The 109,872-nt window shown below is 64.4% G+C and carries 103 protein-coding genes and 1 tRNA gene; 50 read left to right on the forward strand and 54 right to left on the reverse strand.

The annotated features are described in order from the left end of the window. Positions 1-162: 162 nt before the first annotated feature. The gene (locus JQ604_RS16685) at positions 163-837 is read right to left on the reverse strand and encodes a cold-shock protein (protein WP_212358499.1); all 675 of its coding nucleotides are present in this window, start codon (positions 835-837) and stop codon (positions 163-165) included. A gap of 198 nt (positions 838-1,035) precedes the next feature. Then, positions 1,036-1,797, reverse strand: coding sequence for an SIR2 family NAD-dependent protein deacylase (locus JQ604_RS16690; protein WP_212358500.1), 762 nt, complete (start codon positions 1,795-1,797; stop codon positions 1,036-1,038). Between the two features lie 214 nt (positions 1,798-2,011). Between JQ604_RS16690 and JQ604_RS16695 the strand changes: the two genes are divergently transcribed. Then, positions 2,012-2,194: a hypothetical protein gene (locus JQ604_RS16695; protein WP_212358501.1), complete on the forward strand. Its 183-nt coding sequence runs from the start codon at positions 2,012-2,014 to the stop codon at positions 2,192-2,194. Between the two features lie 84 nt (positions 2,195-2,278). On the opposite strand, the gene JQ604_RS16700 is transcribed toward JQ604_RS16695, so the two are convergent. Continuing rightward, a complete protein-coding gene (locus tag JQ604_RS16700) occupies positions 2,279-2,557 on the reverse strand; it encodes a hypothetical protein (RefSeq protein WP_212358657.1) in 279 nt (92 codons plus the stop codon). Positions 2,558-2,732: 175 nt separating this feature from the next. On the opposite strand from JQ604_RS16700, the gene JQ604_RS16705 reads away from it, so the two are divergent. Further along, positions 2,733-3,038: a hypothetical protein gene (locus JQ604_RS16705; protein WP_212358667.1), complete on the forward strand. Its 306-nt coding sequence runs from the start codon at positions 2,733-2,735 to the stop codon at positions 3,036-3,038. 29 nt (positions 3,039-3,067) lie between these two features. Here JQ604_RS16705 and JQ604_RS16710 read toward each other — a convergent pair whose 3' ends face one another. Beyond that, positions 3,068-3,265 carry a hypothetical protein gene (locus tag JQ604_RS16710; protein WP_212358502.1) on the reverse strand — a complete coding sequence of 66 codons (198 nt, stop codon included), beginning with the start codon at positions 3,263-3,265 and terminating at the stop codon, positions 3,068-3,070. Between the two features lie 257 nt (positions 3,266-3,522). Beyond that, positions 3,523-3,870 (reverse strand): GrlR family regulatory protein, encoded by a 348-nt coding sequence (locus JQ604_RS16715; protein ID WP_212358659.1) that lies wholly within the window; start codon positions 3,868-3,870, stop codon positions 3,523-3,525. A gap of 93 nt (positions 3,871-3,963) precedes the next feature. On the opposite strand from JQ604_RS16715, the gene JQ604_RS16720 reads away from it, so the two are divergent. Both JQ604_RS16720 and JQ604_RS16725 read left to right on the forward strand, forming a co-directional pair. Then, positions 3,964-4,137 carry a hypothetical protein gene (locus tag JQ604_RS16720; RefSeq protein ID WP_212358503.1) on the forward strand — a complete coding sequence of 58 codons (174 nt, stop codon included), beginning with the start codon at positions 3,964-3,966 and terminating at the stop codon, positions 4,135-4,137. Between the two features lie 159 nt (positions 4,138-4,296). After that, positions 4,297-4,482 carry a hypothetical protein gene (locus tag JQ604_RS16725; RefSeq protein WP_212358504.1) on the forward strand — a complete coding sequence of 62 codons (186 nt, stop codon included), beginning with the start codon at positions 4,297-4,299 and terminating at the stop codon, positions 4,480-4,482. A 90-nt stretch (positions 4,483-4,572) separates the two neighbouring features. Here the strand turns inward: JQ604_RS16725 and JQ604_RS16730 are convergent, their stop codons facing one another. After that, complete coding sequence (locus JQ604_RS16730; protein ID WP_212358505.1) at positions 4,573-4,761, reverse strand: hypothetical protein; 189 nt, start codon at positions 4,759-4,761, stop codon at positions 4,573-4,575. Between the two features lie 481 nt (positions 4,762-5,242). On the opposite strand from JQ604_RS16730, the gene JQ604_RS16735 reads away from it, so the two are divergent. Both JQ604_RS16735 and JQ604_RS16740 read left to right on the forward strand, forming a co-directional pair. Further along, positions 5,243-5,695: a VOC family protein gene (locus JQ604_RS16735; protein WP_212358506.1), complete on the forward strand. Its 453-nt coding sequence runs from the start codon at positions 5,243-5,245 to the stop codon at positions 5,693-5,695. A gap of 341 nt (positions 5,696-6,036) precedes the next feature. Next, positions 6,037-6,720 (forward strand): glutathione S-transferase family protein, encoded by a 684-nt coding sequence (locus tag JQ604_RS16740; protein WP_212358507.1) that lies wholly within the window; start codon positions 6,037-6,039, stop codon positions 6,718-6,720. 9 nt (positions 6,721-6,729) lie between these two features. Here JQ604_RS16740 and JQ604_RS16745 read toward each other — a convergent pair whose 3' ends face one another. Together JQ604_RS16745 and JQ604_RS16750 are read right to left on the reverse strand one after the other, a co-directional pair. Next, positions 6,730-6,966, reverse strand: a complete 237-nt coding sequence (locus JQ604_RS16745) for a hypothetical protein (protein ID WP_212358508.1) — start codon at positions 6,964-6,966, stop codon at positions 6,730-6,732. A gap of 32 nt (positions 6,967-6,998) precedes the next feature. Continuing rightward, positions 6,999-7,259 carry a PilZ domain-containing protein gene (locus JQ604_RS16750; protein ID WP_212358509.1) on the reverse strand — a complete coding sequence of 87 codons (261 nt, stop codon included), beginning with the start codon at positions 7,257-7,259 and terminating at the stop codon, positions 6,999-7,001. 239 nt (positions 7,260-7,498) lie between these two features. Between JQ604_RS16750 and JQ604_RS16755 the strand changes: the two genes are divergently transcribed. The 4 genes from JQ604_RS16755 to JQ604_RS16770 all read left to right on the forward strand — a co-directional run bounded on the left by JQ604_RS16755 (position 7,499) and on the right by JQ604_RS16770 (position 9,117). Further along, positions 7,499-7,573, forward strand: a tRNA-Glu gene (locus tag JQ604_RS16755). 25 nt (positions 7,574-7,598) lie between these two features. Beyond that, positions 7,599-7,709, forward strand: coding sequence for a DUF433 domain-containing protein (locus JQ604_RS42150; protein ID WP_212358510.1), 111 nt, complete (start codon positions 7,599-7,601; stop codon positions 7,707-7,709). Between the two features lie 887 nt (positions 7,710-8,596). After that, positions 8,597-8,794 carry a hypothetical protein gene (locus JQ604_RS16765; RefSeq protein WP_212358511.1) on the forward strand — a complete coding sequence of 66 codons (198 nt, stop codon included), beginning with the start codon at positions 8,597-8,599 and terminating at the stop codon, positions 8,792-8,794. A gap of 107 nt (positions 8,795-8,901) precedes the next feature. After that, positions 8,902-9,117 (forward strand): hypothetical protein, encoded by a 216-nt coding sequence (locus JQ604_RS16770; RefSeq protein ID WP_212358512.1) that lies wholly within the window; start codon positions 8,902-8,904, stop codon positions 9,115-9,117. Between the two features lie 306 nt (positions 9,118-9,423). Here JQ604_RS16770 and JQ604_RS16775 read toward each other — a convergent pair whose 3' ends face one another. Beyond that, positions 9,424-9,765: a hypothetical protein gene (locus JQ604_RS16775; protein ID WP_212358513.1), complete on the reverse strand. Its 342-nt coding sequence runs from the start codon at positions 9,763-9,765 to the stop codon at positions 9,424-9,426. A gap of 134 nt (positions 9,766-9,899) precedes the next feature. On the opposite strand from JQ604_RS16775, the gene JQ604_RS16780 reads away from it, so the two are divergent. The 3 genes from JQ604_RS16780 to JQ604_RS41550 all read left to right on the forward strand — a co-directional run bounded on the left by JQ604_RS16780 (position 9,900) and on the right by JQ604_RS41550 (position 11,756). Then, positions 9,900-11,138 carry a Zn-dependent hydrolase gene (locus tag JQ604_RS16780; RefSeq protein WP_212358514.1) on the forward strand — a complete coding sequence of 413 codons (1,239 nt, stop codon included), beginning with the start codon at positions 9,900-9,902 and terminating at the stop codon, positions 11,136-11,138. A gap of 23 nt (positions 11,139-11,161) precedes the next feature. Next, the gene (locus JQ604_RS41545) at positions 11,162-11,311 is read left to right on the forward strand and encodes a hypothetical protein (RefSeq protein ID WP_249158305.1); all 150 of its coding nucleotides are present in this window, start codon (positions 11,162-11,164) and stop codon (positions 11,309-11,311) included. Positions 11,312-11,381: 70 nt separating this feature from the next. Further along, positions 11,382-11,756, forward strand: coding sequence for a phosphatase PAP2 family protein (locus JQ604_RS41550; RefSeq protein WP_349631111.1), 375 nt, complete (start codon positions 11,382-11,384; stop codon positions 11,754-11,756). A gap of 51 nt (positions 11,757-11,807) precedes the next feature. On the opposite strand, the gene JQ604_RS16790 is transcribed toward JQ604_RS41550, so the two are convergent. The 3 genes from JQ604_RS16790 to JQ604_RS16800 form a co-directional block, all read right to left on the reverse strand. Next, positions 11,808-12,011 (reverse strand): CsbD family protein, encoded by a 204-nt coding sequence (locus JQ604_RS16790; protein ID WP_212358515.1) that lies wholly within the window; start codon positions 12,009-12,011, stop codon positions 11,808-11,810. Between the two features lie 180 nt (positions 12,012-12,191). Then, positions 12,192-12,584 (reverse strand): DUF6894 family protein, encoded by a 393-nt coding sequence (locus tag JQ604_RS16795; RefSeq protein WP_212358516.1) that lies wholly within the window; start codon positions 12,582-12,584, stop codon positions 12,192-12,194. Beyond that, positions 12,584-13,510 (reverse strand): Crp/Fnr family transcriptional regulator, encoded by a 927-nt coding sequence (locus JQ604_RS16800; protein WP_212358517.1) that lies wholly within the window; start codon positions 13,508-13,510, stop codon positions 12,584-12,586. Before JQ604_RS16800 ends, JQ604_RS16795 begins: the two co-directional genes overlap by 1 nt. Positions 13,511-13,662: 152 nt before the next feature. Between JQ604_RS16800 and JQ604_RS16805 the strand changes: the two genes are divergently transcribed. The 4 genes from JQ604_RS16805 (at position 13,663) to JQ604_RS16820 (ending at position 20,636) form a co-directional block, all read left to right on the forward strand. Then, positions 13,663-16,788, forward strand: coding sequence for a CheR family methyltransferase (locus JQ604_RS16805; RefSeq protein ID WP_212358518.1), 3,126 nt, complete (start codon positions 13,663-13,665; stop codon positions 16,786-16,788). A gap of 891 nt (positions 16,789-17,679) precedes the next feature. Further along, the gene (locus tag JQ604_RS16810) at positions 17,680-18,723 is read left to right on the forward strand and encodes a PrsW family glutamic-type intramembrane protease (RefSeq protein WP_212358519.1); all 1,044 of its coding nucleotides are present in this window, start codon (positions 17,680-17,682) and stop codon (positions 18,721-18,723) included. 27 nt (positions 18,724-18,750) lie between these two features. Then, positions 18,751-19,323: an HdeD family acid-resistance protein gene (locus tag JQ604_RS16815; RefSeq protein ID WP_212358520.1), complete on the forward strand. Its 573-nt coding sequence runs from the start codon at positions 18,751-18,753 to the stop codon at positions 19,321-19,323. A 227-nt stretch (positions 19,324-19,550) separates the two neighbouring features. Next, on the forward strand, positions 19,551-20,636 hold the full coding sequence (locus JQ604_RS16820) for a 3-deoxy-7-phosphoheptulonate synthase (RefSeq protein ID WP_212358521.1): 1,086 nt from the start codon (positions 19,551-19,553) through the stop codon (positions 20,634-20,636). Positions 20,637-20,713: 77 nt separating this feature from the next. Here JQ604_RS16820 and JQ604_RS16825 read toward each other — a convergent pair whose 3' ends face one another. Genes JQ604_RS16825 through epmA form a run of 4 tightly spaced genes read right to left on the reverse strand, consistent with a single transcriptional unit; the run spans position 20,714 to position 23,326 of the window. Beyond that, positions 20,714-20,956, reverse strand: coding sequence for a hypothetical protein (locus tag JQ604_RS16825; protein ID WP_212358522.1), 243 nt, complete (start codon positions 20,954-20,956; stop codon positions 20,714-20,716). 20 nt (positions 20,957-20,976) lie between these two features. After that, positions 20,977-21,186 carry a hypothetical protein gene (locus JQ604_RS16830; RefSeq protein ID WP_212358523.1) on the reverse strand — a complete coding sequence of 70 codons (210 nt, stop codon included), beginning with the start codon at positions 21,184-21,186 and terminating at the stop codon, positions 20,977-20,979. 5 nt (positions 21,187-21,191) lie between these two features. After that, a complete protein-coding gene (locus tag JQ604_RS16835) occupies positions 21,192-22,277 on the reverse strand; it encodes a lysine-2,3-aminomutase-like protein (RefSeq protein ID WP_212358524.1) in 1,086 nt (361 codons plus the stop codon). Then, positions 22,274-23,326, reverse strand: coding sequence for an EF-P lysine aminoacylase EpmA (epmA, locus tag JQ604_RS16840; protein ID WP_212358525.1), 1,053 nt, complete (start codon positions 23,324-23,326; stop codon positions 22,274-22,276). Before epmA ends, JQ604_RS16835 begins: the two co-directional genes overlap by 4 nt. Before the next feature lie 353 nt (positions 23,327-23,679). Here epmA and efp point away from each other — a divergent pair, with 353 nt between their 5' ends. Then, positions 23,680-24,246, forward strand: a complete 567-nt coding sequence (gene efp, locus JQ604_RS16845) for an elongation factor P (protein ID WP_212358526.1) — start codon at positions 23,680-23,682, stop codon at positions 24,244-24,246. Positions 24,247-24,286: 40 nt separating this feature from the next. Continuing rightward, positions 24,287-25,873 (forward strand): M23 family peptidase, encoded by a 1,587-nt coding sequence (locus JQ604_RS16850; protein ID WP_212358527.1) that lies wholly within the window; start codon positions 24,287-24,289, stop codon positions 25,871-25,873. A gap of 59 nt (positions 25,874-25,932) precedes the next feature. On the opposite strand, the gene JQ604_RS16855 is transcribed toward JQ604_RS16850, so the two are convergent. From JQ604_RS16855 to JQ604_RS16865, 3 genes are all read right to left on the reverse strand, one after another. After that, on the reverse strand, positions 25,933-26,829 hold the full coding sequence (locus tag JQ604_RS16855) for a dihydrodipicolinate synthase family protein (protein ID WP_212358528.1): 897 nt from the start codon (positions 26,827-26,829) through the stop codon (positions 25,933-25,935). Between the two features lie 148 nt (positions 26,830-26,977). Further along, on the reverse strand, positions 26,978-27,487 hold the full coding sequence (locus JQ604_RS16860; protein WP_212358529.1) for a cupin domain-containing protein: 510 nt from the start codon (positions 27,485-27,487) through the stop codon (positions 26,978-26,980). 39 nt (positions 27,488-27,526) lie between these two features. Continuing rightward, entirely contained in the window at positions 27,527-28,003 is a 477-nt protein-coding gene (locus JQ604_RS16865; protein WP_212358530.1) for a carboxymuconolactone decarboxylase family protein, read from the reverse strand. 94 nt (positions 28,004-28,097) lie between these two features. On the opposite strand from JQ604_RS16865, the gene JQ604_RS16870 reads away from it, so the two are divergent. Both JQ604_RS16870 and JQ604_RS16875 read left to right on the forward strand, forming a co-directional pair. After that, on the forward strand, positions 28,098-28,670 hold the full coding sequence (locus tag JQ604_RS16870; RefSeq protein WP_212358661.1) for a MarR family winged helix-turn-helix transcriptional regulator: 573 nt from the start codon (positions 28,098-28,100) through the stop codon (positions 28,668-28,670). Between the two features lie 55 nt (positions 28,671-28,725). Next, positions 28,726-29,961 (forward strand): lytic murein transglycosylase, encoded by a 1,236-nt coding sequence (locus tag JQ604_RS16875; protein WP_212358531.1) that lies wholly within the window; start codon positions 28,726-28,728, stop codon positions 29,959-29,961. Between the two features lie 129 nt (positions 29,962-30,090). Here the strand turns inward: JQ604_RS16875 and JQ604_RS16880 are convergent, their stop codons facing one another. After that, positions 30,091-30,903, reverse strand: a complete 813-nt coding sequence (locus JQ604_RS16880) for an SDR family NAD(P)-dependent oxidoreductase (RefSeq protein WP_212358532.1) — start codon at positions 30,901-30,903, stop codon at positions 30,091-30,093. Between the two features lie 18 nt (positions 30,904-30,921). Next, positions 30,922-32,763, reverse strand: a complete 1,842-nt coding sequence (gene recJ, locus JQ604_RS16885) for a single-stranded-DNA-specific exonuclease RecJ (RefSeq protein ID WP_212358533.1) — start codon at positions 32,761-32,763, stop codon at positions 30,922-30,924. A gap of 322 nt (positions 32,764-33,085) precedes the next feature. On the opposite strand from recJ, the gene JQ604_RS16890 reads away from it, so the two are divergent. Both JQ604_RS16890 and JQ604_RS16895 read left to right on the forward strand, forming a co-directional pair. Next, positions 33,086-34,579 (forward strand): glucosyltransferase domain-containing protein, encoded by a 1,494-nt coding sequence (locus JQ604_RS16890; protein ID WP_212358534.1) that lies wholly within the window; start codon positions 33,086-33,088, stop codon positions 34,577-34,579. A 177-nt stretch (positions 34,580-34,756) separates the two neighbouring features. Next, a complete protein-coding gene (locus tag JQ604_RS16895) occupies positions 34,757-35,854 on the forward strand; it encodes a methyl-accepting chemotaxis protein (protein ID WP_212358535.1) in 1,098 nt (365 codons plus the stop codon). Here JQ604_RS16895 and JQ604_RS16900 read toward each other — a convergent pair. The 5 genes from JQ604_RS16900 to JQ604_RS16920 form a co-directional block, all read right to left on the reverse strand. Continuing rightward, positions 35,851-36,570 (reverse strand): haloacid dehalogenase type II, encoded by a 720-nt coding sequence (locus JQ604_RS16900; RefSeq protein ID WP_212358536.1) that lies wholly within the window; start codon positions 36,568-36,570, stop codon positions 35,851-35,853. The genes JQ604_RS16895 and JQ604_RS16900 overlap by 4 nt on opposite strands. Positions 36,571-36,633: 63 nt before the next feature. After that, positions 36,634-37,635, reverse strand: a complete 1,002-nt coding sequence (gene glpX / locus JQ604_RS16905; RefSeq protein ID WP_212358537.1) for a class II fructose-bisphosphatase — start codon at positions 37,633-37,635, stop codon at positions 36,634-36,636. A gap of 83 nt (positions 37,636-37,718) precedes the next feature. Then, a complete protein-coding gene (locus tag JQ604_RS16910) occupies positions 37,719-39,038 on the reverse strand; it encodes a homoserine dehydrogenase (protein WP_212358538.1) in 1,320 nt (439 codons plus the stop codon). A gap of 21 nt (positions 39,039-39,059) precedes the next feature. After that, positions 39,060-40,280, reverse strand: a complete 1,221-nt coding sequence (locus tag JQ604_RS16915) for an LL-diaminopimelate aminotransferase (protein WP_212358539.1) — start codon at positions 40,278-40,280, stop codon at positions 39,060-39,062. Positions 40,281-40,495: 215 nt separating this feature from the next. After that, positions 40,496-40,789 carry a hypothetical protein gene (locus tag JQ604_RS16920; RefSeq protein ID WP_212358540.1) on the reverse strand — a complete coding sequence of 98 codons (294 nt, stop codon included), beginning with the start codon at positions 40,787-40,789 and terminating at the stop codon, positions 40,496-40,498. A 290-nt stretch (positions 40,790-41,079) separates the two neighbouring features. Between JQ604_RS16920 and JQ604_RS16925 the strand changes: the two genes are divergently transcribed. After that, a complete protein-coding gene (locus tag JQ604_RS16925) occupies positions 41,080-42,888 on the forward strand; it encodes a PHA/PHB synthase family protein (protein WP_212358541.1) in 1,809 nt (602 codons plus the stop codon). Between the two features lie 76 nt (positions 42,889-42,964). Next, on the forward strand, positions 42,965-43,363 hold the full coding sequence (locus JQ604_RS16930; protein ID WP_212358542.1) for an MAPEG family protein: 399 nt from the start codon (positions 42,965-42,967) through the stop codon (positions 43,361-43,363). A 41-nt stretch (positions 43,364-43,404) separates the two neighbouring features. Here the strand turns inward: JQ604_RS16930 and JQ604_RS16935 are convergent, their stop codons facing one another. From JQ604_RS16935 to JQ604_RS16965, 7 genes are all read right to left on the reverse strand, one after another. Next, on the reverse strand, positions 43,405-43,992 hold the full coding sequence (locus JQ604_RS16935) for a class I SAM-dependent methyltransferase (protein ID WP_212358543.1): 588 nt from the start codon (positions 43,990-43,992) through the stop codon (positions 43,405-43,407). Positions 43,993-44,133: 141 nt separating this feature from the next. Then, positions 44,134-45,180 carry an N-acetyl-gamma-glutamyl-phosphate reductase gene (gene argC, locus JQ604_RS16940; RefSeq protein WP_212358544.1) on the reverse strand — a complete coding sequence of 349 codons (1,047 nt, stop codon included), beginning with the start codon at positions 45,178-45,180 and terminating at the stop codon, positions 44,134-44,136. Between the two features lie 137 nt (positions 45,181-45,317). Continuing rightward, complete coding sequence (argC, locus tag JQ604_RS16945; protein WP_212358545.1) at positions 45,318-46,298, reverse strand: N-acetyl-gamma-glutamyl-phosphate reductase; 981 nt, start codon at positions 46,296-46,298, stop codon at positions 45,318-45,320. Continuing rightward, on the reverse strand, positions 46,295-46,963 hold the full coding sequence (locus JQ604_RS16950) for an FMN-binding negative transcriptional regulator (protein WP_212358546.1): 669 nt from the start codon (positions 46,961-46,963) through the stop codon (positions 46,295-46,297). The genes argC (JQ604_RS16945) and JQ604_RS16950 overlap by 4 nt, the downstream gene beginning before the upstream one ends. Positions 46,964-47,191: 228 nt before the next feature. Then, positions 47,192-48,181 carry an MBL fold metallo-hydrolase gene (locus JQ604_RS16955; RefSeq protein WP_212358547.1) on the reverse strand — a complete coding sequence of 330 codons (990 nt, stop codon included), beginning with the start codon at positions 48,179-48,181 and terminating at the stop codon, positions 47,192-47,194. 224 nt (positions 48,182-48,405) lie between these two features. Further along, positions 48,406-50,949 carry a DUF3857 domain-containing protein gene (locus JQ604_RS16960; RefSeq protein WP_212358548.1) on the reverse strand — a complete coding sequence of 848 codons (2,544 nt, stop codon included), beginning with the start codon at positions 50,947-50,949 and terminating at the stop codon, positions 48,406-48,408. Positions 50,950-51,078: 129 nt separating this feature from the next. Then, positions 51,079-51,609, reverse strand: coding sequence for a DedA family protein (locus JQ604_RS16965; protein WP_212358549.1), 531 nt, complete (start codon positions 51,607-51,609; stop codon positions 51,079-51,081). A gap of 247 nt (positions 51,610-51,856) precedes the next feature. Here JQ604_RS16965 and parE point away from each other — a divergent pair, with 247 nt between their 5' ends. From parE to JQ604_RS16985, 4 genes are all read left to right on the forward strand, one after another. Next, positions 51,857-53,917, forward strand: coding sequence for a DNA topoisomerase IV subunit B (parE, locus tag JQ604_RS16970; RefSeq protein WP_212358550.1), 2,061 nt, complete (start codon positions 51,857-51,859; stop codon positions 53,915-53,917). Between the two features lie 227 nt (positions 53,918-54,144). Beyond that, positions 54,145-54,909 (forward strand): outer membrane protein, encoded by a 765-nt coding sequence (locus JQ604_RS16975; RefSeq protein ID WP_212358551.1) that lies wholly within the window; start codon positions 54,145-54,147, stop codon positions 54,907-54,909. Between the two features lie 362 nt (positions 54,910-55,271). Beyond that, positions 55,272-55,457 carry a hypothetical protein gene (locus JQ604_RS16980; RefSeq protein ID WP_212358552.1) on the forward strand — a complete coding sequence of 62 codons (186 nt, stop codon included), beginning with the start codon at positions 55,272-55,274 and terminating at the stop codon, positions 55,455-55,457. 45 nt (positions 55,458-55,502) lie between these two features. After that, positions 55,503-56,273 (forward strand): SDR family NAD(P)-dependent oxidoreductase, encoded by a 771-nt coding sequence (locus JQ604_RS16985; RefSeq protein ID WP_212358553.1) that lies wholly within the window; start codon positions 55,503-55,505, stop codon positions 56,271-56,273. A gap of 119 nt (positions 56,274-56,392) precedes the next feature. Here JQ604_RS16985 and JQ604_RS16990 read toward each other — a convergent pair whose 3' ends face one another. The 3 genes from JQ604_RS16990 to JQ604_RS17000 form a co-directional block, all read right to left on the reverse strand. Further along, a complete protein-coding gene (locus JQ604_RS16990) occupies positions 56,393-57,163 on the reverse strand; it encodes an outer membrane protein (protein ID WP_212358554.1) in 771 nt (256 codons plus the stop codon). Positions 57,164-57,338: 175 nt separating this feature from the next. Continuing rightward, positions 57,339-58,589: an FAD-dependent oxidoreductase gene (locus tag JQ604_RS16995; RefSeq protein ID WP_212358555.1), complete on the reverse strand. Its 1,251-nt coding sequence runs from the start codon at positions 58,587-58,589 to the stop codon at positions 57,339-57,341. A 74-nt stretch (positions 58,590-58,663) separates the two neighbouring features. Then, entirely contained in the window at positions 58,664-60,163 is a 1,500-nt protein-coding gene (locus JQ604_RS17000) for a caspase family protein (RefSeq protein ID WP_212358556.1), read from the reverse strand. A gap of 215 nt (positions 60,164-60,378) precedes the next feature. Between JQ604_RS17000 and JQ604_RS17005 the strand changes: the two genes are divergently transcribed. The 8 genes from JQ604_RS17005 (at position 60,379) to JQ604_RS17035 (ending at position 71,418) form a co-directional block, all read left to right on the forward strand. Beyond that, a complete protein-coding gene (locus JQ604_RS17005) occupies positions 60,379-60,993 on the forward strand; it encodes a TetR/AcrR family transcriptional regulator (protein ID WP_212358557.1) in 615 nt (204 codons plus the stop codon). A gap of 166 nt (positions 60,994-61,159) precedes the next feature. Further along, the gene (locus JQ604_RS41875; RefSeq protein ID WP_283818000.1) at positions 61,160-61,282 is read left to right on the forward strand and encodes a hypothetical protein; all 123 of its coding nucleotides are present in this window, start codon (positions 61,160-61,162) and stop codon (positions 61,280-61,282) included. Continuing rightward, positions 61,282-62,316, forward strand: a complete 1,035-nt coding sequence (locus JQ604_RS17010; RefSeq protein ID WP_212358558.1) for a hypothetical protein — start codon at positions 61,282-61,284, stop codon at positions 62,314-62,316. The genes JQ604_RS41875 and JQ604_RS17010 overlap by 1 nt, the downstream gene beginning before the upstream one ends. Next, positions 62,313-63,374: an acyltransferase family protein gene (locus tag JQ604_RS17015; protein ID WP_212358559.1), complete on the forward strand. Its 1,062-nt coding sequence runs from the start codon at positions 62,313-62,315 to the stop codon at positions 63,372-63,374. The genes JQ604_RS17010 and JQ604_RS17015 overlap by 4 nt, the downstream gene beginning before the upstream one ends. 314 nt (positions 63,375-63,688) lie before the next feature. Beyond that, positions 63,689-64,390: a helix-turn-helix transcriptional regulator gene (locus JQ604_RS41555; protein ID WP_349631109.1), complete on the forward strand. Its 702-nt coding sequence runs from the start codon at positions 63,689-63,691 to the stop codon at positions 64,388-64,390. Between the two features lie 63 nt (positions 64,391-64,453). Then, positions 64,454-68,320, forward strand: a complete 3,867-nt coding sequence (locus JQ604_RS17025) for an autotransporter domain-containing protein (RefSeq protein ID WP_212358561.1) — start codon at positions 64,454-64,456, stop codon at positions 68,318-68,320. Positions 68,321-68,599: 279 nt separating this feature from the next. Beyond that, positions 68,600-70,129 carry a DEAD/DEAH box helicase gene (locus tag JQ604_RS17030; RefSeq protein WP_212358562.1) on the forward strand — a complete coding sequence of 510 codons (1,530 nt, stop codon included), beginning with the start codon at positions 68,600-68,602 and terminating at the stop codon, positions 70,127-70,129. A gap of 221 nt (positions 70,130-70,350) precedes the next feature. Beyond that, positions 70,351-71,418 (forward strand): GGDEF domain-containing protein, encoded by a 1,068-nt coding sequence (locus JQ604_RS17035; protein ID WP_212358563.1) that lies wholly within the window; start codon positions 70,351-70,353, stop codon positions 71,416-71,418. A gap of 99 nt (positions 71,419-71,517) precedes the next feature. On the opposite strand, the gene JQ604_RS17040 is transcribed toward JQ604_RS17035, so the two are convergent. The 8 genes from JQ604_RS17040 to JQ604_RS17075 form a co-directional block, all read right to left on the reverse strand. After that, complete coding sequence (locus JQ604_RS17040; RefSeq protein WP_212358564.1) at positions 71,518-71,949, reverse strand: TfoX/Sxy family protein; 432 nt, start codon at positions 71,947-71,949, stop codon at positions 71,518-71,520. A gap of 146 nt (positions 71,950-72,095) precedes the next feature. Beyond that, positions 72,096-72,485 (reverse strand): HesB/IscA family protein, encoded by a 390-nt coding sequence (locus JQ604_RS17045; protein WP_212358663.1) that lies wholly within the window; start codon positions 72,483-72,485, stop codon positions 72,096-72,098. Positions 72,486-72,557: 72 nt separating this feature from the next. Further along, a complete protein-coding gene (locus tag JQ604_RS17050) occupies positions 72,558-72,929 on the reverse strand; it encodes an SUF system Fe-S cluster assembly protein (RefSeq protein WP_212358565.1) in 372 nt (123 codons plus the stop codon). Next, entirely contained in the window at positions 72,926-74,173 is a 1,248-nt protein-coding gene (locus JQ604_RS17055) for a cysteine desulfurase (RefSeq protein ID WP_212358566.1), read from the reverse strand. Before JQ604_RS17055 ends, JQ604_RS17050 begins: the two co-directional genes overlap by 4 nt. After that, positions 74,170-75,495 (reverse strand): Fe-S cluster assembly protein SufD, encoded by a 1,326-nt coding sequence (gene sufD / locus JQ604_RS17060; RefSeq protein WP_212358568.1) that lies wholly within the window; start codon positions 75,493-75,495, stop codon positions 74,170-74,172. The genes JQ604_RS17055 and sufD overlap by 4 nt, the downstream gene beginning before the upstream one ends. 18 nt (positions 75,496-75,513) lie before the next feature. Then, positions 75,514-76,266: a Fe-S cluster assembly ATPase SufC gene (sufC, locus tag JQ604_RS17065; protein WP_212358570.1), complete on the reverse strand. Its 753-nt coding sequence runs from the start codon at positions 76,264-76,266 to the stop codon at positions 75,514-75,516. 109 nt (positions 76,267-76,375) lie between these two features. Then, complete coding sequence (gene sufB / locus JQ604_RS17070) at positions 76,376-77,869, reverse strand: Fe-S cluster assembly protein SufB (protein WP_212358572.1); 1,494 nt, start codon at positions 77,867-77,869, stop codon at positions 76,376-76,378. A gap of 98 nt (positions 77,870-77,967) precedes the next feature. After that, complete coding sequence (locus JQ604_RS17075) at positions 77,968-79,125, reverse strand: cysteine desulfurase family protein (RefSeq protein ID WP_212358574.1); 1,158 nt, start codon at positions 79,123-79,125, stop codon at positions 77,968-77,970. 300 nt (positions 79,126-79,425) lie between these two features. On the opposite strand from JQ604_RS17075, the gene JQ604_RS17080 reads away from it, so the two are divergent. Next, positions 79,426-80,073 (forward strand): alpha/beta hydrolase, encoded by a 648-nt coding sequence (locus JQ604_RS17080; RefSeq protein ID WP_212358576.1) that lies wholly within the window; start codon positions 79,426-79,428, stop codon positions 80,071-80,073. Positions 80,074-80,232: 159 nt separating this feature from the next. Here the strand turns inward: JQ604_RS17080 and JQ604_RS17085 are convergent, their stop codons facing one another. Further along, entirely contained in the window at positions 80,233-80,910 is a 678-nt protein-coding gene (locus tag JQ604_RS17085; protein WP_212358578.1) for a glutathione S-transferase family protein, read from the reverse strand. Positions 80,911-81,064: 154 nt separating this feature from the next. After that, positions 81,065-82,168: an anhydro-N-acetylmuramic acid kinase gene (locus tag JQ604_RS17090; protein ID WP_212358580.1), complete on the reverse strand. Its 1,104-nt coding sequence runs from the start codon at positions 82,166-82,168 to the stop codon at positions 81,065-81,067. A 154-nt stretch (positions 82,169-82,322) separates the two neighbouring features. On the opposite strand from JQ604_RS17090, the gene tyrS reads away from it, so the two are divergent. Both tyrS and JQ604_RS17100 read left to right on the forward strand, forming a co-directional pair. Then, the gene (gene tyrS / locus JQ604_RS17095; protein WP_212358582.1) at positions 82,323-83,576 is read left to right on the forward strand and encodes a tyrosine--tRNA ligase; all 1,254 of its coding nucleotides are present in this window, start codon (positions 82,323-82,325) and stop codon (positions 83,574-83,576) included. A gap of 55 nt (positions 83,577-83,631) precedes the next feature. After that, positions 83,632-84,879 (forward strand): MFS transporter, encoded by a 1,248-nt coding sequence (locus JQ604_RS17100; protein ID WP_212358584.1) that lies wholly within the window; start codon positions 83,632-83,634, stop codon positions 84,877-84,879. 231 nt (positions 84,880-85,110) lie between these two features. On the opposite strand, the gene JQ604_RS17105 is transcribed toward JQ604_RS17100, so the two are convergent. Both JQ604_RS17105 and JQ604_RS17110 read right to left on the reverse strand, forming a co-directional pair. Further along, positions 85,111-85,584 (reverse strand): hypothetical protein, encoded by a 474-nt coding sequence (locus JQ604_RS17105; protein WP_212358586.1) that lies wholly within the window; start codon positions 85,582-85,584, stop codon positions 85,111-85,113. A gap of 45 nt (positions 85,585-85,629) precedes the next feature. Next, positions 85,630-86,697, reverse strand: coding sequence for a hypothetical protein (locus JQ604_RS17110; protein WP_212358600.1), 1,068 nt, complete (start codon positions 86,695-86,697; stop codon positions 85,630-85,632). Positions 86,698-87,029: 332 nt separating this feature from the next. On the opposite strand from JQ604_RS17110, the gene JQ604_RS17115 reads away from it, so the two are divergent. Then, positions 87,030-87,188 (forward strand): hypothetical protein, encoded by a 159-nt coding sequence (locus JQ604_RS17115; RefSeq protein WP_212358602.1) that lies wholly within the window; start codon positions 87,030-87,032, stop codon positions 87,186-87,188. Here JQ604_RS17115 and JQ604_RS17120 read toward each other — a convergent pair. Both JQ604_RS17120 and JQ604_RS17125 read right to left on the reverse strand, forming a co-directional pair. Beyond that, positions 87,185-88,471 (reverse strand): MFS transporter, encoded by a 1,287-nt coding sequence (locus tag JQ604_RS17120; protein ID WP_212358604.1) that lies wholly within the window; start codon positions 88,469-88,471, stop codon positions 87,185-87,187. The two genes, JQ604_RS17115 and JQ604_RS17120, sit on opposite strands and share 4 nt — an antisense overlap. After that, the gene (locus tag JQ604_RS17125; RefSeq protein ID WP_212358606.1) at positions 88,464-89,252 is read right to left on the reverse strand and encodes a helix-turn-helix transcriptional regulator; all 789 of its coding nucleotides are present in this window, start codon (positions 89,250-89,252) and stop codon (positions 88,464-88,466) included. Before JQ604_RS17125 ends, JQ604_RS17120 begins: the two co-directional genes overlap by 8 nt. A 221-nt stretch (positions 89,253-89,473) precedes the next feature. Here JQ604_RS17125 and JQ604_RS17130 point away from each other — a divergent pair, with 221 nt between their 5' ends. Next, complete coding sequence (locus JQ604_RS17130; RefSeq protein ID WP_212358608.1) at positions 89,474-93,556, forward strand: autotransporter domain-containing protein; 4,083 nt, start codon at positions 89,474-89,476, stop codon at positions 93,554-93,556. 69 nt (positions 93,557-93,625) lie between these two features. Here JQ604_RS17130 and JQ604_RS17135 read toward each other — a convergent pair whose 3' ends face one another. Continuing rightward, positions 93,626-97,327: a YhdP family protein gene (locus JQ604_RS17135; protein ID WP_212358610.1), complete on the reverse strand. Its 3,702-nt coding sequence runs from the start codon at positions 97,325-97,327 to the stop codon at positions 93,626-93,628. 216 nt (positions 97,328-97,543) lie between these two features. Between JQ604_RS17135 and JQ604_RS17140 the strand changes: the two genes are divergently transcribed. Both JQ604_RS17140 and JQ604_RS17145 read left to right on the forward strand, forming a co-directional pair. Continuing rightward, positions 97,544-98,248: a peroxiredoxin gene (locus JQ604_RS17140; protein WP_212358612.1), complete on the forward strand. Its 705-nt coding sequence runs from the start codon at positions 97,544-97,546 to the stop codon at positions 98,246-98,248. Positions 98,249-98,343: 95 nt separating this feature from the next. Beyond that, entirely contained in the window at positions 98,344-99,717 is a 1,374-nt protein-coding gene (locus tag JQ604_RS17145) for a M23 family metallopeptidase (RefSeq protein WP_212358614.1), read from the forward strand. A 71-nt stretch (positions 99,718-99,788) separates the two neighbouring features. On the opposite strand, the gene JQ604_RS17150 is transcribed toward JQ604_RS17145, so the two are convergent. Both JQ604_RS17150 and JQ604_RS17155 read right to left on the reverse strand, forming a co-directional pair. Continuing rightward, on the reverse strand, positions 99,789-100,994 hold the full coding sequence (locus tag JQ604_RS17150; protein WP_212358616.1) for a DUF5666 domain-containing protein: 1,206 nt from the start codon (positions 100,992-100,994) through the stop codon (positions 99,789-99,791). After that, entirely contained in the window at positions 100,991-101,857 is an 867-nt protein-coding gene (locus JQ604_RS17155; protein WP_212358618.1) for a DUF6502 family protein, read from the reverse strand. The genes JQ604_RS17150 and JQ604_RS17155 overlap by 4 nt, the downstream gene beginning before the upstream one ends. A gap of 171 nt (positions 101,858-102,028) precedes the next feature. On the opposite strand from JQ604_RS17155, the gene JQ604_RS17160 reads away from it, so the two are divergent. From JQ604_RS17160 to JQ604_RS17185, 6 genes are all read left to right on the forward strand, one after another. Then, the gene (locus JQ604_RS17160) at positions 102,029-102,478 is read left to right on the forward strand and encodes a hypothetical protein (RefSeq protein ID WP_212358620.1); all 450 of its coding nucleotides are present in this window, start codon (positions 102,029-102,031) and stop codon (positions 102,476-102,478) included. Between the two features lie 148 nt (positions 102,479-102,626). Next, positions 102,627-102,773 (forward strand): hypothetical protein, encoded by a 147-nt coding sequence (locus tag JQ604_RS17165; protein WP_212358622.1) that lies wholly within the window; start codon positions 102,627-102,629, stop codon positions 102,771-102,773. Positions 102,774-102,787: 14 nt separating this feature from the next. Then, complete coding sequence (locus tag JQ604_RS17170) at positions 102,788-104,731, forward strand: glycosyltransferase (protein ID WP_212358624.1); 1,944 nt, start codon at positions 102,788-102,790, stop codon at positions 104,729-104,731. Positions 104,732-104,734: 3 nt separating this feature from the next. Beyond that, on the forward strand, positions 104,735-105,472 hold the full coding sequence (locus JQ604_RS17175) for an ABC transporter ATP-binding protein (RefSeq protein ID WP_212358626.1): 738 nt from the start codon (positions 104,735-104,737) through the stop codon (positions 105,470-105,472). After that, a complete protein-coding gene (locus JQ604_RS17180) occupies positions 105,469-106,890 on the forward strand; it encodes a glycosyltransferase family 4 protein (RefSeq protein WP_212358628.1) in 1,422 nt (473 codons plus the stop codon). The genes JQ604_RS17175 and JQ604_RS17180 overlap by 4 nt, the downstream gene beginning before the upstream one ends. 18 nt (positions 106,891-106,908) lie before the next feature. Further along, entirely contained in the window at positions 106,909-108,213 is a 1,305-nt protein-coding gene (locus JQ604_RS17185) for an O-antigen ligase family protein (RefSeq protein WP_212358630.1), read from the forward strand. A 34-nt stretch (positions 108,214-108,247) separates the two neighbouring features. Here the strand turns inward: JQ604_RS17185 and JQ604_RS17190 are convergent, their stop codons facing one another. Next, entirely contained in the window at positions 108,248-109,372 is a 1,125-nt protein-coding gene (locus JQ604_RS17190; RefSeq protein ID WP_212358632.1) for a ring-opening amidohydrolase, read from the reverse strand. Between the last annotated feature and the right edge of the window lie 500 nt (positions 109,373-109,872).

Below are 109,872 nucleotides of genomic sequence, written 5' to 3' on the forward strand. Positions count from 1 at the left end.
ACCGGGCGAAGCCGCTCAACAACCGAAACGAAAATCATGGATGACACTCACGCCGAAGAAATTTCCGGCGGGACCCTAACCCGATGATTGCGGGAAATGCCATAGCCTAGACGTGGGCCATGAGGCTCACGTTTGCGTCAGGCCGACAGGGGCAGAACGCGCTCAGTGCGACGACAGCGCCGACGGGCCGGTCTCGGGATGGATCTCGGCCGCCATCATGCCCTTGGAGCCGGGCCCGAACCGCACCAGCACATACTGGCCGGGACGGAGCTCGGTCATGCCGAAGCGCCGCAGCGTCTCCATGTGCACGAAGATGTCGGGCGTGCCCTCGCCGCAGGTCAGGAAGCCGAAGCCGCGGAGACGGTTGAACCACTTGACCTGCGCCCGCTCCAGCCCGCTGGTCGCTGTGACCGTGACATGGGTTCTCGGCGGCAGCATCTGCGCCGGGTGGATCGCGGTCGACTCGTCCATCGAGACGATGCGGAAGGCCTGATAGCCCTTGGCGCGCTGCACGCATTCGACCACCAGCCGCGCGCCTTCATAGGCGGTCTGAAAGCCGTCACGCCTCAGCACGGTGACGTGCAGAAGCACATCGGGCCAGCCATTGTCGGGAACGATGAAGCCGTAGCCCTTCGAGGCGTCGAACCATTTGATGGTGCCGGAGATTTCGACGAGATTGGCGGCGGTGTCGCCGAGACCGGAGAAGGCATCCAGCGCCGGGTCGCGTGACCCGCTTGCATAGTCACCTGGTCCAAGTCCCTGTCCAAGTCTGTTCTGCCCTGCGCCGCCCGCCGACGGTCCGCCGAGCTTCTTGGACTCAAATCCGTCCGACCCCATGACCCCGGACCCCACACATCAATTGCGGCTCGTCCATTCTGCGACGAACCCCGAACACGCTGCCATTCATGATCAACTCACGACCGCGCCGCGCGAATCTCTCGAATCAAAAGATAACACTCCCGCTTGCGGCGCATAGCCAAAAAAACGAATCCCGGCGGAACTATGAACAGGCTTGCGGGGCCGACGAATCAATCGTCAGTTGCCTACGAAAGGTCCAAGCGTCTCGCCGATGTCGAAGCGGAGTACGAGATCGGCGACGTCGTCCTGCTCCGTTGGATCGCGGTTGATGATCACGAGTTTCGCGCCGCAATTCTTGGCCATCAGCGGAAACCCGGCCGCGGGCCACACCACGAGCGAGGAGCCGATCGCCAGGAACAGGTCGCAATGCTGCGCCAGTTCCGTGGCGCGGCGCATCTCGTCCTCCGGCATCGCCTGCCCGAACGAGACCGTCGCGGTCTTGATGGGATCGCCGCAATCAATGCAATCGGGCGCGGCGCCGTCGGTCTCGAAGCGCTGCTTCACCCAGTCGAGCTCGTAGGCGCGGCCGCAGCCGATGCAGCGGGCGTAGGTGGTATTGCCGTGCAACTCGACGACGTCATCGGCCTTGAATCCCGACGCCTGATGCAGATTGTCGATGTTCTGGGTGATGATCGCAGGAACCTTGCCGGCGCGGTACAGCGCGGCCAACGCGCGATGCCCACGGCCGGGCTTTGCGGCCGCGAATGTCGGCTGCATCGCAAAGCGGCGGCGCCAGGCTTCATCGCGCGCGTCCTGGCTCGCGACGAACTCGTCGAACGGGATCGGCCGGTTCTTGGTCCAGATCCCGCCCGGCGAGCGGAAATCGGGGATGCCGCACTCGGTCGAGATGCCGGCGCCGGTGAAGGGAACGATCGACGACGACTCGGCAATCAGGTTGCCGAGCTGCTCGACGCCGCTGCGCAAATCTTTTGCAATCACGGGGAATGATCCGGTTGGTTAGGCCGACTATAGCACGGCGCCCCCGCGTGCGAGATCAACGGCTGCGCGAAATCAGGCCGCCTTCGCAACCTCTTGCGTCGGTGCGCGCGTTATCCACTGCCATCGCTTGATCACATTGCTGCACCCCCTGCTCCAAATTCGCGCCCCATTCGCCGATGCCTATGCGCGGCGGGACAGACAAATGGGATGGGCCATGACCGAACAGGACAACCGCCGCGCGCGCGAGCGCGAAGAGATCGCCGCGCGGGTCGCGAGCTTCAAGGCGACGCAGGAGAAATTCCAGCGCGAGCGGCAGGACTATTACGCGACGACGCTCGGCAATGCCTGGGGCGGGTTCGCGCGGACCTCGCCGCAAGCGGCGCGCAGCGCGAGATAACCAACAGCCGAGGCAACAAAGCCGAGACGACAAAAAACCCGGAGCGATCAGCTCCGGGCTCTTCGTCGTCACGCGTCGCGCGCGCTACCAACCGTTATAGTAGTAGTGGTGCCGGCGATAATACGGCCGGTCGTAATAGGCGTAGGGGCCCGGTCCGTAGGCGTAACGCGGACCATAGTAGTAGCCGGGGCCGTAGCCATAATAGCCGCCATTCGCGGCGATCGCGCCGGCGGTGAGAGCGCCCGCGGCCAGACCGAATGCCAGACCCGGGCCAACGCCGCGACCACGCGCCTCGGCCGGCGCGCTGATCACAGTCGCACCGACGGTCGCAACCGTCGCCAAAACAGCCAATGTCTTTTTCATCATGACGCACCTCCTTCTTCCAAGTTCGGAGCGTCAACGCAGGCCGTCCGCGATGGTTGCGGGAACTCGCGCGCAAAGAAAATCGGCGCGCGCGTGGAACGATCGGCGCACAGCAGCGTTGCAGAAGGTGAAGTGCAGCACCTTGCGAGAGGTGAAAGCATGAAAGACTCCGCTGATGTCGTCAGGATATCGGCGGGGTTTTCATTTGCGGCAATCCATCAGCGCGATGTCGGTGGCGCAACGTCGGTTCATCACCATGAACCCGAATTCATTAGCCATGCGATCGCACGAGGTCTACCATCGGTTACTGCCGGAACAAGTTAACAACTTGCAGGTTAGGATGTTGCCGGAAATTGGGGTTGGCATCATGCCAGCATGGATGGAACTGCTGCTCAACGTGATCGGCTATGGCGGCTTCATCGCCATCGCGACGTATCATCGGCGTTCGAGCGAGAAGCTGCCCGGATCGGGCCAGGAGTAACGGCGCACTGACGCGCTCATTCGGACGCGCTAATTCGTTTTTTGCGGCGTCCCGGCCGTGCGCGTCAGGCGATCGGCCTTGACCAGTGCGGGCCGGCCCTCCTCCGGTTGCGGCCGCAGCCAGACACTCACCACCACGAACGCCAGACAGAACAGCAGACCCACCACCATCACGCGCCGGTGGGTCGGCCTGTCAGCGTTGTGAAACGACGGAACCATGGCCGTCATGCCTAGCGCAACCACAGGTCAGTGCAACGCAATGTTGCCCTTAACCTAACTTGCTAGGGTTACGGCATGATCCGGACCCGAAGGGCCGCGTTAGCGCAAAGTGTGAAGCGGTTTTTCCGACCGGATCATGCCTGCCCCCAAAGACGACTTCCCGCAGCTTCATTCACCGCTTGTGCGCAGCATATCCACAGGCGCGGCAGACCGCTTTTGCAAAACATTTCCAGTCGTTGCTGCGCACAAATCCACAGGCCGGGCGATCAGGCCTTCGCCAACCATTTCAGCGTGGCGCGGAAGCTCAGGCTGCGGGTGCCGACAAGCACGGTGCCGAACACATCGGCGGTATCGCCGGCAAAGGTTCCCGAAAACCCGCTGGCGACCTCCTGCCCGGCAAACAGCGGCCGGGCGAAGGGATCGGCGAAGGGCGAATGCTGGTTGGTAACCAGATGCCCCTTCCAGGTCCCCTCGCCGACCGTATAGGCGCCGCTCGACCAGAAATACGGCCCGCCGCCGAGCAGCACGCCGTCGCGCAGGATCAGCACACCGCTATCGCGGCCCTTCACGCCGTCGCCCATGGTGATGTGGATCGAATAGAGCCCGTTCTTCATCGGCTTCTTCATGCGGCCGCCTGCCGCGGCCCTCGTTTACAAAGCGTTAAACTTCGGCTGGCAGCGTTCGGCGGTCAGCGAGGGAGAGCCAGAATGCTCATCTATCCCGTGCCTGCCACCGTGACGCAAGCCAGAGTGCAGCTGGTGATCGACCAGTTGGCGAAAGAGCAGCCGCGCATCGTCAACGCCGCCGTGCTGGACGTCTTCGCCGCCAAGAACCGGGCCGAACGCGAGAAAGTCGAGACCATCCTCGACATCAAGGTCTGAGGCCGGCCGCACCGCTTGACCTGCCGCGCGCTTGTTCGCCGCTGCCTTCGCTCGGCTGCCCAAGTCCATCCCGGAAAAACAACCGCCGCGCCCGCCGTTAACCGAACCTCTTTAGATTCCGTAAATGCGGACCTGAGAATTTGTGTCAGGAGGTTTCAAATGGTCATCTATCCCGTCCCTGCCGCGGTGACCCAGGCGAAGGTGCAGCTTGTGGTCGACCAGACGGCAAGAGCGCCGTCGCACCAGATTCACGACGATGTGCAGAACATCGCCGCAGCCCAGGCCCAGGCCGAACGCGAGGCGCTGCTCGACCGCCATCAGGCCCTGCTCGACAAGACGGCGTAACGCCTGACCCGGCAAACGTCCGGTTCCAAGACAACCCCACCCGCCAATTGCGGCCGCGTGGGTCTTTGCGCGTTCGATGAAGGTGCGACCTTAGCAGCCCGTATAGCGCGGATCCGGCTTCAGGATTTCCTGCAGATAGGCCCTGCCGAAGCGCTCGAGCTGGCGGCGGCTCTTCCCGGTCGATGCCAGCAAGCCAATGTAATTGGCGACCTTCTCACGGGCCTCAGGCCCCAGGGAAGGGTTTGCCGAACTCAAGACTCTGTCGACAATCTCGTTCATGGCACCGCACCGCAATATGCGCAGTGCACCATCACGCCGGCGGACGGTCAAGCGGGATTTTTACGTTGCGTTAACCGCCGGCCCCCTTGCGCCCAGCGAGACGATCATCTGCAAGTGGCGCGGCGGAACGAATTCTCGCGTCACGCGTTGAAGGTCCGTACACAGTGGCGCCGGCGCTCGCGCGTCGGCTTCGAAGAACCCCGCGCTTCTCAGGCCCGGGGTTTTTCATTTCGCGGGCCACCTCACCTCGCGCCGCGAGGTCCCTGACCGCATTTAGAAGCGCGATTGCGCCGAAGCCCGCGACGAACGACATCGCGGCGAACCAGGCCCACTGTGCGGATCGTCAGAAGTGCAAGATCGTGACTGTCCGCGCCTTGCGCAAGCTGCGCGACACCCTGCCGCTTGCCCTGGTTTACTGCTATGAGAGGCGCCGAACCACCCAACCAGAACCATCCCACAAAACATCAGGGAGCCCACCACCATGCGTTTTCTCCACACCATGCTGCGCGTCCGCAACCTCGACGTCGCGATGAAGTTTTACCGGGATGCGCTGGGGCTGAAGGAGGTGCGCCGCATCGACAATGACAAGGGCCGCTTCACGCTGGTGTTCCTGTGCGCGCCCGATGACGTCGAGGCGCTGAAGAACCAGCCGCAGACCCGCGGTGCGCCGCTGGTCGAGCTGACCTACAATTGGGACGAGGAGAAATACGGCGAGGACCGCCATTTCGGCCACCTCGCCTACGAGGTCGACGACATCTACGCGACCTGCGACAGGCTGATGAAGCTCGGCATCACCATCAACCGCCCGCCTCGCGACGGCAACATGGCGTTCGTTCGCTCGCCCGATCTGCACTCGATCGAGATCCTGCAGAAGGGCGATCCGAAGCCGCCGGCCGAGCCGTGGACCTCGATGCAGAACACCGGCCACTGGTAGTCGTTCCATACATTTTCGATGCTGAAGTCATGTCGCGCGCCGTTTTCGAACATCGGAACGGCGCGCGACGCGCCGCGTTGTCCACGCAAATGAGAGCGAGGAGGCAACGATGGGAAGAGGAATTTTGCTTTGGCTGTTGGGTGTGCCGATCCCGGTGATCATCCTGCTGTGGTTGTTCTTCGGCCACTAAAGTTCATTCGACGCATAACGCACGCAAGCACATGCCTGACGTGCTCGGGGCCCTGCCATGATGCGGGGCCTCATTTCTTTTGGCTTCGATTTTTCTTTTTGGCTTCGATTTTCTTGATCTCCGTGCAATTCCGCCCGCGCCTCCCCCGCAAATGTCAGCTAGAACTCCGGCAACAAAAGCGGGAGACGAACGCGTGACGGATAGCAAGAAACTGACGATCTGGGGCCGGGCCAATTCGGTCAACGTGCAGAAAGTGCTGTGGTGCCTGGCCGAACTCGGCATCGACTACGACCGGATCGATGCCGGCATGCAGTTCGGCAAGAACGACCAGGCGGATTATCTCGCGATGAATCCCAACGGACGGATTCCGACATTGGTCGATGGCGACTACGTGCTGTGGGAATCCAATTCGGTGATGCGCTATCTCTGCATGGCCTATGGTCAGGGATCGCCGATCTATCCGGCCGCACCGCAGGCCCGCGCCGGCGTCGACCGCTGGCTCGACTGGACGCTGTCGACCTTGCAGCCGGTCGATCGCCCGGTGTTCTGGGCGCTGGTGCGCACACCGGTCGAGAAGCGCGACATGGTGCAGATCCAGAATGACGTCGATGCGGAAGCCGTGGTGTGGGGAATCGTCGATGCGCGGCTTAAGAGCCGCCGCTTCATCGAGGGCGATCCGTTCACCATCGCCGACATCGCGATCGGCTGTTTTGCGCGGCGCTGGCTCGGCGTCGAGGGAGTCAGGAAACCGGCGCTGCCGAATCTCGATCGCTGGTTCGCCGAGCTCGGCCAGCGTCCGGGATTCCTGCGCTTCGTCGCGCCGCCGATGTCCTGACCAAACTCCTCAGCGCCGGGCGCCGGCGTCGACGCTGATGCCGCCGCCGACCTTCATGCACGTCCCCGTGCCCTCGACCTTGACGAAGCCAGGGCCGAACTCCGCGCAGGAATTGCTGCGCGCCGTGCCCTTCAGCGGCAAGGTCTTGTCGATCGTCGGCGAGGTATCGGTCTTCTTGGGCGTGCCCTGCTGCGCAAACGCAACGGCGGGAAGGAGAGCGACGATGACGATGATGGATTTTCGCATACGCGACTCTTAGCGCGCGAAGCGTCGCGAAGCTACCGGACGAACTTCACGCCAAACGTCCGGCCGCGGCGCCAGACCACTTCGCAGTTCCGCCCGGTGCGGGCATCGCGCGAGAACGCCAGCTTCAGCTTGGCCGGCAGCGTGTTGTTGTCGTCGACGATGATCTTCGCGCCTGACGAGGAGATGTCCTCGACCACACAGGCCCGCGCGGCAAAGCCGCCATCGAGCGTGATCCAGCCGGACTGGCGCAGCGATTTGCGCGCATCGCGTTTCTTGGTGGTGCCGAAAGCCATCTCACTCCATTCCCAAGATGCCAGCCGTATCGCCTGAGGCTTACCAAAGGGTTGCGAAACCCCTCCGCATTGTCCGGATCCCGGGATTCTCCGGGGGATCGCGCATCAACAGAAGGACCGCTTTGGGTGCTTGCCCCCCCGCCCAATCGCCACTATACGTTCGCCCGTCGCCAGCCGTTCGCCGGCAGCGGCCAGTCCGGCAAATCTCACACCTAACGTATTGATTTGCCGGGGGTTTTGCTCCCTTCGTCTATCGGTTAGGACGCCACCCTTTCACGGTGGAGAGAGCGGTTCGATTCCGCTAGGGAGCGCCATTCCGGCTGGTGTAGGCTCGCTCCCTTGAAACAGCCGGTCATCTCGCGCAGCCCCGACGTGACGAGCGGGTCCACCGTTTTCCACGGCACACGGGTCCCCGTCGAAACGCTCTTGGACTATCTGGAAGCGGGCTAGTCTAGTTCTGCGCGGGACAATGTTTGTCCTCAACCAGCCCTGCTTCGAGCATCCCTTCGTATAGCTGTTGGGCAGAACGTGTCTTGCCGTAACTTTCGTGCACATGAATCGCGAAGTCACCAGGATCGTCGTCCCAGCAATAGGGTTGGTAATTATCCTGGCGACGATCGTGTTGGTGCTCGGTAGGTAGTGACCTCCCCAGGCTTCCACTCAGTGTCGCGCGAGGACGTCATCGCGTTCCTCGACGAGGCGCAGCGACTCCGCTAACACCGATCGCGCTTCGCCACCCGCAACACCATCCCTGCCCGCGCCGGCCTGAACTTGCGCGGAAAGCGGGTGCGCGCGTCGTAGGTCGCGCCGGTCAGCCGCGCATCGATCAGGTCTGCGCCGCAGAAGATTGCGATCGAGATGAGGAATGCGACGTCGACAAGCCCGGCGCACGCCCGAATGCTTTGGACAGATCCCTTATCGCCGTGAAACGAAGAACCGAAGGTTTACCCTCCCGGACAATGGTCGCTTTGCTGCGCTCGCAAGGCGGCAACACCATCGCGCGCGCGACCGCGCATCGCAATTTCATCAATCCATGGAATCTAAGCTCAACAAACTCATCCGGGTTTACTCTCATTTGCCCGATCCTCGCAGGCCCCATTCGTGAAGAACGCCGATGTCAGGACAAGGTTTCGGCAGCATCGAATCGTCGCACTGGCCACTTGCGATGGAGATGCCGTGCAGCGAAAGCCGCGGAATCTTTTGGTCGTTGTGTTCACTTTTGGACATTCAAATCGGCCTCGATGGACCATCATTGCCCCGTCACCGCCCGGTCAAGTGGCATCTACCGGTGATGAGAACGCCGGTCGCGCTCCCGCCATTCGAAGGAGTTGCGGCAGATGAGCCGACGTCGCTTCAATCACACCGAGAGCTTGCAGAAACGCCTGGCCAATTTTGCCGCCGAGGCGCGCGAAAAGGCGCTACGCCTGCCGCCTGGTCCCGAACGAGACAGTGAACTGGAAAAGGCGCGTCGGGCCGACATGGCCCAGCACCTGGACGAATGGGCCTCATCCCCGGGCGCCAAACCACCGACCTGAAGCATGTTCCGGACCCGAAGGGCCGCGTTAGCGCAAAGTGTGAGGCGGTCTTCCCTCGCGACAAACACCGAAGGCGTTTGCGCGGAGATCACGCGGGAGGCGTGGCCATGATCAAGCTCGATGATCGCACGATCGCCAACATGGACGTCATTCTCGAGGACGTTTGCAGGGGGCTATCCCGCCACGGCGGTGACCACGAGAGCCGTAAATTCATCGCCATCAAGTTGGCGCAGGCCGCAAGGAAGGGCAACGTCACACTGGGCGGCCTGGAAATCGTTGCGCGACGCGCGCTTGGTGAACTGAAGCAGCGCAAGTCGGCCTAGAGCATGATCCGGAAAAGTGTGAAGCGGTTTTCCCTCGCGACAAACGCCGAAGGCGTTTGCGCGGAGATCATGCTCAAACAAAGAACTAAAGCGCGATGATGATTCGACCCAATCTCATCGCGCCTTAGCTCGAGCAAGCTCCAGGGTGTGAGATCATGGATCTGGTATTCAATGTTGCGCTCGCCGCGATCGGCGTCGTCGCGGTTTCGGTTCTGGCATTGCGGCTTGGACTGAGATGGGCCTTTTCCCGCACGCTCAGGAATCGCTGACCCTGCGGCGAGAACTAGGCCGCGTGACTTGGGGCGATTACCGGTTGGCCGCGACGCGCGCCGTATCCGACCGCTCCGCCGTCGCCGTGTCCTGCGGCTTTTGCGGCTTGACGCAGGTGCTGCAGATCACGAGCTTCCGCGCCAGCCAGGCATCGGTATCGGCCGCCATCGCCTGATTGTTGCTGGAGGACTGCGCCACGGCCCGACTGCGCCGCGACGATTGAGGCGCATTGGGGTTCGGTCCGGCGCCGTCCCAGGCGTAGGGACCGCTGCCGAGCGAAGCCTGGCTGCCCATCATGCCGGTTTGCGCGCAGGCGCCGAGCCCGAGCGGCAACAGCAGGATGGCGGCCTTGCCGGCCCAATTGCGAACAACAGACATGATCATCCCACTCTGGCACTCTTCCTGTCTTAGACCTAAGACCAGAAGAGCTAACAATTCCTTGATCTCCGACGGTCGCAGCCAAAGACGACGGGATTGAGACCGACCAACCAGACCTGACCGGGATTCGCTTGATGCCTGCCTCTGCCCCTGCCCCTCGCGCCAACGGCGCGCGCGTCCTCGCCGACCTCAACGCGCTGCGCGCCATCGGCGCCTACAAGACCGGCGTGCACAAGCCGACCTTCTCGGCCGCCCACAAGGCCTCGCTGGAATGGCTGGTGGCCCAGCTCCCCGCGGCAGGGTTGACCGGCGCGATCGACGGCATCGGCAATGTGCTGACGACGAGCGCCAAGGCCGGCCCAAAGCTGCTCGCCGGCTCGCATCTGGAAAGCCAGAACCATGCCGGCTGGCTCGACGGCCCGCTCGGCGTGGTCTATGCGCTGGAGGCCGCGCGCGTCCTTAATCTCGACACAGATGTGAACGGCGCGGTCGAGCTCGCGGCGTGGTGCGACGAGGAAGCCCATTTCGGCCATTTCCTCGGCAGCCGCTCCTATGTCGGCGCGGTGTCCGAGGCCGATATCGACGCCGCCCGCGACCGCAACAATCCGCGCACCATGCGCGAGGCGCTGACCGAGATGGGTTTTGCCGGCCGGGCGCGCACCCACGCCGAGCCCGGCCGCCACATCGGCTATCTCGAGGCCCATATCGAACAGGGCGAGACGCTGGAAAGCGGCGCGCTGAAGATCGGCGTCGTCACCTCGATCGTCGGCATCTGGCAATTCCGCATCACCTTCACCGGCGAGCAGAATCACGCCGGCACCACGCGGATGGCGATCCGCAAGGATGCCGGGCTCGCGCTGGCGCGGTTCTGCGTCGCGATCGACGAGAGTTTTCCGGGCCTCTGCGGCCCGCGCACGGTGTGGACCACCGGCCGCATCACGCTCGATCCCGGCGCGCCCAGCATCATCCCCGGCGGCGCCGAAATGCTGTTCCAGATTCGCGACGCGGACCCGCGCGTGATCGATCGGCTGGAAGCGCATCTGCACGAGATGGCCCGCAGCGTCACCGCGCAGGGCCGCTGCAGCGCAGCCGTCGAGCGCATCCGGAACGGCCTGCCCGCCCATATGGACGCCAGCTTCCAGGACGCGATCGAGGCGGCCAGCGCCGATCTCGCCGGCGGCAAATCGCTGCGGATGCCGAGCGGCGCCGGCCACGACGCCCAGATCCTCGCCACCATCATGCCCGCAGGGATGCTGTTCGTCCCCTCGATCGGCGGCATCAGCCATCACTGGACCGAGAACACCGACGATGCCGACATCGTCACCGGCGCGGAGGTGTTCGTGGAGGCGTGCCGGCGGCTGCTGATGCGGTGAAGTAGGCGCGAAAGGAACCGTGCGTGGCTGCCGACGTTGGCAGCCCGATGAGCGTGACCATACGACCGACCCGCGCCGACGTCAGACTTGCCGGCCTCATTGCGCAGAACACCAATCTGCCGACCGAGAAAGCTGCTGGCTGTCTCACCTGGGCGCCGACGAGCATCTCCTGAACGCGCTTGCGATCGGCTGGTGGCTGTGGTGCCGCAACAAGCCTACGGCCCAGCGTTTGCCAGCGATCATGTGTTGGCAACGACATTGGCGAGTGCGTTGCTCCCGCACATCCTCAAAACGATCTTCGATCAGGAACGCCCCGACCGGTTGACCATCCGCGGACATCTCCACGGCGTGCCGCGGTCAGGCAACAAGATGGACGCCTTTCCATCCGGTCACGCCATCCATGTCAGCGCCCCCGCCTCGGCCGCATCGCGCTTGCCTGCCCCTTTACGCAACCTGATCTGGCCCGCAGGCGCAGCGCTTGTCGCGACCAGCATCGTCTTGCCGGCGCATTGGGTGCGATGTCGTTTGCGGGCTCGCGATCGGGGTCGGGCTCGAACGGCTGATGCGGCGCCTCACGAGTTACGAACAAATCTAAAGCGCTGGCTCACGCGCCAATAGAAAACCCCGCCAAAGCGGGGCCTTCGTGAGAGCGAAAATGGTCCGGCGCTACTACCATTTCTGCCGACCGTACCAATCGTTCACTTCCTTGGTGGCCTGATCCTTGGCGTAGCCATAGCGCTGCTGCAGTCGGCCTTCGAGCTGGTCCTGCTTGCCGTCGATGATATCGAGATCGTCATCGGTCAGCTTGCCCCACTGCTCCTTGATCTTGCCCTTCACCTGCTTCCAGTTTCCTTCGACACGATTCCAGTCCATGGCGGTCCTCCTTCGAACATGGGCTGCATCAACCGGACAGGCCGGGCATCGTTCCTCACGGCGATTGCGGCATGATTTCGCATAACGCTTCGTCGCGGATAAGAACACGCGCACAAACGTGAGGAGTATGGCTCCGCTCATCTATCCTGCGGAATCATTATTCTCGGTCGGTAATCACGTTTATCGCCCTAGCGTGCGCTGAATCGACTCGAGCGTTGCGCGCACCCTCGCGCAATTCGCCTGCAGTTCGGCGCGAAGCACGCGGCTGCGCTGGACTTTCCGCTCGGCGTCCTGGATGGCTTGATCGATCCGACGCTTCGGGGCCCGGAACGACGGACGTCCCACCACCAGCACTTCGCCGAACGGCACGTCCATCAACGGCGTGCCGTCCGCGCCGGCGATCTCGAATGCGTCCGCCTTGGGGTCCTTTCGTATCTTCAGCTTCTCGACCGACATTTCCAGCGCGGCGCGGCAGGTGTCGATGTAGGCCGCTTCCAGCGAGGAGAAGTCCGACCCGATCGTGTCCTCGTAACGCTGCCCTTCGGACGTGTAGTGGAAGAAGAAGTGAGGCATCAATCCGTCCCTCCGAGATATCCGGGATCGAAATCCGCCAGCTCATAGAGCGCGTGGCGGTCCTTGATGTGCAGGGTGCTCCGGCTGAGCTCGATCAGGCCCTGGCTACGAAGCGTCTGCAGCATCCGGTTCACGTGGACGGTGGAAAGCGCAAGGACATCGCCGAGCTCCTGCTGTGTCAGGGGGAAATCATAACCGCTTCCGTCCGCCGAGACCTGCAGGCGATGCGACAGTTCGCAGAGCAAATGCGCCAGCCGGCCTCGCGCGGACCGGCGGCCGACCGCGACCAGCCACTCCAGCTGGATCGCAGCCTGAATCGATGTCTCGCGCCAGATCGCGGTCGCGATCGCCGGACGATCCGCGATCAGCTTGCGCAACGCTGCCAGCGGAATCGGCAGAACGACCGCAGCCGTCAGCGCCTGGACCGACGTTCGCGCGCGCTCCAGCACCAGTTCCGCCGGATTGACCATTTCACCGGGCAGATAGACCGCGACCACCTGCTGGTCTCCTTCGGGAAGCGTCCGGACGGCCTGCAACATTCCCGAGCAGACCAGAAACAGCGCGGAAAGGACACCTCCCTCTGCGGTCACATGGTCCCCCTTCTCGACCTCGAGGGCGGATGATGCCGCCGACAGCAGCGCCTGCTGATCTGCAAATGACAAGGCGGTCCGGGACGCCAATTTTGACAGGAAGGGTGCGATGTCCAGCGACGGTTCGGCAAGACGTCGCCGCTCCGTGAGCCCGGCCTTGGCCGGTCGCGCCTCCAGCCAGGACCGCAGGTCCGCATTGAACTCCAGAAGCTTGGCTTCCTTGATTAACAGCGACCTGAGCGAACCAGACCTATCGAGGGCGAGTTGCCGCCGCTCGCGGGCGAGTTGCCGTAGCTCCTCGGATGTCCTGCTGCTGATGGTCAACTGATGCAGCATCCATGTCTCCAACCACGGACAATCTCAGTTGTAATGGGCTTGTTCCTATCCGGCGGGAACGAATCCACCGCGTCTATCCTTATCCCATTCAGCCTGTCTTGAGAGGAATTATCAGATGTGCGAAGCAGCACAGACAAAGCACGGGCGGGCAAATGGATCAGCAAAGCTTCCCTATCGCTGGCGTCGGCGCTTCGGCTGGAGGCGTCGAGGCCCTTGAAGGTTTCTTTCGTGGCCTGCCATCCGAGGTGAATTTCGCGATCGTGATCGTGACCCATCTGGCGGCCGAGCGAGAAAGCTTCCTGCAGGAGATCATCCAGCGTCAAACGTCCCTGACCGTGATCGGCGTGCAGGACGACATCGATCTCGAGCCTAATCACGTCTATGTGCTGACACGGGCCGTGATCGCCACGGTCGAGAAAGGGCGCCTCATCCTGCGCGAAATGGCGCAGCGAGAACGGAAACCCGTCGACATTCTTTTCAGCTCGCTGGCGGTCGATCTGGGCGAGAAGGCCGCCGGCGTGGTATTATCAGGCGGCGATGGCGACGGCGCACTTGGCATCAAGGCCATCAAGGAGCGGGGCGGCCTGACCTTTGCTCAGGTCGCCGACGGGTACGGTCCCGGTCAACCCGACATGCCGGAAAGCGCCATTGCGACGGGATTTGTCGACTTTGCCATTCCGGTGGAAGCGATGGGCGAGAAGCTCGTTCAATTCGCACGAGGCAATCAGTTGATCGAAAGCCTCGTTGAAACCGCCCAGGACGGCGATGAGGACAGTGCGGCGCGGGAGGCGCTGCCGCATATCTACGCCATCCTGCGCAGCCAGATCGGGCATGACTTCAGCGGCTACAAGGTCCGAACATTCGCGCGACGGGTCGCCCGCCGGATGCAGGTGAGCCAGCTCAACACGATCGATGCCTATCTTGAACTGCTCCGGAAGGATCCACACGAGGTCAACGCCCTGTTCCGCGACCTCTTGATCAACGTCACGAATTTCTTCCGCGATGCTGATGCTTTCGACCATCTAGCCGAGCTCGTCATTCCCAAGCTGTTCGAGGGACGCGGCGCCGCCGATACCGTTCGCGTCTGGATTCCCGGCTGCTCGACCGGCGAGGAAATGTACTCGATTGCCATCCTGCTGCGCGAATATATGGAAAAGCTGACCGCGGTACCGCGCGTGCAGATTTTTGCGACCGATATCGACGAGCGCGCCTTGTCGGTGGCGCGCACGGCGCGCTATCCGGCAGCGTTGCTCGACAGCGTTTCCGAGCAGCGGCAGCGGCGTTTCTTCGTGCAGGACGGCGGCAGCTTCATCGTGTCCCGCGACGTTCGCGACCTCTGCATCTTCTCCCCGCACAGCGTGATCAGGGACCCGCCGTTTTCGCGGATCGATCTCGTATCCTGCCGCAACTTGCTGATCTATTTCGGGCCGGACATGCAGAGCCAGGTGATTCCGACCTTCCACTATGCGCTACGGAATGACGGCTATCTGTTCCTGGGATCGGCCGAGAATGTCAGCCAGTTTCAGGATCTCTTCGCTCCCGTGGAAAAAAAGCATCGGCTGTTCCGGAAGCGGACGGACGGCAATTCCAGCCTGCGGCTGCCGATGATGGTGACCGCCGTCAGAGCCGGCCACCTGGCGGATTTCGTGCCACGCCGCCCTCCGATGGCCGGCCTGCTGCTGCGTCAAATGATCGACGAGCACGTGCTGGAACGCTTCTCGCCCGCCCATGTGGTGGCGAACCGCGACGGCGATGTCGTCTACTACTCCAACAAAACCGGCAAATATCTCGAACCGCCGGCTGGCGTGCCGACCCGGCAACTCCTCACATTGGCCCGGCGCGACCTGCGGCTGGATCTGCGCACCGCATTTCGCGAAGCGGTCGAAACCGGCCACAGCGTTTCGCGCGAGGGCATTGCGGTCGAAGGCGAAGCCGGCGTGCAGATCATCAACCTGCAGGTCGAACCTTTGCCGATCCAGGGCGAGGAAGCGCTCTACGTCGTCCTATTCCAGGACCAGGGCCCGCTTCTTTCGCGAGAAGAGGCATTTTTGCGCGCCAACTCCAACGATGCCGGCGCCGCGGCTCAGGTCGAACGCGAGTTGCGGGAAACCCGCGACCGTCTGCAGTCGATGATCGAGGAGTACGAGACCGCGCTGGAAGAGCTCAAGTCGTCAAACGAGGAGCTGGTGTCCGTCAACGAGGAGATGCAGTCGAACAACGAGGAACTGGAAGCGTCGAAGGAAGAGCTGCAATCGGTCAATGAAGAACTGCACACGGTGAACTCGGAGCTCAACGGCAAGGTCGAGGCGCTGGACCGCGCCAACAGCGATCTGAACAATCTGTTCGAAAGCACCGACGTCGCGACCATCTTTTTGGACCGGCACCTGGTGATCCGCAGCTTTACGCCCGCCGTCGCCCGAATCTTCAATATCCTGTCCAGTGACCGGGGTCGTCCCATCACCGACCTGTCGAGCCGCCTGCGCTTCCCCGGACTTGCCGACGACATCAGAAACGTCATGGTGGGTGAAACCCTTCTGGAAGGGCGGGTCAGCGCCGAGGATGAGCAAACCCACTATCTCGTGCGTCTGCTCCCCTACCGCGACGGTGACCGGAAGAACGACGGTGTCGTGGTCGCCTTCGTCGATATCTCGAACATGACCCGCGCCGAACGGCGACAGCAGGTGCTGATCGCCGAGCTGCAGCACCGCACCAAGAACCTGCTCACGGTGGTCCAGTCAATTGCGCGGCGGACGATCGACAAGAGCGCCACGCTGGATGAATTCCTACAGCGGCTCGCCTCCCTCAGCCGGGTCCAGGACTTCCTGACTCAGGATGAGAGGTCGATCATTGATCTCGCCGAACTGGTCCGGCGCGAGCTTGACGCGCTCGGCGCCCTGCAGCCGGATCGCGTCCAGGTGAGCGGGCTGCGGGCTCCGATCCCGTTCCAGCTGGTGCAGACGCTCGGCCTCGCCGTTCATGAGCTCGCGACGAACGCACTGAAGCACGGCGCGCTGAAGCATCCGACCGGCACCCTTGCCATCAGCTGGAATGTACACAAGGAAGGCGAACATTCTTTCCTGACATTCGACTGGCGCGAATCCGGTGTCTCGATTCCGCAGCCCCCCAAAAAGCGTGGGTTCGGCCGAGAACTGATCGAGCGGGCGCTCAGCCAGATGGTCGACGTCACCTGCGAGATGAAGTTCGAGAAAGACGGCCTGTCCTGCCACATCGAACTGCCCTTCGACGGCAAGACCTCCCGTGACGAGGAGCCGGCTTGAGCTTCCAAGGTCTTGTGCTGCGGAGTGATTTTGCAGGACGTGTGACAAATTCGACACGACGGGCAAATCAGAAAAACCTGTCAAGCCTCGCAAGTAAAAATATTCCGATTTACGCGAACTTCCGATTATGCTAACAATGACGCATCTCACCCGTCACGAGGGGCGCTCGCGAACGCCACGAACGTGGGTGCAGATGCGGTGGCCGCTGAGCGTGCGACAGGCGTGTGTGCGCAAGGCGGACGGCGAAGTCGTGTGGGCCTGCCGCCCCGATGTTGGTGGTAAGCACGCGAACAGGCTAACGCCTGTCGCTAACGATGGTGACACAAACGCAGAGTCTCACCAGGGCGAGCACGTATAAGCCGTAAAGCCATCGCGCAGGGGAAGTCGGGCTGTCTCGGCTGCACCTGTATGCTCGTGTGCGCAACTTCTACTCATTGCGCACGAGACCTCGGGTGCAAGTGAGCGCCCGGCTTTCCCTGCGCCCTCGATCTCGAGAGAGGGCGAAACGAGATGGAAACCTCGGGCAAATCATGTCGCGAGAACGCGAAGCTGTATTCACACAATTGCTGTCATCGCCCGGCCAGCGCGCAATTGCGCGCAAGGACCGGGCGACCCAGTACGCCGCGGCCTCTCGGTTCAAGCGCGACGGCCTCTGGAATACTGGATCACCCGCATGCGCGGGTGATGACACCGGCGACGCGGGTGATGACACCGGCGAGCTGGCTCGTCCTTCCTGACGCAAAGCTTAATCCTCGCGCAGTCGTGACGCCTCGCCGCGACAAAATGCGGCGCGCGGCGCCACGCGAAACGGAACGGACCATGGCCCGATCGCCTTGCAAAGCGTGCGTTTTGCGGCCATTTCTAGGTGGAACTGAGGTCCGATACCCCCTGATGCTGCTGCTCGAGTCGCTTCCAACGGTCATAGGCGCTGCCGCCATCGCTCCCGCCTTGCTGATCCTGTGGCTGGTGATCGCGGCCGACGAGCGGCCCGGCCCGCCGATGCAGGTCTGGCTGGCCTTCGTGCTGGGCGCGGCCTCGATCTCGCTGCTCGGCCTTGCGCGGGCGCCATTCAACGCCCTGCTCGCGATCCCCGGCAATCCCTGGATGACCGTGGCGCTGCGCTCGGTGTTCGGCGTCGCCGCGCCCGAGGAGATCGTCAAGGTGCTGGTCATCGTCATCGTGACGGCGCGGGCGCGGCGACGCTTCGCCACCGACCCGATGGATGCCGTGGTCTATGGCGCGGCCGCCGGCCTCGGCTTTGCCGCTTACGAGAACCTCGCCTATCTCGTCCAGCACAAGGACATGTGGCGGGCGCTGGCGGCACTGCGCAGCGTGCTGACGGTGCCGTTTCACGGCGCGCTCGGCGTCATCGCCGGTGCGTATCTGGCGATCGCCCGCTCCGGCACCGCGCTCGGCGCCAACCGCCACAACCGCGACTGGGCGCGGATCTCGAGCTGGGCACTGGTGCTGTTTGCGCCGATCGCGCTGCATGCCGCGTTCGACTTCCCGCTGCTGACGATGCAGCGCAATCCGGACCTCGGCTCGACGACGCGGCTGCTGCTCGGCTCGGCCAGCGTGCTGATCGGCTTCTCCTCGATCGGCTTTGCGATCCGCCTGGTCCGCCGCCTCGGCAAGCATCACGCGCCGCGCACTGAACTGGCGCGCGAGCGGCTCAGCCAGCTGCGACGGATGTGGGCGCTGCTGCTGCTCGGCGGCGGTGCGGGCTTTGCCGGCGTCGCCTTCCTGCTGACGTCGCTGCATCACTGGTACATCAATCCCGAGCGCAATGCCTCGTTCATCCTGGTCCCGATCGGAGTGACATCGATCACCGTCGGCCTGTCGCTGCTGATCGCGACCACTGCGGTCTATCTGTTCGGACGCAAGCGGCTGCGCACGACATCGGAAGGCTTTTCGTCGGCGTCCGGCCAAGGCTAGGCTGAACATCCAAAGGGAGATCTCGCGATGACCCTTCCCCACGATCTCGACGACCTCAAAGCCAAGATGAGCGCCGCGGCGAAGGCGCACTGGAAGGCGTTCCTGTTCGAGGGCCTGCTGCTCGTCGTCCTCGGCATCGCCGCGATGATCGTGCCGCCGCTGGCGAGCCTCGCCGTCACCATCTTCCTCGGCTGGATGTTTTTGATCAGCGGCATCGGCGGCCTGATCGTCACCTATTGGGCGCGCAACATGCCGGGCTTCTGGTGGTCGCTGATCTCGGCCGCGCTCGCGGTGCTCGCCGGCATGCTGCTGCTGGCGCGGCCGATGCAGGCCGTGCTGACGCTGACCATCGTGGTCGGCGCCTATTTCCTCGCCGAGGGCGTCGCCAGCATCATGTATGCGCTGGAGCACCGCCGCGAATTGTCGAACCGCTGGTCGTGGCTCTTGATCGGCGGCCTCATGGACATCGTGATCGCGTTTTTCATCATCGCCGGCCTCCCCGGCTCGGCGGAATGGGCGATCGGCTTGCTGGTCGGCATCAATTTGATGTTCGGCGGCGCCACCCTGATCGGTGTGGCCCTGGCGGCACGCAACGGCTGAATCGGTCGGGCCGGACCTTGCAGGGGGTGACAAGGCCGATTAGCTCCGCTATAGAGCCGCCCCATGATCACCCGCGCCAACAGCTATTTTTGGTATTTTACCTACGACAGCTCGCTGGCGGCAGGAGGATCGCGCTCAATCTGAAGAATTGCAGCACAAGTCCGAAACAAGCCGCCAGACCTGGCGGCTTTTTTATTGCCGGCAGGTTTCAACCACAGGAGCCCGCCGTGTTGAGCACGACTGACGATCTCAGAATCAAGGAACTGAAAGAGCTGAGTACGCCCGCAGAAGTCATGGGCGAAATCCCGCGCACGCTGACCGCGACCAGGGTCGTGATGGGCGCGCGCAACGCGATCCACGCGATCCTGCATGGACAGGACGACCGGTTGCTGGTCGTGGTCGGCCCCTGCTCGGTGCACGATCCGGCCGCCGCGATCGATTATGCCGAGAAGCTCGCCACCTTGCGCGAGGAACTCGCTGATAAGCTCGAGATCGTGATGCGGGTCTATTTCGAGAAGCCGCGCACGACCGTGGGCTGGAAGGGCCTCATCAACGACCCCGACCTCGACGGCAGCTTCGACATCAACAAGGGGCTGCGGCTGGCGCGCAATGTGCTGTCGGCGGTGAACAATCTCGGCCTGCCCGCCGGCGCCGAATTCCTCGACATGACCACGCCGCAATACATCGCGGACCTCGTGTCGTGGGCGGCCATCGGCGCGCGCACCACCGAGAGCCAGATCCATCGCGAGCTGGCCTCCGGCCTGTCCTGCCCGGTCGGCTTCAAGAACGGCACCGACGGCAATGTCCGGATCGCGGCCGACGCGGTGAAATCGGCCTCGCATCCGCATCATTTCATGGCGGTGACCAAGGGCGGCAAGTCGGCGATTGCGGCCACCTCAGGCAATGAGGACTGCCACGTCATCCTGCGCGGCGGCCGCACGACGAATTACGATGCCGCCAGCGTCGATGCGGCGGCGAGCGAGCTCAGCCGCGCCGGCGTCTCGACGCGGCTGATGATCGACACCAGCCACGCTAATTCGAGCAAGAAGCCGGAGAACCAGCCGCTGGTCGCGGCTGACATTGCCCGCCAGATTTCAGGTGGCGAGCAGCGGATCGTCGGCGTGATGATCGAGAGCAACCTGGTCGCCGGCCGCCAGGACGTCGTGCCCGGCAAGCCGCTGACCTACGGCCAGAGCATCACGGATGGCTGCATCGACTGGGCAACGACGGCGGAGGTGCTGAAGGGCCTGGCGGATGCCGTGGCCACGCGGCGTGCGGCAAGGCGCGGCGATTTGAAGGAGAAGTCGGCCTGACGCAGCCGGTCAGATTGAGCAATGGCGGCAGAGCGCACAGGACCGCGCTCCGCCCGCCTGAGACCGACGAACCGCTGCTAGCAGCCGCGGCAGATGCTCTTCAGCTTCTTGTCGAGGGCTGCGTCTTCCTTGTTGATCGGATCGTTCGGATTGGTGAGATTCTTCTCGCTCGGCACGTCGCTGGGACGCGGCTGACGGTGACCGACCGGCGCCTGGATCGGGCCGGAATTTTTCTGCACGGACGACGAACCACCCTGGGCAAACGCCTCGGGCACCCCGACCAGCGCCACCAGCGCCAGCGACAAAACGATCTTCCTCATTTTCACCTCTCCCGCCTGTCCTACCGCGTCCGTTCCGGGACCTCGATGGTCGCGCAATTCCGACGTCCCTGCGCCGCGCAATCCTGCACCTTCCGTATATCGGCCATCGTGCCAAGTAACCAGATTCCTGCGGCCACAAGCACCGCAAAGAATCCGAACATCACCGCATTTTCGACCGCACGGTTGGCTTCGTCCTCCGGCTCCTTCGGTCCCTCCCCGCCCTCGGCCATGGCGTTCACGGCTTCGGCGGATAGAGATGAACGTCGCCGCAATAGTCGACGACACGATACTGCCGATCGCCCACGGCTTCACCGTCCCCGGACTGCGACAAATAGGATGGGCCGATCGGCGCCTTGCCGTGGCCGCCGGGGATATCCAGCACGTATTCGGGCTGGCACAGGCCGGAAACGCGCCCGCGCAGCGCCCGCATCAGTTCCTGCCCCTGTTCGATCGTGGTGCGCAGGTGCGCGGTGCCCGGCGCGAGGTCGCCGTGATGGAGGTAATAAGGCTTGATCCGGCACTCGACGAAGGCGCGCATCAGGGCCTCCAGCGTCACGGCGTCGTCATTGACGCCGCGCAGCAGCACCGACTGGCTGACCAGGGGAATGCCGGCATCGGCGAGCCGCCCACAGGCCTCGCGCGCCGGGCCGGTCAGCTCGCGCGGATGGTTGGCATGAACGGCAATCCAGGTGGTCGCTCCCGTCACCTTCAGCGCCGCGATCGCGTCATCGCTGATCCGCATGGGATCGGCGACGGGGACCCGGGTGTGAATGCGGATGATCTTGACGTGATCGATCGCAGCCAGGTCAGCCATGATCTCGGCGAGCCGCCGCGGCGACAGCATCAGGGGATCGCCGCCAGTTAGGATCACCTCCCAGATCTCGGGATGGGCGCGGATGTAGTCCAGCGCGCCGGCATAGGCGTCGTCCGACAGCGCGGTCGCCTTGCCCGGCCCGACCATCTCGCGGCGGAAGCAGAACCGGCAATACACTGCGCAGACATGAACCAGCTTGAACAGCACGCGATCGGGGTAGCGGTGCACGATGCCCGGCACGGGCGAATGGGCGTCGTCGCCGATCGGGTCGGCGTTCTCGCCGGGCTGCTCGACGAGCTCATCGGCAGTCGGGATGAACTGTCGCGCGATCGGATCATCGGGGTCGGCGGTGTCGATCAGCGCGGCGATGTCAGGCGTGACCGCAACGGCGTAGCGCGCCGCGACCCGCTCAAGGTCGGCCAGCGCCGCTGCCGGCGCCAGGCCGGCATCGACCAGCTCGCGCGGCTGGCGCAAGGTCGCGGCCAGTTTGGGATCGATCCTGTTCATGCTTCTCCTGCAGGCGGTGTCCACACCACCTGGTCCACCCGCGGCGCCCCGCTCGCCAGCATCACCAGGCGATCGAAGCCGAGCGCGACGCCGCTCGCCTCGGGCATCTGCCCGACCGCAGCGAGGAAATCCTCATCCAGCGGATAGCGCTCACCATAACGCCGCGCCTTCTCGTCCATAGCAGCGGTGAAACGATGGCGCTGCTCGGCGGCGTCGGTCAATTCGCCAAAGCCGTTGGCGAGCTCGACGCCGCAGGCATAGACCTCGAACCGCTCGGCGACCCGCGGATCATCAGCCTTGGTCCGCGCCAGTGCGGCTTCGGGCGTCGGGTATTCGAACAGCACGGTCAGCCGGCCCTGGCCGAGATGCGGCTCGACATGTTCCACCAGCACCTTGCTGAAGATGTCCGACCAGGTGTCGTCATCCGAAACCCGCACCCGCCCAGAGGCGGCCGCCGCCAGCGCGGCGCGGTCACCCTCGCCATCCCGGATCGTCGCCAGCAAATCGATGCCGGCAAAGCGCTCGAACGCGCCGGCGACTGTCAGCAGTTCCGGCTCGGCGAAGGGATCGGCGGTCCGCCCGCGGAACGAGAAGGTCCCGATTCCGGTCGCCTGGGCCGCATGGGCGATCACGACGATGGTGTCGGCCATGATGGAATCGTAGGGCGCGTTGGCGCGGTACCATTCCAGCATCGTGAATTCGGGCAGATGCAAATCGCCGCGCTCGCGATCGCGGAACACCCGGGCGAACTCGTAGATTTTGGGCTCGCCGGCGGCGAGCAGCTTTTTGCAGGCGAACTCCGGCGAGGTCCGCAGGTAACGCGACGCGCGGGAGCCGTCGGCCCGGATCAGCTCGGTCCTGGGGGCATGGAGATGGGTCTCGTTGCCCGGCGACACCTGGAGCACGGAGGTCTCGACCTCGACAAAACCCTGCTCCTCGAACCACGCGCGCAACGCCTTGGTAATCGCACTTCGTGCCAGCAGGAACGGCCTGCGGTCGGCATAGCGCGCCGGACTCCACCATGGCGAGGCCTGGTTGGTCTCAGACATCAGCAACCTGTGTTGGCCTGCAAAGATTCATCATCAGATATCGACTCAATCCGTTTAGAAAGACGCCGCAACCCATTGAAATCAGGTCATTTGATGAGACCGAGGCTGCGATTCCAAGCTTGGCCGCCCGAAACCGTCCCTTCATGTCGAAAGACCTCGGCCTTGTCCATCGGCTGGACCCCGGCGGCACTGTACGGGGACCAGCTTCAGCGGTTGGCAAGTCGCCGAAACCCGCCGCAAAAGGCTGGCATCTCAGGGACAAATCAGTATGTTGCAGCCCGAAATCGCCCCTCGGCCGACGGGCTGCGTCCTCCGGTTTGCGTCCCCGGCCGCCAAATTCAGGAAAACACCCTTTGAAAGTCATCGCCAGTTCCATCCGCAAGGGCAACGTTATCGAGCAGGACGGCCGGCTCTACGTCGTCCTCTCCGCCGAAAACATCCATCCCGGCAAGGGCACCCCGGTCAGCCAGATCGAAATGCGTCGCATCGGCGACGGCGTGAAGGTCTCGGAGCGTTACAAGACCACCGATCAGGTCGAGAAGGCCACCGTCGAGGACCACAACTACAACTACCTCTATGAAGATGGCGACGGCTTCCACTTCATGAACAACGACAATTACGACCAGGTCCAGGTCTCCAAGGAAATCGTCGGCTCCTCGGCACCGTATCTGCAGGAGAACATGACGGTGAAGCTATCGATGCACGACGGCAATCCGGTCGCGATCCAGCTGCCGCAGCGGGTGACGCTGGAAGTCGTCGAGACCGAGCCCGTGACCAAGGGCCAGACTGCGTCGTCCTCCTACAAGCCGGCGGTGCTCTCCAACGGCATTCGCACCGGCGTTCCGCCGCACGTCTCAACCGGCACGCGCATCGTCGTGATGACGGAAGACGGTTCATATGTTGAACGCGCCAAGGACTAGGCGCTAGGCTGCTGCGAGTCGGCATGGGCTGGGGGATGAATTGAACAGGAAGGTTGTCAGCTTCGTTTCGGGCTGGCTGGCAACTTTCGCTGCATTCCTGGCCTCCGCGTCCGCCGACGAATTCCGCAGCCCCTCGATCACGGCCCTGCGCGTCGAATGGCGCGCGGTGCTCGATCAGTTCCGGCAAGAGATCAACGCCCAGCCGGCGATCTCGGCCAACTTCACCTTCGCCGGCCAGCGCAGCGTGCCGCCGACGGATCCGCGCTCCACGCCGGCACTGATGCAGCTCAACGCGGTGACGTCGCCGCTCTTTCCCGGCATCGGCCGCAGCCCGATCCCGGTGCTGCTCCCCTTCGATACGGCCTCCTATCTCGACGCTCGCCAGAGCGGCGCGCCGGAGAGCCTTTCGATCGCGCGCTATCAGGCCGACTTCGGCGCCGCCGATTTCTTCCAGGCCGGTGCCTCCGGCTATGACGCCGTGTTCTCGCTGGCGCCGGGTGCCGGGGACGGCATGCCGCCCCGAACTTTCATCAAACCGGTTGAAGTGCAGATCACGGGATCAATCCTGATCTACGATCTCGCTGACAGGCTCGGCGGCAAGGGCGAACCGGTGAAGACGCTCGCCGCGCAATATCCGGACATCCGCCGCTTCATTCGCGAAGGCTATGTCCGCTACGCCTTCACCCGCTTCGGCATTCCCTACGTCGTCTCGATCCAGTGCCTCGACAGCACACCCCGCTCGAAGCGGCTGGCCTGCCGCGAGGCCTCTCCGGTCGCCGAGCGCTTCCTGAAGGCGCTGCGGATTGCCGGCGGCCAGCCGTCGACGCCGCGCAGCGATCTCGCCTCCGAGGTGATCGAGCGACCGCTGGCTTCGTCGCCGGATTTCACATACCGGCCGAGCGGCGACATCATCGCCAACACCGGCGCGCGCAAGCAGGGCGGCCACGCCGACATCACGGCGTATTCGCAGATCCGCTTTCCGCTCGAGAGAGCGCCGGCGTTTGCGCATTCGCAGTCATTCGCCAAACGCAAGACCGACGGTCATCCCGATGGCTATCCCTGGCAGGACAATTTCTGCGAGGCCCGCAGCTTCGAGGTCGGGCAATGCGCCAGCGGTTATGGCCACCAGGGCCAGGACATCCGCCCCGGCGGCTGCCCGGGCGACAACGACAACAATTGCGATCCCAGGCAGCAGGTGATCGTGGCGGTGCGCGACAGCGTCGTGCTGCGCTCGCCGCAGCAACAGGCCGCGACCTTGCAGGTCAACACCCGCACCGAGCACATCCGCTTCCGCTACATGCACATGAATCCGTCGGTGATGGACGCCGACGGCCTGCTCAACAACCGCAAGGTCGCCGAGGGCGAGAAGATCGGCGTCGTCTCTAATTATCTCGATCACCCCGGCGGCACCTCGCGCCATCTGCATTTCGACGTGCAAGTGTTCACGCGCGACGGCTGGCTCTGGGTCAACCCCTACACCACGCTGGTGTCGGCCTATGAGCGGCTGATCCATGGCCGCGGCCACGAGATCGGGCCCGATGCTGGTCCTGCCGCCGCCGTTGCGCACGCGCTGCCCGAAGATGTGCTGCGCCATCTCAACCGAGAGGAAGGCAGCGGCGGCAACTAGCGCATGATCCGGAAAAGTGTGAAGCGGTTTTCCGAGAAGATCATGCGCAAGACAAAGAGCTAAAGCGTGCTCTCCATTCCGGCCAGGACGTCGCTGACCTTCCTCTGGGCATCCGGCGGCAATGGCAAGATCGGACGCGGAGGCTCGGCCACGCAGATGCCCCTGAGATTGGCGATCGCGTAGACGACCCGCAGGCTGGAGAATGTCTTGAACAGCTGCCAGACCGGTTGCAAACGCTCGTCAAGCTGGCGCGCCTTGTCGGTATCTCCAGCTGCCACGGCGCGGACGATGTCGAGGCAGACTTTCGGGAAAATTCCCGCAAGAACGCTATACCAGGTCTCACCGCCCACCAGCAGCGCTTCGGTGCAATTCCAGTCGGCGCTGTAGCCGAGTGAGAAGCCGCTCGGAACCACGGCGCGCAACTCCGCAACGAGTCCTGGTACCGCAGAAGCGTCCAGCGCCGGACTCTTCACCGCAATGATTCCCTCCACCCGGCTCAAGCGGCCGATCAGATCAGGCGTAAATCGAAAATGCGTTGTACCGGGATTGTCGTAGATGCAAATCGGCAATCTGCTTTCGCGCGCGACGGTCTGGAAATGCTCGAAGACCTCATCATCTGTCAGCGGCGTATAGGAGACCGGCGCCAAGAGTCCCGCGGCCGCGCCGGCATCGCGTGCGTCCTGGGCCAGTCTCACCGCGTCGTCGGTTCGCAGCGCGCCGACGCCAACCAATATCGGCATTTTGCCATCGACCAGGGCGACCGCCGCCTGCACGGCACGCCGCCGCTGATCACGGCTGAAATAGGGATACGAACCGGTGCTGCCGAGCAGCCCAATCGAATCCACCTTCGCCGCGATCAAGGGTTTTAGCAATGCGCGAAGCGCTTCCACGTCGACCAGCCCATCCCGATTCGAGGGCGTGATCGGGAAGGCAGACAGCCCCTTGAGCTTCACCATCGGCTTGTTCCTCCTCGACAACAGTCGCGCGACGACAGGCGACAAAACGCTGCGCCTTGCCGCCACACCATCAATCCCCACGCCAGCTCCGGCTGCAAGGTCCAGTACGCCGCGAAATTGGCGCTCAACTGGCCCAGCCCCCCGATCGCTATTGCAGCATCGTCGTCAGTTGCGCACCTTCATCCGCGACGAACACCGCGATCAGCTCGGCCGGCTCTGTGGTGCTGGCATTGGCGGAGACGATGTGGGTCGAACCCGGCGGCTCGAAGAAGGACTGGCCGACCTGGAACGTCTCCAGCGGGCCGCCGCCGAGCTGCGAGCGGATTTCGCCCTTCGTGATGTAGGCCGTCACCGATCCCGCATGGCGATGCGGTGGCGTGAAGCCGCCCGGGCCGTAGGTGACGCGGACGACCGTGACGCGCTTGCCTGCGACGTTCGGCAATGCGTGAGAGGTGATCACCTCGACCTTGCCTGACGCCGCGCCGTCACCCGCGGCCGCGGCGCAGAGCGGCACGATAGCGTTGGAGATCGCGTCCATCGAAAGCGGCAGCGATTTACCGATCACCATCGCGCAGGCAAGCCCTGCGATAACTGCGAGCGAGACTTGCCGCGGCGGCCGCACTGGTGGAAGCGACATGGTCGTGGTCATCGACGTCATGGGTTCTCTCCCTTTCGTTGTCGTTGTTGGTCGTGTCGGTTACGACGCGGCACGAACTGTCGGCTTGCGTGCGGGCGGCGTCCAGCGATAGGCGGCGCCGAACCTGTTCCAGACGTTGATCGATGCGATCGCCGAGGTGAGATAGGTCAGCTCGGTCTCGGAGAACTCCGCATTGACTTCCGCATAGAGTTCGTCGCTCACGCCGCTCGGCAGCGTCGTCAGCGCCTCGGTCCAGGCCAGCGCTGCGCGCTCGCGCTTGGAAAATTGCGGCGCCTCGCGCCAGACCACGACGAGGTTGATCTTGTCGGCGGGAACGCCGAGGCTTTCGCTCTGCATGATGTGATACTGCACGCAGAACGCACAGCCGTTGATCTGCGAGGCGCGCAGCTTGACGAGCTCGATGAGCTGCTTGTCGAGGCCGGCCTTTGCGGCGAACTGGCCGAGCGAGCGCACCACAGCGAAGACGTCGGGCGCCAGTCGTTCGAAGTCGGTGTATTCCTTGCGGGCGTGTGACATTTGTTCGGCCTCATGTTATCAGTACACTGATACAATATAAGAGCACTGATATATGGACAAGACACGGAAGCGCGCGAAGGCAAAATCTCGCGACATGGCCGCAATGCGGAAACGGCAAAAGTCGGCCGTCGCCAAAAAACGCAAAATCGGAACCGCCGCGAAATCGGCGCGCGGCCGCAAACCGCAAGCCGCCATCGCCTCTGCCCCGCAAGCCGTCCCGCCGCCGCCCGGCCAGGGCAAGCGCGGCGAAGCCGGCTACCTCGCCTATCTCCTCCGCCAGGCCCACGCCGCCGCACGCCTGTCGATGGAACGGGCGCTGGCGAGCCTCGGCGTCACCACGCCGCAATTCGTGGTGCTGACCATGCTGAAGGCCTATCCCGGCCTCTCCGGCGCCGACGTCGCCCGCGTCGCGCTGCTGACCCCGCAGACGGTCGGCGTGATCATCGGCAACCTCGAGCGCGACGGCGCGATCCGCAAGACTCCGCACCCTGTCCACGGCCGGGTGCTGCAATGGACCCTGACACGGCGTGGAACCGCGCTGCTCGATAAATGCCGGAAACACGCCCATGCCCAGGAGCGCCGGCTGGCCACCGGGCTCAAGGCCGGCGAAGAGCGCGTGGTGCGGCGCTGGCTCGCCAAAATCGCCACAGATTTGCAGGACAGCTAGTTCCCGCGGCGTCTTGGCTTTTGGTCCACACCGGCCGCGCCGCTAGACTGAGGCCATGGAACAGCTTGATTCTCGACAAATGCCTTCTCGCCGAGCCCTGCTCAAGGCAGGCCTTGCGGCAAGCGCCGTGCTTGTCACACCGGGCGCCGCGCTGGCCGCAGCCCCGCCCGGCTTCGACCAGTGGCGTGACAGCTTTCGTGCTCGCGCGATGGCAAAAGGCATCACGGAGCAGACCTGGACGCGCGTGATGGGCCGCATCGAGCCCGACATGAGCGTGTTTCGGCAGATGCGGAACCAGCCGGAATTCCATGAGCAGATCTGGCAGTACATCAACCGCCGCGTCTCGGACTGGCGCATCATCAACGGCCGCGAGGCGCTGAAGAAGAACGACGCGCTGTTCGGCCGGATCGAGCGCGATTTCGGCGTCGAGCGCGGCACGCTGCTGGCACTGTGGGGCGTCGAGTCCGCCTATGGCGATCCACTGGTGCAGCAGAACCATATGACGCCGGTATTCCCCTCGCTCGCCGCGCTTGCCTGGAACGAGCCGCGCCGCAAGGCCTATTGGGAGACCGAACTGATCAACGCGCTGAAGATCGTGCAGCGCGGCTGGAGCACGCCGGAAGAGATGCGCGGTTCCTGGGCCGGCGCGATGGGCCATTCGCAGTGGATGCCGGAAGTCTGGCTCAATGTCGGCTTCGACTATGACGGCGACGGCAAGGTCTCCCCATTCGGCCGTCCCGACGATGCGCTCGGCTCGACCGCAAAGTATCTGCTCAACCGCGGCAAGTATCACCGCGGCGAACACTGGGGCTATGAGGTGCGCGCGGCGAGCGGCGGCGCCAGCGGCAGCCGCACCTACGCGGCCTGGGCCAGCGCTGGCGTCACCCGCACTGACGGCCAGCCCTTCCCGCAGCCGAATGCCTCGGCCCAGCTCTGGATTCCCACAGCCGGCGGGCCGGCCTTCCTGCTGGGACCGAACTTCTATTCGGTGAAGAGCTACAACCCGTCGATGAACTATGCGCTGGCGATCTGCCATCTCGGCGATCGCTGCCTCGGCGCACCGCCCTTCATCCAGCCCTTCCCCGGCTCCGAGCGCATCCTGACGCTCGCCGAAGTCCAGGAGATGCAGACGCGACTGACAAAAGCCGGCTTCGACACCGGCGGCACCGACGGGCGCGTCGGCAACGACACCATGAAGGCGGTGAAGGATTTTCAGACCAAGGCAGGCCTGCTGCCCGCCGATGGGTACGGCGGGCTTAAGGTGCTGGCGCGGTTGCGGCAAGGTGGCTAGCCGCTCCCGTCATTGCGAGCGAAGCGAGGCAATCCATTCCTCCGCGTGTGCGGATGCAATGGATTGCTTCCGCCTTCGCCGAGGCTTCGGCGGACAAGTCGTCGCTTCGCTTCTCGCAATGACGGAGAATTACTGCGGCTGCCGTACCACGCCGCCGGCATACATGCCGCCATCGATGACGAGCTCGGTGCCGGTCACGTAGCGCGAGGTATCGGAGGCGAGATACAGCACGCCCTGCGCGATCTCGATCGCCTGGCCGGCGCGGCCGAGCGGCGTTGCGAACTTCGCGCGCTCCTCGGGATCGATCGGCGCATTCTGGCCGGTGGCATTGCCGCCGGTCGGGATCTTGGCCCAGATCGGCGTGTCGATGATGCCGGGATGCACGGAGTTGACGCGGATGCCGTCATTGAACTGGGCGCATTCCATCGCGATCGCTTTCGCGAACAGCCGCACGCCGCCTTTGGTCGCGCAATAGCCCGCGAGATTAGCCGCGCCACGCAGGCCCGCCAGCGACGACATCATGATGATCGAGCCAGAGCGATGCCGGCGCATCAGCGGCAGGCTGTGCTTCACCGACAAAAACACGCCATCGAGATTGATCGCGGTCTGCCGCCGCCAATCCGCCAGCGTCATGTCCACGATCGAGGGCGCGCCGATGCCGATGCCGGCATTGGAGACCAGCACGTCGAGCCGGCCGTAGCGCTTGTCGACTTCGGCCACGACCTCGGCCCAGCGCTCCTCGCTGGTGACGTCCTGCTTCAGGAAGATCGCCTCACGCCCGGCCTTGTTCAGCTTTGCAACCAGCTCCGGCCCGTTCAGTTCGTCGATGTCGGTCGCGACAACCGTCGCGCCCTCCTGCGCGAACAGCTCGCAAATCGCGGCCCCGATACCCGATGCGCCGCCGGTGACGAGCGCGACCTTGCCTTGAACCTGCCCTGCCATGTGTCTCTTCCCTTGTTCTTATCGGATGACCGCCGGCCCCTGGTCGGGCAGCGCGACGTCGAGCACACGGAATTGCACACGTTCGGTGCCTTGCCAACGGTCCACTGCAAGAGACCCTGCCACGTGCAATTGCTGGCCGCGATTTTGCGTCAAGGCGCTGCCGAGCTTCTGTCCCACCGAGCGGAATGCGATGCCATTGACGATCGAGCCGTCGCCGGATTTGAAGCGCAGCCGCAAATGCGCCTGCCCGACCTCGTCGGCATAGACCAGCTGATGCGACGGCAGCGCGATGATCGGTTCAGGGTTGGCGGCGCCGAAAGGACCGGCACGATTGAGTGTTGCGGCGAATTCCGGCGTCACCGCGCGCGCGGAGACCGCGCCGTCGATGAACAGCTCGTTCTCGTGACGCGAATTCGCGACGTCGGCCGCGAGCGCGCTTTCCATGAAGGCGCGGAACTCCGCGAGCTTCTCCTTGCGCAGCGTGACGCCAGCGGCCATCGCGTGGCCGCCGCCTTTGATCAGCAGGCCGTCATGCACGGCCTGCCGCACCGCCTTGCCGAGATCGACGCCGCCGATCGAGCGGCCCGAACCGGTGCCGATGCCGCCGGGCTCCAGCGCGATTGCAAAGGCCGGCCGCGCGAATTTCTCCTTCAGCCGCGCCGCGACGAGGCCGACCACGCCGGGATGCCACCCCTCGGCGGCGGTGACGATCACCGAGCCCTTGTCCTCCAGCCCGAGCGAGGCCAGCGCCTCGGCTTCCGCTTGCGCTTCGGCCGCCTGCTCGATCACGCGACGTTCGCTGTTGAGACGGTCGAGCTCGGCCGCGATCCGCGCAGCTTCCGAAACATCGCCTTCCAGCAGCAGCCGCACGCCGAGATCGGCGCGGCCGATGCGGCCGCCGGCATTGATGCGGGGTCCCAGCATGAACCCGAGATGCCAGGCTTCCGGCGGGCCGTTCAGCCGCGACACGTCCATCAGCGCGGTGTGACCGACATGGTCGCGCCGGCGCATCGCGATCAGCCCCTTGGCGACGAAGGCGCGGTTGAGCCCGATCAGCGGCGCGACATCGGCGACGGTGCCGAGCGCTACGTGATGCAGCATGCCGAGCAGATCGGGCTCCGGCATCTCGCTGCTCCAGAAGCCGCGCTGCCGGAGCTCGCGGTTGACGGCAACCAGCGTCACCAGCACGAGGCCGACGGCGGCGAGATGGCCGAGGCCGGAGAGATCGTCGGGCCGGTTCGGATTGACCAGCGCGTCGACCTCCGGCAACTCGTCGCCGGTCTGGTGATGGTCGATCACGACCACGGACATGCCGAGCTTCTTCGCCTCGGCCAGCGGCTCGATGCTGGTAGTGCCGCAATCGACCGTGACCAGCAGCGTCGCGCCCTTCGCCGCCAGCGCGCGCACGGCATCCGTGTTCGGACCGTAGCCTTCGAAGATGCGGTCCGGGATGTGGATCAGCGGATCGAGGCCGCAGTGACGCAGATGCCAGGTCAGCAGCGCCGCCGAGGTCGCGCCGTCGACGTCATAGTCGCCGAAGATCGCGACCTTCTCGCCGCGCACGGCCGCGTCCGCGATGCGCCTGGCCGCGGCTTCCATCGCGGTCACAGTGTATGGATCGGGCATCAGCTTGCGGATGGTCGGATCGAGGAAATCAGGGACCGCGTCGAGATCGATGTCACGCCCGGCCAGCACCCGCGCCAGCATCTCCGGCAGATGATGCCGCTGCACGATCGCCAGCGCCCGCGCCTGCCCGCGCGCATCCAGCCGGTCGCGCCACAGCTTCCCCGTCAGCGAACGCGCCACGCCGAGAAACGCCGGCGGCGCTTCGACGGGAAGTGCGGATGCGGGAGGAGTCATATGGCAATCAGTCCGTACGGGAATCAGGGGCTTGTCCGCCGAAGCGCTTCGAGAAGGCGGAAGGCGTATTCCGCCACCTCACGCCGATCAATCACGAATGAGCAGGGATAGCACATCGGCAACTGGCGGACGCCCCGACCTCGCGGTTTTGCACAACCCAGCCCTGATCCCTTTCCTATTCCGTCGAGAAGCGCCAAGCCAAATTCCGCTCCTCTGCACGGCATCTGCTGAAAAGCCCCTCATTTTAGCCTCCGGGAACGCGCTCTTGTCCCTGAACTCCACCGCTCTGGCAGAGACAGTCGTGCAAGGCCGGGATTCAATGTTGAGCGTCAAACTCACACAGTTCGCAACTCCCTTCTGGGCGGCGCTCGGTCTCAACATCATTGCACGTGGCCAGGCGCTGTTTGCACCGATGTACTCCATTGACAGCTATGACGTCGCCCGAAAATCGTTCAGCGGGGAAATCGCCTATTCCCTCAGCGACGGGCGTTTCGTTCGCGCGGCGCTGTGGTGGCTGCAAGGCCAGATTGGACTCTCGCCGATCGAGTCGGTATCGGCATCGATGTGCCTGTCGATTCCGTTATTCATTATCTCTGGGTTCATCTTCGCCGCGGCGATCGTCGACGACATCGAGCAGAAAGAGGCATTCGCATTTGCGGCCCTGTTCACGCTGCATCCGTTTGCCACCGAGTATTTCTTCTACGGCGAGGTCACCTTCGCGACGGTCCTAGCGGTCTTCTTCGCGGCATTGGCGGTATGGAGTGCCTACCGCGCGCCGCCACTATGGACCTGGCGTTGCGCAACGATCGCAGCCGTCGTCCTTGCGCTGGGAAATTATCAGGTCGTGATCGGTCACATCGCCGCCGGCGGCCTGCTCGTCCTCGTGGCTTGCCTTTGCATTGGCGACACTGTTTCGAAGTCAGATCTTTCCGACGTACTCGCCGACTTCCTGCGCCGCACGTCCGTCCTGGTGGCCGGATTTGCCGCCTACGCGCTGTGTCTGATTTTGACCAAGCTTCTGCTTCCCGCGGCCGCGTCGGGCAGAGCGTTCCGTTCAATCTCGCCGGATTTTTCCCAAAAGCTTCACACCTTTGGTGATGCAATAGCATTTTGCTTTCTCCCACCGCACGGCATCACTTCGACGACGTCGTCGATCGTGACAATTCTTGCGCTCGCACTGAGCATCGTCCTGCTGCTGCGAACGCCGCTGCAACAGCGGAAAAGGACCGCAGCGCTGATGGTCGGGCTGGCCGTCACGGCTGCGATCGCCAGCGCCGCAATTGCTCCGCTCATCGGCGATACCGCGTGGTTGGCCCCTCGGCTGCTGTCGCCCATGGCGCTGTGCGTCGCAGCACTCGGCGTGATCGGCTTTCGATCTGCAGTCGCCAACTCAAGACTTTGTCTGGTCGCAGCGTTCGCCATCGTCGTTGCGGGCTATGTGGGTGCCGATGCTTCGATCCTGTTCGATCAGCGGCGCATGAATTTGTGGGATCATCGGGAAGCCAACCGCATCATGGCGCGGCTGGAGGCCGATCCCGCCTTTGGCAAGGCGACATCGCTCGCTGTCGTCGGCCGCCGCAAGATGCATCCCCTCGCGCTCGGGACGTCATCCCTCGACATGAACACATCCGCCCTCGGCTCGCCCTGGTCCAAGCTTGGGCTGTTCGAGCAAGCGACGGGCTACAGCTTCGCCTCACCGTCAGACCTGCAATGGCAAACCGCGATCGATTATTGTGCGCACGGGACGGTCTGGCCGCAGCCCGGTTCGGTCGGCCTGATCAATGAGCTTGCCATTGTCTGCCTGCCGCAGCGCTGATCTGCGGCACTGCTGAAAAATGCGGCTGCCTGCAAAAACAAGATGCAACCACAAGTCAGTAGTACTACGCGCGCTACCGCGGAACCCTAAACGAGTCGTTAGCCATATTCCCCGACGCTCCCGCGCATACCACAAGCGCCCGCTTGATTCTACCGGCAAGCCAGAGGAATTCGGACAATGTCGCTCGCGCTCCCTCGGACGAGATCGCTCGCCAATGAGCCATCCCATTCGGCCGGTCCGGAGGACGAGTCCGATATCTCCGCCCTGCTCGCGCGGCTGACCTCCGAGGTCAACCAGATCGCCTGCGAGAAGACCAAGTCGATCCAGCAGATCACCAACCAGATGAAGATGCTGGCGCTGAACGCGCTGATCGAGGCCTCGCGCGCCGGCGCGCAAGGCGCAGGTTTCGCCGTCGTGGCGCAGGAGGTGCGCGGCGTCGGCCAGCAGGTCGAGACCATCGCGCGCGAGTTGGAGACCCAACTCACAAAACGCACCGGCGACCTCATGAGCTCGATTTCGCGGATGACCGACCGCTCGCGCGGCGAGCGCATGGTCGACCTGTCGCTGAATGCGATCGAGCTGATCGACCGCAACCTCTATGAGCGGACCTGCGACGTGCGCTGGTGGGCGACCGATTCCGCCGTCGTCGACTGCGCGGCGGCGGCCAATGCCGCGGCGGTCGCGCATGTCTCGGACCGTCTGGCGGTAATCCTCGGAGCCTACACCGTCTATCTCGATCTCTGGCTGTGCGATCTCGACGGCAACATCCTCGCCAACGGCCGCGCCGACCGCTTCAACGTGGTCGGCCAGAACGTCGCGCACACCAGATGGTTTCGCGAGGCGCGCGGCTTGCGCTCGGGTGACGATTACGTCGCGGGTGACGTCGAGTGCCAGCCCCTGCTCGGCCAGGCCCAGGTCGCGACCTATTGCGCCAGCGTCCGCGACGGCGGCAAGGCGCATGGCCGGCCGACCGGCGTGCTCGCAATCCATTTCGACTGGGAGCCGCAGGCCCGCGCCATCGTGCAGGGCGTGCGCGTCGGCGCCGCCGACAAAGCCCGCGTGCTGCTGGTCGATTCCAATTTCCGGGTGATCGCCGCCTCCGACGGTCAAGGCCTGCTCGGCGAGCGCGTCTCGCTGCAGCTCAACGGCCAGCGCAGCGGCTGCTACCAGGACCGCTCGGGATCACTCGTCGCCTTCCACGCGACGCCGGGCTACGAGACCTATCGTGGGCTGGGCTGGTACGGCGTGATCGTCAGCAACGCCCAGAAGGACTAGCAGCCAAGCTTGTCGGCGACCGCGCCAAAATCCATGGCGACGATGTCCCAATTGCCGGTGGCATCGAAATCATACTTCTGCAGCGGACCGTATTCGGTCGGACGCGCCACGAACGCGGTCTTGAGGCCAAGTTTCTGCGCGGCCTTCAGATCGTGGTTATGCGCGGCGACCATCATCACCTGCTCCGGCGGCAGGCAAAGCAGCTTTGCCGCGCCGAGATAGGTTTCCGGATCGGGCTTGTAATGCTCGAACAGCTCGGCCGACATCACGAGGTCCCAGGGCAGGCCGGCGAACTTCGCCATGTTGGTGAGCAGCGCGACGTTGCCGTTCGACAGCGGCGAGATAATGTACTTCGTCTTCAGCCGCGTCAGGCCGGCAACGCTGTCAGCCCATGGATGCAGGCGATGCCAGCCCATCGTGAGATGATGCAGGTCGGCCTCGCTGAGGCCCTTGATGTCGAACTGCGCGACCAGCTTCTCGAGCGAGCGCCGGTGCAGCACGTCGAGCATGACGTAGCCGTTCTGCGGATTCCTGCGCACCTCGTCCATCGAGGCCGCATAGACCGCGCGCCAGCCGTCGACCAGCGCGGTCCAGTCCGCCTTGATGCCCGAGGTCTCCGACCACTTCGTGAAGTCGTTGATCAGGCTGGTGCGCCAATCGACGACGGTGCCGAACACGTCGAACACCAGCGCTTTGACAGCTGAAAGATCCGACATGTTCGTCTCCCGTTTTGTTGTCGTTGTTGTCGCGGCAGGCTCTTTGGCCTGCTCGGTAGCGCTTTAGTCGAGGTGGAACTTCTCGAGCTCGCGGTGCTCGGCCTTGATGTAGCGCACGGTGCCGGTGACCGAGCGCATCACGACCGTCTCGGTCTCGATCACGCCGTCCTTGCGGAACTTGACGCCCGACAGCAGCGAGCCCGTGGTGACGCCGGTGGCCGCGAACAGGCAGTCGCCGCGGGCCATGTCCTCGATGCCGTAGATCATCTTGGGATCGGTCACGCCCATCTTGTGGGCGCGCTCGCGCTTCTCCTCGCTGTCAAGGATCAGGCGGCACTGCATCTGGCCACCGATGCAGCGCAGCGCCACGGCGGCCAGCACGCCCTCGGGCGCGCCGCCGGTGCCGATATACATGTCGACGCCGGTCTCATCGGGGGTCGCGCAATGGATCACGCCGGCGACGTCGCCGTCGGTGATCAGGCGCACCGCGGCACCGGTCGAGCGCACGCCGTTGATGATGTCGGCATGGCGTGGGCGATCCAGCACCAGCACGGTGATCGCGGAGGGATCGACGCCCTTGGCCTTGGCGAGGCGGCGGACGTTGTCGGCGGGCGAGGCGTCGAGCTCGACGACACCCTTGGCATAGCCCGGACCGACCGCAAGCTTCTGCATGTAGACGTCGGGCGCGTGCAGCAGCGTGCCGCCATCGGCCATCGCCATGGTGGCGATCGAGCCCGGCATGTTCTTGGCGCACAGCGTGGTGCCTTCGAGCGGGTCGACGGCGATGTCGACCCTGGGACCTGCGTTGAGGCCGACCTTCTCGCCGATGAACAGCATCGGCGCCTCGTCGCGCTCGCCCTCGCCGATCACGATGGTCCCTTCGATCGGCAGCTTGTTGAGCTCGCGGCGCATCGCGTCCACCGCCGCCTTGTCGGCCGCCTTCTCCTGGCCGTGGCCGCGCAGCCGTGCGGCCGACACCGCCGCCCGCTCCGTCACCCGCACGATTTCGAGCGTCAGGATGCGCTCGAGCAACATCTGCGGCGGAACGGAAATATGGGTCGACATCGGCTTACTCCTTGAGGCCTTTTACCTGCGGGCCACCCTGCCCGCATCCATCAACGCGCGAGCGACCCTTTCGGGTCACACGTTCAGTTCTTTTCGATCCGGATCACCTGCGGCCTGCCGCTGATGACCTTGTCGCGCTGCACCTTCTCCAGCGCACGATAGACCGCATCTTCGCTCGTGGCATAGGTAATCAGAATGACCGGAACCGGTGAAGGTTTTTTGGCCGTACCGTTAATGTCCACGCCGTCAGGATGGCGCTGCACGATCGATTCCAACGATATCTTCTGCTCGGCAAGCCGCTTGGCGATTGTTGCGGCAGTTCCTGCCAGATCGCGCGCCATCAGGCGAATATAATAGCCGCCCTCGTGGCGCTCCATCGGCGCCTTACTGGTGGCGCGGAGCTTGTCGACCGGACGCCCGAACGGCTTTGCGCGGATACCACGCGCGACGTCGGCGATGTCGGCGAGCACGGCGGAGGCTGTGGCCGCGCCGCCGGCGCCGGGACCGACCAGCGTGATCGGCGGAATGCCCTCGCCGTCAACAGTCACCGCATTGGTGACGCCCATCACCTGTGCGATCGAGGATGATTTCGGTACCATGGTCGGATGCACGCGCTGCTCAATGCCCTTGGCGGTGCGCACGGCAACGCCGAGCAGCTTGACGCGGTAGCCGAGTTCTTCGGCGGCGCGCAGATCCTCCGGCTTGATCGAGGAGATGCCCTCGACATAGACCGCGCTCTGCGCAACCTTGGTTCCGAACGCAAGGCTGGCGAGGATCGCAAGCTTCTGCGCGGTGTCATGGCCATCGACGTCGAACGACGGATTGGCCTCGGCATAGCCGAGCCGCTGTGCGTCCGTCAGGCATTCGGCGAACGGCAGGCCCTCCTGCTCCATCCGCGTCAGGATGTAATTGCAGGTGCCGTTGAGGATGCCATAGACGCGGTTGATGCTGGTGCCGGCGAGCCCTTCGCGCAGCGTCTTGATCACCGGGATCGCAGCGCCGACGGCAGCTTCGAAATTCAGCGCGCCGCCGTGCTTCTCCGCGGCGGTCGCAAGCCGCAGGCCGTGCTTGGCGATCAGCGCCTTGTTGGCGGTCACCACGGACTTGCCGGCCTTCAGCGCGGTCTCGATTGCGGAGAATGCGGGATCGCCGGCACCGCCCATCAGCTCGACGAAGCAATCGATATTGGGATCTTCGGCCAGCGCCTGCGGGCTGTTCGCCCAGTCAATGCCGCGCAGATCGACGCCGCGCTTCTTGGCTTTGGAACGCGCGGTGACGGCGACGACCTTGATGCCGCGGCCACTGCGCGCGGTGAGCGTCGAGCCCTGCGCCTCGATCAGACGAACGACTTCGGCGCCGACGGTGCCGAGCCCCGCGATGCCCACTTTCAGCGGTGCGACCATGACAAAACGAACCTGGAGGAATTAGCGTCGATTGGCGAGAGGAACCACGTTGTGCAACGTTTCAAGGCCGCTTTCAAGGAAGCGGCGCACGCCGCGCGCGGCCTGCCGGATACGCTGCTCGTTTTCCACCATCGCGATGCGCACATAGCCTTCGCCGTGCTCGCCGAAGGCGACGCCGGGCGAGACCACGACGCCGGATTTCTCCACCATCAAGGTCGCGAACTGCATGCTGCCGACTTCCTGGAACGCCTTCGGCAGCGGCGCCCAGGCGAACATCGACGCTTGCGGCGGCGGAATGTCCCAGCCCGCGCGACCAAACGACTCCACCAGCGCATCGCGGCGCTTGCGGTAGGTGTCGCGCATCTCGCGGATGCAGTCGTCGGGCCCGTTCAGCGCCGCGGTCGCGGCGACCTGGATCGGCGTGAACGCGCCGTAGTCGAGATAGGATTTCACGCGCGCCAGCGCTGCGATGATGCGCTCGTTGCCGACCGCAAAGCCCATGCGCCAGCCGGCCATCGAGAACGTCTTCGACATCGAGGTGAACTCGACGGTGACGTCGATCGCGCCGGGCACCTGCAACACCGAGGGTGGCGGATTGTTCTCGTCGAAATAGACCTCGGCATAAGCGAGATCCGACAGGATGAAGATGTCGTGCTTCTTCGCGAACGCGACGAGATCCTTGTAGAAGTCGAGATCGGCGACATAGGCCGTCGGGTTCGACGGATAGCAGACGATCAGCGCGATCGGCTTCGGGATCGAATGGACTATGGCGCGCTCGACCGCCTCGAAGAATTGCGGCGTCGGCTCCGACGGCACCGAGCGGATCACGCCGCCCGCCATCAGGAAGCCGAAGGCGTGGATCGGGTAGCTCGGATTGGGACACAGCACGACATCGCCCGGCGCGGTGATCGCCTGTGCGACGTTGGCAAAGCCCTCCTTGGAGCCCAGGGTCGCGACCACCTGGGTGTCGGGATTGAGCTTCACCCCGAAACGGCGCGCGTAATAGGCCGCCTGGGCCTTGCGCAGGCCGTTGATGCCGCGCGAGGCCGAGTAGCGGTCGGTGCGCGGCTTGCCCAGCGTCTCCTTCAGCTTCTCCAGCACATGGGGCGGCGTCGCGAGGTCCGGGTTCCCCATGCCCATGTCGATGATGTCGGCCCCGGCATTGCGCGCGGCTGCCTTGGCCTGATTGACCTTCTCGAACACGTAAGGCGGCAGACGGCGGATGCGGTAGAAATCTTCCATGGGACCTGGCTCCGACAACCGGATGGGCAGAATCGACAAGATCTGGGCTACTTGGTTGAAACCGGATTCGGTTTCGTCCAGAAATCGCACTGAATCAACGACTTAGAGCGAATTCAGGCGCACAAATCTGACGTCAGCGACCGGATATGCGGTTGAATTGAGGTTCTTTTAGCACGGACATCAGGTGGCGCCAGCAATCATGCGCGTCAAAACCGTCACTTTCCGGCGCCGTTCTGGGCGGCCGAGGCGGCTGCCTGGCGATCCCGCGCGGCCTTCAGCTCGGCCTCGATCTTGGCCTGGTCGGCCGGGGTGATCGCGGCCTCGTTGCGGTCCGGCGGAAGGTCATGCACGGGCAAATAGCCGCCTGCTTCCTTCGGTCGCGCAGGCGCATCCGCCGGCAGTCCGCCGGTCGGCAGGTCAGCGATGGTGCTCGAGCAGCCCCCCAGCGCCGTGACCGACGCGAGCAGCAAAGCGGCCGCAAGCCCCCTTATCATCCTATCGATCGGCATCCGCCGAAAGTCCCCAACAAGCTAGCGCGCACGTGGCACGTCGCCGACACGGGTCGCACTGGTACAGCCTTTGCAACGTCCCCGCTGCATTTATTCTCGGTTCAACCGTTCAAACCATTGTCGCCCGAAACGATTAAGCCGTGAACAACAAAAGCGAGTGGTGAGGCCTCAATATGTCGGAACCAAGATTTTTTGTCGCAGTGCAACAGGGCGAAACATCGGATTTATCCTGATTTGCGCTACCGCACCGCGCGATGACGCCGACGAAACGAAACGATAGTGTCCTTGAAATGAGCAACGTCAGTACCGAATCCCAAGCTTCGCCGAAGTTCAACGCCGAAGCCTTCGCCATGAATATCGCACGTGCGATGGAGAGCAGCGGCCAGGCCCTCGCGGCCTATCTCAAGCCGCGTCAGAGCGGCGAAGTCCGCGACAAGCCCCCGAACGAAATGGGCGAGGTCATCAAGACCTTCAGCGTGATCGCGGAATACTGGCTGTCCGACAAGGAGCGCGCCACCGACCTGCAGATCAAGCTCGGCAAGGACTATCTCGACCTCTGGGGCTCGGCGGTGCGCCGGATGGCCGGCGAAGCCGATGCCAAGCCCGCGATCGAGCCGGCACCGCGCGACAAGCGGTTCCAGGATCCGGAATGGAAATCCAACCAGTTCTTCGACTTCGTGCTGCAGCTGTATCTGCTCACCACCAAATGGGCGCAGGAGCTGGTGAAGAACGCCGACGGCATCGATCCCCACACGCGCAAGAAGGCCGAATTCTACGTCCAGCAGATCAGCAACGCGCTGGCGCCGTCGAATTTCGTGCTGACCAATCCCGAGGTGCTGCGCGCCACTGTTGAAACCAACGGCGACAATCTGGTGCGCGGCATGAAGATGCTGGCGGAGGACATCGAGTCCGGCCATGGCACGCTGCGGATCCGCCAGTCCGATCCGTCCGGCATGCAGATCGGCGTCAACATGGCGACGACGCCCGGCAAGGTGATCTACCAGAACGATCTGATGCAGCTGATCCAGTATTCGCCGGCCACGGAGAACGTGCTGCGCACGCCGCTGCTGATCGTGCCGCCCTGGATCAACAAGTTCTACATCCTCGATCTCAAGCCGGAGAAATCCTACATCAAATGGTGCGTCGATCAGGGCATCACGGTGTTCGTGATCTCCTGGGTCAATCCGGACAAGGAGCTCGGCAAGAAGACCTGGGCCGACTATGTGATGGAGGGCCCGCTCACCGCGATGGACGTGATCGAGAAGGTCACCGGCGAGATGAAGGTGCACACCGCCGGCTATTGCGTCGGCGGCACCCTGCTCGCCTCGACACTGGCCTATCTCGCCGAGAAGCGCCGCCAGCGCGTGACCTCGGCGACGTTCTTTGCCGCGCAGGTCGACTTCAGCCATGCCGGCGAACTGCTGGTGTTCGTCGACGAGGACCAGATCTCGGCGCTCGAACGCGACATGCAGGAGAGCGGCGTGCTCGAGGGCAGCAAGATGGCGATGGCCTTCAACATGCTGCGCTCGAATGACCTGATCTGGTCCTATGTCGTGAACAATTACCTGAAGGGCCAGTCGCCCTCGGCGTTCGACCTCCTGCACTGGAATTCCGACGCCACGCGGATGCCGGCGTCGAATCATTCCTATTACCTGCGCAACTGCTATCTGGAGAACCGGCTGTCGACCGGCACCATGGTGCTCGACAACACGCTGCTCGATCTCTCCAAGGTCAAGGTGCCCGTGTACAATCTCGCCACCCGCGAGGATCACATCGCGCCGGCGGAATCGGTACTATATGGCTCGCAGTTCTTCGGCGGCCCGGTGAAGTATGTGCTGTCCGGCTCCGGCCACATCGCCGGCGTCGTCAATCCGCCGGCGTCGAAGAAGTACCAGTACTGGACCAACGACAACATCAGGGGCGTCAAGCTCGCTGACTGGCTGAAGAACGCCGAGGAGCACAAGGGCTCATGGTGGCCGGACTGGCGTCAGTGGCTGGAGAATCTCGATCCCGAGATGGTGCCGGCGCGCGCCGTCGGCACGCCGGCGATGCCGCCACTCGAGGATGCCCCAGGCAGCTACGTCCGCGTCCGCGCGTAGCCTTACGCGCCCCTCTCAGCTATAAGCGGGTGTCCCGCCCGGGAGCGGGACATGGAATCAGTTTGAGGGGGAGATGATGACGCGCGAATTGTTCTGGCTGACGCTGACGGTGATCCTGACCGGCGTCCTGTGGGTGCCCTACATCCTCAACCGCTGCCAGGTCCGCGGCCTCGGCGGAGCCATGGCCAATCCCTCGCGCAACGACAAGCCGCATGCCGAATGGGCCAACCGGCTGATGTTCGCGCATGACAACGCGATCGAGAATTTGATCATCTTTGCGCCGCTGGTGCTGATCCTGAACGCGATCGACTATTCGTCGAAATGGACCGTGCTCGCCTGCGCCGTGTATTTCTGGGCGCGCGTCGCGCATCTGATCGTCTACACGCTCGGCCTGCCGGTGTTCCGCACGCTGGCCTTCACCGTCGGCTTCCTGGCTCAGGCGGTGCTGGCGCTGGCGATCTTCAAGATCCTCTGACCGGCGCTCCCGACGCCGGCCGCGGCATGCGCTGCGCCGACCTACGCCTTCCTGACAACGACGTGAAGCATCGTCGCAGGTGCTTCGTCAAAGCTCTTGATCTCGCTGGTGTCGGACGAAACTTGTGTCCACGCACCTGACGCAGTGTAAGTCGCCTGCAACCAGTCCGGCGATGGATAATTGTAGTAGCGACCGAGGCTGTCGCGGCCATCGTCATGGCCGATCTTGTAGCTCGCGTAAAACAGGCCTGCCGGCTTCAGCGCGCGGTGGATACGCGTGAGGATTCCACCGAGCTCGTCGCGCGGCACGTGCAGCAGGCAGGCGCTCGCCCACACGCCGTCATAGATCTCGTGCTCATTGAGTTCGTCGAACCGCATCGTCTCGACGGCATGACCGGTCCTGCGCGATGCGACTGCCGCCATCTCCGGCGAGCCGTCTGTGGCGCGCACGACGAATCCCGCCTCCAGCATGACTGCGAGGTGATTGCCGGCGCCGCAGCCGAGTTCGAGGATCGCCCCGCCCGGCGGCAGCAGATTGAGAAAGCCCCTGAGCCGGGCGGACGGGGCTTTCGCCCACCCGGCATAGGCCTCGGCATTGCGCCGATAGAATTGCAGCGTGTCGTCGTCCACCCCTGCACCTCGCACTAAAGCGCGATGAGATTGGTTGAATCGTCATCGCGCTTTACCTCCTTGTTTGAGCATGATCTCCGCGCAAACGCCTTCGGCGTTTGTCGCGAGGGAAAACCGCTTCGCACTTTTCCGGACCATGCTCTATGGAAACAGCGCAATCTGCTCCAGTCCTGCAGTTTCGGGCAAGCCGAACATCAGGTTCATGTTCTGGATCGCCTGACCGGCAGACCCCTTTACCAGATTGTCGAGCGTGGAGATCACGATCGCCCGGTTCTTGATGCGATCGGCGACAACGCCAATCTGAACATAGTTCGAGCCGCGCACATTCTGGGTCTGCGGCAGCACACCCTTCTTCGCGACATGCACAAAGGGTTCGTTGGCGTAGGCCTTCTCCAGCGCAGCCCGCAAATCGTCCGGCGTCGCGCCGTTGAGCTTGACGTAGGACGTGCAGAGTTCGCCGCGCGCCATCGGGATCAGATGCGGCGTGAAATTCACGGTCACGGCGCTACCGGCCGCGACGCCGATCTCCTGCTCGATTTCAGGCGCGTGGCGGTGGGTGCCGACCGAATAGGGCGACAGGCCCTCGCCCGCCTCGCTGAACAGCGTGTTTTGCTTCAACCCGCGGCCGGCGCCGGTGACGCCGGACTTCGCGTCGATGACGATGTCGTCGACGTCGATCAGCTTGGCCTTGGCAAGCGGCACCAGCGCCAGCAGCACCGCGGTCGGATAGCAGCCGGGACAGGCGACCAGCCGCGCAGTAGCGATTTTCTCGCGGTAGAACTCGGTCAGGCCGTAGACCGCCTCGCCCTGCAATTCCAGCGCCCGGTGTTCATGGCCGTACCACTGCGCATAGGTGTCCTTGTCACGCAGGCGGAAATCGGCGGACATATCGAGGATCTTGATTCCAGGGTTGGCCTTGAGAACCGCCGCGATGATCTCCTGCGTGGTGCCGTGCGGCAGCCCGCAGAACACCGCGTCGAGCTTGCTCCAGTCGACTTTCTCCCATTCGACGAGCTTCGGCAGGTCGAGCATGAAGAAATGCGGAAACACATCGCTCATGGCCTTGCCGGCATGGGTGTTGGCGGTGAGCGCCGTGATCTCGGCATTCGGATGCCGCGCCAACAGGCGCACCGCGTCGGCTCCAGTGTAGCCGGACGCGCCGAGTATGCCGATCTTCTTCGTGCCCATCGCACGCTCCTTTCAGGCGAAATGCTGCTTGTCTTGTATCGAACGGCAGCGAAAGCCGGCAGCCGTCCCGTGCGCGTCACGTCTGCGAACGCACGCGCCGTCCACCCTGCTCTCCCTGGCGAGAAACGCTGTATCGGCTACTTCTCGGGCAATCCCAGCATCAGCCGCATGTTCTGCACGGCCGCGCCCGACGCGCCCTTGCCGAGATTGTCGAGCCTGGCGACCATCACCGCCTGATGGTGCTTGTCGCTGGCGAAGACGTAGAGCTCGAGCTTGTTGGTCTCGTTCAGCGCCTCAGGCTCGATCCGCCCGCTCTTGGCGGCCTCGTTCTGCAGCGGCATCACCGACACGTAGCTGCTGCCGGCGTAGCGCTTGGCGAGCGCGGCCTGCAGATCGGCGCCAGAGGGCTTGCCCGGCAGCGCGTCGAGCTGCAGCGGCACCGACACCAGCATGCCCTGCCGGTAGTTGCCGACCGAGGGGATGAAGATCGGCCGCCGCGTCAGCTTCGAGTAGAGCTGCATCTCCGGCACGTGCTTGTGCTCGAAGCCGAGGCCGTAGAGCTCGAAGGCCGGCGCGGTGCTGTCCTCGAAGCTCGCGATCATCGACTTGCCGCCGCCGGAATACCCGCTCACCGCGTTGACGGCGATCGGAGTGTCGGCGGGGACGAGGCCAGCATCGACCACCGGCCGCAGCAACGCGATCGCGCCGGTCGGATAGCAGCCGGGGTTCGAGACCTTCTTCGCCGCCTTGATCTTGTCGGCCTGGTCGGGCGCGAGCTCGGCAAAGCCATAGGCCCAGTCGGGCGCGACCCGATAGGCGGTCGAGGCGTCGAGCACCTTCGGTCCCGAGGCGCCCATGCTGTCGATCAGCGCCACGGTTTCCTTGGCCGCATCATCGGGCAGGCAGAGGATGACGAGATCGACCTCCTCCATCAGCGCCCGCTTGGCGCCGGCGTCCTTGCGCTTGTCCTCGGCGATGGCCTTCACCGTGATCTCGCTCTGGCCGCGCAGCCGCTCCTGGATGCCGAGGCCGGTGGTTCCGGAGGCTCCGTCGACGAACACGGAGGGCTTCTTCGCAGCGCCGGCGGCGGCGGGCTTGTGGGTCTCGGTGATGGTCATGACGTGGTCCTTTCGAGAAGGGTCGTATCAGTTGCAAAGGCCTGTGGCCGCATGTTGCGCATCAAATTTGCGATCTGCCTTGCGCCGGAGTCGGGCTGCGCTTCCAGCTGCCCGGCGACAGCGGCGTAGTCGGTCTCGGATTTGTGCTGGTTCAGCTTGAAGCTGCCCTCGACCTCCTCGACCGTCATCACCATTCCCACGATCGCCTTCTTCATCGCATCCAGCCGGCCCGATGTCATCTTGGCTGAAGTCCAGGGCGGCTTCGGCGCCAGCCATTCCTCGAACTTGGCGCTCAGCGTGTCGATCTGCACCGCGAGTTCGGCCTCCGACAACAAGCGAACCGGCCCGGTCAGGTGCACGGCTTGGTAGAGCCAGGTCGGAACCTGGTCCGGCGAGACGTACCAGTCCGGCGAGACATAGGCATCCGCGCCGTTCACGGAAAGCAGCCAGGGCGTCGTTCCGTCCGCCAGCTTTACCAGCGGATTGTGACGGGCAACGTGAAAGGCGGCCTGCGGCGTGCCGTCATCGGCATAGGTCAGGTAGAACGGCAGCCCTGACGCGATCGGCTTATGGCCGTCCCACGCACAGGCGATGCCGAAACCGCGCGCATCGACAAACGCGAGGCTGGCAGCGCGGTCAGGCTTGAACACCGGTGGCGTATACATGGTCGTGTCTCCTCAACGTGAACGTGGGAGCCGCCCGATCGTACCGCTTTGCTTTTTGGAAGGGAGAGCGCCGCGGGAGTGATCCGGCGGCAGAGGCAAATCGATCTTAAACGCGAACGACCGCCCATACCGCGTGAATGCGGCGGCGGCGAGCAGTGAACATGGTCGCGGCGTTGATCATGGGCGCGGCTATAAGGCCGCGCCCGCGTTCCGTCAAGGAAAACCGAGTTAGATGGAGGGATTCCACGGCGCCGGGATCACCCGGTAGCCGTTGCCATCCTTCTCGACATGGCCGAGGCCCGGGAACGGATAGTGGAAACCCTGCACCTGCAGCTTCTCCGCCACCACCATGTCGTAGACCCGGCGGCGGGTCTTTTCGGCCTGATCGCCGTCCTGATCGAAGAAGGCATGCCAGCCCGGATTGCTCGCGAAGGGGTTCGGGTTGTTGGTGACGTCCGACTGGATGAAGACCTTGCCGCTGCCCGAGGCCAGCACATAGGAGGTGTGGCCGGGCGTGTGGCCGATGGTCTCGACCGAGGTCAGGCCCGGCGCGATCTCCTTGCCCCACTCATATGGCGTGACCTTCTTCTTCAGGCTGGCCTCGAAGATGCTGCGGTTGTTCTTGAACAGGCCCTGCATGCGGCCCGCCGGCGCGCGGCTCATCTCGCCGTCGTCCATCCAGAACTTCCATTCGGTCGCCGGCACCAGCACTTCGGCGTTCGGGAATGCCGGCGTGCCCTCGGCGGTCAACAGGCCGTTCACGTGGTCACCGTGGAAGTGCGAGATTACGACCATATCGACATTCTTCGGGTCGAAGCCGGCCGCGACGAAATTCTCCGCGAACAGGCCGTTGGCACCCTTGCTGTTGGTCTTGGCGAGCGCGCCGTTGCCGGTGTCAATCACGACCAGCTTGCCGCCGGTGTTGATGACGAGCGGTGCGAAATAGATCGTCATCATGTCAGGCGCCATATACGCCTTCTGCAGCGCGGCGCTGACCTCTTCCTTCTTGGCATTGGTGATGAAGGAGTCCTCGAGCTTGAAGACGTTCTTGCCATCGGAGACCACGGTGACCTGGATGTCGCCGACCTTGTAGCGATAGAAACTCGGCGCCTGCTTGTCGGCCATTGGCGCAGTCGCATGGGCCGAGATCGCCGGCAGCAAGGGCGCAGCAGCAATGCCGGCAGCGCCGGTCAGAACGTGACGTCGCGTCAGATCCATATGAAATTTCTCCCGGTGAGACAGTGAAGGTGGCCCGTTGATGCGCTTGTTTGGCAGGGTCTTAGCAGCGTTTCGGTGCACGCGCGATGACAGACCGCGATGCTCGTCTGTCGAGCTAACCCCTGCGCCATGGTCTTATTCCAGGCCTCACGGCGTGGACAGAGCGCTGACAACGCAAGGCGACCGCAGCGCGGCTGACCGGCAAATACGCGATCGCACGAGCGTCACAGCTTGCTCAACAAACCGATGGAGCGGAAGAGAGATGTCCAAAAACCATTTCCGCCAGTCAACCCGTCCAGGCGGGCTCGGGCTTGCGCTTCTCCGGCTTGAGCCGCCTTGCTGTACCAGGCGATCGCCTGTGCCGTATCCTTGGGAACGCCGAGACCGCTCTCATAGGCCCAGCCCAGATTATATTGAGCCCTGCTGTTATTCCGATCGGCGGCGTTGCGGAGCAACTGCACCCCCTTGGTGTAATCCAGCGGCACGCCCCGGCCGTTCACGTACAGCAATCCGAGACTCATCTGGGCCCAGGCGTCGCCTTGATCGGCCGCCTTTGTGTACCATTGGGCCGCCAACGCTTCGTCGCGCACGACGCCCAGTCCTTCAGCGTAAAGATACCCGACATATCCCTGGCTGTAGGGATCGCCCTGCTCCGCCGCCAGCTGGAACCAGTGCATGGCCTCGCGATAATCGCGCTCAACGCCGCGACCGCTTTGGTACATGCTGCCGACATAGGATTGGGCCTTGCCATTCCCGCTCTCGGCGAATGGTTTGAGCCGCGTCATGGCGAGCTTGTAGTTCTTGGCCAGAAAAGCGTTGACGCCTTCGTCAAGGTCGGCGCTGACGTCCCGGACATTGGCGGGCGTTTTCGGCGTCTGGCCGATCGGCCCGAATTTGAAGTCCGTGAACTTCTGCAGGCCCGCCTTGATCGCCGCGGCGAATTCCGCCGGGCAGACGGCCGTATCAAAGCTGAGCCGCACAACCACGCTTGAGCGCACGGTTCGGCCGTCGATCACGGCGGACCCGCTCACGTCGATGCGACCGCTGGCAGCCCCGAAGAGAGTCCGGCCGTTGAGATATCTCCCGTAAATGATCTGCGCCGGCTTTTCGTTGAAATTGGTCCCCTCTGGAATGGTCAGCGAACTGGTCTCCCGATATTCCAGCGAACGGCAGGGAAACGGCTGGTCGGTCACACCGCCGGTGCTGAGCACCAGCAGCGAGGGTCGCAGGTCCGTAAGCGGCAGCATCCTGACGCGCGACCATTCCCCGAGTTCGACGGGCTTGGTGATCTGAAATGTCGCGGTGATCGCGTAACTGTCGGACAGATCGCGCGGGTTTGGAAAGCTGTAGTCCCCGGCGCCGTTCAGCCCGGCCTGCTCGATCAGCCTTTTGGCGGTGTTCGGCCGATCCGTCTTTTCCAGGCCTTGCGCCAGCGACCGGCCGACCAGGGCTCCAAGCCCGGTGCCGGACAGGATCGAGCGCGCTTGCCGGGTACCGTCGGATGCGAGCGTGTAATCGATCTCCGCGGCCAGGGTGAAGTGCTCCGGTTTCGACACCGGGATGCGGGCCATCGTGCCCTTGTCGATGTTGAGCGCCGGCTTGCCGGCAAGGCCCGCCGGCAATGCGCCGAAGGCCAACAGCGACACGGTCGGATCGAGGTACTGATCGATCGCTGGCACATAGACAACGGCATGGTTGAAATTGGGGGTCGCAACTTCAGTGAGTGTGTACTGCGTATCGGCGTTCACCGCGACCAGATTGGCCTCGATCCCTTGCGCCGCCAGCAGGGCCTTGAGGATCGTCGCATGCGCCTTGCAATCCCCGTAGCGCGCCGCGAGCACGGCCGATGCCGGCTGCGAAGTCCAGCCGCCATCTTCAAAGCCGATACCGACGTAGCGGATATTCCGAGCCACCCAATTGTGGATACGCTCGACCTTGCTGCGTGGATCGGCGGCATCGCCGACGATCTCGTTCGAGAGCGTCCGCAAACCGCCGTCAGGTACGGCCATGGGAGCATTGCGGGCATTCAGCTCGGCTGCAAAAGCCGCATAATCGGCGAAAGTGCTGACCTCGAAACGCCTGGCTTCGTCGAACGCGTCGGCATCGATCTGGCGTCGGTTCGGCGTCTCCTGCCTGAAAGCCGCGTGGTGAATGACCCGGTCGCCGAGCCGCGCCTCGCTGTGCTCGACGTTTCGGAGCGCCACATGCAGCGGCCTTGAGGCCGGCCCGTCGACCGTGACTTCCATCGTCTCGGGCGGCTGGTCTACCGGCTGCATCCAATATTGCGCAAACTCGCCGGCAAACTTCGCGGTCTTCGTCTTGTAGACCAGATGTCCCTTGATCCTGTCGCCGGCGGCGACGTTCGGATAGGCGATGATCCTGTGCCGCAGCTCGTCGAAATAAGGTGAGGAGATATCTGCAGAAGCGGGTTGATCGCGGATGGCACGCTCGTCGACTGCGATCACGCTGCCGTCGGCCTTCACGGTGGCCAGTTCACTTGAGGACAATTCGCTGAAGTAGCTATTATACGTGACGGTCTGCTGCGCGATTGCCTCCGCTCCCTTCTCGTCGAGCGCCCGGATCTCGAAGTCGAACACGGTCGTGCTCAGACCTTGCTCGTCGAAAGTGACGGTGTAGCGGGCGAGCGTCCGCCGCCAGCCTGGATCAACCCAGGCGGGCCCCTGTCCGTTGTCCGTCGGGCCAGCGGCAGCAGCAATGACGGACGTGATCAGCCATAGCCACAGAACTGAAACGATACGCGCCGTCATATTCCCGGAAGCCCCGCAGCCAGGCGTTATGCCGGTCGTTCAGCTAGCACCCGGAAATTACTGGAGCCTCCCGGAGATAGAACAAATTTTATTTTCCCTCAGAAAGTGCGGAAGCTGTGTCGGGCGGCGTCAAACCACCCGCCAGATCCATTCGACGGCGTGCGCGATGACGTCGCCGAACAGCAGCAGCGCCGCCGACCAGACCAGCGCCGAGACGAAGTTGGCGATCTGAAACTGCCAGTACGACATCTCGAAGATGCCGGCGGCGAGCGGCACCGAGGCACGGAGCGGTCCGAAGAAGCGGCCGATGAAGATCGAGGGCACGCCCCATTTCTTCACGAAGGCCTCGCCGCGCGGCAGGATCTCCGGATAGCGCGACAGCGGCCACATCTGGGCGACGTGCTCCTTGTAGCGATAGCCGAACCAGTAGGAGACCCAGTCGCCGAGCGCAGCGCCAATGCCGCCGGCGATCCAGATCGGCCAGAACGAGATGCCGCTGACGCCGATCAGCGCGCCGATCGCGACCAAGGCGCCCCAGGCCGGGACCAACAGCGAGATGAAGGCGAGCGATTCCCCGAACGCCAGCAGCATGACGATCGGCGCCGCCCAAGCCTGGTGGTTGCGCACGAAATCAGCCAAGGCGCGCGCAAAATCTTCCATTCCCTTGAATGCCTTCCCGCCCGTTATGCCCCGTGCCCCCCGGATCGGTTCCCGAGACCGGTTCCGAGGCTCGCCCAACAGCTAAGCCAGCCCGTTGGCCGGCTTCAAGTCACAAAGGCCGGCTTCGGGCGTGATTTCCCCGACCGTTCCTGCCATAAGCCCGGCCCGGTCACCTTTTAAACCCAACCGTGGCATAGTCAGAGCAACCGATTCGTCGCGCCCCTGATCGCGCCATACTTGAAGAACCATGTCCAAATCATTGAAATCAGCTGCCAAAAGCAAGTCCAATGACGATTTGTTCGGAGCGCAGGAACCCAAGGGTCGGGCGCCGCTGAAGGTCGCCTCCCGCGGCGGAGGCGGCGCGGAGGACGGCTACACGGCGGCCGACATCGAGGTGCTCGAGGGCCTTGAGCCGGTCCGTCGCCGGCCCGGCATGTACATCGGCGGCACCGACGAAAAGGCGCTGCATCATCTGTTCGCCGAGGTCATCGACAACTCGATGGACGAAGCGCTGGCCGGCCACGCCACCTTCATTGAGGTGGAACTGACCGCCGACGGCTTCCTCACCGTCACCGACAACGGCCGCGGCATTCCCGTCGATCCCCATCCCAAATTTCCGAAGAAGTCGGCGCTCGAAGTCATCATGTGCACGCTGCACTCCGGCGGCAAGTTCGACTCCAAGGTCTACGAGACCTCGGGCGGCCTGCACGGTGTCGGCGTCTCCGTGGTCAACGCCCTCTCCTCGCGGCTCGAGGTCGAGGTCGCGCGCAGCCAGAAACTCTACCGGATGACGTTCGAGCGCGGCCATCCCAAGGGCAAGCTGGAAGACCTCGGCAAGATCAACAACCGCCGCGGCACCCGCATCCGCTTCAAGCCGGACACCGACATCTTCGGCGCCAAAGCCGCATTCAAGCCGCAGCGCCTGTTCAAGATGACGCGCTCGAAGGCCTATCTGTTCGGCGGCGTCGAGATCCGCTGGCGCTGCGATCCGGAGCTGCTGAAGGGTGTCGAGGACGTTACGCCGGAGGCCACGTTCCACTTCCCGGGCGGCCTGAAGGACTATCTCGCAGCGGCGATCCACGCCGACACGTTGGTGCATCAGGACATCTTCTCCGGCAAGTCCGGCCGCAACGGCGCGCATGGCGCCTGCGAATGGGCTGTGGCGTGGACCGCTGACGCCGACGGCTTCCTGTCCTCCTACACCAACACCGTGCCGACGCCGGACGGCGGCACCCACGAATCCGGCTTCCGCAGCGCGCTGCTGCGCGGCCTGAAGGACCACGCCGAGCGCATCGGCCAGGGCAAGCGCGCCGCGCCCATCACCTCGGAAGACGTGATGGTCGGTGCGGCCGCGATGTTGTCCGTGTTCGTGCGTGAACCCGAATTCCAGGGTCAGACCAAGGATCGCCTCGCCACCGCCGAGGCGCAGAAGATCGTCGAGCAGGCGATCAAGGATCCGTTCGACCACTGGCTCTCGGGCAATCCGGTGCAGGCCAACCGTCTGCTGGATTTCGTCGTTGACCGCGCCGAAGAGCGGGTGCGCCGCCGTCAGGAGAAGGAGACGGCGCGCAAGACCGCCACCAAGAAGCTGCGCCTGCCCGGCAAGCTCACCGACTGCACGAACACCGCAGCCGAAGGCTCCGAGCTCTTCATCGTCGAAGGCGACTCGGCCGGCGGCACCGCCAAGCATGCGCGCAACCGCGAGACCCAGGCGATCCTGCCCCTGCGCGGCAAAATCCTCAACGTCGCCTCCGCGGGCAAGGACAAGCTGACCGCCAACCAGCAATTGTCCGATTTGATGATGGCGATCGGCTGCGGCACCGGCGCGCATTACCGCGAAGAGGATCTGCGCTATCAGCGCATCATCATCATGACCGACGCCGACGTCGACGGCGCCCATATCGCCTCGTTGCTGATCACCTTCTTCTACCGGCAGACGCCGCGGTTGATCGACGAGGGCCATCTCTATCTGGCCGTGCCGCCGCTCTATAAGCTGACGGTCGGCACCAAATCGGTCTATGCGCGCGACGACGTACACAAGGACGAGTTGATCAAGACCTCGTTCAACGCCAACGCCAAGGTCGAGATCAGCCGCTTCAAAGGCCTCGGCGAGATGAACTCGGAGCAGCTCAAGCAAACCACGATGGATCCGGCCAGGCGGACCCTGCTGCGCGTGGTCCTGCTGGCCGACGATCGGGAAGGCACGGCCGATTCTGTCGAGCGGCTGATGGGCACCAAGGCTGAGGCACGCTTTGCCTTCATCACCGACAAGGCCGAATTCGCCAGCGACGACCAGCTCGACGTCTAGGCACGAAGTATTTGATTTCTTAGCATTTTCCGGCCGCCAGCGATGCTGGCGGCCGGATTTTTTTGGACTCCGCGACATGAGCCCGGCGGCTTCGTTTCCGGACGGTTGTGTCTCGCCAGCAACAGCATTTTCGCGCGAACCGCGTATAGTCGGGACATCGAATTACGGAATCGGTGCGAGCGCACCGGGTGTGCGAACCGCGAAAAACTGAAGTTGGGGAATTCAATATGAAAAAGTTTCTTCTTGCTCTGACTGCGGTCGCGGCATTCACCGGATCGGCCTCTGCTGCCGACCTCGCGGCTCGTCCCTACACCAAGGCTCCGATCGCGGCTCCGGTGGCCTACAGCTGGACCGGCTGCTATCTCGGCGCCGGCGGCGGCGGCGCCATGACCAACAACGACTCCAACCTTGTGGACCCTGCGACTGGCCTTGCTTTCACCGGTAACGTTACGAGTGGCGCGCGTGGCTGGTTCGGCACGGTTCAGGGCGGCTGCGACTATCAGTTCAACAACTGGGTTGTTGGTGCCTTTGCCGACTATGACTTCATGGACGTCAAGGGTGACACCGGTATCTTCCCGGGTCTGAACGGCAGCCAGAAGCAGGATTGGCAGTGGGCGGTCGGTGGCCGTGTTGGCTATCTCGTCCTGCCGCAGTTGCTGACCTACGTCTCGGGTGGCTACACCCAGGCTCACTGGAAGTCGACGACGCTCAATGCCTTCGGCGTCGGTGACGTCGGGATTGCGCCCGGCTACACCAGGAGCGGCTGGTTCATCGGCACCGGCGACGAGTACGCTCTGAACTTCCTCCCCGGCCTGTTCTGGAAGACCGAGTATCGCTATTCGGAATTCGACCGCGCAACGGTTGGAATTACCGATCTCGCCGGGGTTCCGGTCGGCGTGAATTCGGTCCAGAAGCAGCGCGAGCACAGCGTTCGCTCCGAGCTCGTCTACCGCTTCAACTGGGGCGGTGGCCCGGTCGTCGCCAAGTACTGATCTCTGCTGAATACCAAGCAGCTGAAAAGCCCCGGCATCGTCCGGGGCTTTTTTGTTGGCTAGTCGTGGTGGATCGCGCTTCTCATAATAGTCGCGCCACATCCCAGTCTCCAGCCGCGCAATCCCGGCCGGATCGAAGGCCCGCAGATCGGCCTGCTGGCCATGCAGCACAGAGGGCGACGGCGACGCCCGAGCCCGTCAGTATCGCGACAATCGCCCTGCGACACATCACTGGGCCTCCGTGGCATGATCCAGCCTGGATCTTGCCGATCCGGCCGATCATCTGTTCGTTCGACGGCTACGGACGCCCTCGGCAACGGTTTCCCATTGCATCATCGTTACCGCCCCGGAGGAAAATACCAATGCGCTCGCTTCTTCTGGTGCTCGGCCTGATCGGCCTTGCGATTGGACTGCTGTGGATCGGCCAGGGCCTCGGCGTGATCGCCTGGCCGGCGTCGAGCTTCATGATCAACCAGATGGAATGGGCGCGCTATGGCGCCGCACTGGCGGCCGTCAGCCTGATCCTGATCTGGCAGAGCCGGCGTTGATCGGGCACACTCCCCCGTACCCTCACATCACAGCGGATAACAACAATGAAAAAAGCACCGTTCGATCTCTCAGGCAAAGTCGCAGTCGTCACCGGCGGCAATGGCGGCATCGGGCTCGGCATGGCGCGCGGCTTCGCCGACGCGGGCGCGACCATCGCAGTCGTCGGCCGCAACGAGACGAAGTCGCGATCGGCCGTCGAAGAGCTGACCCAACGCGGCGCCAAGGCGATCGCGGTGACGACCGACGTGACCGACCGGGCCGCGGTATCAGCCATGGTCGCGCGCGTCGTCAAGGAGCTCGGCCGGATCGACATCCTCGTCAACAATGCCGGCATGAGCATCCGCAAGCCGCCGCACGAGCTCGAGATCGAGGAATGGAGCAAGGTGATCGACACCAACCTCACCAGCGCGTTCGTCTGCTCGAAGGCGGCCTATCCGGCGCTGAAGGCATCCGGCGCGGGCAAGGTCATCAACATCGGCTCGATGATGTCGATCTTCGGCGCGAGCTTCGCACCGGCCTATGCGGCGAGCAAAGGCGGCATCGTGCAGTTCACCCGTGCCTGCGCCAATGCCTGGGCGCCCGACAACATCCAGGTCAATGCCATCCTGCCCGGCTGGATCGATACCGATCTGACGAAAGGCGCACGTCAGCAGGTGGCCGGTCTCCACGAGCGTGTGCTGGCGCGCACGCCGGCGGCCCGCTGGGGCGCGATCGACGATTTCGCAGGAATCGCCGTCTTCCTGGCCTCGCCGGCGTCCGACTTCGTCACCGGCACTGCGATTCCCGTCGACGGCGGCTATTCGATCATGGCGTGAGCATGATCCGGAAAAGTGCGAAGCGGTTTTCCGAAAAGATCATGCTCCAATAAGAAATCTTCACCCAAACAAAAAGCCCCGGCGGTGCCGGGGCTTTTTCAATGCGTTGACGTCGAGGCTCAGTAGCGCGCGACGACGGGGCCGTCGAACTTGTAGCTGGCGCGGAACACCGCCCACTGGATGTCGCGCGGCTTGGCGTCGAACGTGTAGGTCCCGGCCGCGCTGCCTGCGAGCTGATAGCTCTGGCTCTCGAAGGCGGCGTAGTTGTACTCGACGCCGACGATCCAGTTGCGGGTGATGCCATATTCCCAACCGGCGCCAACGGTCCAGCCGTTGGCCCAGTGGGTCTGGCTCCCTGAGCCAGTCGTCGGCACGTTGTCGACGACGGACAGGCGATTGTTCACGCCGGCATAGCCGCCCTTGACGTAGAACAGATTGTTGTTCACGGCGATGCCGGCGCGGCCGACCACGGTCGCGAGCAGATTGGTGCGCCAGCTGAACACGTCATCACCTGCGCCGAACACGGTGTTGTTGACGGTGCCGGAATTGTTCAGGCCGGCGAGCGTGCCTTCGAGACCGAACACGACGTTGTTGGCCTGCCAGTTGTAGCCGATCTGGCCGCCGCCGATTATGCCCGAGCCGCGCTGACGATAGCCCTGGCCCGGCGCGAGATCGCCGAAGATCGTGGTGTTGGCGGAGTTGACCCACTGCTCGTTGGTCGAGGCGCCACCGATGTGGCCACCGACATAGAAGCCGGACCAGTTGTAGATCGAGTCGATATAGGCCGGAGCCTTGGTGTAGGGACGCGCCGCGAGATCGGCGGCGGTAGCAGCGCTGACACCGAGCGCGGTGGTGGCGGCCAAAGCAGCAATCATTTTCGCACGAAACATTTTTGCACCCCTCATTGTTCGCTGGGTGCAGCTTTCCCAGAGAGACCCTTACCAATCGAAAACAACCGTACCGCGCGCGCTTGAATCTGCGCGCATGCGCCTTGAATCCTGTCGCGTGTTGCAGTCGCGCAACCCTTTGCGGTCAACTTAACCGCGCATTATCCTTGACGGTTTGCTAGCGCGCTGTGCTCGGCGCAATCGTCGGCGAATGCACATGTTCGGGCCGCGCACCGAGCCCGATGAAGCGCGCGGTGAGACCCTGCAGCCACGGGATCGCTGTGACCAGCCGCAGCGGCAATGGCACGGTCAGCGGTTGATTGCCGCCCTTCAGAGCCATCGTGATGATGTTGTTCTGCGCGATCACCTGCACGCGCTGCGTCAGCCGCACCGGAAACTCGCGGCGCTTGCGCACGGCATCGAGCTCCTCTTCCGACGGACAACCCTTCGCAAGCTTCGCCGCCAACAGATTTGCCGTGGCGACGGCATCCTGCACCGCGAGATTGACGCCGACGCCACCGACCGGCGACATCGCATGCGCGGCATCGCCGATGCAGAGCAGGCCCGGCCGCGTCCAGCGCGGCAGACGGTTGATCGCAACCGTCAGCAGCTTGACGTCGTCCCAGCTCTTCACTTCGGCAATGCCCGATTTCAGCACCGGCGCCATCCGCACGACGTCGTCGAGCAGCGCGGGCAGCCCCCTCGCCTTCACCGCCTCATATTGTCCCTTGGCGATGACATAGGCGCATTGCCAGTAGTCGCCGCGATCAAACGTCACCATCATCTTGCCGGGATCGACACGCGCGAACACGTTCTCGGTCTCATTGGGACGGCGACCCGCGCGGAACCACAGCACGTCCATGGGCGCACCGATTTCCTCGACTTCAAGGCCGGCACGTTCACGCACCGTGGAATGACGGCCGTCGCAGGCAACAGTGAGATCCGCCTCGATCTCGATCGGTCCATCCGGCGTCATCGCGCGCACGCCGGCGATTGTGTCGCCGCGGCGGATCAGATCGGTCGCCTCGGCGCTCATCATCACCTTGAGCGAAGCAAAGCGCTTGCCGGCCTCGCGCAGGAAATTGAGAAAATCCCATTGCGGCATGAAGGCGATGAAATTGTGCTTGACCTTGAGCCGGCTGAGGTCGGCAACCCGCACCGAGACGCCGCCGAAGATGCCATCCATCTTCTGCAACTCCTGATGCGGCAGCTTGAGGAATCCGTCGATCAGCCCGAGTTCGTCCATCACCTGCAGGGTCGAGGGATGCACGGTGTCGCCGCGGAAATCGCGGAAGAAGTCGGCGTGCTTCTCCAGCACGACGACGTCGACGCCGGCGCGTCCGAGGAGATAGCCGAGCATCATTCCCGCCGGTCCGCCGCCGACCACGCAGCAGCGCACCTTCATCGTCCGCAGATTGCTGACATCCATGGTCCGGCCCTCACCGCTGATCCGATCCTGGCGATGGATTGTAACGCCAATCGGACGAAGATGGAGAACCTAGTCTAGCGCCGGAACGTCTTGATCTCCGACACGCTGCCGTCGCGGTAGGTCAGTTCCACCGAGATCGACTGAGTATTGGGCGCAAGCTTCATGTAGAGCGGCATCCCTGCCGAGATCGCGGTGGGATCCCTCGGGTCGCACGGCGGCAGCTTCAGCACCTTGTCCGGCACCGCGCTGTCGATGCCGATCCGTGCTTCGCGGATCGCACAGCGATACGACACCAGATGGGTGTAATAGACCAGGAGCCCGTTGAACTCGCGATAGGACAGCCAGCTCGTCGCGGTCATGTCGAGGATCTTGCGCTGGTCGCGGATCAGCGCGGCCTCCGGATCGAACTTGATCGGGAACGGCCCCTGCATCTCGCCCTGAGTGTCGACATAGCGCAGCTGGATGGTGCCCGCCTGGACATCGGCCGGCAGCTCGATCGAGGGATTGGGCATCCGCTTGCGGGTGCGCGGATCGAGCGTGTCGATGAAACCGGTCTCGCGGTAATCGCCGGCATCGCCCATCCGCCAAGAGATGCCGAGCGTCGGGTCGGCAATCGAGAACACCACGGTCCAGCCGCCATTGTGGCGCGAGAAGCTCGCGATCGGCGCATTGATGGAATCTTCCTTCGGGACCTTCAGCACCGAGACCGGCGGCAGCGCCGCCACCTGTTGCGGCGGCGCGGCGGGCTTGGCCGCGTCAGTCGGCCCCTTCGTAGCACCGTTGAGGAAGACGTCATCGACCATCTGGTCGAAATAGACCGGGATCTGCTTGTGCTTCACGGTCTCGGCCATCTCGCTGACCAAGCGGCGCGTGCGCTGCGCGACCTGCACGAGATTTTCGCCGGGCTGCAGCAGCTCCTTGGCGAAGGTGCGCGTGAACACCGAATTGGGATTGGCATCGTCGTTCGAGAGACGGTCGAGCGCGGTCTGGCGGGGACCTGCCGAAAACACCGAGAACACGCCCTCCGGCAATTGCGTCATCGGCGCCAGGCCGCCGCCGCCGGCGACGGCGCGGGTGCCTGATCGCTCGAATGGATTGTTGCGGCAGGCATCGAACACCAGGATCGCGGTGCGCACCTTCTTGTTCTGCATCCGCTCGATGACGCGGTCGGCCAGCACCGAGGCGTCGCGGACCAGCTCTTCCTGGCCTTCGGTCGCGGCCGGCACGTCGGTCGGCAGCAGGAAATTCTGGCCGGCGATCTCAAAGCCGTGGCCAGCGTAGAAGAAGAACGCGGTGTCGCCGGGCCCGACCGCCCTGTCGAACGCCAGCAGCGTCTCGGAAAAGGCCTGCCGGTTCAGGTTCTCGGCGACCATCACGGAGAAGCCAAGCTGCTTCAGCGTATCGCCCATGGTGCGGGCATCGTTGACCGCCTTCTGCAGCTTCGGGACGTTCCTGTAGTCGTTGTTGCCGATCACCAGCGCAACGCGCTTTTGAGCCACGGCCGGAGCCGCCCAGACGAGCACCGCCGCCACAATTGCGGTTGCCGAAGTCAGTCTCGAGAGCCAGCGCGTCATCCTGTTCCCCGCAAAATATTCCCCGCAAAATACCGTTGCGGCCGCCAAGGCTAAGGCCGCCGGATAATAGTCGAAATGGCGGCCGGGACGGTTCAATTTCGGCAGCCATTCGTGCGCGCAATGCAAACCGCGTTCTTGCGGGATTGCGAAAGAATCCCGCGCAGCTTAAGCCGGGATATGATTCCCGCCTGTTGCAACGCCGCGTTGAAAAACTGATGTCGAAGAAGATGATCAAGCCCGGTCCCGACCTGCTGGCGCAGGTCAACCAGGCGTTTCTCGACTACGGCTATGGCGGGCTGTCGATGGTCACGCTGGCCAAGACCTGCGGCTTCACCCAGCGCGCGCTCTATTACTATTTCGGCAACAAGGAAGAGGCGTTCCGCGCGGTGATCGCCTGGCGGCATGTCGAGGATGTCGGGCTCGCGTTCGAGGCTGGACGAGCCGTGCGCGCCAAGCGCGGCGGCGCGCTCGACATCATCGCCACGATCCTGGACGTGCGCTACGGCGAAACCCGTCGCCGCCTGACCCATTCGCCGCACACCGTCGAGCTCAACGCCGAGGCCTTCAAGCGCTGCCGCGACCTGATGATCACGTCCGCGGTGACGTTCCAGAACGATCTGGAAACCCTGATTCTCGACCTCGAAGCCAGCCGCCTGCTGAAGCTCAATGGCCGGTTCACGGCGGCGCAGGTCGCGCAGGCGCTGGCTGATGGCGGGCGGGCGGTCAACCAGGCCCTGCCCCCGATCGCCCGTGAGGACTTTACGGCCCGCTACCGCCAGATGACCGCGATGGTCCTGTACGGCTGCGCCGCCATGCCCCGGCGCAAGTAAAGAAGCGCGGCACGCCGTTCGGTACCACGGTGTCTGTTCCCTACAGGTAAGAAAAAACCGTCCGCAGGCGGCTTGTGGGTTTGCGCCTCCGTTGTGTCTATGGATGTCTGGACCGTTTCACCCTACGCATGTACGAAGGGCCGCTTCCGCAACCCAAGCGAGTTCCATGAAACGCCTGCTCCGTAACCGCGCCGTGATCGCCCTGCTCGTGCTCGCGCTTGTGCTCGGCGCCCTGCTGGTCCTGTCCGATGACGGCCTGTCCCGGCATTTCAAGTATTCGTTCTTCTAATGCGCGGTTTTCTTGCGCGCGCGGTCCGCGTGTTCGTCTTCATTGCGATCGTCGAGGTGCTTTGCCTGGGCTTCGGCGTGCTTTCCATCCGACGAGGCAACGCCTTCCTGCTCTATTATCCGTCCCTGTTCACCGCGATGAACAATGAGCAGATCAATCGGGAGAAAACCGCGCCTTCGACCGGCTGGCCAAAGGATACCGCGCCACGGAAGCAGCCGACCCATCAAGCGACGACCTGTGGCGCTGCCATGGGCGGCTCATTCACCTACGGAGACGACGTCGAGGACTCAGACACCTGGCCGTATCTGCTGGGCCGCAAGCTCGGCTGCGACGTCGACAATCTCGGCGCCTCCGGCTTCGGCATCGATCAATCTGTTCTCCACTATCAGGCATTGAGCCGCCATGACGCGTTCGTCATCTTCGGGATCACGTCCGTGATGTTTACCGCCGATGCCGCCGCGTCCTGGACGTTCTACAGCAAAGCGGTCGACAACCTGCCGCTTCCGGCACTGACGAAGCCGCGTTTCCTGCTCGAGGGGGATGCTCTGATCTTGAAGCCGAGGCCGCCTTCACTTCGGAGCGCCATTGCAGAGTATCACGACGACGACATCTTTCGCCGCGAATGGACTCCGCTCCAATTCCCGTTCTCGTGGCACATTGCACGCGCTGTCTACCAGCGGGCCTTCATACCTCGTCTCTCGGACGACAACGTGATGAACCAGCGAGAGACATCCAAAGCCATGCGCAAGCTCGGCTGGCGCATTCTCCAGACCTACCGCGGATCGGCTCAACCCGTCGTCTTCATGATCCCGAGTCCCGATGAGGTCGAGATCAAACCCGACATCATCGCCGAGGCGCGTTCAGCACTGCCGTCCATGTGCCTGGTCGACCCTTCGCCAGCCCTCACCCACCTCGCCGCCGAGATCGGCACGGTGCGGATGCGGACAAGGACGGGGCATTTCAGCCCCGAGGGCAACGCCGTTCTTGCCGAAGAACTGGCCGCAGGTCTCGCCCGTTGCGGCATTCACCCATGAGCGAACGCGTTGCATCGCTGGACTTCCTGCGCGGGACCGCAGCACTCGCCGTCGCCGTCCCGCACTTCCTGATGGCTCACGAGATCGCACCTGCCGCCGCCGAAACGATCTCGATCCTTGGTGTCGAGATCTTCTTCGTCCTCTCCGGCTACGTGCTGGCACCGCAGATCCTGTTCGTGACGACGGAACGACCGAGCCTGCGCAACCTCGGCATCTTTTGGGTGCGGCGCTGGATGCGCACCGTGCCACCTTATCTCATCGCGCTGGTGCTGACCTCGATCACCGCGCACCGGCTCCTCAGCATGGATTTCGTCCGTTACGCACTCTACCTGCAGAACCTTTTCCACCAGGCCAACGCATCGGATTATTTCCCGATCGCCTGGAGCCTGTCGGTCGAGGAATGGTTCTACATCACCTTCCCGCTTACCGTACTCCTCGTCGGCGCGCTCGCCGGGCGGAAGGTGCTGCTCGCGGCCGCGCTCTTCATTGCCGCCATCACGCTCGCCCGTACGACGCTTGGTGACGACGCGCACTGGGGTGCCGAGGTCCGCCGCATCGTCGCATTCCGCGTCGACGCGATTGCGTGGGGCTTCCTGCTCTATCTTGCCGTCAACCGGACGCGCCTGATGATGTTCATGACGCCGGTTCGGTCCGCACTGCTGCTCGCCGTCACTGCGGCCATGGCGATCGGCCTCACCGGATATCTCGCCGGCCACCCAAGCCGCGCGATCGAATTTGCCTTCCCGTTCTATGCCAGCGGCCTCGGTGCGGCGGCGATCATCGCATCGCTCGCGGTCTCCAGGCATTTCGAGACCAATCCGATCCTGACAACCTCCGGACTCACGCTCGGACGCATCTCGTACTCGGTCTATCTGTTCCACCCGCTCGTGCTGTCGGCGCTCTCGCGCTTTTCGGGTCTCCCTTGGCCGTTCGCCCTAGCCGTTTTTCTCGCGGCCAGTTGCGCGGTCGCAGGCCTGATGGCCGCAGCCGTCGAGGCGCCCATCCTCAGCGCGCGACCGGGTTATTGGCAGCCACTGACGCATCTGAAGGCCGTATGATTGACCGGCACGTTGGCGTCCGCCGCAAGTTCCCATAGAGCGGCGACCTCTCCAGGTTCATCGAAAGGCCGACGCCCGGCACGACCATGAGCCGGCAGTCCGGCATCTCCGCCAGATCGGCCCCTCCAGCCCTTTCAGCCCCTGTCGGCCCCCTTCGACGTCTCACGCCCCAACCGGGGCTGTTTCTTCACGTGACCTCCGTTTCACAATTTGCTATCATATGTGAAATAGATGACAGACGTGGGCCGGCCGATCGGTCATGGTTCGGTTGCCGGCCCCTTCAAGCCGCGATCGACCGAAGCGAGCCCTCAGGCATGATGAAGCATTTCAGCGCCGACATCGCTCCCGCGCGCGAGGAGCATCGGGCACATCCCGTTCCGACCGCGCAAGCCGGTCTTCCAACGCTGCTCGGCGCCTGCTTCGCCGATCTGAAGCAGACCGCTGACGATACCGATGCGGCGGCCAATGCGCCGTTGATCCGGGCGATGACCGAGCTTGCATTGATCGAACGCGGCGCGCTCAGGCCCGGCAGCCGGCGCGGCCAAAAGGCGCTACGCGTCGCCCGCTTGTCGATGGCGCACCGCCTGATCGCTCGGCATCTGGCAGAGCCGGCGCTGTCGCCAGCCATGGTCGCCAACCTGCTCGGCATCTCGCTGCGCCATCTCCACGTGCTGTTCGAGGCGGCGGAGATGAGCTTTTCGGAGACCGTGACGGCGATGCGAATCCGCGAGAGCTGCCGGCTGCTCCGCGAGGCGCCGGAGCGAGCGATCGCCGATATCGCCCAGGATTGCGGCTTCGAGAGCCTTGCCACCTTCTATCGCGCCTTCAAGGCGGCCGAAGCCACGACGCCGCGCGACTACCGCGCGCGAGGCTCTCTGCGCGACGGACAGCACCCTGACCGCTTCACGATGCATTCGACAATGACACCGCCGATGGCCGCACCTGATGCGGAACAATCACACACGCTCGGAAACACAACGCTACAATCGTCCAAATCGATAGCCTGCGCGGATTGAGAAGACGCCCCACCGGCGTTGCGTCAAAACCTTCCGGCGACGAGGACGTGTGGGGCGGGAATCATGATGGGCATCGGCGGCAGGCTGACGATGTGGCGCGGCGCGCTGCTGGGGTCGGTCTCTCTGGCCGCAATCGGCTGCGCGTCCGGGGCGCAGGCCGCTTGCTCGGGCCTGGGCACCGGCAACGTGCTCTGCGACGCCGCCAACCCGGTCGGCGGGCACCTTAGCGCGACCTACTCGGGCGACCTCACAGTCACCGTCAACGCCGGCGCCGGAATTACCGACGGCGCGACCGTGAGCGCCTCCGGCAGCATCACCTTCAACCACAACGATCCCGCTGGCATCACGTCTTCTTCCATCTACGACGGGCTCCAGTTCTTGGGAAACAGCGGGATCACCTACACAGGATCGGCTGACGTCACGGCCACCGGGTACGCGATCAATGTCTCATCGAGCAGCGGTTTGGTCTCGATCACGCAAAGCGCCGGGACGATCACGGGTGGCACCGGCATCCAGGTCATGAGCAGCGGACCGGGCGGCAGCGTCAACATCAACACGGTCGGAAGCCAGATCGTAGCAGCCGGCCTGGGAATCTACGTTCTGACCGACGGTCCCCAATCCGACGTCACGATCGCGACAGACGGCGTCAGCGGTGGCACGTACACGGTCGGCAGCGGGATCTACGTCCGGATGGGACAGAGCTTCCACACTGCGCGCAATCTTTCCGTCACGACCAACGGCGCCGTCACCGGCGGCATTTATCTCCAGAACGGGGGCGTCGGCACCATCGATCTCACCACCAACGCGAGCGTCGCTGGGGGGATCTTCGTCCAGGGCAACAACTCAGCCAACACCAGCGCATTCACGGTCAAGCTCAATCAGGATGTCAGCGGCGCCGTCAGCTTGCAGAACTACGGCACCGGCACCACGACGATCCGGACCAAGGGCATCACGGACGGGACCCTTTCGGTTACTGCCTCCGGAGGAGCCAATAACAGCCTCGTCGTTGACGGCGCCATTACCAAGGGCAGCGGCCCCGACTCGTTCTATGGCGGAGGCCTGGCGGGCGTCGGCTTTGGTAGCGCCAGTGGCACCAATACCATAACCTTCAATGGCGACATTTCCGGAACCTTCGACGCAAGAACTTCTGTCGTTCACACGTCCAATGGCACCGCTTACGGCCTTGGCGCCGGGCTGGGCAGCACGTCCAGTGACGGCGCGGCGACACTGAACGCCAACGGATCGATCACAGTCACCGGCATGTCTCGCGCCGGCGACGCCGCTAATGTGACCGGAGCGTCCTTAAGCGCTTACGGTGTGGTGCCGGTCGATTTCCATCTACATGGCGCGGTGTCGGCGACATCGATCAGTGATACCGCCTCGATGGTCATCGGCATCAGTGTGGCGCAGAACAACCTGAGCACGGCGAACCTCACGGTCGACGGCGCCGTCACGGCCACCGCGATCGGCACCGGTAGCACCGCCACCGGAATCACAGGCTCAACCGCCAGCTTTCCCCCGACCATCGTGAACACCGGCACGCTCACCGTGCGCGCCAATGGCGGCGTGACCGCAACCTCGGACGGCGCCGCGACGGGCATCACGCTGAGCCGCGGCAGCACCAGATCCACCCTCTTCACCGCAGGCCTCGGTGGCATCGACCTCGTCGCCAAGGGCACCGTGAGCGCCACCTCGACCAGCGCAGCCGCGATCGGCATCAGCGGCGTCTTCATCAACGCTGTCGACAACGCCGCGACGCTGTCGCTGCGCGCCGAAGGCAATGTCATCGCGAGCGGCCTCGCCGCTGGCAGCTACGGCATCTTCGCCCAGCGCGACGGCCTCGGTGACATCAGGATCGACGCGCTGGCCGGCGTTCAAAGCACGGGCATCGGCATCGCCGCATCGCGCTCGTCGGCCGGCAACATCTTCATCACCACCGGCACTTCCGTCTCGGGCACGACCGGCATTACGACGTCAGGCGGCACCACGACGCTGATCGCCAACGGCACCATCACCGGCACCGGCGGCACCGCGGTCCAGTTCGGCGGCACCAACGACGTGCTGCAAATGCAGGCCAGCACCGTCTTCAACGGCAATGTCTTGGGCACCGGGACCAGCATCCTGCAACTCGTCGGAAAGTCGGCGGCGAGCTTCGATCTGTCGAAACTCGGCACCGGCGCGCAGTTCTCAGGCTTCTCCAATCTCGCACTCCTCTCGGGCGCGAACTGGAGCCTCAGCGGCAATTCGAACTTCGCCGGCTCGATCGACGTCGAGGGCGTGTTCACCCTCAACGGCGCAATGCCGAACGCCAGCGTCACGGTCAGCGCGACCGGCACGCTCGCCGGCAACGGCACCATCGGCGACACCGTCATTAACGGCGGCCTGCTGTCTCCAGGCAATTCGCCCGGCACCATCACGATGGCGAGCCTGACCATGACGGCGGCGACAACCTATCTGGTCCAGGTCACCAACACGACCAGCGACAAGGTGATCGTGACAGGCACGGCCAACATCGCCGGCAATGTCATCGTCGACCCGCTCGAGCGGCTCACCCACAAGGTCACCTACACGATCGTGAGCGCGGGAACGCTGAACGGCACCTACAGCTCGGTGAACCTGCTGCTCGCCAACAATCTCGCCCGCAATCCGGTGCTGAGCTATGTCGGCAACGACGTTCTGCTGTCGCTCGATCCGGGCCTGCTCTCTCCGGTGCTGCCGACAAATGCCGCCACCAACCACAAGAACGTCGCAGGCGCGATCGACAACGCCCTGCTCGGCGGCGCAAGTCTCTCCACCGCGTTCAGCGCGATCTTCAACCCGTCGGGCGACAATCTGCTGAAGGGCCTGACCCAGCTCTCCGGCGAGACCGCGACCGGATCGCAGCAGACCACCTTCAATGCCATGCACCAGTTCATGGGCACGATGCTCGATCCCTTCATCGACGGCCGTGGTGCGACCTCGGCGCCGGCCGGCGCTGTGCCGTATGCTGACGACAATTCATTGGCCTATGCCGCCAAGCGTTCGCCCAGCGACGCGCTCGCTGCGATTGATCGCAAGGCGCCGAGCGCGCAGAGCACCGATCCACGCTGGAGCGTGTGGGCGGCGGCCTATGGCGGCTCACAGACCACCTACGGCAACACCGCGCTCGGCTCCAACGACACCACCAGCCGGATCTTTGGCACCGCCGTGGGCGCCGACTACCGCTTCTCAGCGAATACCATCGCGGGCTTCGCGCTCGCCGGCGGCGGCACCAATTTCAGCGTCGCCAATGACGGCGGCGGCCGCTCCGATCTGTTCCAGGCCGGTGCCTTCGTGCGGCACAATATCGGTGCGGCCTATGTTGCCGGTGCGGCTGCCTATGGCTGGCAGGACATCATCACCGATCGCACCGTGACCGTCGGCGGCATCGATCGCCTGCGCGCCGAATTCAACGCCAATGCGTGGTCCGGACGCGTCGAGGGCGGCTACCGCTTCGTCGCGCCCTGGATCGGCGGCGTTGGACTGACGCCCTATGCCGCCGGCCAGCTCACCACCTTCCTGCTTCCCTCCTATGCCGAGCAGGCGATCGTCGGCGCCAACACTTTTGCGCTGGCCTACAACGCCAAGAGCGTCACCGACAGCCGCAGCGAGCTTGGCCTGCGCGCCGACAAATCCTACGCGCTCGACAACGCGATCCTGACGCTGCGCGGCCGTGCCGCCTGGGCCCACGACTTCAATCCGGACCGCGCGATCGCAGCAACCTTCCAGACCCTGCCCGGCTCAAGCTTCGTCGTGAACGGCGCCGCACAGGCCGCCGATGCCGCACTGACATCGGCTTCGGCCGAACTGAAGTGGAGCAAAGGCTGGTCGGCGCTGGCGAGCTTCGAGGGCGAGTTTTCACCCGTCACGCGCTCCTACGCGGGCAAGGCGGCGATCCGGTATGCCTGGTGAGCGGCGGCCGTTTTGACCGCATAATGGCGGAAATGACGCTTATTTTGGCGAAAACATTAAGGTTTTTCGGCCATTTGCCCGGTTCCAAGATTGACTTTACCGGTTTCGACCCTATGTTGCGGCTCAACGCGGCCTCGGATCGAAGCACGATTCGTCAGGTTTGCCGCCCGTCAGCGTCAGTCAGAGCCCCCGAGCTTTTTTGAGAAGCAAGCCGTTTCGGGGCCGAACGCGACAGCCTTTTACCTTCGATTCCGAACGGCGGTATCGACCAGAGGCGTAATGTCCTTTTCCAATCTTGGCCTTTCCGACAAGGTCCTCGCCGCGGTTGCGGCCACGGGTTACACCAACCCCACTCCCATCCAGGAACAAGCGATCCCCCACGTGCTCGCCCGGCGAGACGTCCTCGGCATCGCCCAGACCGGCACCGGCAAGACCGCTGCCTTCGTGCTCCCGATGCTCACCATCCTCGAGAAGGGCCGCGCCCGGGCACGCATGCCGCGCACCCTGATCCTCGAGCCGACCCGCGAGCTTGCCGCTCAGGTCAAGGAGCAGTTCGACAAATACGGCGCCGGGCAGAAGCTCAACGTTGCGCTTTTGATCGGCGGCGTCTCGTTCGGTGACCAGGACTCCAAGCTGACGCGCGGCGTCGACGTCCTGATCGCAACCCCCGGCCGCCTGCTCGACCACACCGAACGCGGCGGCCTGCTGCTCACCGGCGTCGAGCTGCTGGTGATCGACGAAGCCGACCGCATGCTCGACATGGGCTTCATCCCCGACATCGAGCGCATCTGCAAGCTCGTCCCCTTCACGCGGCAGACCCTGTTCTTCACCGCGACGATGCCGCCGGAAATCAGCCGCATCACCGAAACCTTCCTGCACAACCCCGCCCGCATCGAAGTCTCCCGGCCCGCGACGACCGCCGTCACCGTGACGCAGTTGCAGGTGCCGGCCGGTCGCGAAGCCCACCAGAAGCGCGAGATCCTGCGCCGCCTGCTGCGTGACGCCAAGGACCTCAACAACGCGATTATCTTCTGCAATCGCAAGCGCGAAGTCGCCATTCTTCACAAGTCGCTGCAGAAGCACGGCTTCAGCGTCGGCGCACTCCATGGCGACATGGATCAGTCCGCCCGCACCGCCGCCCTCGATCAATTCCGCAAGGGCGAAATTCCGCTGCTGGTGGCCTCCGACGTCGCCGCGCGCGGCCTCGACATTCCCGCCGTCAGCCACGTCTTCAATTTCGACGTGCCGCATCATGCCGACGATTACGTCCACCGCATCGGCCGTACCGGCCGCGCCGGACGCACCGGCACCGCGATCTCGATCGTCACCTCGCTCGACCACAAGTCGATGGGCGCGATCGAGAAGCTGATCGGCCAGCCGATCCCGCAGGCCGAGGGCGACTACACCGTCGCAGCCGAATCGTCCGACGAGTCCGAGGCGCCGCGCCGCTCGCGCGGCCGCGATCGTGACCGGGATGGTGCCCGCGGCGGCCGCAAGCCGCGCCGCGAGCGCGAGCCCCGTCAGGACCGCGAGCCCGGCCAAGAGAAAGCAGCCCGCCCCGAGCGCGAGCCGCGCCAGGAGCGTGAGCCGCGTCAGGAGCGTGAGCCACGCCAGGACAGGGAGCCGCGGCGCGAGCGCGAGCCGCGTCATGGCAGCCGCGGCCCGGCGGCGCAGCCGGCAGCCGCCTCCCACGTGCCCTCGATCGGCCGCGCCGAACCGCGGCGGCCGCAGCGCGAGACCGACCATGAGCCCGGCGATCACTCGCATCTGCCGGCGTTCCTGCTGCGCCCGGTACGCGCCCGCGCCTGACGTCAGGTGCATTGGCCTGACCTCGCGTCAGGCCAATAAACATCTCCAGCTTCTCCGGTGGAATTTCCGACTGCGCGAATTGGCGCCGGCGTTTGCCGAAAAGGTATCCCCGTAGTTTTACTGTTTACCTCGCCTTCATCCTCGTCCCGTACCCTCGGCCCGTTAATTTAGTAATTGCTGCTGGGCAACAGGCGGCGCTGCTCTGTTTTGGGGACGTGACAGTGGTAAAGCTGTTGGACGAACACGAACGTACGATGGCGTTTGCCGAAGTCGCGCTTGGTCAGATCCGCTCCCTCCGTCAGAACGCTGTCCCCCGCAACTACGAAATCTGGTACGTCTACGCGACCGGCTACAACGCCGCCCTCAACAAGATCATCAACGAGACGCTGGCGCGCAGCGGCAAGCTGAGCGAGGCCGATCTCGAGCAGATCTACGAGACCTATCTCTCGCACATCAAGACCTCCGACCGGATCGACAAGGTCGGCGCACGCGTGATCGGCGAGATCGACGACGTGATGAAGCTGATCAGCGAGGCGCTCGGCGTCTCCTCGACCTATGACGCAAGCCTCGCCGGCGCCAGCGACCAGCTCGCGCATGCCAACACCCGCGAGCAGATCAAGGGCATCGTCGAGAGCCTGGTGCGCTCGACCCGCGAAATGCGCGAGACCAACAAGGCGCTGGAGAACCGCCTTGCGCTGTCGAAGACCGAGATCAGCAATCTCCAGCACAGCCTCGAAGCGATCCGCGCCGAGAGCCTGACCGATCCGCTCACCGGCCTCGGCAACCGCAAATATTTCGACCGCTCGATCGAGATGGCGGTGCAGGCGGCGCTCGCCAGTGGCGAACCGTTGTCGCTGCTGATGTTCGACATCGACCACTTCAAGTCGTTCAACGATTCCTACGGTCACCTCACCGGCGACCAGGTGCTGCGCCTCGTCGCGCAGTCGCTGAAGCAGACCATCAAGGGCCAGGACATCACCGCGCGTTATGGCGGCGAGGAATTCGCCGTGGTGCTGCCGAACACCGCGCTGCGCCAGGCGCTGACCGTCGCCGACCACATCCGCCGCGCCGTCATGGCCAAGGAATTGAAGAAGAAGTCGACCGGCGAGATCCTCGGCCGCGTCACCATCTCGGTCGGCGTCTCCATGCTGAAGCAAGGCGACGACACGGACTCGCTGATCGAACGCGCCGACGCCTGCCTCTACGCCGCCAAGCGCGCCGGCCGCAACCGCGTGATCTGCGAAGTCGATCCGGAATACAGCGCCGAGACGCAGAGCCGCGTGGCTTGATTGCCCCTCATGGTGAGGAGGCGCAACGCGCCGTCTCGAACCACGAGGCCACCGACCTCACCCGCGGCCATCCTTCGAGACGCGCGCGCTGCGCGCTCCTCAGGATGAGGACTTTTTCCTCGACGGCCGTTTTTTAGATTTCTTTGCGGTTGGCTTTGGCTTCTTGGCCGCGGCTTTCTTCGCCGCAGCTTTCTTCGCCCTCGGCCGCTTCTTCACCGCAGCGCGTTGAGCCGCAGCAAGCGCCCCTCGCGCCCAAACCGCAAGCTCCTCGGAATCATCGAACAGCCGCGCCGGCAATTGCCAGTACGAATTGACCGTCACCGTCTTGGTGCGCGTCTGATACTGGAACGGCTTTGATCCTTCCGCCTCATATTGCGGAATGGTCACATCATCGGCGCGAAAATACAGCCCGGCGCGCAACGCCATCGCGAAGTTGGTGCCGTCGGCGGAGATGCCAAAGCCCGAGAACATCTTTCGGATCGTGACCGGGCCGAAATCGGCGAACAAGTCGATCAGGAATTCGCGGTCCATCTTCGGCCTCGTGCCCCGGACGCAGCGCAGCGTGAAACGGTGCGCTGCAGAGCCGGGGCCCATCGGCCTTTGCGCAAGTCGAGGAATGGGTCCCGGTTCAGCGGGGCAGCGTTACACGCTGCACCGCGCCCGGGACAGGAGAGACTTCAGACCGTCGCCGGCTTCAGCTGCACCGACTCGCCGCAGCCGCAGGCGGAGACCTGGTTCGGGTTGTTGAACACGAACTGGGCCTGCATCTTGTCGGCCTTGTAGTCCATCTCGGTGCCGAGCAGGAACAGCACGGCCTTGGGATCGACCAGGATCTTGACGCCCTTGTCCTCGACGACCTCGTCGGTCGGGCGTATCTCGTGGGCGTATTCGACGGTGTAGGACTGGCCGGCGCAGCCGCCGTTCTTGATGCCGACGCGCAGGCCGACAATCTCGGAATCGGCGCGCTGGGTCAGCTCGGTGATCCGGGTTGCGGCGGCGTCCGTCAGTTTCATGACCTGCGGACGGGGCCGCGGCTTCTTGGCAGGTGTCGGTGAAGCGTGTGTCATGTCGTTCATGTGGTCAGTCCCAGCGGCAAATCAATTGCCTGTCGTAAAGCGTAAATCCGATCCCCTAACGCATCACCACATATTGAGCACGAGGCGCGCCTCGTCGGACATGCGGTCCGGCGTCCAGGCCGGGTCCCACACCAGATTGACGTTGACGACGCCGACGCCGGGAACACTGGCGACCGCGTTCTCGACCATCTGCGGCAGCTCGCCCGCCGCCGGACAGTTCGGCGTGGTCAAAGTCATCATGATGTCGACGCTGCGGTCGTCCTTGAGGTCGACCTTGTAGATCAGGCCGAGCTCATAGATGTCGGCCGGGATTTCCGGGTCGAACACCGTCTTCAGCGCGGCGACGATCTCGCCGCTCAGGCGCTCGGTCTCCTCCGCCGGCAGCGCGGACGTGGTCTCCATGGAGGCCGTCTTCATTTCGGCTGTGTCGGTCATGCGAACAATTCCCGCGCCTTGATCAGCGCCTGCACCAGATGGTCGACTTCTTCCTTGGTATTATACATCCCGAACGACGCCCGGCAGGTGGCCGTGACGTTGAACCGCTCTAAAAGCGGCATCACGCAATGGGTGCCGGCGCGGACCGCGATGCCCTGACGGTCGATCACGGTGGCGACGTCATGGGGATGCGCGCCCTTCATCTCGAAGGAGATCACGGGCCCCTTGCCCTTGGCGGTGCCGATCATCCGCAGCGAGTTGATCTCGCGGAGGCGCCCCTCGGCATACGTCAGCAGATCGTGCTCGTGGGCGGCAATGCGCTCCTTGCCGATCGAATTGACGTAGTCGATGGCCGCACCGAACCCGATCGCTTCCACGATCGCCGGCGTGCCGGCCTCGAATTTGTGCGGGGGATCGCCATAGGTGACCCAGTCCTGCGCCACCTCGCGGATCATCTCGCCGCCGCCATTGTAGGGGCGCATCGCGACGAGGTGCTCGTGCTTGGCATAGAGCGCGCCGATCCCGGTCGGGCCGTACAGCTTGTGACCGGTGAAGACGTAGAAATCGCAGTCGATGTCCTGCACGTCGATCGCAAGATGCACCGCGGCCTGGCTGCCGTCGATCAGCACCGGAATGCCACGCGCATGTGCGAGCTTCACCACGTCCTTCACGGGAACGACGGTGCCGAGTGCGTTCGACATCTGCGTCATCGCGACCAGTTTTGTCCTGGGCGACAGCAGCTTCTCGAACTCGTCGAGCAGGAAATTGCCTTCGTCGTCGACCGGCGCCCATTTGATCACGGCGCCGTGGCGTTCCCTGAGGAAATGCCAGGGCACGATGTTGGAATGGTGCTCCATGATCGAGATGATGATCTCGTCGCCGGCCTTGATGTTCGGCTCGCCCCAGGACGACGCCACGAGGTTGATCGCCTCGGTGGCGTTGCGGGTGAAGACGATCTCTTCGTTGCGGCGGGCGTTGAGGAACTTTGCGACCTTTGCGCGGCCGCCTTCGTAGGCTTCCGTCGCGGCGTTCGCGAGGTAATGCAGGCCGCGATGCACGTTGGCGTATTCGCTCCTGTACGCCTCCGTCATGCGGTCGAGCACGGCGAGCGGCTTCTGCGCCGACGCCGCGTTGTCGAGATAGACCAGCGGCTTGCCATAGACCTTCATCGCGAGCGCCGGGAAATCCTCCCGGACGCGGGCGACGTCGTAAGCGCCGTTGCTGACTGCCGGATGCTGGGTCATGCCCGCGCCTCCAGCCAGCGCTGCGCGGTTAGAATCGCAAACTCGCGCAACTCGTCACTGGCGATCTGCTCGATCGCTTCACCGACGAACGCCTGGATCAGCAGCGCCTGGGCGTCCTTCTCGGGCAGGCCACGGGCGCGCAGATAGAACAGCAGGCTCTCGTCGAGCGCACCGGTGGTGGCGCCGTGGCCGCAGGTGACGTCGTCGGCGAAGATTTCCAGCTCCGGCTTGTTATCGGCCTCGGCCTCGTCCGAAAGCAACAGCGCCCGCGTCATCATCTTGGCGTCGGTCTTCTGCGCATCGGGACGTACGATGATGCGGCCCTGGAACACCGAATGAGCGCGGTCGTCGACCACGGCGCGGAAGATCTCGCGGCTGTCGCAATGCGGCACCGCGTGATCCATGAACAGCGTGGTGTCGGCGTGCTGCTTGCCGTTGAGCAAATTGACGCCGTTGGTCTCGACCTTGGAGCCCTGGCCGGCGAACGCGATCGTCAGCTGGTAGCGGCTGACGCTGGCGCCCGAGGTCAGGCCGAACGTGTTGAAATGCGCATGAGCACCGAGCGACACATTCGCCGAGGAGATGTTGAAGGCGTCGAGCGCGTCCTCGACGACGCGAACATGGTCGAGCCGCGCATTGTCGCCGATCGAAACCACCAGACCATCGTGCGCCTGGTAGGCCTTGGCGCCATCGGCGGCGGCATAGCTCTCGACCAGCGTTGCGACCGTGTCACGGCCAAGCCGGACCAGCGAACGCGTGAACATCGCAGCCGGAGCTTGTGCGGAAGCGATGTGGACGATCTGGATCGGCTGGCTCAGCACGGTACCCTCAACGATGTCGACGACGACGCCGTCGGTCGCCATCGCGCCGTTTAGCGCGATCATCGGATTGGCGGCGTCGGAGGTCAGCGCCTCTGCGGCCAGTGCCGTATCAGCGCCTTCCAGCACCTCGCGCAGCGAGCGGATGTTCAGCCCCTTGTCGAGGCCGGCGAGATCGGACAGCGACGGCGCGAACACGCCGTCGACCAGCACCACGCGGCGCGCGCCGGCGATCGCGACCGACTTGGCGGCCGTCGCCGCGCGGGTCAGCGCGGCCGCATCCGGCGCGGGCGCCAGCGGCAGCACCTCGCGCATCAGTGCGCGCAGGTCGGTGTATTTCCAGTCCTCGATCCGCCGGTGCGGAAGGCCTGCACGTTCGTAAGCCTCGAACGCCTGGCGCCGCTGCTCGGCGATTGCGCCCTTGCCGGGCAGCCGCTCACGCGCGACCGCAAATGCGTCGCTCAGCGCGCGTCCGGTCTCGGTCTTTGCCACAACCACGTTCATCACAAGATCCGTTCAGCGTCAGGCCGCGTCTTCGAACTGGGCGTAGCCGGACTCTTCCAGCTCCAGCGCCAGCTCCTTGCCGCCACTCTTGACGACGCGGCCCTTCGACATCACGTGCACGACGTCGGGCACGATGTAGTTCAGCAGCCGCTGATAGTGGGTGATCACGACCATCGCGCGGTCGGGCGTGCGCAACGCGTTGACGCCGTCGGCAGCAATGCGCAGCGCGTCGATGTCGAGGCCGGAATCCATTTCATCGAGGATGCAGACGGCCGGCTCGAACAGCGCCATCTGCAGTACCTCGTTGCGCTTCTTCTCGCCGCCGGAGAAGCCGACATTGACGCCGCGCTTGAGCATGTCCTGCGGAATGTTCAGCGATTTGGCGACCTCGCGGACCTTCTTCAGGAAGTCCGGCGTCGAATATTCGTCCTCACCGCGCGCCTTGCGCTGCGCGTTCAGCGCGGTGCGCAGGAAATTCATGGTGGCGACGCCGGGAATCTCGACCGGATACTGGAACGCCAGGAACACGCCCTTGGCGGCGCGCTCTTCCGGGGCCATCTCCAGCAGGTCCTCACCCCTGAACAGGATCTGGCCGTCGGTCACCTCATAGCCCGGCTTGCCGGCGATGACGTGGCTGAGCGTCGACTTGCCGGAGCCGTTCGGCCCCATGATCGCATGCACCTCGCCCGGATTCACCGTGAGCGTCAGTCCGTGGAGAATCTCACGCTCCTCGACGCGGACCTTCAGATCTTTCACTTCAAGCAAAGACATTTTGTTTTTTCCATCTCTCCCCTCACCCTGAGGAGCGCCTTCAGGCGCGTCTCGAAGGGCGAGGCCAACAATCTTTCCGGTATCCATCCTTCTCAGGATGAGGTCGGTGCTAGCCGACCGATCCCTCCAGCGAGATCGAGATCAGCTTCTGCGCTTCCACCGCGAACTCCATCGGCAGTTGCTGCAGCACATCCTTGACGAAGCCGTTGACGACCAGGCCGACAGCTTCTTCTTGCGAGAGACCGCGCTGGACGCAGTAGAACAGCACGTCCTCGGAGATCTTCGAGGTCGTGGCCTCATGCTCGAACGTCGCGGACGAATTCTTCGCCTCGACATAGGGCACGGTGTGCGCGCCGCATTTGTCGCCGATCAAGAGCGAGTCGCAGGCGGTGTAGTTGCGCGCGCCGGTCGCCTTGCGATGCGCGGTGACCAGGCCGCGATAGGTGTTCTGCGATTTGCCGGCGGCGATGCCCTTGGAGATGATGCGGCTCGACGTGTTCTTGCCGAGATGGATCATCTTGGTGCCGCTGTCGACCTGCTGGAAACCGTTCGAGATCGCGATCGAATAGAATTCACCACTGGAATTGTCGCCGCGCAGGATGCAGCTCGGATACTTCCAGGTTATCGCAGATCCCGTCTCGACCTGGGTCCAGGAGATCTTCGAGTTCTTGCCGCGGCAGTCGCCACGCTTGGTGACGAAATTGTAGATGCCGCCCTTGCCCTCGGCATTGCCGGGGTACCAGTTCTGCACCGTCGAGTACTTGATCTCGGCGTCATCGAGCGTGACGAGCTCGACGACGGCGGCATGCAGCTGGTTCTCGTCGCGCTGCGGCGCCGTGCAGCCTTCGAGATAGGAAACGTAGGAGCCCTTGTCGGCAATGATCAGCGTGCGCTCGAACTGGCCGGTGTTGCGCTCGTTGATGCGGAAATAGGTCGACAGCTCCATCGGGCAGCGCACGCCCGGCGGCACGTAGACGAACGAGCCGTCGGAGAACACCGCGGAGTTCAGCGTCGCGAAGTAATTGTCAGAGGTCGGCACCACGGTGCCGAGATATTTCTGCACCAGATCGGGATGCTCGCGGATCGCCTCCGAGATCGGCATGAAGATCACGCCGGCCGCCTTCAATTCCTTCTGGAAGGTGGTCGCCACCGACACCGAATCGAACACGGCGTCGACCGCGATCTTGCGATTGGCCGACGGCTCGCCACCCGGCGGCGGCTCGACGCCTTCCAGCATCGCGACTTCGCGCAGGGGAATGCCGAGCTTCTCGTAGGTCTTGAGGATTTCCGGATCGATCTCGTCGATCGAGGACAGCGTCTTCTTCTTCGGCGCCGAATAGTAATAGAGATCCTGGTAATCGATCTTCGGATAGTTGACGCGCGCCCAGGTCGGCTCGGTCATGGTCTGCCAGCGACGGAACGCCTCCAGGCGCCATTCGAGCATCCAGGCCGGCTCGTTCTTCTTCGCGGAGATGAAGCGGACGGTATCTTCCGAGAGACCCTTGGGGGCCTTGTCGGACTCGATCAGGGTCTCAAACCCATATCGATACTGGTCGACGTCGATGCGCCGGACGCGCTCGACCGTCTCTTGTACAGCAGGCATTCATATCCTCCGCTCGCGGTTTCAAGGACCGCGGTGGATCTCAGTTCCGAAAGTCTCTTACGATGCTTTTGGCACGAAATCACTTGGCTTAGAACCGTTCAAGCCGTGTTTCGTCGCTCTCCCTTAACTAGGGTATCTCTGAGCTTTCGCCAAGCCTTGAGCACCAATTCCACATCTGCGTGTGATGTAGACCACCCAAGACTGAGCCGCACCGCTGCCTGGGTCACATCAGGACGGTATCCCATTGCCGCCAAGACGTGGGACGGCTGGACCTTGCCCGAGGAGCAGGCAGACCCCGAGGACACCGCCACCCCGGCCAGGTCGAAACCGATCACGGCGGTCTCGGCCTTCATGCCCGGAATAGCAAACAGAACGGTATTCGGCAACCTCTTAACCTGTTCCGAGAACACGACCATGTCAGGCGTCTGCCGCAGGCCGTTCTCGAGCTGATCCCGCAAGTCCCGCACCCGGGCAGAATCGGCCGTGAGCGCCGCCATGGCAGCCCTGGTCGCAGCGCCAAAGCCGGAGATTCCGGCGACGTTTTCGGTCCCTGCCCGCCGCCCCTGCTCCTGCCCACCGCCCCGCAGCAGCGCATCAAGTCCCTGAACGCCATCAGCTAGCACCAGCGCGCCGACACCCTTCGGCCCGCCGATCTTGTGCGCCGACAGCGTCAGCAGATCGGCCTGGCTGGAGGCGAGATCGAACGGGATCTTTCCAAACGCCTGGATCGCATCGACATGCAGCAGGCCGCCCGCGGCGTGCACGATCGAGGCAATGTCAGCGACTGGCTGGATCGCGCCGGTCTCGTTGTTGGCCAGCATCACCGACACCAGTGCCGGCGGCCCCTCGCCGAGCAGCGCCCGCAGATGATCGAGATCGACAAGGCCCGCGCGCGTGACGTGAATGACCTTGATCGCCTCGGGCGCAAAGCGGCCACCCGCCAGCACCGACGCATGCTCGATCGCGGACACCAGCAGACGCGTCACCGGCGCGCTTGCGCCGCGCACCAAGCCCGGCGTCAGCGCCAGCGCATTGGCCTCGGTGCCACCGGACGAGAACACGACATCCTGCGGCCGCGCGCCGACGGCACCGGCCACCGCCTCGCGGGCGTCCTCGACCAGCCGGCGGGCCTTGCGCCCCTCGGTATGGACCGACGACGGATTACCGCTGAGCTCCAGCGCAGCAACCATCGCCGCCTTGGCCTCGGGGCGCAGCGGCGTGGTCGCATTCCAGTCGAGATAGACGCGGTCGGGCATTTGAGTAATATATTACCTATCTCAGGGCCGGTGCGGCGAGTCGCCGATACCCCCGCATTATCGCAAGTGGGGATCGCGGCGTCGCCTGCAATCGCAGAAGCGACATGAGAACCGCATTCCCAGGTGTTCAAGATGCTTGCTTTTTGCCCCTCGCCTCATGCTAGAAGCGGGCCGCAAACTCACGAGCGCCAACCGCGCGGCGCGCCACGCAACGCCGATCACCCTTTCGATGAGCCGCTGTGTCAGCCGCAATCCGGTTGATGTGTTTGGGTCGACCGAGGGATCAATCAAGAGACCACGATGCCTGAAGTTATTTTCACCGGCCCTGCTGGCCGCCTCGAGGGTCGCTACCATCCGGCCAAGCAGAAGAACGCGCCGATCGCGATGATCCTGCATCCGCATCCGCAGTTCCACGGCACGATGAATCACCAGATCGTCTACCAGTGCTACTACGCGTTTGCGCATCGCGGCTTCTCGGTGCTGCGCTTCAACTTCCGCGGCGTCGGCCGCAGCCAGGGCTCGTTCGATCACGGCACTGGCGAACTGTCGGACGCGGCGAGCGCGCTCGACTGGGCGCAGGCGATCAACCCCGAGGCCCGCGCCTGCTGGGTCGCCGGCTTCTCGTTCGGCGCCTGGATCGGCATGCAGCTCCTGATGCGCCGCCCCGAGGTGGAAGGCTTCATCTCGATCGCCCCGCCCGCCAATCTCTACGACTTCTCCTTCCTCGCGCCCTGCCCGTCCTCAGGGCTCATCGTGCATGGCGACAAGGATGCGGTGGTGCCGGCCAAGGACGTCAACACGCTGGTCGAGAAGCTGAAGACCCAGAAGGGCATCGTGATCGACCAGCAGGTCATCCCCGGCGCCAACCACTTCTTCGACGGCAAGCTCGAGCCGCTGATGGAGACGGTGACCGGCTATCTGGATATGCGGCTGGCGAACGTGCGCTGAAGCCGGTCTCGTGCCCCGGACGCGGTGCATCGCGAAGCGGTGCGCCGCAGAGCCGGGGCCCATCTCACCGCTCGGATTCGCCCGTCATGGGTCCCGGTTCTGCGAAGGAGCGCTTGCGCGCTGCATCGCGCCCGGGACACGATAGTTTTTGCGTCGGAGCTACGCGGCGAGCTTCAGCATGTGCGCATTGTGGCGGTCGAGGAACGCACGCAGCAGCTTTGGATAGTCCGGCGACACCGCGCCCGTCACGCTCGGCCGCTTTTCCAGCGCCGTGCGCCACGCCCGCAGCTTCGGCGTCTCCGCGAAGATGGCGAGATCCGTAAGCTCGTCGAACACGTCGAAATAACGGAAGATCGGCGCGAACACCGCATCCACCAGGCTGAAGCTTTCGCCAGCAAAAAACGGCCCCTCGCCAAGCGCCGCCTCGACCCGGGCGAATTTGGCCACGATCGCCTGCCGCTTGCTCTCGAAGGTCGCAGCATCGGTTGTGGTCTCGAGCCCCCAGAGATCGCCGAGGATCGCCGAGCCGAACTCCATCCAGGCCCGGGCTTGCGCACGCGCCAGCGCATCCTGCGGATGCAGCTTCGTGCCGCCCTGCGTCTCCTCGATGTACTCGCAGATCACGTTGCTCTCGAACAAGGCGACCTCCTTGCCGTCGTCAGCGGTCACGACCAGCACCGGCACCTTGCCGAGCGGCGAGATCTTCAAGAACCAGTCCGGCTTGTTGGCAAGATCGATGTCGATCCGCTCGAACGGCACGCCCTTCTCAGTGAGCGCGATCACCGCGCGCTGCACATAGGGGCAGAGTTTGTGGCTGATCAGCTTCAGGGCGGGCATGGCGCTTCCTCAGATTAATGCATCTGCATCTAATTAGATGCAAGTGCATGAACATGTCAACGCCTGCCCTGTCGCGTCAGGACAACAAAGCGTGAGCACGCGTCGGCGCGATGACGGGAGACGGGTTGGATGGGAAAGACCGGAGCGCCGCCGCTCAGGGCCGCGCGACAATGCCGCCGGTCATCGGGATCGGCACGCCCGTGGTGGTCGGATAGCTCAGCGGCAGGCCTTTCAGGCCGCGCGCGGCGAGGTAGCCAAACGCCTGGGCCTCGATCGCATCCGACGCCCAGCCGAGGACCTCGGCCGCCTCGACGGTCGCAGGCTGCAGCCGCTCGCGCAGCATGCGGAGCATGGTGAGGTTGCGGGCGCCGCCGCCGGCGACGATCCAGCTTCGCGGCGGCTTCGGCAGCAGCGGCACGATCCGGGCAATCGCGGCCGCCGTGAAGGCGGTCAGGGTCGCGGCGCCGTCCGCCGGCGGCAGGCCCGCCAGACGGAGCCTCGCGAAATCATTGCGGTCGAGCGATTTCGGCGGCGGCGCGGCGAAGAACGGCAGCCGCAGCGCCTGCTGGATCCAGGCCTCGTTGACCCTGCCCTGCGCGGCAAAACGGCCCTCGGCGTCGAACGGCAGATGCATCTCGCGGAACATGAAGTCGTCGAGCAGCGCATTGCCGGGACCGGTGTCGCAGGCGATCAGCGTGTCCTTTCCGTCGATATAGGTGATGTTGGAAACGCCGCCGATATTGACCACGACGATCGGCCCCTCGCGCTCCAGCGACTGGGTCAGCGCGCGGTGATAGACCGGCACGAACGGCGCGCCCTGTCCGCCGGCCTCGACGTCGGCGGCGCGGAAATCATGCATCACGGGGATATGGATCGCCTTGGCGAGCGCCGCGCCGTCGCCGATCTGCACCGTCAGCCGCCGTTCCGGGCGGTGCAGCACGGTCTGGCCATGGAAGCCGACGATGTCGATATCCTCGGCGGTGATCCGGTTCTGGGCCGTAAACGACGCCACCGCCTCGGCGTGGGCGATGGTGACGGCGTGCTCCGCCTGCCGCAGGATCCCCGGCCGGGCGTCGCGCTGGGACAGATGAACCGCCTCGGTCAGGGCCTGGCGCAGCAGGCTGCGCTCGCCGTCGGTATAGGGCCGGTAGCTGGAGGGGCCGAACGCCCGGACCTGCCGGCCGTCGGTTTCGATCAGTGCGACGTCCACCCCGTCGAGCGAGGTCCCGCTCATTAGACCGAGTGCCGTTAGCATCATCGCAGATCAAGCCCCAGCCGGGGGGAGCCCGGCTTGTATCAAACAAGCACATCTTATAATGCCACAGCGCACCCCAATTGCGGCATCTCTCCGGTCAGGGTTCCGCAAATTGATGCAAATAACGTAAAACAAGCATGATCAGAGTCGCCCACCGATGACTGCATTTAAGTCTGATTTCCTGAACATTTTACAGGAACGCGGTTTCATCCACCAATGCTCCGACTTTGAGGGCCTCGACGCGCTGGCCGCGAAGGGCCAGGCGACCGCCTATGTCGGGTATGACTGCACCGCGCCGTCGCTTCACATCGGCAACTTCCTGACCATGATGATGCTGTACTGGCTGCAGCAGAGCGGCAACAAGCCGGTCACCCTGATGGGCGGCGGCACCACCATGGTCGGCGACCCCTCCGGCAAGGACGAGACCCGCGCGATCCGCACCGTCGCGGAGATTGAGTCCAACAAGGCCAGCATCCGCGGCGTGTTCGCCAAGGTGCTGCGCTATGGCAATAGCGCCTCCGATGCCGTCATGCTCGACAATGCCGAGTGGCTGACGAAATTGAACTGGATCGAGATGCTGCGCGACATCGGCCGGCACTTCTCGGTCAACCGCATGCTGACCATGGACTCCGTGCGGCTGCGGCTCGAGCGCGAGCAGGAGATGAGCTTCATCGAGTTCAACTACATGGTCTGCCAGGCCTACGACTTCGTCGAGCTGTCGCGCCGTGTCGACTGCCGGCTGCAGATGGGCGGCTCGGACCAGTGGGGCAACATCGTCAACGGCGTCGATCTCGGCCGCCGCATGGGCACGCCGCAACTGTTCGCGCTGACCACGCCGCTGCTCACCACCGCCTCCGGCGACAAGATGGGCAAGACCGCCAAGGGCGCGGTGTGGCTCAACGCCGACCAGTTCTCGCCGTACGACTTCTGGCAGTACTGGCGCAATGTCGAGGACGCCGACGTCATAAAATTCCTCAAGCTGTTCACGATCCTGCCGATCAGCGAGATCAACAAGCTTGCGGCACTGCAGGGCGGCGAGATCAACGAGGCCAAGAAGGTGCTGGCGACCGAAGCGACCGCCCTGCTCCACGGCCGCGATGCGGCGAACGCGGCGGCGGAAACCGCACGGCGCACGTTCGAGGAAGGCGCCCTCGCCGAGAGCCTGCCGACGGTGGAAATTCCGCGCAGCGAATTTGAAGCCGGCATCGGCGTGCTCGCGGCCTTCGTCAAGGTCGAGCTCGTCGCCTCCAACGGCGAAGCGCGCCGCCAGATCAAGGGCGGTGGGCTGCGCGTCAACGATGCCGCCGTCACCGACGAGAAGATGGTGCTGAACAATGCCAGCCTCACGCCGGAAGGCGTGGTGAAACTGTCGCTCGGCAAGAAGCGCCACGTCCTGCTCAAGCCTGCATAGGCGCATTCGGATTTGTCGGTTGCGGGGAACGGCGAAAGCGCGCTCCCTGCCTGCAATGGATCAGAACACGCCACGGGACGAAACGCTCGTCGCACCGCGAAAACCGGTGCGCGTCGCGTTGAACGTGCTGGCGCTCTGCTTCGTGCTCTCGGTGATCGGCCGCGGCCTCAGCGACAGCTTTACGGTCTTCCTCAAGCCGATCTCGGAGAACTTCGGCTGGGACCGCGCGCAGGTCGTGTCGGTCTATTCCTTGACCTGGCTGGCCAGCGGCCTGACCGCGCCGTTCGTCGGCCGGCTGTTCGATCGCTCCGGACCGCGCATCGTCTATGCGCTTGGACTTGTGCTGCTCGGCGGCGCATTCCTGATCGCGGCGCATGCGCAGGCGCTCTGGCAATTCCAGCTCACGGTCGGCCTCTGCGTCGGGCTCGGCACCGCGCTGATCGGCAACGTGCCGAACTCGATCCTGCTCAGCCGCTGGTTCGGCCCGCGCCTGCCGACCGCGATGGCTGTGATCTATTGTGCCGCGGGCACCGGCGTCCTGGTGATGCTGCCGATGTCGCAGGTGCTGATCGACCGCTTCGGCTGGCGCAACACCTATCTCGCGTTCGGCGCGGTCGCGCTCTGCCTCCTGCTTCCGTTGCTCTTAATGCCCTGGCGTCTCTTCGCCACCGGCTCGCCGCATGTGGTCAAGAAAAAGGATACCGCAGCAGTCGAGACTGATTGGACGCTGCTGAGCGCAATGCGCCATCACACCTTCTGGGCGCTGTTCTCGACCTTCTTCTTCACGGCGGTCGCGATGTACGCGCTGACCGCGCAGATCGTGGCCTATCTGATCGATGCCGGCTTCTCGCCGCTGACGGCCGCAACCGCGTGGGGATTTTCCGGCATCGCCACCGTGATCGGCATGCTCGGCGTCACCACGCTCGACGGCATCATCGGCCGCCGGCCCTCGGTGCTTTTCAGCTACGGCGTCTCGATCGTCGGCATCATCTTGCTGTGGCTCTTGCAGTGGCACCCGAACTACTGGCTGCTCACCGGCTTCGTGGTCTGCTTCGGCAGCATGATCGGCTCGCGCGGCCCGCTGATCACGGCAACCGCGCTCAAACTGTTCCGCGGCGAGCGCGTCGGCACCATCTACGGCACCATCGCGATCGGCTCAGGCCTCGGCTCGGGACTGGGGTCATGGAGCGGCGGCCTGATCCACGACCATACCCACAGCTACAATCCGCTGATCGCGTTCGCGCTTGTGAACGTCGTGCTGGGGTTGATCCCGTTCCTCGTTGTACCGGCGCTGCGGCGCTAGCGACTGATGAGATTTGGACTGATCATCTAACCGGAACGCGTCGGATCACCTCCCCCGGAATGAGAAGTCGGATTACGAGCGCCGCGAGAAATCCGGGTGAGGGTATCAGGTCTATCGACGGACCGCGTCCGCTCGCCCGGCGCTACGCGCCGACAGGTCTTAGCTCAACAGCCGTGTCCAGATTGGCAGCCTCCTTTTTGCTCATGGAGGCAACACAACTGCGTCATTCACCTACTTGACCGCTTGGGTCCACTCCGGTGATAAGCCGTCTCTGAGCGCATGCGCCAGCTCGTAGATCGCGTTTTCCAGTTCGTCGCGATGCGCGTGCTTATCGCCAGACACCGCTATCTTACCAACGACCGCCCCAACATCGACCATAGCCTTCTCGACCCAGGCGTTCTCCACCATGCTCAGTTCGCTCCAGTACAGCTCCCAGAATCTGAAGATCGCCTGATTCCATTTTTCGTCGCCGTAAGCGCTGCTGACAAGCTTGGCCGCGACTTGCGATGTCTCCGTATAGAGTTTCAGCTGAAGCTCATTGAATGGCTTCCTAGCTTCGAACAGCTTGGTTGCAGCGAGGTCGCGCTGCGTCCGGATATATGTAATTACGATCCAAACAGCGCCCGCTATGGCGCTCATTGCAGATACGAATAGCGTACCTACTGGCGCCAACTCGCTGAGCAGTTTTGCCGTTTCTTGATTCATATTCACCCCGCTGTGGAACATGCGCGCAAGGGGACTGATTCGCGATTAGGAGCGTTTGTTTGGCCCTCGCTTCGGCTTTGTTCTCGCTGTCTTCTTTATTTTCTTCCGTGCGGGTCGCTTCCGCTGCTTGGGTACCGGCAATGGCAGGCCGGGTTGTTGGGATGCGGATGTGAATTCCAACACTTCAACGACCTTGTAATGAATGTCGCCGTTTGGGGTCGCCGGGGGCGTCACCTCCATTCGTACTCGATACCGATCATCCCTAAACGAACCACCGCGGGTCCACGCATCTGATCCGATCGATGTTTCGGATATGTCGGCATAAATATGCTTGTCCCCATACACAAATCGCCAACGCTCCGCCTTCTCGTCAAAAACGGGCGAATACACGAAGAGCGTTGCAACGACCGTCTCAGGGGGCGGTTCTTCGGGTTCCTTAATTGTATTGGGCGCGTCAGCTGCAAGGACGATATCGCGAACGTCAGCCTTATCGATGCTCGAAACGAGTTTAGCGTCATCACGAAATTCAACGCGAGCCGCCTCATGCATCTCAATAGGAGCAAGAGTGTCTTTTACCGCGTTTAGGACGCGAGGGTTTTCCGCCAGCTTTAGAACATCGGGGTGAACATTGATCGTATTGTGCTCACCGCCAACAATTTGAATAGTAACTTGGGTTTGCGGTCCGTCGGCAGTCCTTGGTACTTCGGATGGCTTAATCGTTTCAACCTGATTGTTCTTCTTCCATTTCAAATAGTCGAGCAACGAACTATTGCCGGCCACACTACGGATCACGCCGATCAACTGAAGGATGTTCTTTGCGGTCTTGACGTAGTCATCTTGCAGAAATGTCTTCGTTACTTCGATAGCGTGCTGGATAACGTCGAAATTGATATGGAAGCACTTGTGCTCGAAGTTCGAGGCGACGACCACCCGCACTCGCGACCTATCGCCGTTGAGGATTGCATTCGATTCTCGGACAAGCCGATCGAATCCCCTCAACGCTGGGACCAGCGCCTCGACGTCGATCGTATGGTCGTCCGGATCGTCCCCGTGATAAGCAACTTGGAATGCTTGGCGAGCGCCCTTGGCACTCCCATCCTCGGCCTCGTCCATTTCCCCGCCTCAAATCTAAAAGGGCCACTATACAACCTGCCGATGCATTAGCCAGCATCCATTTGTTGAACGGGACAACCGATGGACCTTTCCGCCGTGCTGCTCGCAACGCCGATCGCCTAGCCCTTCCGCCTAACTGCCTTCGCCAACGCCGTCCCGACTTCCGTGGCGCGGTTTTTCTCGGACAAGAAACTTGCTCCCTCTCGGCTGTTGTCGCGTCACGGTGTAGCTCAGAGTCAAGGACGGAGGCGGATTTCGCCGAGCCGGTCAAGTAGTCGGCGCCGTTGCAGCGCGGCGAAGCATTCGACGCATGACACGGGACGGCGCGCGGATTGGCAGATATCAAACGAATGCAAAGCTCGCGTGCTCAACGCCCCAGCAAATTGCGTAATGTTCGGCAACTAAAGGACGATCCGCTGATCGCGTTCGCGCTGGTCAACGTGGTGCTGGGACTGATCCCGTTCCTCGTCGTCCCCGCCTTGCGGCGCTAGCGTTTGCGCGCGAGCACGCCCAAGGCCGTCACACTGAGCGCTGCGCCGAACATCAGATAGAACGCAGGCGCAGTCGGCATTCCCATTGCTTCGATCAGCCACACGCTGATGACGGGCGTGGTCCCGCCGATGATCATCTGCGTGAGCGCGTTTGATATCGACAGGCCGGAGGTGCGCAGCCTCGTCGGAAACAGCCCAGCCACCAGCGCGCCGAGGCAACCGAGATTGAGCGCGTTGACCACAGCGAGCACGCCCTGCACGGCGAGCAGTGCCGGCACCGAGGGCGTCGACACCAGAAACGCGAACAGTGGATACGCCAGGATCAGCATCGCCAGCGAGGCGACGAGCGACAGCGTGATGCGGTTAGAGCGGTCGGAGAAGAAGCCGACGATCGGGATCAGCACCACATGAATTGTCCCCGCCAGCATGCTGCCCAGGAAGGCGACCGACGGCGGCAGGCCGAGCTGCTTGATCGCGAAGGTCGGCATGAACAGCACCAGATAGACCGTGACCGCCGAGACCGCGATCACGCCGATGGCGAATGCGATGGTGGAGCGATGAGCTGCGATCACTTCGAGCACCGGCGCCTTGCTCGGCTGCGCAGCCGTGAACGTATCGGTTTCGCGGAGCTGGCTGCGCACGTAGAGACCGACAGGCGCTATCAGGAGGCCGAACAGGAACGGGATCCGCCAGCCCCAGGCTTCGATCTGCTCCGCGGTCAGCGTCGCATTGAGCACCGTCGCAAAGCCGGTCGCCAGCACGGCCACCATCGACTGGCTGGCATAGTGCCAGCTGGCCAGGAAACCGCGCCTGTGATCGTCGCCCTGCTCGACCAGGAACGCCACCGCCGCGCCGTACTCGCCGCTGACCGAGAAGGCCTGCAGCATCCGCGCGGCGATCACGATCACCGCGGCCCACGCGCCGATCGAACCATAGGTCGGCACGATGGCCATGATGGCGGTCGCCAGCGTCATCAGGCTGATCGTGAGCAGCAGCGTCTTCTTGCGGCCGTGACGGTCGGCGTAGGCGCCGAGGATGACCGCGCCGATCGGTCGCACCGCGAAGGGAATCGCAAACGTCGCAAAGGTCGCGAGCAGCGCGGTGGTGCCATTCGCGGCCGGAAAGAACAGCTTTGCCATGGTCACGGCGAGGAAGCCGTAGGCGATGAAGTCGAACCATTCGAGCGCGTTGGCGATCGAGGTCGAGACGATCACCTTCCAGCGATATGCGGGGTCCCGGAAGGTCAATGCCTGGCCGCTCAGCTCTGCCTGGAGCTCAGCCATCGCGCGCCAATGCGCCTTCGATCGCGCGGATCAAATCGAGCTGGCGCTTGACGCCGGTCTTCTCGAACACCTTCTTGAGATATTGCCGCGCGCTGCCTTCGGTGATGCCGAGGCTCGTCGCGGCCTGCTTCACGCTCACACCGTCATACAGCAGCGCCGCGAGTTGCGCCTGCGCCGGGGTGAGCCCAAACCGCAGCTCCAGCAGCCGCTGGTCGACGTTGCGGAGATGAGCCTGCCGCCGCGCCGCCAACAGCTTCGCCTCCAGGGCACCGTTGATGGTGAAGGCGCGCTCGACATGCGGCACCAGCCGGCTCATCAACGCGCGGTCGTCCTCATCGAAGGGACGGCCGTCGGGCCCCCGCGTCAGGCCCACGTCGCGCGTGGTGCCGTCGCGGAGCGGCAGCACCACGACCATGGTGTATTCGATGCCGAGCGGCTTGAGATATTCGCGATAGACCCGCGAATTGTGCAGCCGCTCCGTCGTGGTCGCCATCCGGCAGTGCACCGGCTGCACGCCGCTGCTGCGGAAAGCATAGGTCCGCGGGTCGTCCGCGATCAGCGTCTCATAGCGCTGCACAGGGATGCGCGCGCGATCCGGCTGCGGCAGCCCGACATAGGCGAGGCTCCGCTCGCGATATTCGACCTCGCAGACGAAAGCGTTCTTCGCCTCGAACTGGCCGGCGAGCGAGGTCAGAAAGTCCTGCCAGCGGTCCGGATCGAGTGCGGCCGCATAGAGCTGGTCGATCGACGTCAACAGCGTCTCGTAGTTCGTCTGCGCCATTGCGCCGCGCGGCCCCCAGAATCCAAGCAGCGGTATTTTCGCACGCCGGGTTCGGCGCTGCAAAGGCCGGAAACGCTCTGTCACAAAGATACATCACTCGCGAAAAGAGTGCTCCACCCCTTCACATTTGAGAACTATCGCGCGCGAGTCCCCGCCCCTAATCATCCACGAACCCTCTGATTTGCGGGGGTTAATTGGCGTGGGGGCTGGCTGTGAAGGTGATGTGTCGTCTGGATGGGCCGCGGCCTGCGCCTGCAGGGCTGCCCACCTCGAGGGCGTCAACGCGCCACACCCTGCTGGCCGGCGCATCGGTCGTCGCGCTGGCGCTGGCGGCGATGCAGCCGGCGGCGGCACAGGACGCCACCTGGCTCGCCAATCCCGGCTCGGCCGACTTCAACGATGCCGCCAACTGGACGCCGGCGACGGTGCCATCAGGCACGGCCACCTTCGGCACGTCGGCCACGACCACGCTGTCGTTCTCAAGCTCCTTCACCACGATCGGCGGCTTCACCCTCAACGCGGGCGCGTCGAGCTACACCTTGACCAACGACCAGACGCTGGCCATCAACGGCGCCGGCATCGTCGTCAATGGCGGCAGTCTCGCGATCACCAACAACAATTACTTGGCTCTGCAAAACGCCAGCACCGCCGGCAATGCCAGCATCACCAACACTGGCAGCCTCAACTTCAACGACGGCAGCGCGGCCGGAAGCGCGGCCATCACCAGCAGCGGCTACCTCTATTTCAACAACACCAGCACGGCCGGCAATGCCACCATCGACAGCAGCCGGGTCGTCTATTTCCTGGACTCCAGCACGGCCGGCAATGCCGCTCTGACCAACAGCGGCGTCCTGATTTTTGGCAACTCCAGTACGGCCGGCAGCGCGACCATTCTCAACAGCGCCAATCTGCTGTTTTCCGACAGCAGCTCGGCCGCAACCGCCACCATCACCAACGGCGTCGGCGCGTCGCTGACTTTCCAGGACAGCAGCTCGGCGGACAGCGCCGCCATCACCAACAATGGCACCTTGCAATTCAACAGCGGCAGCGCGGTCGGCAACGCCTCCATCACCAACAACGGCAACCTGTATGTTTCCGGCACGGTCGCCAGCGCAGCGATCACCAACAACAACTACATGCAGTTCAGCGGAGGCTCGGCCGGCACCGCGACGATCGCCAATAACGGCACGGCGTACTTCTACAACAGCTTCACCGGCGGCGATGCGACCTTCACCAACAGTGGCACCCTATACTTTTTCGGCAGCAGCACCGCCGGTAACGCCGCGATCGCCAACACGGCCAGCGGCGTGGTCGATTTTTCCGGCACCACCGGTCCCGTTTTCCGCAAGATCAGCGCCGGCTCGATCGCCGGCGGCGGGACGTTCTATCTCGGCGGCAATGAGCTGACCGTCGGCAGCAACAATTTGTCGACCATCGTCAGCGGCGCGATCGCGGATGGCGGCGGCAGCAGCAACAGCGGCAGCACCGGCGCCTCGCTGGTCAAGACCGGAACCGGCACCCTGACGCTAACGGGTCCCAACAGCTATACCGGCGGCACCACCATCACCAACGGCACGCTTCAGATCGGCGACAGCACCCACACCGGCAAGATCCTGGGCGCCGTGACCAACCGCGCCATCTTCAACCTCGTGAATGCTGATACCAGCGACCTCACGACGATCGCCACCGATGGCGGCACGACGACCTTCCGCAATAGCACCAGCGCCGGCAGCGTCTCAATCTCGATGACCAATTTCGGCAGAACGGACTTTCGCGACACCAGTTCGGCCGGCAACGCCAATATTTCCATCGCGACCGGGATCCTGACTTTCTTCGACTCCAGCACAGCCGGTCACAGCACCGTCACGACAGGCACGTTCGGCTCCATCGGCTTCTACAATACCAGCACGGCCGGCAGCGCGACGCTCAACATCAGCGCGGGCGGTCTCAGCTTCTACAACGGCAGCACCGCTGCCAATGCCAACCTCAACGTTTCCGGAGCCGCTGGCCTCTACTTCGGCGATACGAGTTCGGCCGGCAACGCCAGCATTGTCTTCAGCGGCACCAGCGGCATGAGATTCACGGGCTCAAGCACGGCGGCCAACGCCACCATCACCAACAATGGCGGCATATCCTTTGACACCAATGCGACCGCAGGCAATGCCACCATCACCAACAGCGGCGGCGTGCTTTTTCTCGGTCCCAGCACGGCCGGCAACGCCGCCATCACCAACAACGGTGCGGTGACTTTCGTGGGTCTCGGCCCGACCCTTATCAGCACCGCCGGCAGCGCCACCATCGTCAACAACAACGGCGGTTTCCTGGCTTTCCAGCTGTTCAGCACGGCCGGCAACGCTGACATTATCAACAATCGCGGCGGACTCGTTACCTTCTCCGACAACAGCACGGCCGGCAACGCCGCGATCGCCAACGGCGGCCTCGTTTCTTTCTCGTTCGCATCTGGGCCTGCGGGCGACGGCAAGCTCAGCGCCGGTTCGATCGCGGGTGCGGGCATTTACCAAATCGACAGCGTCGAGCTGACCGTCGGCGGCAACAATCGATCGACCACCGTGAGCGGCTCGATCTCCGGCTCCGGCTCCGGCGGTTCGCTGGTGAAGACCGGCACCGGCACGCTGACGCTGTCGGGCGTCAACTCCTACAGCGGCGCGACCACCGTGAACGGTGGCGTCCTGCGCGTGGATGGCAGGCTCCAGTCGAGCAGCGTGACGGTGAATGCGAACGGCGCGCTGATGGGTACGGGAAGGATCGGCCGCACGACGATCAACAGCGGAGGTTCGCTGCTGGGCGGCAACGGCACCGCCGGCACCTCGCTCGCGATCTCGGGCAATCTCGCCTTCCAGTCGGGCGCGCTCTATCTCGTCGCGGTCGATCCGGCGACGGCCTCGTTCACCCGTGTGACCGGCCGCGCGACGCTCGGCGGCGCAACCGTCGAGGTCTCCTTCGCGACCGGCAGCCGCGTCTCGAAGCAATACACGATCCTGACCGCTAATGGCGGCGTCTCCGGAAGCTTCGCAGCCGACACCGTCAACTCCAACCTGCCCGCCAATTTCCAGACCTCTCTCAGCTACGACGCCACGCACGCCTACCTCAACCTCAGTCTCAATTACGCGTCGGCCGGCCCCCTCAACGGCAACCAGCAGGCCGTCGGCAATGCGCTGAGCAATTCCTTCAATACCAACGGCTCGATTGCGCCGACCTATGCGGGGCTCTCCCCCGCCGGCCTCTCTCAAGCCGCCGGCGAGACTGCGGCGGGATCGCAGCAGACCACGTTCCAGGCGATGGGCCAGTTCATGGGCTTGCTGACCGATCCCTTCGGCGCGAGCCGCGAGACCGGCGCATCCGCACCGCCGGCTTACGCCGACAGCGGACCGGCAAGTGTCGCGCGCGATGCCTACGCGATGTTCACCAAGGCGCCACCAGCCAAAACTTTCGAGCAGCGCTGGAGCATCTGGGCCGCAGGCTTTGGCGGATCGCAGACGACTGATGGCAACACTGCCCAGGGATCGAACAGCGCGACCAGTCGCCTGTTCGGCACCGCCGCCGGCGCCGAATACTTCTTCTCGGCGCAGACTCTCGCCGGCTTTGCGCTGGCCGGCGGCGGTACGAATTTCTCCGTCGTCAATAGCGGCACCGGCCGCTCCGACCTGTTCCAGGCCGGCGCCTATCTCCGCCACACTAATGGTGCGTCCTACATCTCCGCCGCGCTCGCCTACGGCTGGCAGGACGTCACGACCGATCGCACCGTCACGCTCGCCGGCATCGACCGGCTCCGCGCGGAGTTCAACGCCAACGCCTATTCCGGCCGCCTCGAAGGCGGCTATCGCTTCGCCGCGCCATGGGTTGGCGGCATCGGCATCACACCCTATGCCGCGGGCCAGTTCACCACGTTCAATTTGCCGGCCTACGCCGAGACGGTCGTCTCAGGCGGCGGCGCATTTGCGCTCGCCTATACAGCCAAGAGCATCACCGACATCCGGACAGAACTCGGCCTGCGCGCCGACAAATCCTTTGCGATGACCGACGGTGTCGTCACGTTCCGCGGCCGCGTGGCCTGGGCACACGACTTCAATCCCGATCGCTCCATCGGCGCCACCTTCCAGGCCTTGCCGGGCGCGAGCTTCGTCGTCAATGGCGCGCGGGCTGCGAGCGATGCGGCATTGATCACGGCATCGGCCGAGAAGACATGGCTCAACGGCTGGTCCGCGGCCGCGACCTTCGAGGGCGAGTTCTCCAGCGTCACCCGCTCTTACGCCGGCAAGGGCACCGTGCGCTACGCGTGGTGACGGTTCTACTTTGCATGGGGTTGTTTTGCAGATTTCGGTTGCCGCGCCAGGATCGGAAATGGCGTTCAGCTAATTATTGTTCGGCAGCTCGATCTGGTTGTTCTGCTTGCCGGTGTTGAAATCGAAGATCTTGCGCGTCAGGCCCGGTGCCAGCGCCGAGACCGGATTGACGCGGAGCACCGGCGCATTCGGCGTGCCGACGATTTCATAGGTCACGCCGATCAGGCCTTCATTGCTGCCGCCACCGAGGAAGATGCCGAAGAAGGGAATCTGGCCGAACACATTGTTCAGGCCATACATCGGAATGAAGGTGCCGCTCATGCGCACCTGGTTGGCTGCATAGTCGATGCTGCCTTCGATGGTGGCGCCGATGCTCGGCCCCTTCACCACGCCGTCGCGGACGGTGAGCTGGCCGCTCTGCCGCGTGAACTCGGCGCGCAGCGCCGAGAACGCGATGCCGTTGCCGTTGGCGCCGGGGCCGCCGGCCACCGCACGGTCGAGCTGGTCGACGCCTTTCACCGTGAAGTCGCGCATGTTGATCAGGCCTTCGCGCGCGACCGGCTCTGACGTCGGCGGCTCCATCGCGACCACCAGCTGGCCGCCGAACGCCTTGTTGGAGATGTCGGTGAAGCGCAGGAAGGCGCCGGCGTCGTTGGTCTGCAGATAGATCACCTCGCGGGTGCCCTGCGCGCGGCCGCCGCGCAGGTCCGCCGTGACGGGCGTCGCGGTCCCGACCATGCCGGCCAGCGTGAAGGATTTGATGGCGCCGCCGCGGCGCGACATCTTGGCGTCGACGCCGCGCATCGCCTCGCCGTTGAAGCCCTTGATCGCGCCGAGCTTCACGTCGACGTCGAAGTCGATGTTCTTGCTCTTGGCCTTGGCATCGGCGTCGCGTCCGGAGATCGAGGATTTGAGGAAGCCGCGGCCGTCGAACACGTCGCCGCGGATCGTCACCTTCATCACGCCATCAGGCCCGCGATCGGCCCGCAGCGAGGTCTTGTCGCCGTCCGACGGCGAATAGGTCGGGAAGTTCGCGTTGATGACGTCGCCGTTCTGGTCGACCTCGAGCGAGCCCTTGATCGAGGCGCCGCCGCCGTCGATGACGATGTCCTCGAACCGCGTCGACTGCGGCTTCGGCACCACGTTGAAGGTCGCCTTGCCGGATTTGCCCGGCACCTTGACCCAGCCCGGCAGGATGTTGTCGAGCTTCAGCTGGGTCAGGTCGGCCTCGACACCCATCTTGGTGTTGCCGTTTTCGCTGCTCGCGATCTTGCCGCTCAGCTTGATCGGGATCGGACCGCTGACGGCCGGACCGAGATCGATGCCGAGCCGCGCGCGGCTCGCCTCATCGAGGGTTGCCTGCAGCTTGACGTCGGCGTCGCCCTCGGCGGGCTTGCGATAGTCGAGCGAAGCCGGCTGGCCGCTGATCTTGACGTCGCCCTTCACCTGGTAGCCGGCATTGCTGGCGACCACCTTCAGCGTGGTGGCTTCGAGCTTCTGGTTCATCACCAGCTTGTCGATGGCGATGCCGCCGAGATCGGCGGTCACCGAATAGATCGTGTCGGCCTTGGTCAGCTCGCCCTTCACGGGCATGCCGAGATTGAAGAGCGCGGTGACGTTGCCCTTGGCGGCATTGGGATCGATCGGCGGACCGGAGACGTCGCTCAGCCGGTTGGAGGCGAGGATTTCGGCGGCCGCCGGCACCGGGCAGTCGACCCGGAACTTGACCTTCGACGGCGACGGCTTCGGCGCCATGTCAGGGACTTCGAAGGTGAAGTCCGAGATTGTGATCTTGCGGCCGTTGGGCGTGTCCGCGATGCCCTGACCGATGGTCACGGTCGCGGTGCGGCCGGTCACCTTCGCCCGCATGTCGGCGTCGTGCACCGACGGCATCTCGTCGACCGGGCGCACGGTGACGCCGGAGGCGACGATGTTGACGGCAAGCCCGTCGTCGGGGATCGGCGGCCCCTTGCGCGACAAATTGCGTACCGGCGAGTTGACGCCGACCTCGATGCGCTGAAGCGTGCCCTTCTCGATCCGCTCGAGCACCCATTCACGCACCTCGGGCACGATGATGGTCGGCCACATCCGCTTCAACGCGGAAGCCGACATCGGCGTGCCGACGAAGCCGAGCTGCAGGCGCGGCTCGCCGGCATAGTCGATGCTGCCGGTGCCGGCGACGCCGATCTCACCATTGCTGATCTCAGCCTGGCTCAGCAGCACCCGCTTCTTGTCGGTATCGAATTTGAATCCGATGTTGATGCGGTTGAAGATCAGCGGCGGCTCGTTGTCGATGCCGCCCAGAACGATGGTGCCGCCGGAGAGGCCGGCCTGCCACTCATTGACGCTGCCGTTCGGCGGCTCGAGGTGGCCGAGCAGCGTGATCCGGTTGGCGCCGGAGAAGACCTTGATCACCGAGAGCAGCACCCGCCGCCCCGAATCCCACTCGATGCTCATGTCGGTCGAATCGATCGCCATCGGGTAATCGGGCGTGTCGGTGTCGATGATGTTGCCGGCACCCGAGGTGATCTTGCCGCGGAGATAGGTCGGCACGCCGTCGCGGCCGAGCTCGCCCTTCAGCTCGCCCGACAGCGGCAGGTCGGACGTGTAGGTCAGATCCTTGGTCCGCATCGCCAGCAGCAGGGTGCGGGCCGAGACCTTGTCGGCCTTGAGGTCGACCGACCGCACGCCGTTGCTCTGCGGCCCAACCAGGACCCGCAGCGACCAGGGCTTTGCGCCCTCCTCGCCGAAGCTCAGCGCCACGCCGCCGCCGCTCGGGCGGCGCAGGCTGAGGCTGATATTGTCGAAGGTGAACTTGTTGCCGCGCTGCTGGTCGTCGACGACGAGATTGCCGTTCTTGAGGCCGATCTCGTTGAGATTCTGGCCGTCGAGGCCGGTCATGCTGAGGCTGTCGAGCCAGTCGAGACCGGCGAGCAATCCGTTCTGGGCGGTCTCAGGCGTCGCCGGCGTCTGATCCGGCGCAGCCTGCTGCGGCGCCGCCGGCGCCTGTCGCGGGAAGGTCGGCGCGAGGCCGGCTTCCTTCTTCGAGGCGACGCCGGTCGCAAGCGGTTTTGCCGTGTCGCCGGCCGAGACCATGACCTGGCCGTCCGGTGTGATCCGGATCGACAGCTCGGCATCGACCAGATTGAGGCTCTCGGCGCGCAGCCGGCCCATCAGCAGCGCCGTTCCGGACAGCCGGACTTCGGCCTTCGGGGCGCTGGCGACGATGACGTGGTCGCGGTCGCGCACGATGATGTCGCGGATGCGCACCGCGATCCGGATCCGCCCGGCGCGCTCGATCTGGGTGCCGCCGACCTCGACCGTGTTGCCGTGGCCGATATTGTCCTCGATGGCGGCGGCAAGCCACGGCGTCGCCATGTCCAGGTTGATCGGACCGGCGCCGAGCCGCCACCACAGCGCGCCGAACGAGGTCACGAAGATCACCAACAGGACCGACAGCACCAGCGCGATGCGCCGGACCCAGCGCTCGCCGGTCAGCCAGCGCTGCACGCCGGCGAGATAGTCGTTGAAGCGGTGCAAACCGGAATTGGAACGGCGCAGCAGCCGGCGGGCCTGATGGCCTGCCGCCTCATCCTGCTCATCCCACGCAACCTCATCCTCCCAGTGCTGCTGGGCATACTGGTCGGCGCGCGGATATGGCTCCTGCTGCGGCGATGTATTCCTTGCCATTGCCTCTCGGTGCTGGCGTTGAGGTTGATCGCCGCCAATGGGGCGCCCGTCGAGCAAGATCGCGCGCTCCTTTGCCGGCATCGCTGCCAATCCTCGATTAATACTGTGACCTGCCGACGGACCAAAGACCTCAATCAAAAGCCGTTTCAGCAAGCGGACGGGTGATGCGTCGAATTCCTTGTAACCATACTCCGAGGCCATCAAACTTGCCCAGCGAGGGATGCGAATCCCCCCGCCACGCTCGCGGCCCGCAATACCCCAATGATTGAGCCGCGGAAAGCGACGAAAGGAAGGCGTATGTCCAAGAAAACGCGCAAGAAATCCTCCAGCACCACCGCAAAGCGGGCTCCGGCCAAGGCTGCACGTGCCGTCAAGACGGCGGCAAAGACATCCGCGGTCAAGACACGCACGACCAAGCCCCCCGGCAAGGTCGGCAAAACCGCCCCGACCAAAGCGTCCCACAAGGCCCCATCCAAAGGGTTAAAGACCAAGGCGGCGGCACCGAAAACGGCCGCGCCGGCCAAAGCCGTCTCGGGGCTCGCCGAGGGCGCCAAGGCGCCGGCCTTCACCCTGCCCCGCGACGGCGGCTCAAGCGTCTCGCTCGCCGACTTCGCCGGCCAGAAGCTGGTGCTGTTCTTCTATCCCCGCGCCGACACCCCCGGCTGCACCAGGGAGGCCATCGACTTCACCCGGCTAAGGAGCGACTTCGCCGCCGCCGGTGCCGCGGTGCTCGGTATTTCCGCCGATACGGTTAAGGCCCAGGAGTCATTTCGAAACAAACACCAGCTGTCGGTTCCTCTGATCTCGGATGAAGCCCATGAGATGCTGGAGGCGTATGGCGCCTGGGGCGAAAAATCCATGTATGGCAGGACCTTCCTGGGGATTATTCGGACGACCGTTCTGGTCGACGCGTCCGGCAAGATCGCCAAAATCTGGCGCAATGTCCGGGTCGACGGCCATGCCGACGAGGTCCTTGCGGCCGCCCGGTCGCTCTCATCTTAGGAACCCTGTTTCCCAAAAATTAACCATGAGGGGGTCAAATCGCGCCCGTCAGTTAGCCGTACGGAACTTGCTCCGACCGGCCCGCGGGAGTGCCGATGTCGAGTCGTACCGGTCATCATTACGAGCATCACAAGCACCACCATCCGCATGACCATGGCCGGACGCCCCCGCGCCGGCCGGCCGCCTATGCCGCCGCAGCGCCGGTGGCGGCTGCCGCTACGGCTGAAGGCGACGGCTACACTATCGTTCACGCCGGCAAGCAGGTCCGCTTCGGGCCGGTGGTGTTCTGGATCGCGGTCGGCACCGTGGTCCTGCTCGGCATGTGGTCGGCCGCGACCGCCACCTATTTCGCCTTCCGCGACGACGTCCTGACCCGGCTGATCGCCCGCCAGGCCGAGATGCAATATGCCTATGAGGACCGCATTGCGGAGCTGCGCGCCAAGGTTGACCGCACCACGAGCCGCCAGTTGCTGGACCAGGAGCAGTTCGACCAGAAGCTCGACCAGATCATGCGCCGGCAGACCACACTGGAATCCCGCGCCACCGCGCTCGGCACCATTCCCGATGCGGCGCCGACCGGCTCGATCAAGCCGACCGGCCGCGGCGCCGACGCTGCGACGTCGTCGGGCACGCCAAAGCCCTCCCCGATCTCGGACACCGTGATCTTCGTGGCGCCGCCGGACCGTGAGGCGCGCCTCGAATCGCGGACGCCTGTGATTGCCAAGGCGCAGCCGAACCAGTTCGCAAAGATTCAGGGCGTCGACAACGTCCTCGTTCGCCTGCAGACCTCGCTCGATCAGGTCGAGCGCAAGCAGATGGCCGCACTGTCCTCGGTCGAGGACGGCATGGAATCGAAGGTGCGCCGGATGCGCGGCGTGATCTCGGATCTCGGCCTCGACATGGCGCAGCTCGAAGCGGCCACGCCGCGCGCGGGCGTCGGCGGTCCCTTCGTGCCGGTGAAGCTCACCGCCGATGCCGGCGCGTTCGAGCGCCAGCTCTATCGCATCAACACCACGCGCGCTCAGGTGCAGCGGCTGAACCAGACGCTGGCGCTGGTGCCGTATCGCAAGCCCGTCGTCGGCGAAGTCGAATTCACCAGCGGCTTCGGCGTGCGCAGCGATCCGTTCCTCGGCCGCCCCGCGATGCACACCGGCCTCGATTTCCGCGCAGCCACCGGCGATCCGGTCCGCGTCACCGCCAACGGCAAGGTCGTCTCGTCAGGCTGGGCCGGCGGCTATGGCCGCATGGTCGAGGTCGATCACGGCAACGGGCTCTCGACCCGCTACGGCCATCTCTCCGCGATCAACGTCAAGGTCGGCGACGTCGTGAAGATCGGCCAGGTGATCGGCGAGGTCGGCTCGACCGGCCGATCCACCGGTCCGCATCTGCATTATGAAACACGCATCGACGGCGAAGCGGTCGACCCGCAAAAATTCCTGCGCGCCGGCGTCCGCCTCAGCGCGGGCTAGCTAGCACTCTCTGGAACGATCTGATCTGCGCGAGCGCCGAGCCTTCACTCGGCGCTTTTGCTTTTGTGGCTTTAGCGCCGGCCACCGCCGCCCATGCCGCCGCCGCCAAAACCTCCGCCGCCGGGGCCACCAAAGCCGCCGCCGCCCGGACCGAATGGTCCGCCACCGGAGGGCGAGCCGAAGCCACCGGGCGGCGGCGAGCCACCAGGATCACCGCCAGGCCCGGAGCCGCCCGGCCCCGGCGCACCACCAGGTGCGCCGCCCGGTGCACCGCCGCGCCCACCCGGCGCACCGCCACCGGGAGCGCCGCCGCCATGGCCGGGCGAGACACCGGGCTGGCGCGCAGGTCCGCTCGGTCCCTGCACCGACGAGCCCGGGAATTTTCCGACCGACTGCATCGATTCGACCTGCAGCCCGTTGGCGCCATCGAGCCGCGCGTTGACGACCACGCGCGTGTCCGCCGCCGGCGCAAAGCGCGAGGTATCGCGCGCGACGAAGCCGGAGCCGAGTTGCAAATTGCTGCCGACCTTGCGCACATAGGCCTCGATCGAGAGCCGGCTGGCGCCCTTCAGATCCGAGAAGTCGTCGACCTTGCTGCGCACGACTTGCATCACGCCCTGGCTGACGCTGCCCTCGACCTGGACACGCTGGCCGACGCGCGACGCATCGGCGCCGGTCAAGCGCAGGCCGCCGACATGCAGCGCATGGCCGTCGCGCTCCAGCGGGCCCGAGACCCGCGCGACGGTGTCATGGCGCTGCTGCACGAGGCTTGCGACGATCACGCCGTCGGTGCGGCGCAGGCCGAACACCGACACATGCGCGCCCGGCTTGAGCCAGCTCTCGCGCCCCGTCCAATTCACCTTCTGGCCGAGCACGGTGAGCTCGCTACCCTTGGCCTGCTCGATCGGTCCGGTGACCTCGCTCGTGACGTCGATCCGCTTCGTCGCCAGCGTGCCATCGGCCTGGCGCAGCGCCACCACGCGCGCGAGCTGGCCGATCTTCAGCGCCTTGGCGCTCGCCGCCTCGCCGTCGATCTGGACGGGCACATCGGCGGCATAGGCGACGCGCTCGCCATTGACGAAGATCGAGCCGAAACGCTGGATCACGCCGACGATGCCGGTGCCGCCGAGCCCCTGGTCCGAACCGCCGCTGATTCCGGTGCCGCCGATGCCCTGATCGCTGCCGCCCCGGCGCACCTGCGCGCCGGCCAGCGTGGTCCCGGCCAGCCAGAACGCCGCCAGCAGCACGCGCCGCGAGATGGTGGGCGGCGTGCTCATGCCTTGCCGTTCTCGTCGCTGTCGTCGTCGGACGGCGGTCCCTCGCGATAGATGTAGATGCCGAAGTTCCAGCGATGGTCGCCGCCCTTGTCCTTGGCGAGCGCGCGGTTGGCCTCGCGGTTGGCGACCTTCAACGCCTCCATCGCGAGCTCGCGCGAGCGCGCCTCGAGCTTTTTGGCGAGCTTGGCCGACAGGCCGTCATAGTGCACCGCGCGTTCCAGGAACGGCGGCATCTCCGAGGAGACGTTGGCCTCGGCAGCGGCGACGTGGTCGTGCAGGTTACGGCCGAGATAATGCCATTTGCGGTCATCGTCGCCATGCGGCACGAAGGCTTCCTCGACCAGCATGATCTCGTCGCTGGCGTTGATGACGACCAGCTTGCGGTCGAGCCACTCGTCCAGCACCGCGCGCGGGCGGACGTCCTTGGTGATCGATTCGACCAACGTCTCGAACGACGGCTTGCCGCCCTCGGCGGTGCGCGGCAGCGGCCGCGGGTCGCCCTTCTGGTCGGTGAATTCGGGTGCGGCCAGCCAGCGCGCGATGATGGCGCTGGTGCGCGACAGCGTCGCCGGCACCACATTGACCGGCGCGCCGGCGCCGCGCAGCCGCGCCACCTCCTTGCGGTGGATGCCGGTCAACAGGCTGACGCGGCTGTCGGTCTGCTCCTTGCCTTCCAGCGCGAAATCATGCTCGGCGACGTTGACGAACAGCTCGCGCAACAGCTGGGTCAGGGCCGGAAACGTCATGCCGCCGCGAATGCAGAGCCTGACCAGCGGCCGCAGCATGCGCGCCAGCGGCGTATGCAGCTGCGCAGCGCCGATCGGCTGCGACGCCGGCTTGGTCCTTGGGCCCTTTGGATTCATGTTGCGAATTTTATCCGTCGATTGCGTGGGACACAATCCCACTTTTTGTTCAGACCCCGTTGACGTGTGAAATTTTCCCACTTATAGGAAACATAGTCACTGCCGGACACATTGGAACTGCGGATGGCGGGCCGATCGCACGATCGGCGCGCCGTGGGGACACGCGCGACCATGGACAACCACATCACCACCACCTCCGACCGATTCGATCTCGCGATCGCGGACGCCTGCCGCACCGCGCAGGTGCCGCACGACGCCTTCACCGCGACCGTGCGCGCCGGGGCCTACCCTTGCCTGCCCGGCGTCGATCCCGGCTCGCCGCGCGTGTTCGACGACACCGATCTCACCGCGCTCTATATCTACGGCCGTCTGCTGGATTTCGGCTTCGGCGCGCTGCGCGCCGGCGAATATGCCTGCCGCGCCCATGAGGCGCTGAAGTCCAACGCCTGCGCCCGCGCGATCTCGATCGCGCTGACGAGCGACGGCGGCAAGCGGATGGTCGTCGAGCACGACACGCCGCTGTCACCCGCAGCACTGCCCGAGCGCATCCATTTCGACGTCGGCGCGATCAGACAATTCCTGAAACGTCCGTTCGCGCAAGACGCGGCGCAGCCGGCCTGACCTCCGCTTCGCCAAACAACTCCCGGGAAAAACCGCCACCGCCATATGTGGGACACATTCCCACAATTTAGTCCACCCAATTGACGTGTGATTTTTTCCCACACAGAATGAGCCCAATCCAGTGATCAGCCTCTCCAGGGAATCGGCAATGCCTCGCACAGTCCGCGCTCCCGCCTCCCTCGCCCCGCAAGCCGGCCGCTCCGGCATCGAGCCGATGCTGCCGGCGCTGGCCCGCAGCGTCGTCTTCTTCTGCACGCTCGCGATGCCGTTCGTCGCAGCGCTGCTCGTGGGCTGACGGAGATGCTGCGCATGATCTCCGCAAACGAGGCCGCGGCCCGTCCGTCGGTGCTGCACATCTTCAAGGTCTACTATCCCGATCTGTTCGGCGGCACGCTGTCGGTGATCCGCGACATCTGCGCCGGGCTGAAGGACCAGTTCAACGCCGCGATCCTGGTCTGCTCGAACGCCGGCGGTCAGAAGCAGATCGTGGTCGACGACGTCAAGGTGGAGCGCGTCCATTCGTTCGGCGACGTGCTGTCGCTGCCGGCCGCGCCGACCTATCCGTGGCGGCTGTGGCGGCGGATCGCCGAGCACGATCTGCTGGCGCTGCACGCGCCCTTCCCGCTCGCCGATCTCGTGTTCGCGTTCGGCCTCGGCCGCAACCGGCCGCTGGTCGTGCACTGGCACGCCGACATCGTCACGCATGCCGGCCTGCGCCGCTTCATCGAACCCTTGATGCGACGGACGCTGAAGCGCGCCGCCGCCATCATCGTCTCCGATCCCGTGCTGGTCGAGCAGACGCCGCTGCTCCGCGAGTTCGCCGACAAGTGCCACGCGGTGCCGTTCGGCATCGACGTCGCGAAATATGACTGGCCGGCACTCAAGCTCGAGCGCGTCAACGAGCGCGGCCGCCTCGTGCTCGCCTGTGGGCGGCTGGTTCCCTACAAGGGATTCGACGTGCTGGTCCGCGCCGCGGTCAGGCGCAATTTCGAGGTCTGGATCGTCGGCGAAGGCCGCGAGCACGAACGGCTGGAAGCGCTGATCGCCGAGCTCGGCGTCCAGGACCGTGTCCGCCTGCTCGGCTCGGTACCCGAGGTCGAGCGCGTCAAGCTGATGCGCATCGCCGACGTGTTCGTGATGCCGTCGGTGACCAATGCGGAAACCTTCGGCCTGGTCCAGCTCGAGGCGATGGCGGCGGGCCGCCCGATCGTCAACACCGCGCTCGACACCGGCGTGCCGCATGTGGCGCGCGACGGCATCGAGGCGATCACGGTGCCGCCCGGCGACGCGCAGCGCCTTGGCGATGCCATCGAATCCCTGATCAACGATCCCGCGCGCCGCGCGCGGATGGGACAGGCCGCGCGCCAGCGCGCCGTCACGACATATTCCACCACAGCCTTCAAGGAGGGAGTTGAGACGGTGTATCGAAAGGTCGTCGCCGAACAGGCCACCGCCGCCAGGGTCGCAAGCGTTCCAGCCCCCGCTTCGCGTCCCCTGGAAACCGGCCTGGTCAGCGCGATCCAGATAGCGGCGGCGCTTGCCTGGTCCGACATGCGCCACCGTTACGTCCGCTCCCTCCTTGGACCCTTCTGGATGTCATTGCAGATGGCGATCATGGTGGCCGTGCTCGGCTCGGTGATCGGCCATTTCTCCAACACCAGTGCAGGATCGCGGCTGCCGATGCTCGCGCTCAGCCTCACCGCCTGGACCTTCCTCAACGGAGTCGTGCTCGACGCCACCACGGCGCTGCAAAACTCGGCGAGCCTGATCAAGGACCGCGCACTGCCGCCGGTGGTGTTCCTGCTGCAATGCAGCTTCCGCCAGGCGCTGTTCGCGCTCCACAATGCCTGCGTCCCGCTGGTGCTCTGGCTGGTGCTGGCGCCGGCCGACCCGCGCACCGTGATCGAGGCACTTCCCGGTTTCGCGCTGTTCATGCTGTGCACGCTGGCGCTGAGCCTGGTGCTCGGCGCGCTGGCGACGCGATTCCGCGACATCAAGCCGATCATCGAGTCGACGCTGACGCTTGCGTTCCTGTCGTCGCCGATCATCTGGACGCCTGAGATGATCGATCGCGGCTCGACGGTGATGCGCTTCAATCCGCTGACCCATCTGTTCGCGATCTGGCGCGATCCGCTGGCGACCGGCCACATCCCGATGGCGAGCCTCGGCTACGTGCTGGCCTGCATGGCCGCACTGGCGGTGGCGAGCGTCGTGACGCTGCGCCACTTGCGCAAAGCCGCATTCTGGATCTGACGCATGGTCTCGATCAGCCTCCAGAACGCCTGTCTCGACTACCCGCTCTACGGTGCCTACGACTTCTCGCTGAAGCGGCGTCTGATCGGGCACCTGATCCGCGAGCCCGGCGAGATGCGCGTGATCCGCGCGATCGACAATGTCAGCCTCGAGGCCGTATCAGGCGCCCGCATCGGCCTGGCCGGTCCGAACGGCTCCGGCAAGTCGACGCTGCTGCGCCTGATCGCCGGCGTATTTCCGGCAAGCAGCGGCAAGGTCGCGATCTCAGGCAATATCGTGCCGCTGCTGGGCTTGAATGCCGGCGCCAATCTCGATTTCGTCGCGGCCGACAATATCAGTCTCCTGTTGCGGATCAGCGGCCGCAAGCCCACGCAAAAGATCATCGACGAGATCTGGGCCTTCACCGAGCTCGAGGGACGCATGCAGCGGATGCCGCTTCGCATGTTCTCCTCGGGCATGCTGATGCGCGTGCTGTTCGCCACCGCGACCGCCTTCCCCGCCGACATCCTGCTGCTCGACGAATGGCTCAGCGTGGTCGACGAGAATTTTTCCGCCAAGGCCGAGCAGCGCCTGCTCAAGCTGGTCGAGACCGCGGCGATCGTGATCATCGCCTCGCACGACCAGCCGCTGCTGCGCCGCACCTGCAACACCATCATCAACCTCGACCGCGGCCGCATCGCCAGCACGACCACGCTTGATGCCGCCGGACATTCAATGGAACTGCAAGAGAAGCGCGCATGAAGAAGATCCTGGTCGTCAGCGAGGCGCTCGGTGAGCCCAACCACAAGCGCGGCATCTTTCATTTCACCCGCGAGCTGATCCGCTCGCTGGCCGCGGAAGGCCATGCGCTGACGCTCGTCGTCGAGACCTCGCGCCGCTACCGCAAGCTGCGCCGGCGGCAAAAGCAGACACCGCTGCTGCCTGCGGATTCGCGCCAGATCGAATTGCTCGCGCTCTATCGCTTCCTCGACCAGACCGACATGAGCGCGCCACTGATGCGCGGCGGTCTGCGCAAGACCGTCGACTGGTTCAAGCACAAGCTCGCCATGGCGACCTCCTGGGAGTTCCTCGTCTCCTTCCTGCGCTCGATCAGGCTGATGCCGATGCGGCTGAAGCTGATCGCCAACACGACGGCGGGGCTCGAATACATTCCAACCGACCTGCGTCACCTCGAGCTGTTCCAGGAGTTCATGCTCGAGCCTGCCTTCTACAGCTATCAGGACACCTCGGCGCTGACGCGGCTGCCGCCGCCGCGGGTCGACGCCCGGGATTACGACGTGGTCCTGATCGACACGCCGACGCGGGTGGCGATCCAGCGCCGCCCCGGCACCAAGGTGATCTGCGTGATCCACGATTTGCTGCCGATCACCGATCTCAAGCTCGACGATATCGCCACCCGACTATTCCTGTCGCGCCTGTTCACCAGCCTGCAGCAGGCCGACGAGCTCGCCTTCGTCTCGAACTACAGCCGCGACCGTTTCCGCGCCCTGCTCCCGCAATTCGCCCAAGTCCCGGCCCGCGTGGTCTATCCCCGCACGCGGTTCGACGTGGTCGAGGAGCCGCGCCCCGTCGCCGCGGTCGCCCAGCGGCCGAGCTTCGTCGTGATCGTCTCCAACGAACCGCGCAAGAATCTCGCCGCCGTGATGCGCGCCTTCCGCAAGGTCCCGCAGGCCGATCTCGTCGTGATCGGTCATGCCGGCGCGCTCGGCAAGGCGCCCAATCTGCCGAAGAACGTCCGCTTCTCCGGCTATGTCGAGGAGCATGAGAAGGCCGCGCTGATCGCCGAGGCCCACGGCCTGATCATGCCGTCGCTGGCGGAAGGGTTCGGGGTTCCGATCATCGAGGCGTTCGCCGCCAACACGCCGGTGCTGTGCTCCGACATCGCCGTGTTCCGCGAGGTCGCGGGCGATCTCGCCGATTACTTCGACCCGTTCTCGACCGAGTCCATCGCAGCCTCGGTGACGCGGGTGCTGGCCGACCAGACGCAATGGCGCGAGAAGATCCGCGCCCGCCGCGCCGAGCTCGCCGTGCGTTATGGCCACGAGACCCAGGCGCGCGACCTGCTCGCCCATCCCGCGACGGCCGGCAGTTTCGTTCCGACCCAGCTGCCGCCGGCATCCGCGCCGATGTTCGACGGCCTCGCCGCGCATGGCACCTGACGCCGAGAACGCACCGCCATGACCATCGAGGCCAGCGTCACCGCCGCGCATCTGAAGACGACGACCTGGCCGATCCGCTTTCGCGCCGCCTGTAGCGCCAGGCCCTACCGGCTCTGCACCGACTTTCTGGCGGTGCTGACGGCGGCCTCGCTGCCATGGTCGACGTCGCTGCCTGCGATCTTCATCCTGCTGTGGCTATTGATGGTGATCCCGACCATTGACTGGGAGCTGTTCGTCCTCGACCTCGCCGATCCCAGCCGCGCCTTGCCGCTCTGCTTCGTGTTGCTCGCGGTGCTCGGGCTGTCGTGGTCGGACGCCACATGGGCCGACCGGCTGCACGGCATCAAGCCAGTCGCAAAACTGCTGCTGATCCTGTTCCTGCTCTATGACTTCCAGCGCTCGCAGCGCGGCCATTGGGTGTTCGTGGGCTTCCTGATCTCATGCACGCTGTTGATGGTGCTCTCCTGGATCGTGCTGATCGTGCCGGAGTTCAAGATCGCACACACCGCCTCCGACGGCGTCCCGGTCAAGAACTACATCGACCAGAGCCAGGAGTTCGCACTGTGTGCCTTCGCGTTGGCGTGGCCGATGCGGACCGCCTGGCGCAAGCAGCGATGGCTGGTCGCGATCGCCTGCGCGACGCTGATCCTGCTGTTCGTCGCCAACATGCTGTTCGTCGTGTCGGCACGGACCGTGCTGGTGACCATGCCTGTGCTGCTGGCGCTGTTCGCCTGGCGTTATCTGACGCGCCGCGCCGGCATTCTCCTGTTCGCCGGCGTCGTCCTGGCCGGCATCGTGGTCTGGAGCACCTCACCCTACCTGCGCCAACGCATCGCCGACATCGGCGTCGAGTACCAGGCGCAGGACACGTCCGGCATCGCCTCGACCGCGCAGCGGCTGACCTACTGGCAGAAGTCGCTGAAATTCGTCGCCGATGCGCCGCTGTTCGGCCACGGCACCGGCTCGATCAGGCAGCAATTCACCCGCGACGCCGAGGGCCAATCCGGGTTGCGCGCCGAGATCGTCAACAATCCGCACAACCAGACCCTTAATGTCGCCATCCAGTGGGGCCTGCTCGGCGTGCTCGTGCTCTATGCGATGTGGGTCGCCCATACTTGCCTGTTTCGCGGCGACAGCCTCGCCTGCTGGATCGGCCTCGTCGTGGTCGCACAGAACGTGGTCAGCTCGCTCCTGAACTCGCATCTGTTCGATTTTCACGAGGGCTGGATCTACGTGCTCGGCGTCGGCGTTGCCGGCGGCATGGCGCTGCGGCAGCGAATCCGTGGCGGCGATGGCCTGGCGACGGACCATCTGGCGCGATAGCACGACGAGCCCGACTTGCACGGTCAACGCATCGTCAGACCCGCGCAATGACAGCGATCGGCCCGCCGCCCGGCGGGCCCTGGTGTTCTGCGCCACCCGACACATACACCGCACTGGTGCCGGCAAGCCCGCTGATCAACCCGCCCACCGCGGCACGCGCATGGCGGGTCGAGCTGATGTCGGTATCCTCGAGCATGGTGTGCCGCTGTCCGCGCACGGTGCCGTCGGGAGAGGCTTCGGCCTTGGCAAAGACATTCACCAGCCGGTCGGCTGAAATCGGATTGCGCGCGGCCGCGACCTCCAGGCCGACGCTCCGGAGCGCGGTGACGACGGCGGCATAGTCGATCGCGTCCAGCATGACGGAATGGCCGATCACGAACGGGCTCGTGGCATCAGCCGAATTGCCCATCACGATGACGACGTTATGCATCAGCTCGATTCCGGCGGATGTCGATGCCACCGCCGAGTAGAGATCGTAGTTCTTCAGGATGTCCGCGTCGCTGATATCGGCCTTGATTTCCCCAAGCGCGACGGCCACGCCGAGCGCGGAGGCGCCGCGCGAATGGCCCATCGATCCGTAAGCGCTGGACGTCGTGGTGGTCTGACCGCGGCCGCGTGCCTCGGCAACGCGATCGCTGGTCAGCAGGGGGCATTTGATCTGCACGAAGTGCACATCCCCAACGTCATCAATACCCGCATCCGCCATGGCGGCGCGAACGGCGTTCGCAGTCTCGGCGACCTGCACGCTGCGCCCGATCTCCTCCGGGAGGAAATCGCGGGTCTGGGCGATCCCGATGCTCAACCGCTTCCCGGCCATCGTGCCCTGCCCGCCGGGATGGTTCGATATCTCGCGCGTGAACACGGTGATGTGCGGGCTGAGCACCCCTTCGGTGCCGCCGGACATCACGAAGGCGATACGCTGCTCGATCTGATGCGGCGTAGCCCCCAGCAGCGGCGCCAGGGCCGACGACAGCGCCGCCGTGGCGAACTCCCGGGTGAAATCGTTGACCCCGCCATTGCCCTCGGTCTTGCCGAGGATCGCCAGGATCGCGCGGGGATCGATCCGGCCGGCCTCGATCAGCCCAAGCAGGCCAGACACATCGCCGGGTCCTTTGGTCGGGATCCGCACGACGTCGACGGAAATGGTTCGCGCAGTCATTCTGCCTCATTTGCTGATGTGGGAAATGCCCGGCCGCATCAAACAACCGGACGGACGCCTGCAAAAGCAAATTCGGGCCGCAACGTGCCAAAATTGGCGGCACCGCGCCGACGGACGCCCCGTCTATTAGACCGCTGATTTGCCCGACGGCGCAAGGCCCCGGCGCAAAAATATTTCGCCTTGTATGAAATTCGGATTATGCTATATATACATCCATCTCACCCTCTGAGGGGCGTTGCGCAATGTCACGAACGCGGGCTGGGATGCGGTGGACGCCGGGCGTGCGAGTGACATGCGCGCGCAAGGCGTACGGCGAAGTCGTGTGGGCCTGCCGCCCCGATGTTGGTGGCAAGCACGCGAGAGGTCCAAAGCCGATCGCGGACGATGGTGGCACAAAAGCAGAGTCTCACCAGGGCGAGCACGTATAAGCCGTAAAGCCATCGCGCAGGGAAGGCCGGCGTGCCTCCGCTGCATTTGTATGCCCGTGTGCGCCACTTTCT

The organism is Bradyrhizobium jicamae (assembly GCF_018130695.1).
In the GTDB taxonomy this organism is placed as follows: domain Bacteria; phylum Pseudomonadota; class Alphaproteobacteria; order Rhizobiales; family Xanthobacteraceae; genus Bradyrhizobium; species Bradyrhizobium jicamae_B.

Excerpts from the sequence above, each read along its gene's own strand:
- JQ604_RS16685 (WP_212358499.1), bottom strand. The coding sequence starts at position 837 with ATGGGGTCGGACGGATTTGAGTCCAAGAAGCTCGGCGGACCGTCGGCG.
- JQ604_RS16695 (WP_212358501.1), top strand. The coding sequence starts at position 2,012 with ATGACCGAACAGGACAACCGCCGCGCGCGCGAGCGCGAAGAGATCGCC.
- JQ604_RS16700 (WP_212358657.1), bottom strand. The coding sequence starts at position 2,557 with ATGAAAAAGACATTGGCTGTTTTGGCGACGGTTGCGACCGTCGGTGCG.
- JQ604_RS16705 (WP_212358667.1), top strand. The coding sequence starts at position 2,733 with ATGTCGTCAGGATATCGGCGGGGTTTTCATTTGCGGCAATCCATCAGC.
- JQ604_RS16710 (WP_212358502.1), bottom strand. The coding sequence starts at position 3,265 with ATGACGGCCATGGTTCCGTCGTTTCACAACGCTGACAGGCCGACCCAC.
- JQ604_RS16715 (WP_212358659.1), bottom strand. The coding sequence starts at position 3,870 with ATGAAGAACGGGCTCTATTCGATCCACATCACCATGGGCGACGGCGTG.
- JQ604_RS16720 (WP_212358503.1), top strand. The coding sequence starts at position 3,964 with ATGCTCATCTATCCCGTGCCTGCCACCGTGACGCAAGCCAGAGTGCAG.
- JQ604_RS16725 (WP_212358504.1), top strand. The coding sequence starts at position 4,297 with ATGGTCATCTATCCCGTCCCTGCCGCGGTGACCCAGGCGAAGGTGCAG.
- JQ604_RS16730 (WP_212358505.1), bottom strand. The coding sequence starts at position 4,761 with ATGAACGAGATTGTCGACAGAGTCTTGAGTTCGGCAAACCCTTCCCTG.
- JQ604_RS16735 (WP_212358506.1), top strand. The coding sequence starts at position 5,243 with ATGCGTTTTCTCCACACCATGCTGCGCGTCCGCAACCTCGACGTCGCG.
- JQ604_RS16740 (WP_212358507.1), top strand. The coding sequence starts at position 6,037 with ATGTCAGCTAGAACTCCGGCAACAAAAGCGGGAGACGAACGCGTGACG.
- JQ604_RS16745 (WP_212358508.1), bottom strand. The coding sequence starts at position 6,966 with ATGCGAAAATCCATCATCGTCATCGTCGCTCTCCTTCCCGCCGTTGCG.
- JQ604_RS16750 (WP_212358509.1), bottom strand. The coding sequence starts at position 7,259 with ATGGCTTTCGGCACCACCAAGAAACGCGATGCGCGCAAATCGCTGCGC.
- JQ604_RS16765 (WP_212358511.1), top strand. The coding sequence starts at position 8,597 with ATGAGCCGACGTCGCTTCAATCACACCGAGAGCTTGCAGAAACGCCTG.
- JQ604_RS16770 (WP_212358512.1), top strand. The coding sequence starts at position 8,902 with ATGATCAAGCTCGATGATCGCACGATCGCCAACATGGACGTCATTCTC.
- JQ604_RS16775 (WP_212358513.1), bottom strand. The coding sequence starts at position 9,765 with ATGTCTGTTGTTCGCAATTGGGCCGGCAAGGCCGCCATCCTGCTGTTG.
- JQ604_RS16780 (WP_212358514.1), top strand. The coding sequence starts at position 9,900 with ATGCCTGCCTCTGCCCCTGCCCCTCGCGCCAACGGCGCGCGCGTCCTC.
- JQ604_RS16790 (WP_212358515.1), bottom strand. The coding sequence starts at position 12,011 with ATGGACTGGAATCGTGTCGAAGGAAACTGGAAGCAGGTGAAGGGCAAG.
- JQ604_RS16795 (WP_212358516.1), bottom strand. The coding sequence starts at position 12,584 with ATGCCTCACTTCTTCTTCCACTACACGTCCGAAGGGCAGCGTTACGAG.
- JQ604_RS16800 (WP_212358517.1), bottom strand. The coding sequence starts at position 13,510 with ATGCTGCATCAGTTGACCATCAGCAGCAGGACATCCGAGGAGCTACGG.
- JQ604_RS16805 (WP_212358518.1), top strand. The coding sequence starts at position 13,663 with ATGGATCAGCAAAGCTTCCCTATCGCTGGCGTCGGCGCTTCGGCTGGA.
- JQ604_RS16810 (WP_212358519.1), top strand. The coding sequence starts at position 17,680 with ATGCTGCTGCTCGAGTCGCTTCCAACGGTCATAGGCGCTGCCGCCATC.
- JQ604_RS16815 (WP_212358520.1), top strand. The coding sequence starts at position 18,751 with ATGACCCTTCCCCACGATCTCGACGACCTCAAAGCCAAGATGAGCGCC.
- JQ604_RS16825 (WP_212358522.1), bottom strand. The coding sequence starts at position 20,956 with ATGAGGAAGATCGTTTTGTCGCTGGCGCTGGTGGCGCTGGTCGGGGTG.
- JQ604_RS16830 (WP_212358523.1), bottom strand. The coding sequence starts at position 21,186 with ATGGCCGAGGGCGGGGAGGGACCGAAGGAGCCGGAGGACGAAGCCAAC.
- JQ604_RS16835 (WP_212358524.1), bottom strand. The coding sequence starts at position 22,277 with ATGAACAGGATCGATCCCAAACTGGCCGCGACCTTGCGCCAGCCGCGC.
- epmA (WP_212358525.1), bottom strand. The coding sequence starts at position 23,326 with ATGTCTGAGACCAACCAGGCCTCGCCATGGTGGAGTCCGGCGCGCTAT.
- JQ604_RS16855 (WP_212358528.1), bottom strand. The coding sequence starts at position 26,829 with ATGGTGAAGCTCAAGGGGCTGTCTGCCTTCCCGATCACGCCCTCGAAT.
- JQ604_RS16860 (WP_212358529.1), bottom strand. The coding sequence starts at position 27,487 with ATGACGTCGATGACCACGACCATGTCGCTTCCACCAGTGCGGCCGCCG.
- JQ604_RS16865 (WP_212358530.1), bottom strand. The coding sequence starts at position 28,003 with ATGTCACACGCCCGCAAGGAATACACCGACTTCGAACGACTGGCGCCC.
- JQ604_RS16870 (WP_212358661.1), top strand. The coding sequence starts at position 28,098 with ATGGCCGCAATGCGGAAACGGCAAAAGTCGGCCGTCGCCAAAAAACGC.
- JQ604_RS16875 (WP_212358531.1), top strand. The coding sequence starts at position 28,726 with ATGGAACAGCTTGATTCTCGACAAATGCCTTCTCGCCGAGCCCTGCTC.
- JQ604_RS16880 (WP_212358532.1), bottom strand. The coding sequence starts at position 30,903 with ATGGCAGGGCAGGTTCAAGGCAAGGTCGCGCTCGTCACCGGCGGCGCA.
- recJ (WP_212358533.1), bottom strand. The coding sequence starts at position 32,763 with ATGACTCCTCCCGCATCCGCACTTCCCGTCGAAGCGCCGCCGGCGTTT.
- JQ604_RS16895 (WP_212358535.1), top strand. The coding sequence starts at position 34,757 with ATGTCGCTCGCGCTCCCTCGGACGAGATCGCTCGCCAATGAGCCATCC.
- JQ604_RS16900 (WP_212358536.1), bottom strand. The coding sequence starts at position 36,570 with ATGTCGGATCTTTCAGCTGTCAAAGCGCTGGTGTTCGACGTGTTCGGC.
- glpX (WP_212358537.1), bottom strand. The coding sequence starts at position 37,635 with ATGTCGACCCATATTTCCGTTCCGCCGCAGATGTTGCTCGAGCGCATC.
- JQ604_RS16910 (WP_212358538.1), bottom strand. The coding sequence starts at position 39,038 with ATGGTCGCACCGCTGAAAGTGGGCATCGCGGGGCTCGGCACCGTCGGC.
- JQ604_RS16915 (WP_212358539.1), bottom strand. The coding sequence starts at position 40,280 with ATGGAAGATTTCTACCGCATCCGCCGTCTGCCGCCTTACGTGTTCGAG.
- JQ604_RS16920 (WP_212358540.1), bottom strand. The coding sequence starts at position 40,789 with ATGCCGATCGATAGGATGATAAGGGGGCTTGCGGCCGCTTTGCTGCTC.
- JQ604_RS16925 (WP_212358541.1), top strand. The coding sequence starts at position 41,080 with ATGAGCAACGTCAGTACCGAATCCCAAGCTTCGCCGAAGTTCAACGCC.
- JQ604_RS16930 (WP_212358542.1), top strand. The coding sequence starts at position 42,965 with ATGACGCGCGAATTGTTCTGGCTGACGCTGACGGTGATCCTGACCGGC.
- argC (WP_212358544.1), bottom strand. The coding sequence starts at position 45,180 with ATGGGCACGAAGAAGATCGGCATACTCGGCGCGTCCGGCTACACTGGA.
- argC (WP_212358545.1), bottom strand. The coding sequence starts at position 46,298 with ATGACCATCACCGAGACCCACAAGCCCGCCGCCGCCGGCGCTGCGAAG.
- JQ604_RS16950 (WP_212358546.1), bottom strand. The coding sequence starts at position 46,963 with ATGTATACGCCACCGGTGTTCAAGCCTGACCGCGCTGCCAGCCTCGCG.
- JQ604_RS16955 (WP_212358547.1), bottom strand. The coding sequence starts at position 48,181 with ATGGATCTGACGCGACGTCACGTTCTGACCGGCGCTGCCGGCATTGCT.
- JQ604_RS16960 (WP_212358548.1), bottom strand. The coding sequence starts at position 50,949 with ATGACGGCGCGTATCGTTTCAGTTCTGTGGCTATGGCTGATCACGTCC.
- JQ604_RS16965 (WP_212358549.1), bottom strand. The coding sequence starts at position 51,609 with ATGGAAGATTTTGCGCGCGCCTTGGCTGATTTCGTGCGCAACCACCAG.
- parE (WP_212358550.1), top strand. The coding sequence starts at position 51,857 with ATGTCCAAATCATTGAAATCAGCTGCCAAAAGCAAGTCCAATGACGAT.
- JQ604_RS16975 (WP_212358551.1), top strand. The coding sequence starts at position 54,145 with ATGAAAAAGTTTCTTCTTGCTCTGACTGCGGTCGCGGCATTCACCGGA.
- JQ604_RS16980 (WP_212358552.1), top strand. The coding sequence starts at position 55,272 with ATGCGCTCGCTTCTTCTGGTGCTCGGCCTGATCGGCCTTGCGATTGGA.
- JQ604_RS16985 (WP_212358553.1), top strand. The coding sequence starts at position 55,503 with ATGAAAAAAGCACCGTTCGATCTCTCAGGCAAAGTCGCAGTCGTCACC.
- JQ604_RS16990 (WP_212358554.1), bottom strand. The coding sequence starts at position 57,163 with ATGTTTCGTGCGAAAATGATTGCTGCTTTGGCCGCCACCACCGCGCTC.
- JQ604_RS16995 (WP_212358555.1), bottom strand. The coding sequence starts at position 58,589 with ATGGATGTCAGCAATCTGCGGACGATGAAGGTGCGCTGCTGCGTGGTC.
- JQ604_RS17000 (WP_212358556.1), bottom strand. The coding sequence starts at position 60,163 with ATGACGCGCTGGCTCTCGAGACTGACTTCGGCAACCGCAATTGTGGCG.
- JQ604_RS17005 (WP_212358557.1), top strand. The coding sequence starts at position 60,379 with ATGTCGAAGAAGATGATCAAGCCCGGTCCCGACCTGCTGGCGCAGGTC.
- JQ604_RS41875 (WP_283818000.1), top strand. The coding sequence starts at position 61,160 with ATGAAACGCCTGCTCCGTAACCGCGCCGTGATCGCCCTGCTCGTGCTC.
- JQ604_RS17010 (WP_212358558.1), top strand. The coding sequence starts at position 61,282 with ATGCGCGGTTTTCTTGCGCGCGCGGTCCGCGTGTTCGTCTTCATTGCG.
- JQ604_RS17015 (WP_212358559.1), top strand. The coding sequence starts at position 62,313 with ATGAGCGAACGCGTTGCATCGCTGGACTTCCTGCGCGGGACCGCAGCA.
- JQ604_RS41555 (WP_349631109.1), top strand. The coding sequence starts at position 63,689 with ATGATGAAGCATTTCAGCGCCGACATCGCTCCCGCGCGCGAGGAGCAT.
- JQ604_RS17025 (WP_212358561.1), top strand. The coding sequence starts at position 64,454 with ATGATGGGCATCGGCGGCAGGCTGACGATGTGGCGCGGCGCGCTGCTG.
- JQ604_RS17030 (WP_212358562.1), top strand. The coding sequence starts at position 68,600 with ATGTCCTTTTCCAATCTTGGCCTTTCCGACAAGGTCCTCGCCGCGGTT.
- JQ604_RS17040 (WP_212358564.1), bottom strand. The coding sequence starts at position 71,949 with ATGGACCGCGAATTCCTGATCGACTTGTTCGCCGATTTCGGCCCGGTC.
- JQ604_RS17045 (WP_212358663.1), bottom strand. The coding sequence starts at position 72,485 with ATGACACACGCTTCACCGACACCTGCCAAGAAGCCGCGGCCCCGTCCG.
- JQ604_RS17050 (WP_212358565.1), bottom strand. The coding sequence starts at position 72,929 with ATGACCGACACAGCCGAAATGAAGACGGCCTCCATGGAGACCACGTCC.
- JQ604_RS17055 (WP_212358566.1), bottom strand. The coding sequence starts at position 74,173 with ATGACCCAGCATCCGGCAGTCAGCAACGGCGCTTACGACGTCGCCCGC.
- sufD (WP_212358568.1), bottom strand. The coding sequence starts at position 75,495 with ATGAACGTGGTTGTGGCAAAGACCGAGACCGGACGCGCGCTGAGCGAC.
- sufC (WP_212358570.1), bottom strand. The coding sequence starts at position 76,266 with ATGTCTTTGCTTGAAGTGAAAGATCTGAAGGTCCGCGTCGAGGAGCGT.
- sufB (WP_212358572.1), bottom strand. The coding sequence starts at position 77,869 with ATGCCTGCTGTACAAGAGACGGTCGAGCGCGTCCGGCGCATCGACGTC.
- JQ604_RS17075 (WP_212358574.1), bottom strand. The coding sequence starts at position 79,125 with ATGCCCGACCGCGTCTATCTCGACTGGAATGCGACCACGCCGCTGCGC.
- JQ604_RS17080 (WP_212358576.1), top strand. The coding sequence starts at position 79,426 with ATGCCTGAAGTTATTTTCACCGGCCCTGCTGGCCGCCTCGAGGGTCGC.
- JQ604_RS17085 (WP_212358578.1), bottom strand. The coding sequence starts at position 80,910 with ATGCCCGCCCTGAAGCTGATCAGCCACAAACTCTGCCCCTATGTGCAG.
- JQ604_RS17090 (WP_212358580.1), bottom strand. The coding sequence starts at position 82,168 with ATGATGCTAACGGCACTCGGTCTAATGAGCGGGACCTCGCTCGACGGG.
- tyrS (WP_212358582.1), top strand. The coding sequence starts at position 82,323 with ATGACTGCATTTAAGTCTGATTTCCTGAACATTTTACAGGAACGCGGT.
- JQ604_RS17100 (WP_212358584.1), top strand. The coding sequence starts at position 83,632 with ATGGATCAGAACACGCCACGGGACGAAACGCTCGTCGCACCGCGAAAA.
- JQ604_RS17105 (WP_212358586.1), bottom strand. The coding sequence starts at position 85,584 with ATGAATCAAGAAACGGCAAAACTGCTCAGCGAGTTGGCGCCAGTAGGT.
- JQ604_RS17110 (WP_212358600.1), bottom strand. The coding sequence starts at position 86,697 with ATGGACGAGGCCGAGGATGGGAGTGCCAAGGGCGCTCGCCAAGCATTC.
- JQ604_RS17120 (WP_212358604.1), bottom strand. The coding sequence starts at position 88,471 with ATGGCTGAGCTCCAGGCAGAGCTGAGCGGCCAGGCATTGACCTTCCGG.
- JQ604_RS17125 (WP_212358606.1), bottom strand. The coding sequence starts at position 89,252 with ATGGCGCAGACGAACTACGAGACGCTGTTGACGTCGATCGACCAGCTC.
- JQ604_RS17130 (WP_212358608.1), top strand. The coding sequence starts at position 89,474 with ATGTGTCGTCTGGATGGGCCGCGGCCTGCGCCTGCAGGGCTGCCCACC.
- JQ604_RS17135 (WP_212358610.1), bottom strand. The coding sequence starts at position 97,327 with ATGCCGGCAAAGGAGCGCGCGATCTTGCTCGACGGGCGCCCCATTGGC.
- JQ604_RS17140 (WP_212358612.1), top strand. The coding sequence starts at position 97,544 with ATGTCCAAGAAAACGCGCAAGAAATCCTCCAGCACCACCGCAAAGCGG.
- JQ604_RS17145 (WP_212358614.1), top strand. The coding sequence starts at position 98,344 with ATGTCGAGTCGTACCGGTCATCATTACGAGCATCACAAGCACCACCAT.
- JQ604_RS17150 (WP_212358616.1), bottom strand. The coding sequence starts at position 100,994 with ATGAGCACGCCGCCCACCATCTCGCGGCGCGTGCTGCTGGCGGCGTTC.
- JQ604_RS17155 (WP_212358618.1), bottom strand. The coding sequence starts at position 101,857 with ATGAATCCAAAGGGCCCAAGGACCAAGCCGGCGTCGCAGCCGATCGGC.
- JQ604_RS17160 (WP_212358620.1), top strand. The coding sequence starts at position 102,029 with ATGGACAACCACATCACCACCACCTCCGACCGATTCGATCTCGCGATC.
- JQ604_RS17165 (WP_212358622.1), top strand. The coding sequence starts at position 102,627 with ATGCCTCGCACAGTCCGCGCTCCCGCCTCCCTCGCCCCGCAAGCCGGC.
- JQ604_RS17170 (WP_212358624.1), top strand. The coding sequence starts at position 102,788 with ATGATCTCCGCAAACGAGGCCGCGGCCCGTCCGTCGGTGCTGCACATC.
- JQ604_RS17175 (WP_212358626.1), top strand. The coding sequence starts at position 104,735 with ATGGTCTCGATCAGCCTCCAGAACGCCTGTCTCGACTACCCGCTCTAC.
- JQ604_RS17180 (WP_212358628.1), top strand. The coding sequence starts at position 105,469 with ATGAAGAAGATCCTGGTCGTCAGCGAGGCGCTCGGTGAGCCCAACCAC.
- JQ604_RS17185 (WP_212358630.1), top strand. The coding sequence starts at position 106,909 with ATGACCATCGAGGCCAGCGTCACCGCCGCGCATCTGAAGACGACGACC.
- JQ604_RS17190 (WP_212358632.1), bottom strand. The coding sequence starts at position 109,372 with ATGACTGCGCGAACCATTTCCGTCGACGTCGTGCGGATCCCGACCAAA.